93 protein-coding genes, 2 tRNA genes, 1 pseudogene and 1 riboswitch (1 of these 97 only partly in view) are annotated in these 115,343 nt (G+C 31.0%); of the genes and pseudogenes, 70 read left to right on the top strand and 26 right to left on the bottom strand.

The window, feature by feature from the left end:
* The 19 genes from F7018_RS10730 to F7018_RS10640 all read left to right on the top strand — a co-directional run.
* On the top strand, positions 1-469 hold the 3' portion of the coding sequence (locus tag F7018_RS10730; RefSeq protein WP_394350030.1) for a phosphoadenosine phosphosulfate reductase domain-containing protein. 170 nt of this gene lie to the left of the window's left edge; 469 of the gene's 639 nt are visible here — the last part of the coding sequence; its start codon lies beyond the left edge, outside the window; it ends in the stop codon at positions 467-469.
* A gap of 11 nt (positions 470-480) precedes the next feature.
* Positions 481-1,386, top strand: a complete 906-nt coding sequence (cysD, locus tag F7018_RS10725) for a sulfate adenylyltransferase subunit CysD (RefSeq protein ID WP_175578711.1) — start codon at positions 481-483, stop codon at positions 1,384-1,386.
* A 53-nt stretch (positions 1,387-1,439) separates the two neighbouring features.
* A complete protein-coding gene (locus F7018_RS10720; RefSeq protein WP_150900060.1) occupies positions 1,440-2,687 on the top strand; it encodes a sulfate adenylyltransferase subunit 1 in 1,248 nt (415 codons plus the stop codon).
* Between the two features lie 12 nt (positions 2,688-2,699).
* A complete protein-coding gene (locus tag F7018_RS10715) occupies positions 2,700-3,047 on the top strand; it encodes a 4Fe-4S dicluster domain-containing protein (RefSeq protein WP_150900059.1) in 348 nt (115 codons plus the stop codon).
* Between the two features lie 36 nt (positions 3,048-3,083).
* The gene (locus tag F7018_RS10710; RefSeq protein WP_150900058.1) at positions 3,084-5,186 is read left to right on the top strand and encodes a nitrite/sulfite reductase; all 2,103 of its coding nucleotides are present in this window, start codon (positions 3,084-3,086) and stop codon (positions 5,184-5,186) included.
* A 12-nt stretch (positions 5,187-5,198) separates the two neighbouring features.
* Positions 5,199-5,966, top strand: a complete 768-nt coding sequence (gene cobA, locus F7018_RS10705) for a uroporphyrinogen-III C-methyltransferase (protein WP_150900057.1) — start codon at positions 5,199-5,201, stop codon at positions 5,964-5,966.
* Entirely contained in the window at positions 5,963-6,544 is a 582-nt protein-coding gene (locus F7018_RS10700; protein WP_150900056.1) for a precorrin-2 dehydrogenase/sirohydrochlorin ferrochelatase family protein, read from the top strand. The genes cobA and F7018_RS10700 overlap by 4 nt, the downstream gene beginning before the upstream one ends.
* A gap of 69 nt (positions 6,545-6,613) precedes the next feature.
* Positions 6,614-7,669, top strand: coding sequence for an NAD(P)/FAD-dependent oxidoreductase (locus F7018_RS10695; RefSeq protein ID WP_150900055.1), 1,056 nt, complete (start codon positions 6,614-6,616; stop codon positions 7,667-7,669).
* Between the two features lie 10 nt (positions 7,670-7,679).
* On the top strand, positions 7,680-8,009 hold the full coding sequence (locus F7018_RS10690; RefSeq protein WP_150900054.1) for a 2Fe-2S iron-sulfur cluster-binding family protein: 330 nt from the start codon (positions 7,680-7,682) through the stop codon (positions 8,007-8,009).
* 25 nt (positions 8,010-8,034) lie between these two features.
* Positions 8,035-8,778, top strand: a complete 744-nt coding sequence (gene epsC / locus F7018_RS10685; protein ID WP_150900053.1) for a serine O-acetyltransferase EpsC — start codon at positions 8,035-8,037, stop codon at positions 8,776-8,778.
* Between the two features lie 22 nt (positions 8,779-8,800).
* Positions 8,801-9,691: a cysteine synthase CysM gene (gene cysM, locus F7018_RS10680; protein ID WP_150900052.1), complete on the top strand. Its 891-nt coding sequence runs from the start codon at positions 8,801-8,803 to the stop codon at positions 9,689-9,691.
* Positions 9,692-9,836: 145 nt separating this feature from the next.
* Positions 9,837-11,447, top strand: a complete 1,611-nt coding sequence (locus F7018_RS10675) for a T9SS type A sorting domain-containing protein (protein ID WP_150900051.1) — start codon at positions 9,837-9,839, stop codon at positions 11,445-11,447.
* A gap of 142 nt (positions 11,448-11,589) precedes the next feature.
* Positions 11,590-11,693, top strand: a riboswitch (SAM riboswitch).
* Positions 11,694-11,744: 51 nt separating this feature from the next.
* Positions 11,745-12,758, top strand: coding sequence for a homocysteine S-methyltransferase family protein (locus F7018_RS10670; protein WP_150900050.1), 1,014 nt, complete (start codon positions 11,745-11,747; stop codon positions 12,756-12,758).
* A gap of 6 nt (positions 12,759-12,764) precedes the next feature.
* Entirely contained in the window at positions 12,765-15,443 is a 2,679-nt protein-coding gene (metH, locus tag F7018_RS10665) for a methionine synthase (RefSeq protein ID WP_150900049.1), read from the top strand.
* A 9-nt stretch (positions 15,444-15,452) separates the two neighbouring features.
* Complete coding sequence (gene metF / locus F7018_RS10660; protein WP_150900048.1) at positions 15,453-16,409, top strand: methylenetetrahydrofolate reductase [NAD(P)H]; 957 nt, start codon at positions 15,453-15,455, stop codon at positions 16,407-16,409.
* Positions 16,410-16,540: 131 nt separating this feature from the next.
* Positions 16,541-16,858 carry a thioredoxin gene (gene trxA / locus F7018_RS10655; RefSeq protein ID WP_150900047.1) on the top strand — a complete coding sequence of 106 codons (318 nt, stop codon included), beginning with the start codon at positions 16,541-16,543 and terminating at the stop codon, positions 16,856-16,858.
* 70 nt (positions 16,859-16,928) lie between these two features.
* Positions 16,929-17,849, top strand: a complete 921-nt coding sequence (locus tag F7018_RS10650) for a DUF58 domain-containing protein (protein WP_150900046.1) — start codon at positions 16,929-16,931, stop codon at positions 17,847-17,849.
* 54 nt (positions 17,850-17,903) lie between these two features.
* Positions 17,904-17,977: transfer RNA gene (locus tag F7018_RS10645), tRNA-Asp, on the top strand.
* A 44-nt stretch (positions 17,978-18,021) separates the two neighbouring features.
* Positions 18,022-18,095, top strand: a tRNA-Asp gene (locus tag F7018_RS10640).
* Positions 18,096-18,206: 111 nt separating this feature from the next.
* Here F7018_RS10640 and F7018_RS10635 read toward each other — a convergent pair.
* The gene (locus F7018_RS10635; protein ID WP_150900045.1) at positions 18,207-19,748 is read right to left on the bottom strand and encodes a RagB/SusD family nutrient uptake outer membrane protein; all 1,542 of its coding nucleotides are present in this window, start codon (positions 19,746-19,748) and stop codon (positions 18,207-18,209) included.
* Positions 19,749-19,758: 10 nt separating this feature from the next.
* Complete coding sequence (locus F7018_RS10630; RefSeq protein WP_150900044.1) at positions 19,759-22,863, bottom strand: SusC/RagA family TonB-linked outer membrane protein; 3,105 nt, start codon at positions 22,861-22,863, stop codon at positions 19,759-19,761.
* Between the two features lie 176 nt (positions 22,864-23,039).
* Between F7018_RS10630 and F7018_RS10625 the strand changes: the two genes are divergently transcribed.
* From F7018_RS10625 to F7018_RS10555, 16 genes are all read left to right on the top strand, one after another.
* Positions 23,040-24,038, top strand: a complete 999-nt coding sequence (locus tag F7018_RS10625) for a GntR family transcriptional regulator (RefSeq protein WP_150900043.1) — start codon at positions 23,040-23,042, stop codon at positions 24,036-24,038.
* A 3-nt stretch (positions 24,039-24,041) separates the two neighbouring features.
* On the top strand, positions 24,042-24,935 hold the full coding sequence (locus tag F7018_RS10620) for an aldose 1-epimerase (protein ID WP_150900042.1): 894 nt from the start codon (positions 24,042-24,044) through the stop codon (positions 24,933-24,935).
* Positions 24,928-26,940, top strand: a complete 2,013-nt coding sequence (locus F7018_RS10615) for an MGH1-like glycoside hydrolase domain-containing protein (protein WP_150900041.1) — start codon at positions 24,928-24,930, stop codon at positions 26,938-26,940. The genes F7018_RS10620 and F7018_RS10615 overlap by 8 nt, the downstream gene beginning before the upstream one ends.
* On the top strand, positions 26,940-29,966 hold the full coding sequence (locus tag F7018_RS10610) for an aminotransferase class III-fold pyridoxal phosphate-dependent enzyme (protein WP_150900040.1): 3,027 nt from the start codon (positions 26,940-26,942) through the stop codon (positions 29,964-29,966). Before F7018_RS10615 ends, F7018_RS10610 begins: the two co-directional genes overlap by 1 nt.
* Before the next feature lie 17 nt (positions 29,967-29,983).
* Positions 29,984-33,127: a glycoside hydrolase family 2 TIM barrel-domain containing protein gene (locus F7018_RS10605; RefSeq protein WP_150900039.1), complete on the top strand. Its 3,144-nt coding sequence runs from the start codon at positions 29,984-29,986 to the stop codon at positions 33,125-33,127.
* A 3-nt stretch (positions 33,128-33,130) separates the two neighbouring features.
* Positions 33,131-34,777 (top strand): solute:sodium symporter family transporter, encoded by a 1,647-nt coding sequence (locus F7018_RS18460; RefSeq protein WP_175578710.1) that lies wholly within the window; start codon positions 33,131-33,133, stop codon positions 34,775-34,777.
* Positions 34,778-35,923 carry a galactokinase gene (galK, locus tag F7018_RS18455; protein ID WP_175578709.1) on the top strand — a complete coding sequence of 382 codons (1,146 nt, stop codon included), beginning with the start codon at positions 34,778-34,780 and terminating at the stop codon, positions 35,921-35,923. It abuts the gene before it with no gap.
* A gap of 8 nt (positions 35,924-35,931) precedes the next feature.
* Complete coding sequence (locus F7018_RS10595) at positions 35,932-36,372, top strand: YybH family protein (protein WP_150900038.1); 441 nt, start codon at positions 35,932-35,934, stop codon at positions 36,370-36,372.
* 3 nt (positions 36,373-36,375) lie between these two features.
* Positions 36,376-37,398 carry a UDP-glucose--hexose-1-phosphate uridylyltransferase gene (locus F7018_RS10590; protein ID WP_150900037.1) on the top strand — a complete coding sequence of 341 codons (1,023 nt, stop codon included), beginning with the start codon at positions 36,376-36,378 and terminating at the stop codon, positions 37,396-37,398.
* Between the two features lie 246 nt (positions 37,399-37,644).
* Entirely contained in the window at positions 37,645-38,472 is an 828-nt protein-coding gene (locus F7018_RS10585) for a prephenate dehydratase (RefSeq protein ID WP_150900036.1), read from the top strand.
* Entirely contained in the window at positions 38,469-39,611 is a 1,143-nt protein-coding gene (locus F7018_RS10580) for a pyridoxal phosphate-dependent aminotransferase (RefSeq protein WP_150900035.1), read from the top strand. Before F7018_RS10585 ends, F7018_RS10580 begins: the two co-directional genes overlap by 4 nt.
* Positions 39,612-39,613: 2 nt before the next feature.
* Complete coding sequence (locus F7018_RS10575) at positions 39,614-40,462, top strand: prephenate dehydrogenase (RefSeq protein WP_150900034.1); 849 nt, start codon at positions 39,614-39,616, stop codon at positions 40,460-40,462.
* A gap of 20 nt (positions 40,463-40,482) precedes the next feature.
* Positions 40,483-41,565: a bifunctional 3-deoxy-7-phosphoheptulonate synthase/chorismate mutase type II gene (locus F7018_RS10570; protein WP_150900033.1), complete on the top strand. Its 1,083-nt coding sequence runs from the start codon at positions 40,483-40,485 to the stop codon at positions 41,563-41,565.
* A 74-nt stretch (positions 41,566-41,639) separates the two neighbouring features.
* Entirely contained in the window at positions 41,640-42,581 is a 942-nt protein-coding gene (rsgA, locus tag F7018_RS10565; protein WP_150900032.1) for a ribosome small subunit-dependent GTPase A, read from the top strand.
* Positions 42,582-42,613: 32 nt separating this feature from the next.
* Positions 42,614-43,066 carry a D-aminoacyl-tRNA deacylase gene (gene dtd / locus F7018_RS10560; protein WP_150900031.1) on the top strand — a complete coding sequence of 151 codons (453 nt, stop codon included), beginning with the start codon at positions 42,614-42,616 and terminating at the stop codon, positions 43,064-43,066.
* Between the two features lie 75 nt (positions 43,067-43,141).
* Positions 43,142-43,786, top strand: a complete 645-nt coding sequence (locus F7018_RS10555; RefSeq protein WP_150900030.1) for a YceI family protein — start codon at positions 43,142-43,144, stop codon at positions 43,784-43,786.
* Between the two features lie 54 nt (positions 43,787-43,840).
* On the opposite strand, the gene lipB is transcribed toward F7018_RS10555, so the two are convergent.
* The gene (gene lipB / locus F7018_RS10550; RefSeq protein ID WP_150900029.1) at positions 43,841-44,545 is read right to left on the bottom strand and encodes a lipoyl(octanoyl) transferase LipB; all 705 of its coding nucleotides are present in this window, start codon (positions 44,543-44,545) and stop codon (positions 43,841-43,843) included.
* Between the two features lie 84 nt (positions 44,546-44,629).
* Here lipB and F7018_RS10545 point away from each other — a divergent pair, with 84 nt between their 5' ends.
* The gene (locus F7018_RS10545) at positions 44,630-48,655 is read left to right on the top strand and encodes a reprolysin-like metallopeptidase (protein WP_150900028.1); all 4,026 of its coding nucleotides are present in this window, start codon (positions 44,630-44,632) and stop codon (positions 48,653-48,655) included.
* A 69-nt stretch (positions 48,656-48,724) separates the two neighbouring features.
* Here F7018_RS10545 and F7018_RS10540 read toward each other — a convergent pair whose 3' ends face one another.
* The 3 genes from F7018_RS10540 to F7018_RS10530 all read right to left on the bottom strand — a co-directional run bounded on the left by F7018_RS10540 (position 48,725) and on the right by F7018_RS10530 (position 53,296).
* Positions 48,725-51,478 carry a TonB-dependent receptor gene (locus tag F7018_RS10540; RefSeq protein WP_150900027.1) on the bottom strand — a complete coding sequence of 918 codons (2,754 nt, stop codon included), beginning with the start codon at positions 51,476-51,478 and terminating at the stop codon, positions 48,725-48,727.
* Positions 51,479-51,504: 26 nt separating this feature from the next.
* The gene (locus F7018_RS10535; protein ID WP_150900026.1) at positions 51,505-52,359 is read right to left on the bottom strand and encodes a GLPGLI family protein; all 855 of its coding nucleotides are present in this window, start codon (positions 52,357-52,359) and stop codon (positions 51,505-51,507) included.
* A gap of 100 nt (positions 52,360-52,459) precedes the next feature.
* Positions 52,460-53,296 (bottom strand): GLPGLI family protein, encoded by an 837-nt coding sequence (locus tag F7018_RS10530; RefSeq protein ID WP_150900025.1) that lies wholly within the window; start codon positions 53,294-53,296, stop codon positions 52,460-52,462.
* A gap of 122 nt (positions 53,297-53,418) precedes the next feature.
* Between F7018_RS10530 and F7018_RS10525 the strand changes: the two genes are divergently transcribed.
* Genes F7018_RS10525 through F7018_RS10515 form a run of 3 tightly spaced genes read left to right on the top strand, consistent with a single transcriptional unit; the run spans position 53,419 to position 56,357 of the window.
* The gene (locus F7018_RS10525) at positions 53,419-55,014 is read left to right on the top strand and encodes a sensor histidine kinase (protein WP_150900024.1); all 1,596 of its coding nucleotides are present in this window, start codon (positions 53,419-53,421) and stop codon (positions 55,012-55,014) included.
* On the top strand, positions 55,007-55,687 hold the full coding sequence (locus F7018_RS10520; RefSeq protein WP_150900023.1) for a response regulator transcription factor: 681 nt from the start codon (positions 55,007-55,009) through the stop codon (positions 55,685-55,687). Before F7018_RS10525 ends, F7018_RS10520 begins: the two co-directional genes overlap by 8 nt.
* A 55-nt stretch (positions 55,688-55,742) precedes the next feature.
* Positions 55,743-56,357, top strand: a complete 615-nt coding sequence (locus F7018_RS10515; protein WP_150900022.1) for a deoxynucleoside kinase — start codon at positions 55,743-55,745, stop codon at positions 56,355-56,357.
* On the opposite strand, the gene F7018_RS10510 is transcribed toward F7018_RS10515, so the two are convergent.
* Positions 56,354-57,091, bottom strand: coding sequence for a TrmH family RNA methyltransferase (locus tag F7018_RS10510; protein WP_150900021.1), 738 nt, complete (start codon positions 57,089-57,091; stop codon positions 56,354-56,356). The genes F7018_RS10515 and F7018_RS10510 overlap by 4 nt on opposite strands.
* A gap of 72 nt (positions 57,092-57,163) precedes the next feature.
* Between F7018_RS10510 and tamL the strand changes: the two genes are divergently transcribed.
* The 9 genes from tamL to folK all read left to right on the top strand — a co-directional run bounded on the left by tamL (position 57,164) and on the right by folK (position 68,873).
* The gene (gene tamL, locus F7018_RS10505; RefSeq protein ID WP_150900020.1) at positions 57,164-59,617 is read left to right on the top strand and encodes a translocation and assembly module lipoprotein TamL; all 2,454 of its coding nucleotides are present in this window, start codon (positions 57,164-57,166) and stop codon (positions 59,615-59,617) included.
* Between the two features lie 98 nt (positions 59,618-59,715).
* Positions 59,716-60,783, top strand: coding sequence for a class II fructose-bisphosphate aldolase (gene fbaA, locus F7018_RS10500; protein WP_150900019.1), 1,068 nt, complete (start codon positions 59,716-59,718; stop codon positions 60,781-60,783).
* 159 nt (positions 60,784-60,942) lie between these two features.
* Entirely contained in the window at positions 60,943-61,800 is an 858-nt protein-coding gene (gene accD, locus F7018_RS10495) for an acetyl-CoA carboxylase, carboxyltransferase subunit beta (protein WP_150900018.1), read from the top strand.
* 129 nt (positions 61,801-61,929) lie between these two features.
* Positions 61,930-62,199, top strand: coding sequence for a 30S ribosomal protein S15 (rpsO, locus tag F7018_RS10490; protein WP_150900017.1), 270 nt, complete (start codon positions 61,930-61,932; stop codon positions 62,197-62,199).
* Between the two features lie 182 nt (positions 62,200-62,381).
* On the top strand, positions 62,382-64,622 hold the full coding sequence (locus F7018_RS10485) for a polyribonucleotide nucleotidyltransferase (RefSeq protein WP_150900016.1): 2,241 nt from the start codon (positions 62,382-62,384) through the stop codon (positions 64,620-64,622).
* Positions 64,623-64,725: 103 nt separating this feature from the next.
* Positions 64,726-65,652, top strand: coding sequence for a hypothetical protein (locus tag F7018_RS10480; RefSeq protein ID WP_150900015.1), 927 nt, complete (start codon positions 64,726-64,728; stop codon positions 65,650-65,652).
* Between the two features lie 131 nt (positions 65,653-65,783).
* On the top strand, positions 65,784-66,326 hold the full coding sequence (locus tag F7018_RS10475; RefSeq protein WP_150900014.1) for an RNA polymerase sigma factor: 543 nt from the start codon (positions 65,784-65,786) through the stop codon (positions 66,324-66,326).
* Positions 66,319-67,455 carry a PorT family protein gene (locus F7018_RS10470; RefSeq protein WP_150900013.1) on the top strand — a complete coding sequence of 379 codons (1,137 nt, stop codon included), beginning with the start codon at positions 66,319-66,321 and terminating at the stop codon, positions 67,453-67,455. Before F7018_RS10475 ends, F7018_RS10470 begins: the two co-directional genes overlap by 8 nt.
* A gap of 287 nt (positions 67,456-67,742) precedes the next feature.
* Complete coding sequence (gene folK / locus F7018_RS10465) at positions 67,743-68,873, top strand: 2-amino-4-hydroxy-6-hydroxymethyldihydropteridine diphosphokinase (RefSeq protein ID WP_150900012.1); 1,131 nt, start codon at positions 67,743-67,745, stop codon at positions 68,871-68,873.
* A 27-nt stretch (positions 68,874-68,900) separates the two neighbouring features.
* Here the strand turns inward: folK and gldC are convergent, their stop codons facing one another.
* Positions 68,901-69,239 carry a gliding motility protein GldC gene (gene gldC / locus F7018_RS10460; RefSeq protein ID WP_150900011.1) on the bottom strand — a complete coding sequence of 113 codons (339 nt, stop codon included), beginning with the start codon at positions 69,237-69,239 and terminating at the stop codon, positions 68,901-68,903.
* Complete coding sequence (gene gldB, locus F7018_RS10455; protein WP_150900010.1) at positions 69,239-70,204, bottom strand: gliding motility lipoprotein GldB; 966 nt, start codon at positions 70,202-70,204, stop codon at positions 69,239-69,241. Before gldB ends, gldC begins: the two co-directional genes overlap by 1 nt.
* 96 nt (positions 70,205-70,300) lie before the next feature.
* Here gldB and nadE point away from each other — a divergent pair, with 96 nt between their 5' ends.
* Complete coding sequence (gene nadE / locus F7018_RS10450; RefSeq protein WP_150900009.1) at positions 70,301-71,089, top strand: NAD(+) synthase; 789 nt, start codon at positions 70,301-70,303, stop codon at positions 71,087-71,089.
* A gap of 91 nt (positions 71,090-71,180) precedes the next feature.
* Here nadE and dnaG read toward each other — a convergent pair whose 3' ends face one another.
* Complete coding sequence (gene dnaG, locus F7018_RS10445; protein WP_150900008.1) at positions 71,181-73,181, bottom strand: DNA primase; 2,001 nt, start codon at positions 73,179-73,181, stop codon at positions 71,181-71,183.
* 106 nt (positions 73,182-73,287) lie between these two features.
* Here dnaG and F7018_RS10440 point away from each other — a divergent pair, with 106 nt between their 5' ends.
* Positions 73,288-74,805 (top strand): M43 family zinc metalloprotease, encoded by a 1,518-nt coding sequence (locus F7018_RS10440; protein WP_150900007.1) that lies wholly within the window; start codon positions 73,288-73,290, stop codon positions 74,803-74,805.
* 122 nt (positions 74,806-74,927) lie between these two features.
* Complete coding sequence (locus F7018_RS10435) at positions 74,928-76,265, top strand: leucine-rich repeat domain-containing protein (RefSeq protein ID WP_150900006.1); 1,338 nt, start codon at positions 74,928-74,930, stop codon at positions 76,263-76,265.
* A gap of 78 nt (positions 76,266-76,343) precedes the next feature.
* Here the strand turns inward: F7018_RS10435 and clpX are convergent, their stop codons facing one another.
* The 4 genes from clpX to F7018_RS10415 all read right to left on the bottom strand — a co-directional run bounded on the left by clpX (position 76,344) and on the right by F7018_RS10415 (position 80,222).
* Entirely contained in the window at positions 76,344-77,582 is a 1,239-nt protein-coding gene (gene clpX / locus F7018_RS10430) for an ATP-dependent Clp protease ATP-binding subunit ClpX (RefSeq protein WP_150900005.1), read from the bottom strand.
* A 42-nt stretch (positions 77,583-77,624) separates the two neighbouring features.
* Positions 77,625-78,284, bottom strand: a complete 660-nt coding sequence (gene clpP, locus F7018_RS10425; protein ID WP_150900004.1) for an ATP-dependent Clp endopeptidase proteolytic subunit ClpP — start codon at positions 78,282-78,284, stop codon at positions 77,625-77,627.
* Positions 78,285-78,411: 127 nt separating this feature from the next.
* On the bottom strand, positions 78,412-79,734 hold the full coding sequence (tig, locus tag F7018_RS10420; protein WP_150900003.1) for a trigger factor: 1,323 nt from the start codon (positions 79,732-79,734) through the stop codon (positions 78,412-78,414).
* Between the two features lie 140 nt (positions 79,735-79,874).
* The gene (locus F7018_RS10415) at positions 79,875-80,222 is read right to left on the bottom strand and encodes a phage holin family protein (protein WP_150900138.1); all 348 of its coding nucleotides are present in this window, start codon (positions 80,220-80,222) and stop codon (positions 79,875-79,877) included.
* 124 nt (positions 80,223-80,346) lie between these two features.
* Between F7018_RS10415 and F7018_RS10410 the strand changes: the two genes are divergently transcribed.
* Complete coding sequence (locus F7018_RS10410) at positions 80,347-80,880, top strand: nuclear transport factor 2 family protein (protein WP_150900002.1); 534 nt, start codon at positions 80,347-80,349, stop codon at positions 80,878-80,880.
* A gap of 63 nt (positions 80,881-80,943) precedes the next feature.
* Positions 80,944-81,651 carry a hypothetical protein gene (locus tag F7018_RS10405; RefSeq protein WP_150900001.1) on the top strand — a complete coding sequence of 236 codons (708 nt, stop codon included), beginning with the start codon at positions 80,944-80,946 and terminating at the stop codon, positions 81,649-81,651.
* A 60-nt stretch (positions 81,652-81,711) separates the two neighbouring features.
* On the opposite strand, the gene F7018_RS10400 is transcribed toward F7018_RS10405, so the two are convergent.
* Positions 81,712-82,098 carry a hypothetical protein gene (locus F7018_RS10400; RefSeq protein ID WP_150900000.1) on the bottom strand — a complete coding sequence of 129 codons (387 nt, stop codon included), beginning with the start codon at positions 82,096-82,098 and terminating at the stop codon, positions 81,712-81,714.
* A 144-nt stretch (positions 82,099-82,242) separates the two neighbouring features.
* On the opposite strand from F7018_RS10400, the gene F7018_RS10395 reads away from it, so the two are divergent.
* The 3 genes from F7018_RS10395 (at position 82,243) to F7018_RS10385 (ending at position 83,832) form a co-directional block, all read left to right on the top strand.
* Positions 82,243-82,494: a hypothetical protein gene (locus F7018_RS10395; RefSeq protein WP_150899999.1), complete on the top strand. Its 252-nt coding sequence runs from the start codon at positions 82,243-82,245 to the stop codon at positions 82,492-82,494.
* Between the two features lie 290 nt (positions 82,495-82,784).
* Positions 82,785-83,231 (top strand): hypothetical protein, encoded by a 447-nt coding sequence (locus F7018_RS10390; protein ID WP_150899998.1) that lies wholly within the window; start codon positions 82,785-82,787, stop codon positions 83,229-83,231.
* Between the two features lie 193 nt (positions 83,232-83,424).
* Positions 83,425-83,832 (top strand): hypothetical protein, encoded by a 408-nt coding sequence (locus F7018_RS10385; protein WP_150899997.1) that lies wholly within the window; start codon positions 83,425-83,427, stop codon positions 83,830-83,832.
* On the opposite strand, the gene F7018_RS10380 is transcribed toward F7018_RS10385, so the two are convergent.
* A complete protein-coding gene (locus tag F7018_RS10380) occupies positions 83,821-84,591 on the bottom strand; it encodes an alpha/beta fold hydrolase (protein WP_150899996.1) in 771 nt (256 codons plus the stop codon). The genes F7018_RS10385 and F7018_RS10380 overlap by 12 nt on opposite strands.
* Before the next feature lies 1 nt (position 84,592).
* Positions 84,593-85,306 (bottom strand): pyridoxine 5'-phosphate synthase, encoded by a 714-nt coding sequence (locus tag F7018_RS10375; protein ID WP_150899995.1) that lies wholly within the window; start codon positions 85,304-85,306, stop codon positions 84,593-84,595.
* Positions 85,307-85,365: 59 nt separating this feature from the next.
* On the opposite strand from F7018_RS10375, the gene F7018_RS10370 reads away from it, so the two are divergent.
* From F7018_RS10370 to murI, 8 genes are all read left to right on the top strand, one after another.
* On the top strand, positions 85,366-86,025 hold the full coding sequence (locus F7018_RS10370) for a CBS domain-containing protein (protein WP_150899994.1): 660 nt from the start codon (positions 85,366-85,368) through the stop codon (positions 86,023-86,025).
* A gap of 21 nt (positions 86,026-86,046) precedes the next feature.
* A complete protein-coding gene (locus tag F7018_RS10365) occupies positions 86,047-86,943 on the top strand; it encodes an NAD kinase (protein ID WP_150899993.1) in 897 nt (298 codons plus the stop codon).
* 106 nt (positions 86,944-87,049) lie between these two features.
* Complete coding sequence (porG, locus tag F7018_RS10360) at positions 87,050-87,742, top strand: type IX secretion system protein PorG (RefSeq protein WP_150899992.1); 693 nt, start codon at positions 87,050-87,052, stop codon at positions 87,740-87,742.
* 2 nt (positions 87,743-87,744) lie between these two features.
* Positions 87,745-88,497 (top strand): isoprenyl transferase, encoded by a 753-nt coding sequence (locus F7018_RS10355; protein ID WP_150899991.1) that lies wholly within the window; start codon positions 87,745-87,747, stop codon positions 88,495-88,497.
* Positions 88,490-91,036: an outer membrane protein assembly factor BamA gene (gene bamA, locus F7018_RS10350; RefSeq protein WP_150899990.1), complete on the top strand. Its 2,547-nt coding sequence runs from the start codon at positions 88,490-88,492 to the stop codon at positions 91,034-91,036. The genes F7018_RS10355 and bamA overlap by 8 nt, the downstream gene beginning before the upstream one ends.
* A gap of 62 nt (positions 91,037-91,098) precedes the next feature.
* Positions 91,099-91,923, top strand: a complete 825-nt coding sequence (locus tag F7018_RS10345; protein ID WP_150899989.1) for an OmpH family outer membrane protein — start codon at positions 91,099-91,101, stop codon at positions 91,921-91,923.
* A 40-nt stretch (positions 91,924-91,963) separates the two neighbouring features.
* Positions 91,964-92,473, top strand: a complete 510-nt coding sequence (locus F7018_RS10340) for an OmpH family outer membrane protein (RefSeq protein WP_150899988.1) — start codon at positions 91,964-91,966, stop codon at positions 92,471-92,473.
* Positions 92,474-92,540: 67 nt separating this feature from the next.
* Positions 92,541-93,338, top strand: a complete 798-nt coding sequence (gene murI / locus F7018_RS10335) for a glutamate racemase (RefSeq protein WP_150899987.1) — start codon at positions 92,541-92,543, stop codon at positions 93,336-93,338.
* On the opposite strand, the gene F7018_RS10330 is transcribed toward murI, so the two are convergent.
* Positions 93,335-94,387: a PorP/SprF family type IX secretion system membrane protein gene (locus F7018_RS10330; RefSeq protein ID WP_246175142.1), complete on the bottom strand. Its 1,053-nt coding sequence runs from the start codon at positions 94,385-94,387 to the stop codon at positions 93,335-93,337. The genes murI and F7018_RS10330 overlap by 4 nt on opposite strands.
* Positions 94,388-94,399: 12 nt before the next feature.
* A complete protein-coding gene (locus F7018_RS10325; protein ID WP_150899986.1) occupies positions 94,400-95,239 on the bottom strand; it encodes an AraC family transcriptional regulator in 840 nt (279 codons plus the stop codon).
* 144 nt (positions 95,240-95,383) lie between these two features.
* Between F7018_RS10325 and F7018_RS10320 the strand changes: the two genes are divergently transcribed.
* The 5 genes from F7018_RS10320 to F7018_RS10300 all read left to right on the top strand — a co-directional run bounded on the left by F7018_RS10320 (position 95,384) and on the right by F7018_RS10300 (position 102,121).
* Positions 95,384-96,298, top strand: a complete 915-nt coding sequence (locus F7018_RS10320) for a dihydrodipicolinate synthase family protein (protein ID WP_150899985.1) — start codon at positions 95,384-95,386, stop codon at positions 96,296-96,298.
* A gap of 1 nt (position 96,299) precedes the next feature.
* Complete coding sequence (locus tag F7018_RS10315) at positions 96,300-97,886, top strand: aldehyde dehydrogenase (NADP(+)) (protein ID WP_150899984.1); 1,587 nt, start codon at positions 96,300-96,302, stop codon at positions 97,884-97,886.
* A 154-nt stretch (positions 97,887-98,040) separates the two neighbouring features.
* Positions 98,041-99,048 carry a 4-hydroxyproline epimerase gene (locus tag F7018_RS10310; RefSeq protein WP_150899983.1) on the top strand — a complete coding sequence of 336 codons (1,008 nt, stop codon included), beginning with the start codon at positions 98,041-98,043 and terminating at the stop codon, positions 99,046-99,048.
* Between the two features lies 1 nt (position 99,049).
* The gene (locus tag F7018_RS10305; protein ID WP_150899982.1) at positions 99,050-100,297 is read left to right on the top strand and encodes an NAD(P)/FAD-dependent oxidoreductase; all 1,248 of its coding nucleotides are present in this window, start codon (positions 99,050-99,052) and stop codon (positions 100,295-100,297) included.
* 30 nt (positions 100,298-100,327) lie between these two features.
* On the top strand, positions 100,328-102,121 hold the full coding sequence (locus F7018_RS10300) for an aminopeptidase P family protein (RefSeq protein WP_150899981.1): 1,794 nt from the start codon (positions 100,328-100,330) through the stop codon (positions 102,119-102,121).
* On the opposite strand, the gene F7018_RS10295 is transcribed toward F7018_RS10300, so the two are convergent.
* Both F7018_RS10295 and lhpI read right to left on the bottom strand, forming a co-directional pair.
* Positions 102,113-103,180 carry a proline racemase family protein gene (locus F7018_RS10295; RefSeq protein ID WP_150899980.1) on the bottom strand — a complete coding sequence of 356 codons (1,068 nt, stop codon included), beginning with the start codon at positions 103,178-103,180 and terminating at the stop codon, positions 102,113-102,115. The two genes, F7018_RS10300 and F7018_RS10295, sit on opposite strands and share 9 nt — an antisense overlap.
* The gene (lhpI, locus tag F7018_RS10290; RefSeq protein WP_246175141.1) at positions 103,173-104,147 is read right to left on the bottom strand and encodes a bifunctional Delta(1)-pyrroline-2-carboxylate/Delta(1)-piperideine-2-carboxylate reductase; all 975 of its coding nucleotides are present in this window, start codon (positions 104,145-104,147) and stop codon (positions 103,173-103,175) included. Before lhpI ends, F7018_RS10295 begins: the two co-directional genes overlap by 8 nt.
* A 120-nt stretch (positions 104,148-104,267) precedes the next feature.
* On the opposite strand from lhpI, the gene F7018_RS10285 reads away from it, so the two are divergent.
* Positions 104,268-105,575 carry a S28 family serine protease gene (locus F7018_RS10285; RefSeq protein ID WP_150899979.1) on the top strand — a complete coding sequence of 436 codons (1,308 nt, stop codon included), beginning with the start codon at positions 104,268-104,270 and terminating at the stop codon, positions 105,573-105,575.
* A 67-nt stretch (positions 105,576-105,642) separates the two neighbouring features.
* On the opposite strand, the gene F7018_RS10280 is transcribed toward F7018_RS10285, so the two are convergent.
* From F7018_RS10280 to F7018_RS10260, 5 genes and pseudogenes are all read right to left on the bottom strand, one after another.
* Positions 105,643-107,622 (bottom strand): protein-disulfide reductase DsbD family protein, encoded by a 1,980-nt coding sequence (locus tag F7018_RS10280; protein WP_150899978.1) that lies wholly within the window; start codon positions 107,620-107,622, stop codon positions 105,643-105,645.
* 26 nt (positions 107,623-107,648) lie between these two features.
* Entirely contained in the window at positions 107,649-108,095 is a 447-nt protein-coding gene (locus F7018_RS10275) for a protein-disulfide reductase DsbD domain-containing protein (RefSeq protein WP_150899977.1), read from the bottom strand.
* A gap of 216 nt (positions 108,096-108,311) precedes the next feature.
* A complete protein-coding gene (locus F7018_RS10270) occupies positions 108,312-111,152 on the bottom strand; it encodes an FG-GAP-like repeat-containing protein (protein ID WP_150899976.1) in 2,841 nt (946 codons plus the stop codon).
* A 340-nt stretch (positions 111,153-111,492) separates the two neighbouring features.
* The gene (locus F7018_RS10265; RefSeq protein WP_150899975.1) at positions 111,493-114,333 is read right to left on the bottom strand and encodes an FG-GAP repeat domain-containing protein; all 2,841 of its coding nucleotides are present in this window, start codon (positions 114,331-114,333) and stop codon (positions 111,493-111,495) included.
* Between the two features lie 7 nt (positions 114,334-114,340).
* Positions 114,341-115,343, bottom strand: a pseudogene (locus tag F7018_RS10260) (hypothetical protein); the annotation flags it as partial.

The following is a 115,343-nucleotide window of genomic DNA, read 5'->3' as shown; positions in this document are numbered from 1 at the left end:
TAGAAAAAACCCTTACATAAAGGTTATTTGGTGCGATACAGGTTACAACACACCACAAACCTACAAACACGCTGAGGAATTAATTGAAAAATTAGGCTTGAATGTTCATTTATATGTTCCTAAACAAACAGTGGCTCATAGAAATATTGTTTTAGGAGTCCCTTCAATAGAGCATAAAGACCATGCTTTATTTACAGAACAAGTGAAACTAGAACCATTTAAAAGAGCGATTAAAGAACATCAACCAGAAGTTTGGTTTACCAATTTAAGAAAAGGGCAGACAGCATTTAGAGATAATATAGGAATACTCTCTTTTAGCAAAGATGGAATTTTAAAAGTAAGTCCATTTTATCATTGGTCAGATAAGGAATTAGACGAATATTTAGAACAACATAATTTACCAAATGAATTTAAATATTTCGATCCAACAAAAGTAGAAAGTAATAGAGAATGTGGTTTACATATTTAAAGAATATGATTATGAATACAGAAACAATACAAGTAGGAGCTTTAGAAAGCGAAGCCATATATATATTTAGAGAAGTTGTTGCTCAATTTGAAAAACCAGTTTTACTATTTTCTGGTGGAAAAGATAGCATAACATTAGTAAGATTAGCCCAAAAAGCATTTTATCCTGCTAAAATCCCTTTTCCCCTTTTACATATAGATACTGGACATAATTTTCCTGAGACAATAGAATTTAGAGATCGTTTAGCAAAAGACCTCAATGTTGATTTAATTGTTAGAAATGTTCAGGATAATATTGATAAAGGTCGAGTAAAAGAAGAAACTGGAAAGTACGCTAGCCGAAACATACTGCAAACAGAAACGTTATTAGATGCAATTGATGAATTTGGTTTTGATGCATGTATCGGTGGAGCGCGCAGAGATGAAGAGAAAGCAAGAGCTAAAGAACGAATTTTCTCTGTTCGTGATGATTTTGGGCAATGGGATGAAAAAAATCAACGTCCAGAATTATTCGATATGTTAAACGGAAGAATTGATTTGGGACAAAATGTAAGGGTCTTCCCTATTTCTAACTGGACAGAATTAGATGTATGGTCTTACATAAGAGATGAGAATATCGAAATCCCTTCTATTTATTTCGCTCACAAAAGAGCTACATTTTTAAGAGATGGACTTATATGGTCTGCAGAAGATGATGTAGTTTATAGAGACGAAAATGAAAAAGTTGAAGAACGAATGGTACGTTTTAGAACAGTTGGGGATATGAGCTGTACAGCTGCAGTACTGTCCAATGCAGTAGATATAAATACCGTAGTAAACGAAATTAAAGTATCAACAATTTCCGAAAGAGGTGCTAGAATAGATGACAAACGATCGGAAGCTGCAATGGAAAAAAGAAAACAACAAGGATACTTTTAAAACTTATAACAAACATTTAAACACAAGTTGTTACACAACAACTAATACATAAAATGAACGTACTAAAAATAGCAACTGCAGGTAGTGTCGATGATGGTAAAAGTACATTAATCGGTCGTATACTATACGATACTAACTCATTAACTGATGACAAACTAGAAGCCATTGAAGAAAAAAGTAGACAAAGAGGCTTTGATTACTTAGATTTTTCATTAGCTACCGATGGCTTGGTTGCCGAAAGAGAACAAGGAATTACTATAGATGTAGCTCATATATATTTTTCAACACCAAAAACAAGTTTCATTATAGCTGATACACCTGGACATATAGAATACACCAGAAATATGGTTACTGGTGCTTCAAATTCACAAGCTTCTATTGTTTTGATAGATGCTCGAAACGGAGTTATAGAGCAAACATATCGTCATTTTTTCATTAACAATTTATTGAGAGTAAAAAATGTAATAATAGCAATTAACAAAATGGATTTAGTTGATTATTCAGAAGAAAAGTTTAATCAAATAAAAAATGAAATTGAGTATTTAGCTAGTAAGAGTGCTTATAAAAACCAGCAGTTAACCTTTATCCCTCTTTCTGCATTAAAAGGAGATAATGTAGTTGAAAAATCAGAGAATACTCCTTGGTATAAAGGAGAAACATTACTAAATCATTTAGAAAGTTTACAAGCAGATGATATAGAAGAACAATCACAAACACGATTTCCTGTACAAACAGTAATCAGACCTAAGACAGATGATTATCATGATTTCAGAGGTTATGCTGGTAAAATCTATGGAGGGAATTTAGCAGTTGGCGATTCTGTTACTGTATTACCTTCTGCTACTGAATCCAAAATAAAGAGTATTCATTTTTTTGATAAAGAATACTTACAGGTAAAAAGAGGAAGTTCTGTAACTATTACTTTGGAAGACAATGTAAATGTAAGTCGTGGAGACATGTTAGTAAAAACAAAAGAAGTTCCTACGGTATCAAAAGAATTAACTGCTACAATTTGTTGGATGGATAAAAATCCATTACAAGCTTCTGATAAATATTATATAAAACATGGAGTAAATGATGCACAGGCAAAAATTATGTCTTTATCGTCCATCATAAAAACAGATTTTTCAGGTAAGGAAGAAAATCCATCACAATTAACTTTAAATGAAATTGGCGATGTAACCTTAAAAGTTAGCAAACCATTGTTTTATGATTCTTACCAGAAAAACAAAGCTAATGGAACTTTCATTTTAATCAATCCAAAAACCAACAATACAGCCGGAGTAGGCTTTATTCAGTAATAAGAAAATCAAATGGCAATTATAATAACAGATGAGTGCATCAATTGTGGAGCATGCGAACCAGAATGCCCAAATACAGCTATTTATGAAGGAGCTTCAGACTGGAATTATAACGAAGGAACCTCATTAAATGGAAATATTCAATTATTGAATGGAACAGAAATAGACGCAAATGAAGATCAAGAACCAATTTCTGACGAATACTATTTCATTGTTCCAGACAAATGTACAGAGTGTAAAGGATTTCATGAAGAACCACAATGTGCAGCAGTTTGCCCAGTAGATTGTTGTGTTCCTGATGAAGACATTATTGAAACAGAAGAAGAACTATTAGCAAAACAGCAGTTCTTACACAATTAAAAAAAGTAACGCTTACAAGCTTTAAAAAATAAAGTAATGCAAAGTTTTAGAACCGAAATAGAGAATCCAATTGTAGAAAAAGATATTCTAGAATTAGAACGTAAAATCCGTTTATTTAAAGAAGGTCAAATAGACGAAGAACGATTTAGAAGTTTACGTTTGGCTAGAGGTGTATATGGTCAACGTCAGTTTGGAGTACAAATGATTCGTATAAAACTACCTTATGGTAAAGTTACTAGCGAACAATTACATCGAATAGCTGATGTATCGGACGAATACTCAAGAGGACGCTTACATATTACAACTCGTCAAGACATACAAATTCACTATGTGAGTTTAGATAGAACTCCAGAATTATGGGCACAATTAGAAAAAGATGATATCACCTTACGCGAGGCTTGTGGAAATGCAGTTAGAAATGTTACAGCTTCTGAAACTGCTGGAATAGACATTAATGAACCTTTTGATGTAACACCCTATGCACATGCTACATTTCAGTTTTTCTTACGTAACCCTATTTGTCAGGAAATGGGAAGAAAATTTAAAATGTCTTTTTCTGCAACAGACCATGATACAGCATTGAGTTTTATGCATGATTTGGGCTTTATTGCTAAAACAAAAACTATAGCAGGTAAAGAAATTAAAGGCTTTAAAGTTTTATTAGCAGGAGGATTAGGTTCACAACCTAGACACGCTGATGTAATCTATGAATTTTTAGAAGCTGATTTATTAATTCCTACTATTGAAGGGGTTTTACGTGTTTTTGATAGGCATGGGGAACGCTCAAAAAGAGCAAAAGCACGTTTAAAATTTTTAGTTAAAGATTTAGGAGTTGATGCCTTTTTAAAATTAGTTTCTGAAGAACAAAAAGCATTTGCTTATCAAAGATATCCAATAAACACATCTGATTTTGAAAAGGAAATTCAATTTGAGACAATAGAAATTCCTTCAGTAAAAATAACTGATAACGAAGTTTATCAAAACTGGAAAGAAACCAATGTTATTCAACAAAAACAAAAAGGATTATATGCCATTGGGATTAAAGTTCCTTTGGGAGATTTTTACACAGACAAGGCTCGTTTACTTGCAGACTTAATTAAAAAGTATGCAGCAAATGAACTACGTTTTACATTACGTCAAAATATCTTAATCCGTCACGTCAGAGAAGAGTTTTTACCATTCTTTTATGTTGAATTAGAAAAATTAGGTTTTACAGAAATAGGTTATAACAGCTTAACAGATATTACAGCATGCCCAGGAACTGATACTTGTAACTTAGGTATTTCAAGTAGTACAGGTATTGCAACAGAATTAGAGCGTGTATTAAAATCAGAATATCCACAATATGTAAATAATAAAAACATCACTATTAAAATTAGTGGTTGTATGAATGCTTGTGGACAACATAACATGGCACATATAGGATTTCAAGGAATGTCTGTTAAAGTTGGAAACTTATTAGCTCCTGCCCTTCAAGTATTAATTGGTGGAGGTGTTTTAGGTAATGGTAAAGGACGTTTTTCTGATAAACTAGTAAAAATACCAAGTAAAAGAGGTCCTGAAGCTCTACGTATTCTTTTAAATGATTTTGAAGATCATAAACAAGAAAATGAAGACTTCTTAACATATTATGATAGATATGGAAAAACCTATTTCTATGATCTACTAAAACATTTATCAGATACTTCCAATTTAAATCAGGATGATTTTATTGATTGGGGTCATGATAAAAACTATGTAAAAGCCATTGGTATTGGAGAATGTGCTGGAGTTGTTATCGACTTGATTGCAACCTTACTATTTGAAAGTGAAGAAAAAATAGAAAATGCTACTGGTGCATTGAATGAAAAACAATGGTCAGACAGCATATATCATTCGTATTCAGCAATCATCAATACTGCAAAAGCATTGTTAACTTCAGAAGGAGCAAAAACCAATACACAAGCTAGTATTATTAAAAACTTCGATGAAGTATTTATCAGTACAAATAAGATTGAATTACCAACTTCATTTACTGATTTTGTATATCAAATAAAAGAGAATAACCCAACAGAAACTTTCGCTAAAAAGTATCTGAAAGAAGCAAAATCGTTTTATAAAACGGTAGATGCATACAGAAAACAAGTAGTAGAAAGTTAAACATAAAGAGACATGAGAAATCTACCAAAATTAACCGTAGTGGGTGCTGGTCCTGGTGATGTAGAGCTAATCACCTTAAAAGCGATCAATGCTTTAAAACAAGCAGATGTAGTGTTATATGATGCTTTGGTTAACAATGATTTATTAAAATATGTAAATCCAAATGCTGAAATAATTTTTGTTGGTAAAAGAAGAGGCTGTTATCGTTATCAACAAGAACAAATTAATGAACTAATAGTAGCTAGAGGTCATTCGCATGGACATGTGGTACGTTTAAAAGGAGGCGATCCATTTATTTTTGGTAGAGGTGCAGAAGAAATGGAATATGCAGCAAAATTTGGACTACAAACAGATGTGGTTCCTGGTATTTCTTCATCATTAGCAGTACCTGCATATCAAAATATTCCTTTAACAAAACGTGGAAGTTCAGAAAGTTTCTGGGTAATTACTGGAACAACAAAAAAGCATCAAATTTCTAGTGATGTTGCTTTAGCTGCAAAGTCTAATGCTACTGTAGTTATATTAATGGGAATGGGTAAATTATCAGAAATTATTCAACTTTTTCAAAAAGAAAAAAAGCATGATTTACCTGTAGCTATTATTCAAAACGGTACTACTCCACAAGAAAAAATCGGAATTGGTACTGTAAACACCATAGAACAAGTAGTTGCAAAAAACAAATTAAGTAATCCGGCAATCATCGTATTAGGAGAAGTTGTAAAACATAGGGCAGAACTTCAATTGGTACAATCGCAAATAAAAACCAATATCGCGGTATGATAGTAGAAGAAAAAAACAACCTCTACCCTATCTTTTTAAAAGTACATCAATTAAATGTTCTCTTAATAGGTGCAGGTAATGTTGGATTGGAAAAACTGAGTTTTTTATTAAAGTCTAGTCCAAATGCAAAAGTTCAAATAGTAGCAATCGATATACTTCCAGAAGTAAAAAGCTTAGCTGAAAAGCATCATATTAAAATAATTCAAGAAGCTTACAAAGTAAGTCATTTACATAATAAAGACTTGGTAATTGTTGCTACAGATAACAACCATGTAAACATACAAGCTTACAACGATTGTAAAAAACAAAATTTATTGGTAAACGTTGCAGACACACCTCATCTCTGTGATTTCTATTTAGGTGGAATAGTAACAAAAGGAAATGTCAAAATAGCTATTTCAACTAATGGAAAATCTCCAACAACAGCTAAAAGGTTACGTCAGTTTTTTGAAGAAGTAATTCCAGAAGACATCAATGAATTAGTTCAAAATTTAAATAAGTACAGAAAGACCATCAAAGGTAATTTTGAAGAAAAAGTAGAAACATTAAACAAGTTAACAGAAGGTTTAATAAGCTAAGAACAGAAATAAATAAATCTTAAAAAGAGGTTTTTTACGACTCTACACACTAGTGACAAAAAAATAAAAATGATTACAACAGATATATTAATTATAGGAGCGGGTCCTACAGGACTTTTTACAGTTTTTGAAGCAGGATTATTAAAATTAAAATGTCATTTAATTGATGCATTACCTCAACCAGGAGGGCAATGTTCAGAAATATATCCTAAAAAACCTATTTATGATATCCCTGCTTATCCTGAGATTCTAGCAGGTGATTTGACAAAGAATTTATTAGAACAAATAAAACAATTTGAACCAGGGTTTACCTTAGGAGAAAGAGCTGATACTATAGAAAAACAAGAAGATGGAACTTTTATAGTTACCACAAACAAAGGAACAAAGCATCATGCTCCAGTTGTAGCTATAGCAGGTGGCTTAGGAAGTTTTGAACCTAGAAAACCACCTATTCCTAATATTTCAAGTTATGAAGACAAAGGAGTAGCTTACATTATTAGAGAACCAGAAATTTATAGAAATAAAAAAGTGGTTATAGCTGGTGGAGGTGATTCGGCTTTAGACTGGGCTATATATTTAGCTGACATTGCTTCGGAAGTAACTTTAGTTCACCGTAGAAATGAATTTAGAGGAGCCTTAGACTCTGTAGAAAGAGTACAAGAATTAAAAGATATTGGAAAAATTCATTTAATAACACCTGCTGAAATAAAGGAAGTTTATGGAGACGAGCATGTTAATGCTGTTCAAATAGTAGAAAAAGGCAAAGAGCCATATACTTATGAAACAGATCATTTTATTCCATTATTTGGTTTATCACCAAAGCTAGGACCTATTGCTAACTGGGGACTTGAAATAGAAAAAAATGCCATAAAAGTAAACAACGCTCTAGATTATCAAACAAACATACCAGGTATTTATGCCATTGGAGATGTTAATACATATCCTGGAAAGTTAAAACTAATTTTATGTGGATTTCACGAAGCTACGCTAATGTGTCAAAGTGCTTTTCAGCGTATACATCCTGATAAAAAATATGTAATGAAATACACAACTGTTGGAGGTGTTGAAGGTTTTGATGGTTCAAAAAAAGAAGCTCCAAAAGCTGTAGTAAAAGCAATCAATTAAAAAGAATACAATGTCAGATATCAATATAAAAATAACCGATCGGGAAGGAATACTCCATGAAGTAATTGCACCTACCGATATGGCAATAAACTTAATGGAAATTGTCCGTTCCTATGAACTGGCAGAAGAAGGTACAATTGGTATTTGTGGAGGTATGGCTATGTGTGCATCTTGTCAATGTTATGTAAAATCAAATCATCAATTATCTGAAATGACTCCTGATGAAGATTTAATGTTAGCTGAGGCATTCCATGTAGAGGAAAATAGTCGTTTAGGTTGTCAGATACAAATAACTCCTGAGCTGGAAGGCTTGGAAATAGAATTGGCACCCGAAAATTAATTTCATACAGAAAAGTACTATTAAAATGCAGTTTAAAAATTACAATTTATCATTAAAAGACAATGTAGAAACTTTTACAAAACAGCTATTCTATGCTTTATTTAGTGATGTATGCCAACAAAAAGCTACACATTTAAAAAGTCAATTCATTATTATTTTAAAAGAACTAAACATTCTTGAAGGAGAAAGTATTTGGATATTATATCAAGAGTCTTTTTGTAAAATAAGAGAACAATTAGATTTAGATGCTTTAGCTTTTGAACAAAATGACCCAGCATGTAAAAGCCTAGAAGAAGTTTATTTAGCCTATCCTGGTTTTCATGCAATAGCAGTATATCGATTAAGTCATGAATTGGTAAAATTAAACGTACCTATTTTACCTCGTATGATGAGTGAATACATTCATGGAGTAACAGGTACAGATATTCATCCCGGTGCAACTATAGGTGCTTCATTTTTTATCGATCATGCTACAGGAATTGTCATTGGTGAAACTACACACATTCAAAATAATGTAAAGATTTATCAAGGAGTAACTCTGGGGGGACTTCAAGTAAAAAAAGAATTAGCTTCAACAAAAAGACATCCAACCATAGAGAATAATGTAACTATTTACGCTAATGCCACCGTCTTAGGAGGAAATGTAGTTATAGGTCAAAATAGCATTATTGGTGCTAACGTATGTGTAACAGAATCAGTTCCAGAAGGATCAATTGTTACTTACGAATCAGAAAATAAAATTACCACCAGAAAGTCATATGCAAAATGATTTTCACAATAAAAAACAAATCATGAAAACAAAAAGTATTATCGATTTTGTAGGAAATACTCCTCTTGTAGAAATAACAAATGCTTTCAATAAACCCAATGTTAAATTATTATTGAAATTAGAAGGAAACAACCCTGGTGGTAGTGTAAAAGACAGAGCTGCTTTTTTTATGATTTCTGAAGCAATCAAAAGGAAAAACATAAAAAAGGGTGACACTTTAGTAGAAGCAACTAGTGGAAACACTGGTATTGCACTAGCTTTAATGGCAAAGGTATTAGGAGTTAATATGGTATTAGTTATGCCTGAACATGCTACTGTTGAAAGAGTAAAAACCATGAGAGCTTATGGTGCAGAGGTCATTTTAACTCCAAGTGCTTTAGGAATGGAAGGAGCTATAGACCATGCCTTAGAATTGAAATATAAAAAAGGATATTTTAGATTAAATCAGTTTGATAATTTTGATAATCCAAAAGCACATTATACAACTACAGGTCCTGAAATTTGGAGAGATACAGAGGGACAAATAACACATTTTGTGTCAGCTATGGGTACAACAGGTACCATAACTGGAGTTTCAGATTACTTAAAAGAACAAAATGATCAAATACAAATCATAGGAGTTCAACCTAAAGATGGTGCTAAAATCCCTGGAATTAGAAAATGGCCACAAGAATATTTACCCGCTATTTTTAAACCACAAAAAATCAATAGAATTTTAGAGGTAAACCAGCAAGAAGCAGAAGAAGCAACTATAAAATTAGCCGAACAAGAAGGAATTTTTGCAGGCATGAGTAGTGGTGGTGCTTTTGCCTCAGCACTTAAAGTAGCCAACTCTATAGAAAAAGGAGTCGTTGTTGCTATAGTTTGTGATAGAGGTGATCGTTATTTATCTTCAGAATTATATGGTTTATAAAGTATTTTATAAACCATATTTTTATTTTAAAAGCTACCTTTCGGAAACATATTTAGTTATTTCGGAAGTTTATGGATACCATTGGAAAATGATGCTTTTACTTTTGCGATAGATTTAATGCTAACCCCCGAAAAAAATCATCAAAATGGAAAAAGTAAATACTTTTAAGTTATTGCTATGCGCAATATTTTTATGCAATTTTAGTACAATGTTCTCTCAATCTCATTATACTTATGAGTTAAAAAACGGGAGTTTTGAAACGTTATCAGGAGGTAATACAAGTAATATTTATGCACACTTTACTGCAAGAAGACTAGGAACAAGTTGGTACGCTCATAAAGGTAACCCTAGAAGCCATAATAACGGATATAATAATGTTCATACTTGTGGACCTTGTGGAAATGGATCTAGGTATGTTTCTTTACGATATAGTAATACAAATGGACAAAAAAAAGGAAACTCTATATTCATGTATTACCCTATGAAAAGTGGTAAAACATACAATCTTAAATTTGATTATAAAAAATATAGCAATAATGGAATTTTATATGTTATAGCCACTAACAGTGCTACTGCAAATTACAATACCAATAGTAATCTTGTTGAAACAATAGGGAATATAAATAACAACCAGTATAGCTCATTACCTTCTAATGATCAAATGCTTATAACAAAAGTTATTCAACATACAGGTCAAAGTACTAGTTGGAGTAACAATATACCAACAGGAACTAATTTAAGCCCAAACATTACATTTACACCTAATAAAGATTACACACAACTCTTATTTGTATATCATTCTACCCAACATAATGCTAGTGGAGAAATGTATATTGACGGTGTTACTATGACTGGAGATTTAAATCAATCTGGTAAAGTTTCAATGGCACTTAACGGAGCTAATTCAAATACAAATGTTGGTATTCAAATTTGTAGTGGAGATCCAGTAATTTTAGATGGTAGAGGAACTATTGACACTTCTTTAGATCATAATAAAAGAATTCAATATTTTACTGCTATTTATAAAATTGGAAGTAATGGACAAGCTGTAGATGGTTCTGAAGTATGGAACGACGGTGTTCCTTATAGCGAACTAGACCTACAATCTCAATTTCCTCTAACTTCTCCTTATGGAGTTACTACTCAATACCATGTTAAATTGGCTATAAATTCAGGACCAAACAACACATGGATAGAAAAAGTAATGAAAGTTTACGTAGTAGGAAAACCTAATTTTTCTATAAATCAAACATTTATTTTCTCTAGTACTTATAATAGAGTAAGATTAAGAGTTCAAGGTCTGCCTACAAACACAACTTACACTTATAAATGGTTCAGAACAGGTAACCCACAAGTACTAGGAACTAATTATCAATATGATGCTTATAGCTCTGGATCCTATACAGTTGAGGTTACAGCTGCTAACACAGGTTGTACTACCAAAAAAACAATTAATGTTTATGTTCCTCCAGTAATGAAAAAAACAAAGGATGCAGTATTAAATGAATTAATGCCTAAAAATAATTCTAATAATGATAATGATATTAAAGTATATCCAAATCCAGTTTCAAATATTATAAATGTGAAGTCTAATAACAACATAGATAGATTAGAACTTTATTCTATTGGAGGAACAAGAATTTCAACTTCAAGAGGAAACACTATGGACGTAAGAAATATTAAAAAAGGCGTTTATATACTAAAAGCAATTTCAGGAAATACAACTATAAAAGAATCAAAAATTATAAAAAAGTAACTAACTAATTTAGGGAATACATTAAATCTTAAAATCTCACTTACAGCTAGTAAGTGAGATTTTTTATTAAATAAAAAGAATAATTTATTGGGAAACTAAAAATAAACTAATAGATTTGTACCATAGTTCATTAACTTAATTGATGTTATCAAGAAAGGTGGAGGGAATAGACCCTTTGAAGCCTTAGCAACCCTTTGTATATACAAAGAAGGTGCTACATTCTACTGCTTGGCAGAGAGATAACGGAAAGAATTTTACTTCCTCTTTTCCTGATAACACAACTTTTAATTATCAGGAATGTCAAACATATATACAGAAATACAAAAAAGAATTCTCGTGCTCGATGGGGCTATGGGAACAATGCTTCAAGAATATAAATTCACAGAAGAAGATTTTCGTGGAGAACGTTTTAAACACTACTCTACTCCACTCCAAGGGAATAACGATTTATTATCCATTACCCAACCAGAAGCAGTAAAAGAAGTACATAGAAAATATTTTGCTGCTGGAGCAGATATTGTTGAAACCAATACTTTTTCTGGTACAACTATAGCTATGGCCGATTATCAAATGGAAGATTTAGTTTACGAGTTAAATTACGAATCGGCAAAAATAGCAAAGGAAGTAGCAAACGAGTTTACTAAAAAACAACCTCATAAACCCAGGTTTGTTGCTGGTTCTATAGGCCCAACAAACAGAACAGCTAGTATGTCTCCTGATGTTAACGACCCAGGCTACAGAGCAGTTACATTTGATGAACTAAGAATAGCTTATAAAGAGCAAGTAGAAGCTTTATTAGATGGTGGCGCCGATATTTTATTAGTAGAAACAGTGTTTGACACATTAAATGCAAAAGCAGCATTGTTTGCTATTGAAGAAGTAAAAAGCGAGCGAGGAATTGAAGTTCCAGTAATGGTATCGGGTACAATTACTGATGCCTCAGGAAGAACATTATCTGGACAAACCGCAGAAGCTTTTTTAATTTCTATTTCGCATATTCCGTTATTATCAGTTGGTTTTAATTGTGCACTAGGAGCCAATTTATTACAACCACACTTAGAAGTTATAGCCTCAAAAACAAAATTTGCTACGTCAGCACATCCAAATGCTGGACTTCCAAATGCTTTTGGTGAATATGATGAAACGCCAGAAGAAACGGCTTTACAAATAGAAGAATATTTAAAAAAGGAGTTAATCAATATAATTGGAGGATGCTGCGGAACCACACCAAAACACATTGCTGCCATAGCTGAAGTAGCAGCTAAATATAAACCAAGAGAAGTTTTAAACATTCATACTGTTGAAAATTAAATGAAGATGAGTACACAACAAAGAAAATTCATGCGTTTATCGGGTTTAGAACCTTTAATTATTACCGAAAATAGCAACTTCATTAATGTAGGCGAACGCACCAATGTAGCTGGATCTCGTAAATTTTTACGCTTAATAAAAGAAGAAAAATATGACGAAGCACTCGCTATAGCAAGGCATCAAGTAGATGGAGGAGCACAAATTATCGACATTAACATGGATGATGGTTTAATTGACGGTAAAGAAGCCATGGTTCGTTTTTTAAACTTGATTGCTGCCGAACCTGATATTTGTCGTGTTCCTATTATGATAGATAGCTCTAAATGGGAAATTATAGAAGCTGGCTTACAAGTAGTACAAGGGAAATGCGTTGTCAATTCTATTAGTTTAAAAGAAGGTGAAGAAAAATTTATTTGGGAAGCAACTCAAATAAAACGCTATGGAGCTGCAGTAATTGTAATGGCTTTTGATGAAGTTGGGCAAGCAGATAATTATCAACGAAGAATAGAAATAGCTGAACGTTCGTATAGAGTTTTAGTAGATAAAGTTGGATTTCCTTCAGAAGATATCATCTTTGATTTAAATATTTTCCCTGTAGCTACAGGAATGGAAGAACACAGAAAAAATGCTATCGATTTTATAGAAGCAACTCGATGGGTACGTAATAACTTACCTAATGTTAGTGTTAGTGGTGGCGTAAGTAATGTTTCTTTTTCATTTAGAGGGAATAATACAGTAAGAGAAGCAATGCACTCCGTTTTTCTATACTATGCAATTCAAGCAGGTATGAACATTGGAATTGTAAATCCGGCCATGCTAGAAGTTTATGATGACATTCCTAAAGACCTTTTAGAATATATAGAAGATGTAATTTTAGATAGACGTGACGATGCTACTGAACGGTTATTGGACTTTGCTGAAACTGTAAAAGGAAAGAAAAAAGAAGATGATGGAAGAGCATTAGAATGGCGAAACTTATCATTGCAAGAACGAATTACACATTCATTGGTAAAAGGAATTGATGCTTTTATTGTAGAAGATACAGAAGAAGCTAGATTAACTGTAGAAAGACCTTTACATGTAATTGAAGGACATTTGATGGCTGGAATGAATGTGGTTGGTGATTTATTTGGTTCAGGAAAAATGTTTTTACCACAAGTTGTAAAATCGGCCAGAGTAATGAAAAAAGCAGTAGCATATCTTAACCCTTTTATTGAAGCAGAAAAAGGTGAAGAACAAAAAGCGCTAGGTAAAATTTTAATGGCTACTGTAAAAGGTGATGTTCATGATATAGGTAAAAATATTGTCTCAGTAGTTTTAGGGTGTAATAACTATGAAATAGTTGATTTAGGAGTAATGGTTCCTCCTGAAAAAATTATTGAAACCGCAAAAAAGGAAAAAGTAGACGCCATTGGATTAAGTGGTTTAATCACCCCATCATTAGATGAAATGGTATACCTAGCCAAAGAAATGGAACGTCAAAATTTAGATGTACCATTACTCATTGGTGGTGCTACAACTTCCAAAGCACATACAGCAGTAAAAATTGATACTCAATACAAAAACGCAGTAGTACATGTAAATGATGCTTCAAGAGCAGTAACAGTTGTTGGAGATTTATTAAATGAAAGCACAAAAAACGAATATGTAGCTAAGCTAAAAAAAGATTACGAAGAGTTTCGTGATAAATTTTTAAAAAGAGGAAAAACAAAAGCATACATTCCTATAGAGGAAGCTCGTAAACGTCAATTTAAAATAAACTGGGAAACAAGCAATATTGTAAAACCAAAAGAATTAGGTATTCAAACATTACAACAAGTAAGTTTAAAGGAACTAATTCCTTTTATAGATTGGTCTCCTTTTTTCCGTTCATGGGACTTACATGGAAAATTCCCTGACATTTTAACTGATGAAATTGTAGGTGAACAGGCTACTAGTCTATATGAAGATGCTCAAAAAATGTTGCAAGAAATTGTAGCTAAACAATTATTAAAACCTAAAGGAATTTTTGGATTATTTGAAGCTAATTCTATTAATATAGATGATATATCTATCCAGAAAAAAGGAAAAGAAGTAGCTGTATTTAGAACGCTTCGTCAACAATTAAAAAAACGAGATGACAAACCAAGTTTTGCTTTAGCAGATTTTATAGCTCCAAAAGAAACTGGCAAAAAGGATTATATGGGAGCTTTCTGTACAGCTATTTTTGGCGCAGATGAATTAGCTACAAAATATAAAGATCAACAGGACGATTACAATGCTATCATGGCACAAGCACTAGCCGATCGTTTTGCTGAAGCTTTCGCAGAATACTTACATCATAGAATAAGAACAAAACACTGGGGATATAGTATAGACGAAAACTTAACTAACGAAGAATTAATAAAAGAAAACTATAAAGGTATTCGTCCAGCTCCAGGATACCCAGCATGTCCAGATCATTTAGAAAAAGAAACTATTTGGCAATTATTAGAAGTTGAAAAACAAATTGGAGTTTCCTTAACAGAAAGCTTGGCTATGTGGCCAGCAGCAGCTGTATCTGGTTATTATTTTGCAAATGAAGAATCTAAATATTTTGGATTAGGAAAAATAACCGATGACCAAGTAAAAGATTATGCCTCAAGAAAAAACATCGCATTAGACAAAGCAAGAAAATGGTTGCATCCAACAATTGCCGACAATTAAAATAACATTATGAAAGTTACAGAACATATAAAAAATGCCAATGGTAAAACATTGTTTTCATTTGAAATATTGCCTCCTTTAAAAGGACAACATATACAATCTATTTTTAATAATATAGATCCTTTAATGGAATTCAACCCACCTTTTATAGATGTTACCTATCACAGAGAGGAATATATTTATAAAGAACTTGAAAATGGCTTATTAAAAAAGCAAGTAGTTAAAAAAAGACCTGGTACAGTAGGCATTTGTGCAGCCATTCAAAATAAATATCAAGTAGATGCTGTGCCACATATTTTATGTGGTGGTTTTACAAAAGAAGATACCGAGAACTTTTTAATCGATTTAGATTTTTTAGGAATAGATAATGTCGTAGCATTACGAGGTGATGCAGTAAAAAGCGAGACATATTTTAAGCCAGAAAAAGATGGACATAAATATGCAAGCGAACTTGTTTCTCAAATTCAGAGTTTAAATAATGGAAAATATTTAGATGATGAATTACAAAATTCATCACAAACAAATTTCTGCATAGGAGTTGCTGGGTATCCCGAAAAACATATGGAAGCTCCAAGTTTAGATTCTGATATCCATTTTTTGAAAAAGAAAATTAAAAATGGAGCTACTTATATAGTGACTCAAATGTTTTTTGATAATCAAAAATATTTTGATTTTGTAGCTAAATGCAGAGCTGAAGGAATCACTGCTCCCATTATTCCTGGTCTTAAACCTATTTCAACAAAAAAACAACTTAATTTAATTCCACATCGTTTTAAAGTTGATTTGCCAGACGATTTAATTATGAATGTAGTAAAATGTAAAGACAATAGCGAAGTACGTCAAGTAGGTATAGAATGGTGTATACATCAAAGTAAAGAATTAATAAAAGCAGGAGTTCCGCTGTTACATTATTATTCTATGGGAAAATCAACCAATATTCAACAAATAGCAAAAGAAGTCTTTTAAACTTGTAAGGAAATAGAAAGTATTGATACTATGATAGTAAAAAGTAATTTTTGTAAAATTGTATTGGTAAAATATTTGATTACTTTTGTAACTTACAAACAAAGACAATAACTTAATTAAAATATAATAAAATGGCATTAGAAATTACAGATGCAAACTTTCAAGAAGTAGTATTAAATTCTGACAAACCAGTATTGGTTGATTTTTGGGCAGCTTGGTGTGGGCCATGTAGAATGGTTGGACCTATTGTTGATGAAATTCATAACGAATATGAAGGAAAAGCTGTAGTTGGAAAAGTTGACGTTGACAACAACCAAGAGTTTGCGGCTAAATATGGTGTAAGAAACATTCCTACAGTATTAATCTTTAAAAACGGTGAAGTAGTAGACAAACAAGTTGGTGCTGCTCCTAAAAAAGCGTATACTGATAAAATTGATGCTGCTTTATAATCAGTACAATTACAATATATAACAAGAAAAGGTTTGGCTATCGCTAAACCTTTTTTTATTTTCGGGCTATATGATTGATTTAAATAGTACTTCCTCAGAAATTAAAAATCTTGATATTCTTGCAAAGCAAGTAGTAGAAGGGTTTATAACAGGTATGCATAAAAGTCCTTTTCATGGATTTTCTGTTGAGTTTTCAGAACATAAATTATATAACAAAGGTGAAAGTACTCGTCATATAGATTGGAAGCTCTTTGCTAAAACAGAAAAACTTTATACTAAAAAGTATGAAGAAGAAACAAATTTACGTTGTCACTTAATTATTGACAACTCTGCTTCAATGCATTATCCTATAATAAAAACGCAATCTGTAGATAAATTAAATAAAATTGGTTTTTCAGCCATCGCAGCAGCCTCATTAATGGAAATTTTAAAGCGTCAAAGAGATGCTGTAGGCTTAAGTATCTATTCTGACACTTATGAGTACTACGCTCCTGAAAAAGGCAGTGAGCGTCATAGAAAAATGTTGTTAAACCAATTAGAAAGCTTGTTAAGCTCAAATTCAAAGGCTACAACAGAAACTCATGAGTATTTACATGAAATTGCTGAAAAAATACATAGGCGTTCTTTAATCTTCTTATTTACGGATATGTTTCAAACTACAAAAAATGAAGAAGAACTTTTTGAGGCTTTAAGACATTTAAAATACAATAAACACGAAGTTATATTATTTCATACTTACGATAAAAAGACTGAATTCCTATTTGATTTTGGTAATACTCCAAAAAAATTTGTTGATGTAGAAACTGGCGAAGAAATAAATTTATATGCTGAAAATGTTCAAGAAAATTACAAAGAATTAAGCTCGGAATTCTTCAATAATCTAAAAAACAAATGCTTACAATACAAAATAGATTACATCCCTGTTGATATTAATGAAGGGTACGATAAAATTCTTACCGCATATTTAATCAGCAGACAAAAAAAAATGTGATTTCTCCTTTTTTTTTTAAAAAAAGATTATATATTTGCATCCGCTTAGAGCAACGGTCTGGTAGTTCAGCTGGTTAGAATACATGCCAGTCACGCATGGGGTCGCGGGTTCGAGTCCCGTCCAGACCGCTAAAGTTTTTTCTAAGCTCACATAATATTTTGCTAAAAGCAACGGTCTGGTAGTTCAGCTGGTTAGAATACATGCCTGTCACGCATGGGGTCGCGGGTTCGAGTCCCGTCCAGACCGCAAAAAGCTTCTCAAATTTGAGAAGCTTTTTATTTTACATTTATTCAAAAAAAATAGCTGAGGTTTTTACACCTCAGCCACCCTTCAATCAATAAAGAAATAATTACAAAATTAATTCACTTCATTATTATTATTAATTTCCGACAATGGTACCGGTAAATAAGCATGATCTACAGCACTAAACCCAGTTCTTCCTGCTGCTTGCATCGCTTGATCTAACATTCCCCACCTTCTCAAATCAAAGAACCTAACCGACTCTAATGACAACTCCATAGTTCTTTCATGAATAATTTGCTTTCTCACCTCCTCCTGAGTGGTAGCCGTAATTGATGGCATTAACCCATGTTTTGACCTAATTTCATTTATTAATGGTATTGCTTGAGAAGTTGATCCTACCTCATTTAATGCCTCAGCATACATCAACATCACATCTGCATAACGCATTAACGTAACATTCAATCCTATATAACTATTATTCCATACATAATTAGGCAACCATTTTCTATAATACACCTTACCAGCATTTGTACTATTGTATTGCCAATCCATTAACTGATCCCATGTATACCCCTGCATTCTTGGAGTAGCGGTATCGTTATAATAATCATCTCTAAAATAAAGTGTTCCATAAAGTCGGTTATCATACAAACCATTCGTTGCAATTTTCCCCTCAGATTTCATAACCGTTTCTAACCCTTTCGTAGCCTCTAAACCACCCCAGCCACCTATTGACCAATCTCCAATAAATGCATGTAAACGAGTAGCATTCCACGAAGTAGCATCACCAGTTTTAAATTGCAATTCAAAAACTGATTCAGAATTGTTTTCATTCTCTCCATTAAACAAACTAAAGTAATCACTCACCAATGAATACCCCCCAGTACTCCCATCTATCACAGGCTTAAAAGCATCTATTGCATTTTGAATATCTGACGACTCAGCAGATGTCGCATCTCCTGCTTTATGTAAATATGCTTTCCCCAAGTAAGCCAAAGCAGCTCCTTTCGTAGCTCTTCCAACTTCCGTTTCTCCTTTATTAGAAAGCATTGCAGCAGCATTTTTAAAGTCATTTATAATCACAACCCAAGCTTCTGATCTTGTAGACAACGCTTTATCCAATGTAGTAGCTGTCGGAGACTCTTCTCTTATAATTATTTGATCAAATAATGTTAATAATTTAAAGTGATAATACCCTCTTAAAAACGTAGCCTCTCCAATAATTTGCTTTTTCTCAGCATCAGTAATCTGATCAGGAGTCATCTGCCCTACTTTCGTAATGACCTGATTTGCAAAATTCACACCCCTATAATTGGTATCCCATAAAACCTTTATGAAAATATGCCCATTTGTATAGTTAAAATTAAAAATAGACATCCAGTGTGCATAGTTAGCAGCATCCGGACCAGGTAAAGAATAATCTGACCTAAAATATTCAACTACAGGCCTTCCTTCTTGCCAACCATCCCAAAAATTACTTCTTGATTCTAATTCAGAATACGCCGCCGTTAAACCTTCTTTTGCATCTTTTGCATTTCTCCAAAAAGAAGCTGAAGTTAATTCATCTGGTGATTTCTGATCTAAAAATTCATCATCATTACACGACATTAAACCTGTAATTAATGCTATTGCTAAAATTTTATTAAAAATTCTCATGTTGTTTGTCTTATAATTGTAATTGAAATCCTAAAATAACTGACTTAAATTGTGGATATAGTGATCTATCAATACCTCTAGACAGCACAGACCCTCCTACTTCTGGATCTAACCCACTGTAATCAGTAAACGTAAATAAGTTTTGCCCCGTCACATACACACGAAGCTTATTGATATGAACTTTCTCTAATATTTCTTGCGGAAAAGAATACCCTAACTGAATTGTTTTTATCCTTAAGTAACTCCCACTCTCTAAAAACCTTGTAGAAGCACGATTATTCCCGTTTGGATCCCCTAAAACAGCTCTAGGAATGTTTGTATTAGTATTTGTTGGTGTCCAAGCATTTAAAGTTACCGCCTCAAAGTTTCGACCACTATCCATACCTATAGACTGAAATCTATTTCCATTGTATATCTTATTCCCTCCAACACCTTGAAAGAAAACATTAAAATCAATCCCTTTATAATCGGCATTTAGATTTAAACTATACTCATAACTTGGCAATGCACTTCCCTGATAAACCTCATCTTTACCGTCCAATACTCCATCTCCATTTTGATCTACAAAGCGAATATCTCCTGGAGCTGCATTTGGCTGAAGCGTTCCTGAAGGATCATGAGCATCGATTTCTGCTTGTGATTGAAAAATACCATTTGCTACTGGTAAGAAATAAGCACCCGGCTCATATCCTAATTTTGTTTGATTTACAAAATGATCTGCTCCAAACAAAAGACCAGTACCTCTAAGAATTTGCGACTCATTACCCAACCTAGTTACTTCACTTTTCAAAGTTGAAAACGTTGCAGTGGCAGAAAAATTAACCTCATTTATTTTAGTGCGATAATCTAAATCAAATTCGAAACCACTATTTTGAAATTCACCAAAGTTTACTATTGGATTATTCACAATCCCTGCATTACCTGGTAATTCTCTTGTTAACAATACCTTATCACTTATTGTTTTATAGTAATTAACACTACCTTTTAACGCTCCATTTAAAAGACCATAATCTAAACCAATATTAGTAGAAGTACTTTCCTCCCATTGTAAATCTAAATTCTCCAAGTCTGTTACAATGCTTCCTGAAGCCGAAAGTTGAGGATCGCCAAAAACATACCCTCCATTACCTTGGCTACTACCTTGCCTAATCAACACCTGATGACCATAGTAACCTAACGCAGAATCATTACCTGCCTGCCCCCAACTTGCACGAAGCTTTAAGAAACTAAACACATTTTGATCCCCCATAAACTTTTCCTCTGAAATCTTCCATCCTGCAGAAAAAGAAGGAAAAATCCCGTATTTCCTATTTTTACCAAACTTAGAAGACCCATCTCTACGTACACTTGCTTGAAACAAATATTTATCATCATATGCATAGTTAAACCTTCCAAATTGAGAAACTATATTATATTTTCCGTTTGAACCAGATCCTGAAAAGGTAGCCTGCGCTGAACTAAATGCACTTAGCGTGTTAAAGTTATTATCCAACAACTCAACAGCTTCTCTTACACCATTAACTTCTTTATACCCCTGAGCTTGCACATAGTTAAATTGTGTAAGTGTAGAAATACGCTGATAACCTGCCAATAACTTAAAATCATGTTTCCCAAAATCTACATTATAGTTAACAGTATATAACTGATTGATTTTTCTTAAAAAACCATCGTTCTCAGAAATAAACGAGTAGATATTATTTTCACTAGTATCGTTATCTCTCGCTCTAAATGCAGGGTTAAAACTAAAATCAAAATTAGTTCGATTAGAAAAAGAATAATTCGCTTTAACATTCAGACCTTTCAATATTTCGTACTGTGCACTAAAATTTGTTAAGAGATATCTAAACTTGGTATAACGCTGCCTAAAATGATCATCAGCAACAGGGTTTCTATGATCTCCTATTTGCCCATCTCTATATCCAAATCCAGACTCTTTTGTATCATCATATACAGGGATTAAAGGAGATATCCTAAAAGTTTCTCCTAAAGAAAACTTATACGGATTTCTTTTTGTTTCCGTGTAGTTAATATTTGCAGACAATGTAACTTTATCTGACTTTAAAGTTCCATTTACAAAGAATCCTTTTTTAAGAAACGAAGAACCAATTAACAAACCTTGCTCATCAGCATAATTACCACCAAAGCTATAATTCAAATTTTCTGAAGCTCCAGAAACTCTAGCATTAAGCAAATTAAGATACCCATCTCTATGTGTTTCATCAATCCAGTTTGTATTTACATTAGGTGGATTGGTTACATAAGCCGGCAAAGCATTACCTGCATTCTCATACATCTGCCTATGAACACCTACATACCCATCAGCATCTAATAACTTAAGTTTCTTACGCTGGGTATTTACACTATACGACTGCTCTATCTCAACAGTAATCTTACCTTTTTTACCTTTTTTAGTTGTAATAATAACAACACCATTAGCCCCCCTAGTACCATATATTGCTGTAGAAGAAACATCCTTTAATATCTCTATAGAATCAATATTTCTAGGATCTATAAAATAACTATCCGCTTCTACCCCATCCACAATATACAAAGGCTGGTTATTTCCAAAAGAAGCTATCCCCCTAATTAAAATACCCGGAGCTCCACCTGGAGACCCACTAGAAGAAGTTACACTAACACCAGCAACTCTTCCTTGCAAAGCTTGGGCAGGTGTCGTTGTAGTTACCTTTGTTAATTCTTCAGATTTCACCTGCCCAATAGCCCCAGTCAAATCACTCTTTTTTTGAGATCCATAACCTATAATAACCACCTCCTCCAAAGTGTTATCCTCTTCTAAAGTTACATTTATAGTTAATTGATTTCCAATCAACACCTCTTTAGACGCATAACCAACAAAACTATACACCAATATAGTTGCCGGACCTGCCTTAATCTTGTAATCTCCATTAAAATCTGCCTCTACCCCTTTTAATTCACCTTTAACAGTTATCGTAGCTCCAGGCAACCCCATACCACTATTATCCGTTATTTTCCCTGTAATTTCTTTCTCTTGAGAAAACACATTTTGAGAAAAAACCAGTAAAAAACAAACTAGTAGGGTCGAAAAGACTTTTTTCAATAATTTTTGTTGTAATCTTAATTCCTTTTGTTTCATAAGTTAGAAAATATTAGTTTTTATTTTTATACACACCCCGCTTGCTTCCTCTAATACATAAACATTATAATTAATTATAAAAGCCATAGGTATACAGCTAATCTAAAACTAGTTACACAAAAAACAAACCAGTACCTACCAGTTTGTTTTTATTTAAAAAATTATATATTTGTTTCATGAGTATAATTCATATAGAAAAAAATATAGGTATTCCGAAGTACAAACAAATTGTTACTTCTATAGAAAATGCCATAGCTTTAAAGCAAATAAAATTGGGCGACAAACTCCCTTCTATCAACAGTATTAGAAGTAAATATAAATTATCAAGAGATACTATTTTATACGCCTATAACGACTTAAAGGTTCGAGGAATTATAGAATCAATTCCTGGAAAGGGATATTATGTAAACAGTGAAAGTGTATACATTACTCAAAAAGTCTTTTTATTGTTTGATGAACTCAATGCATTTAAAGAAGATTTATACAACTCTTTTTTAACAAACCTCAACGAAACTATAGAGGTAGATATTTTCTTTCATCATTTCAACTATGATGTCTTTAAAAAACTAATCTATGACAATTTAGGAAAGTATAATTACTATATAATTATGCCTGCCAAACTTGAAAAAACAGAACTGATTTTAAACAAAATACCTCAAAAAAAAGTATACATATTAGATCAAACAAATAGCGAATTATCTCATTATCCAGCTATATACCAAAACTTTGAAAAAGATATTTTCAATGGTTTAGTAGACGGTCTTAAACTATTAAAAAAATACGATCATTTAATTTTTCTCTTTGAAGAAGACAAACAACCTAATGGCTTATTAAAAGGCTTTAAAAAATTCTGTTCCATGAACAGATTTAAAAACACTGTTATTGAGTCTTTAGAAGGTTTTGAAATTGAAAAAGGCGACGTATTTATAATTCCTGATGACAGAAACCTTATTCGTATTATTAAAAAAGTTAAAGAAACCAAGTATAAAATAGCTTCTGATATTGGCATTATCTCATACAATGACACACTGTTAAAAGAAATTGTAGAAGACGGAATAACCACCATTTCGACAGATTTTAAAGCCATGGGAAAAAAGCTTGCTCAAATGATTTCCAATAATGAAGGAGAGCAGATAGAAAACGAAAACAAACTAATAATTAGAAATTCTCTGTAAAAATTGCAAGCAATCAAACAAAACATTATTAAACAAGGTACTAATATTATCTTGTATAATGATAAATCGAAAGCAGAAATCTCTCTAATTAACGGAGGAAGTTTAATTCAATTAACGTTAAACAACTCAATCATTATTAAAGATTTTTCTAACATAGTAACATATAAAGATTCATATGCATCAGCAATTTTATTTCCTTTTGCAAATAGAATCTTAAATGGCGAATATGAATATTTAAATCAGAAATATCAACTAGAAAAAAATTCTTCTTGTAACACAAATGCCATACATGGTTTAATATATAATAAACCTTTTGAACTTACCTCAAAAGAAAACAGTAAACATTCTGTTTCAGCCACTTTAACTTACAAGCAAGAAACTAAAGAAAATGGATTTCCTTTTCTATTCTCTATTTCGATAACATATACGCTATCTAACAATCAACTAGATTTAAATGTAACTATCAACAACAATGATAACTCATCATTCCCTTTTACCATCGGATGGCATCCTTACTTCTATTCTAAAGATATTACAAACAGTATTTTAGAAATAAATTCTGACAAGGAAATAATTCATGATCAGGAAATGATCCCTATAAAAACTGAAAACAACAAAACACCATATAAATTTAAAATTGGAAATAAAAAGCTAGACAATTGCTACTTACTAAAAAACAACTTCATCGGATTTAAAACCCCTGACTATCTGCTAAAGATAACTTCCTCTTTTAATAACAATTATATACAAATTTATACTCCAAACTTAGAAAACCATATCGCTATAGAACCTATTACAGGTCCTTCTAATAGCTTTAACAACAAATTAGGACTACAAACTTTACCTTCTAAGGAAGAGTTTGATATTCAATGGACAATTCAATTAAAAAATGAATAATTTAAAATACATAACAGCACTTACTTTGGTTCTTGTTTTACTAAGCTGTAACTCAAAACAAAAAACCGATTCAAGAAAAATATCCAAGCATACCAATATGTACGCAAACATTCTTGACTATAAGATAAGTCCTCTACAAAAATTTGACAAAGAAGGACTAATGTTTTCAGATCAAGGAGCTTGGTTTGCCTATAGCTTCCATAAAAAAACAGGTGAATCAATAGGTTTTAGCGGACCTTTTTTAATGACACAACAAAATGGAGTATGGCTAACAAACTCATTCACAGATTTAATCATTATTGAAAATGATAATCACCCTAAGAGTTTTAAAAACACAGATTACAATGCTTACACAAGTCATCTAGAGCAAACTTTTAGCTCTGAGGAATTAGAAGTTACTCAAAAACTTGTTTTTAAAAGCGGACATACAACTTTAATCGAAACAACCATAAAAAACAATTCAAAGAAGGAGAAAGATTTATCATTGAAATGGGGACAATCACCAATATTAGCTGATGGAATTTCTTTTGAACTTGAAAAGAATGAATTAAAAATAAACTCAACTAATTCTTTAGCAAAAGGACACCTTATATTCCCAAAAGACGTTGAAATAAAACTAATAGACAGCCTACATTATCAAGCCCACAATAAATTGAGTTTAAAACCAAACGAAAAAAAATCGTTTGTAATTTCTCAATCCTTTATTTTCCCAGAATATTCATGGGATAAAGAAAAAAACAACATTAAAAACGCTGATTTTGAAGAAGTCTTACAAAAGAGAAAAAAAGATAAAGAAACACAACTAGCTTTATTAATAAAAAATAGTAAAAAACAATTTCAAGATAGCATTTACAACAAAGCATTAATTAAAGCACATTTAACTTTACAAAACAATTGGCGCATACCAGCTGGAGAAATTAAACACGAAGGCTTATTCCCTAGTTATCACTATAAATGGTTTAATGGTTTTTGGTCTTGGGATTCTTGGAAACATGCTGTTGGATTATCATATTACGACACAAAACTTGCCAAAGAACAAATGAGATTAATGTTTCATTTTCAAAAAGATGATGGTTTTATTGTTGATTGCGTTTTTAGAGACACTTTGATAGAAAAACATAATTATCGCGACACCAAACCTCCACTTTCAGCATGGGCTGTTTCTAAAATCTATAACAAAGACAAGGATATTGAATTCGTTAAAGAATTTTATCCTAAGCTAAAAAAATATCACCAATGGTGGTACAACAAAAGAGACCATGACAAAGACGGACTTTGCGAATACGGATCTACAGACGGAAGTTTAATTGCTGCAAAATGGGAAAGCGGTATGGACAACGCTATACGATTTGACAATTCTAAAATTTTAAAAAATGAAGAAGGTGCTTATTCTTTAGACCAAGAAAGTGTTGACTTAAACGCATATCTTTATGCTGAAAAAATATATTTAAGTCAATTAGCAACCGAATTAAAACTCACTGAGGAAAGTCAGCAATTTATTACAGAAGCCAACAAATTAAAAACTAAAATTCAGGAGCAATTTTACGATAAAAATGATGGTTGGTTTTACGACACTAACTTAGAAGGAACAACTTTTATTAAAGGAGAAGGAAGTGAAGGCTGGACTGCTTTATGGGCAAATGCAGCTACACAAGAACAAGCAAAAGCAGTAAAAAATAAAATGATGAACACCACTAAGTTTTACACAAAAGTTCCTTTTCAAACTATGAGTGCTGATCATCCTAAATTTGACCCTTTAAAAGGATACTGGAGAGGACCTAATTGGCTAGACCAATCTTACTTTGGCGTAAAAAGCTTACGCAATTATGGTTTTCATTCAGAAGCAGATAAAGCTACTATTCAAATTTTAAAAGGAGCAAAAGGCTTATTAGAAGATGGTAAATCGATTAGAGAAAATTACCATCCTTTAACAGGAAAAGGCTTACATGCTAAAAACTTTAGCTGGAGCGCTGCACATATTATTATGCTATTACAAAAAGACTAATGGACTACAATCAAATAAAAATATCGACTCAGCAAGCTGAAGAAATTCTTTTAGAACTTTTTAATATAAAAGGAACAGCAACTTCACTACCTGGTGAAGTAGATTTTAATTTCAGGATAAAAGTAGAAAACAACGAAGGTTATGTATTAAAAATATCTCGTCCTGAAGAAGATATAAACTATTTAGATTTTCAGCAAAAATTATTACAACACGTAGATAATAACACAACAAGTCTAATCACTCCAAAAGTAATAGAGGATAGAAATGGAAATGCTATTTCTGAGATTACAGATAGCTTTGGTAAAACACGAAAAGTACGTTTACTTACATGGATTTCAGGAAGAGTATGGAGCAGTGTAAATCCCCAATTAGACGAATTAAGATTAAGTTTAGGAAAACAATGTGGCTTATTAACACAAGCACTACAAGGATTTAATCATCCAAAAGCTCATAGAAAATTTGATTGGGATGTTGCTCAATCATTATGGACAAAAGAACATTTAGAATTGTTTTCTGAAAAAGAAAAAGAAATCCTTAACACATTTCAACAACAATTTGAAACTGTTCAATCAACTTATACAAAACTTCGAAAAGCAGTAGTTCACAACGATGCTAACGATAATAACGTTATTGTTTCCAACAATAAATTAAATCCTACTGTAAAAGCTGCTATAGATTATGGAGATTCTGTCTACACTCAAATCATAAACGATTTAGCCATTAGTTGTGCTTATTGTATTATGCATCACAACGATCCCTTAACAGCAGCTATACCCATTGTAAAAGGTTACCATTCTTCTTTTCAGTTACAAGAGGATGAACTTACACATCTGTATATCGCTATAGCTATGCGATTAGTAATATCCGTAACAAAATCGGCTATCAACAAACAAAAAGAGCCAGACAACGAATATCTATTAATTAGCGAAAAACCTGCTTGGGAGTTACTTAAAAAATGGAAAAACATTCATCCAGATTTTGCTGAATATACTTTTAGAAATAGTTGTGGCTACACAGCACACCCACAACAAAATCAATTTGAAAACTGGGCTACTGAAAACACATTCAATTTATCAGATTTATTCCCCACTATAAATAAAAACATTGTACATCCTCTAGATTTAAGTGTATCTAGTAAGTGGATTGGACATCAACAAGATTTTAACAACTTAGAGTTATTTCAATTCAAATTAAATCAATTACAAAAAACAGTTCCAAGCAAAATTATTGCAGGAGGCTATTTAGAACCACGTCCTATCTACACCTCAACAGAATATGATAGCATTGGAAATTATGGTAGAGAAAGCAGAACAATTCATTTAGGAATAGATTATTGGCTATCTGCAAACACAGCTGTCCATGCTATTTTAGATGGTGAAGTTATAATAGCCACAAACAATTCTGGTGATAAAGAATATGGAGGTTTAGTTGTTTTAAAACATCAAATTAATGAATTAGAATTCTATACATTATATGGTCATTTAACAGTTAAGAGTGCAACAAAGCACAACTTAGGTGACATCATAAAGAAAGGAGAAAAAATAGCAGAATTAGGAGACCATCCAGAAAACGGAAACTGGGCTCCTCATTTACACTTCCAAATAATGTTATCGTTATTTGATTATAAAAACGATTTTCCAGGCGTAGCATACTTCAGCCAAATAGAAATTTGGAAAAGTATTTGCCCAAACCCTAACTTGTTATTTAAATCAGAGGCTTTAGAAGAAATAACAACAATTGATAACGAGTCGTTAATTTCCTACAGAAAACAACACTTAGGAAAAGGATTAAGCTTACAATACAACACTCCTATAAAAATGGTTCGAGGAGCTGGCCAGTATTTAATGGATCAATATGGTCGTAAATACTTAGACACTGTTAACAATGTAGCTCATGTAGGCCATGAACATTATGAAGTTGTTAAGGCTGGACAAAATCAAATGGCACTTATAAATACGAATTCAAGGTATTTGCATGAAAACATAAACGAACTAGCTAAAGAACTTATTGAAACTTTACCTCCAGAATTAAATGTTTTACACTTTGTAAATTCTGGAAGCGAGGCAAATGAATTAGCAATCCGTATGGTCAAAGCTGCTACAGGCGCAAGAGATATTATTGCTAGCGAAATTGGATACCACGGAAATGCTAATATGTGCATTGATATATCTTCTTATAAATTTGATGGAAAAGGAGGCGAAGGAGCACCAGAGCACACCCATATATTTCCACTACCTGATGCTTTTAGAGGAAAATACAGAGGTACAAAAACAGGAGATAAATATGCTGAAGAGGTACAAAAACAAATAGATATAGTTCACAAAAAAGGACGTAAAGTAGGAGCTTTTATAATAGAACCTATTATTTCTTGTGGAGGACAAATAGAACTACCTGAAGGGTTCTTAGAAAAAGCATACAACAATATCAGAAAAGCTGGAGGATTATGCATTTCAGATGAAGTTCAAGTAGGATGCGGGCGCCTAGGAAAAACCTTCTGGGGCTTTCAACTTCACAACGTAATTCCAGATATCGTAACTATAGGTAAACCTTTAGGCAACGGACATCCACTTGCTGCTGTTGCTTGTACACAAGAAGTTGCAAATAAATTTGCTAATGGCATGGAGTATTTCAACACTTTTGGTGGCAACCCTGTTTCTTGCGCTATAGGAACAGAAGTACTTAGAACTGTAAAAAGAGAGAAACTTCAAGAAAATTCTTTAAACGTAGGTAACTACCTAAAAGAGGAATTAAAAAAACTAGCTAAGGAATTTCCCATTATAGGGGATGTACGAGGACAAGGTTTATTCTTAGGTTTTGAATTAACTGATATCGAATTAAACCCTTTACCAGAACAAACTGATTACTTAGCAAATCGTATGAAAGAACACGGTATTTTAATGAGTACTGATGGACCAGATTATAATGTATTAAAAATAAAACCTCCAATTGTATTTACCAAGGAGAATGCTAAAGAGTTGATACATTATTTACAATTGATTTTTAAAGAGGATTTCATGCAACTTTAACAAACAATACTAACATCATGACTAAAAAATATCTAATCATATTATTAACCTCCTTTTTATGGAGCTGCAAAAGTGAAATTCTAGAAGAAGTTCCTAAACAAAAGAATCATTTCAATCATCAAATATTTGAAGAAAATAAACTTCCTCCTCGTGCTTCATTTTTTGCTTTTGAATCGGACGACATTAAAGAAAAGGAAAATTCAACACGCTTTATAAACTTAAATGGCAATTGGAAATTTCATTGGACAAAAAATCCACAAGAAAGACCCACCACTTTCCACAATATCAATTTCAATGATAATCATTGGAGTACTATTAAAGTTCCAGCAAATTGGGAAGTTGAAGGTTATGGAAATCCAATATATCTAGACGAACGTTATCCTTTCACTACAAAATGGCCAGAAGCTCCTAAGGATTACAATCCTGTTGGAACATACCGAAAAACGATAACATTAGACAAGAACTTTTTAAAGGAAGATATTATCCTTCATTTTGCAGGAGCTAAGTCAGCAATGTACGTGTATATAAACGGAAAATACGTAGGCTATTCGCAAGGAAGCAAAACTCCTGCTGAGTTTAATATAACCTCTTATTTAAAAGAAGGCAAAAATACTATAGCATTGCAAATGTTTAGATGGAGTGATGCTAGCTATTTAGAAAGCCAAGATATGTTGAGAATGAGTGGTATTGAAAGAGATGTGTACTTATATTCTCAACCTAAAGTATTTATTTCAGATTACCATATCAAAACCACTTTGGACGATTCTTATAAGCATGGAATTTTTGACGGAACTGTTTCTATAACCAACAACACAGATATTCTGGTTAATCAAAATTTAGTAGTCCAATTACTTGACAAAAATAATGCTATTGTATATTCAAGTAAAGAAATTAAAATACCCGCAAATTCAACAGTTCAAATTACTACTAAAAAGGTTGTTAAAAACATAAAGTCTTGGTCTGCCGAATCACCTAATTTATATGATTTGAGAATATCATTGAATTACAATCAATTTATCAATAAACATGTTGGCTTCAAACGTGTAGAAATTAAAAAGTCACAAATTCTTATAAACGGTAAACCAGTTTATTTTAAAGGAGTAGACAGACATGAGACAGACCCTTTTACTGGGCACGTAATATCTAAAACATCTATGCTAAAAGATATTACACTTATGAAACAAAACAATATAAATGCAGTACGTTCATCACACTACCCTAACGATCCATATTGGTTAGACTTATGTGACAAATATGGTTTATATGTAATAGATGAAGCAAATATTGAAAGCCATCCTTTAGCTATTAATAAAGAAACTCAAATAGGAAATGAGATGAGTTGGTTACCTGCTCATATGGCTCGTACCAAACGCATGTACTACCGAGACAGAAATCATCCATCTATTTATTCTTGGTCTTTAGGTAATGAAGCAGGAGAAGGTGACGTTTTTAAAACAACCTATAAATGGTTAAAAGCACAAGACGATAATAGGATTGTACAATACGAACCAGCAGGCAAAGAAGATTATACCGATATTTATTGCCCAATGTATCCAAAACCAGAATATTTAATCAATCACGGGAAATCAAATTCCAAAAAACCATCAGTAATGATTGAATACTGTCATGCTATGGGAAATTCTGTAGGTAACTTACAAGACTACTGGGATATTATTGAAAAATACCCAAATCTTCAAGGTGGATATATTTGGGATTGGGTAGATCAAAGTTTAGAATACAAAGATAAAAACGGGAATCCATATTTAGCTTATGGACATGATTATCACCCAAATCTACCTACTGATGGTAACTTTTTAAACAATGGTTTGGTAGACCCTTATCGCAATCCTCACCCACATTTATCTGAAGTTAAAAAAGTATATGAGCCTGCACATTTTGAATATTTAGATAATAAAGAAATAAAACTCACCAATAAAAACTTCTTTGCAGATTTTTCAGACAAAATAATTTCTTTTGAGTTATTAGAAAATGGGAAGGTTGTCAATAAAAAAGAATTAACCGATATCAATGCTCAACCTCAAGAAAGTATCATTTTAAAAATAGACAGAAAAAACTTTCCTAAGTTTCATTCGAAATCAGAATATATTATACGTGTAAGTTTACATCAAAAAGAAAGTAAAGGCTTACTTCCTAAAAATCACGAAATAGCTTGGGATGAATTTATTATTCAAGAAGCATCAAAAGAACAAACACCTCTTTTAGAGTTCACAGAAACAAATAAACCTGAAGCTACTCCAATTGAGATAATTAATAACGACATTATTGAAGTTAAAAACAATAAATTCAATTTAAAACTCAATGCTAAAACAGGAGAAATTGTTTCTTGGCATTTTGAAAACATTCTAATTACAAATCATCCTATAAAACCTAATTTTTGGCGACCACCAACAGATAATGATTTAGGAAATGGAATGGATAAATGGGCTAAGATTTGGCAAAATGCTAGTTACAAATACACATCAAGCTTAACATCAATTCCAAAAGTTATAAATAATAATGCTGTTTTTGAAGTAGCATACTCAACTCCTAAAAATGAAGCAATAACAAAAGTTAAGTACACCATATCGCCAAAAGGTCAATTAACTATTAACTATTACTTCAAACCTAATAAAAAAGAATTACCAAACATTCCAAGACTAGGTATATATTTAACCTTACCTAATAATTTCACAGATATTTCTTGGTATGGAAAAGGTCCTGAAGAAAGTTATTGGGATCGTAAAACAGGGCAAAAAACAGGAATTTATTCAGGTAAAATCGATACACAATTTGAACGTTATTCGCGCCCCCAAGAAACAGGAAATAAATCGGACATTCGATGGGCAAAATTATCTTCTGATAGATTAACTCTTCATCTAGAAAGTAATGATTTATTAAATACCAGTGCATGGCCTTTTTCAATGTCTGAAATAGATTTTAGCAGTGAAGAAGCAGGAAAATCAGCTTCTGGACTAGTACCAGTAACTAAAAAGCATGGAGCAGATATTAAAATAGGAAACACTGTGCAATGGAATATTGACTATTTACAAATGGGTGTTGGAGGAGATACTTCTTGGGGACGTTTGGTTCATCCTGAATATACCATTCCAGCAAATAAAAATTATACTTATACCTTTACAATTCAACCTCTAAAAAAATAACACATGCAGTTTATCACATTTCTAGGATTCACAATTCTTGTTGCAATTATTTCTTACCTGAAAACAAGAAAAACTAACGAAAACACTTCCGATGGGTACTTTCTTGGAGGAAGAAGTTTAACTGCAGGCGTTATTGCAGGTTCATTATTACTTACAAACCTATCTACCGAACAAATTGTTGGACTAAACGGATCAGCATACGAAAGTGGATTATCGGTAATGGTATGGGAAACTTTAGCAGCAATTGCCATGATTGTAACCGCTATGTTTTTACTTCCTAGATATTTAAAAGGAGGATTAACAACAATTCCTCAATTTTTATCAGAACGTTTCGACGTAGCTACAAAAACATGGACTTCTATCCTATTCTTAACAGGGTATGTTGTGGTCTTATTACCTGTAATTTTATATTCAGGTTCATTAGCTATTAGTGGTATGTTTAACATTCCAGAGTTGTTAAATGTTTCACACACACAATCTATTTGGATTTGTGTTTGGGGAATTGGAATTATTGGCTCTATATACGCTGTATTTGGAGGACTAAAAGCTGTAGCTGTTTCTGATACTATTAATGCTATTGGTTTACTTATAGGAGGATTATTAATCCCTATCTTCGGATTAATAATGATTGGAGATGGTAGTTTTTTTGATGGAATTTCCATTTTAACTACAGAAAACCCAGAGAAATTTAAATCCATGGGAGGACCAACTGACCCAGTTCCTTTTTACACCATTTTTACTGGAATGATGTTAGTTCAATTGTTTTATTGGGGAACTAACCAACAAATAATTCAGAGAGCTTTAGCTGCTAAAAACTTAGAAGAAGGACAAAAAGGATTATTATTAGCTTCTTTTATAAAAATACTAGGTCCTTTAATAGTAGTATTACCTGGATTAATCGCTTTTCATTTATTTAATGGTAGTTTAGAAAATCCGGATGATGCTTACCCTATGCTAGTAAATAAAGTGTTACCAAAAGCTTGGGTTGGATTTTTTGCAGCAGTATTGTTTGGAGCTATTTTAAGTTCCTTCAATAGTGTTTTAAATAGTGCTGTAACGTTATTCGGGATAGATGTTTACAAACAACACATAAACAAAGATGCTAACGAAAAAACAGTTGTAAAATACGGTAAATTATTTGGAGTCATTTTAGCTTTTGCTGCCATGTTTATAGCTCCTTTAATAGCTAATGCTGGAAGTCTATTTAAATATTTACAAGAAGTAAATGGTATTTATAGCATCCCTATTTTAACTATCATAGTTGTTGGTTTCTTAACCAAAAGAGTTCCTGCTATAGCAGCCAAAATAGGTTTAATATCAGGTTGTCTATTATACATTCTAAGCCAATTCTTTTTACAGCCTTATTTTGTAGATAATGCCTTAGCAAAAGCCAAAACCTCAGGTATTGTTGACACAGCTGAACTAGCCTTAGTAAAAGCTAATGCATATCCACATTTTTTAGACATCATGGCTATTCTATTTTTATTAAATGTAGGAATCATGTTAATTATAGGAAAACTAAAACCAAGAACAGAAGATTTTGTTCAAAAATACACGGAACAAGTAGACATAAAACCTTGGAAATATGTAAAACAAGTGGGACTTATCATATGTCTAATTGTAATTGGAGTATATATATATTTTGCATAAATGAATCAGTCATTAAAAGAACAAGTACAGCAAGAGTTCTTAAATTACTTTAAGACAGAACCTTTATTAGTTTTTTCTCCAGGAAGAATTAATTTAATTGGAGAACATACCGATTACAATGAAGGTTTTGTATTTCCAGCTGCCATAGACAAAGGTATTTATACTGCAATTCAACAATCTGAAACAAATAAAAGTACTATTGTTGCTTTAGACAAAAATGAGCAATATGAATTTACCACAAGTTCTGTTTCTCCTCTTACAACTAATGGATGGCAAAATTATATTTTGGGTGTTGTAAGCGAAATTCAGCAAAAAGGAAAAATAGTTCCTAATTTTAATCTGGTATTCTCTGGAGATATTCCTTTTGGAGCAGGTTTATCATCTTCTGCCGCACTGGAAAACAGTGTTGTTTTTGGGTTAAATGAAGTATTTCAACTTCAATTAACAAAACAAGAAATGATTTTTATTTCACAACAGGCCGAACATAATTTTGTTGGTGTTAAATGTGGAATTATGGATCAATACGCATCCATGTTTGGTCTAAAAAACAAAGCCTTGCATTTGGATTGTAGAACACTTGATGCAACAATACATACAGCTAATTTTGAAAACCATGAGTTTATCCTAATCAATACAAATGTAAAACATTCATTAGCTGATAGTGCATACAACAAAAGGCGTGCTGTGTGTGAAAACATATCTAAATTATTAAACAAATCTAGTCTAAGAGATATTAAAGAGCATGATTTAATTACTATAAAAGATAAAATCTCTTTAGAAGAATATGAACAAGCTCTGTATGTAATTCAAGAAAACAAACGTACATTACAAGCTATAAAATCATTAGAAACTGATAATGTATCAAAATTCGGAAGCTTACTTTTCGAATCTCATGAAGGACTTTCAAAACAATATAAAGTAAGTTGCCCTGAATTAGATTTTTTAGTTCATAAAGCACAAAAACATCCTTCGGTAATAGGTGCTAGAATGATGGGAGGCGGATTTGGCGGTTGTACAATCAACCTAATTAAAACCTCAGAAAAAGAAGCTTTCTTAACACAAATACAACAAGAATATGCACAAAAATTCAAACACAACTGTACTATTTACAAAGTAAATTTATCCAACGGAACACAAATAATATAACATATAAAATGAAGAAACTAATTTTAATCGCCTTTGTACTTATAGGTATTTCTTGTCAAAAAGAAACCAAAAAAACATCGGAAGCTACAGATAAAAAAGAAATTTTGATTATCATGAAATCTCAAGAGAAAGCATGGTCAAATCATGATTTAGAGGGATTCATGCAAGGATATTGGAAAAATGATTCTTTAAAATTTTATGGCAGTAGTGGCTTAACATATGGCTGGAATAAAACATTAGCTAATTACAAAAAAGGATACCCTACAAAAGATCACAGTGGTACTTTAAAATTTAAGGTTAACGATATTAGCAAAATAAATAACAACGCTTATTTTGTTATGGGAGAATATCATTTAACACGTCCAGTTGGTAATGCCAATGGAGTATTTATGATTATCTTCAAAAAAATAAATGGTGAATGGAAAATTATTGCAGATACTTCTTGTTAAAATATGAATTCACATTTAGATAATTACTCGCATAAACGTTATAACATTTTAACTGGTGAGTGGGTATTAGTTTCACCACATAGAGCAAAACGTCCATGGCAAGGCCAAGAGGAAGATACAACTCAAAATAAAAGACCAACGTACGATCCTAGTTGTTATTTATGCCCAGGTAATACCCGCGCTAACGGAGAACAAAACCCAAACTATAAAGACACCTATGTTTTTACTAATGACTTCGCTGCTTTACAAAATGAAACACCTAATTTTTCTATAGATGAAGGATTACTAAAAGCTGAATCTGAAAAAGGAATTTGTAAAGTAATTTGTTTTAGCTCGGACCACTCAAAAACATTAGCCGACATGGATAAAAATGCCATTGAAAAAGTGGTTTCACTATGGCAAAAAGAATATTCGGAGTTAAGTAAATTAGACTTCATTAACTATGTTCAAATTTTTGAAAATAAAGGAGCTGTTATGGGCTGTAGCAACCCCCATCCTCACGGTCAAATATGGGCACAATCTAGCATTCCAAATGAGGTTAATAAAAAAGACAATCAGCAGAAACAGTATTTCAACATTAACAAAAGTTCGTTACTAGAAAACTATTTAAAACAAGAACTAGAAAAAAATGAACGTATTTTATTTGAAAACGAAAATTTCGTAGTTATAATTCCTTTTTGGGCAATTTGGCCATACGAAACAATGATAATTCCTAAAAAGCAACAAGCAAATATTAGTCTGTTAACGTCAAAAGAACGAATAGACTTTGCTGAAGCTATTTCTAAGATTACAAGTGCATACGACAAGCTTTTTAATTGCTCTTTTCCTTACTCAAGTGGTATACATCAAGCCCCTTGTAACAATCAAAATAACGAGTATTGGCATTGGCACATGAGCTTTTACCCCCCTCTACTTCGTAGTGCTAGTGTAAAAAAATTTATGGTTGGATATGAAATGTTTGGAATGCCACAAAGAGACATAACTGCAGAAAGTGCTGCTGATAGTTTAAAAAAATTAATCTTTTAACCTCTTTAAAAACAAGACCTAAATAGATTATTAAAAAAAACAACAATTAAATTTGGTTTTCTAAAATTAATTTTCAAGATTTGTCCCGTACAACAAAAACAAAACAAACAATGTTACAAAACATTTGGCAAGGTTTCTATTTTTACTTTTATTTTTTCAATAAGAGTTGAGGCTTTGTACCATATTGTTAACACAAAATAATATCCAATAAAGTCTCGAATTTCGAGGCTTTTTTTTATGTCTAAAATGAAGAAAAAAATAGCCATACAAGGAGCAGAAGGTTCAAATCATCATAAGGTAGCTCGTGATTTTTACGGAGATAACGTAAACTTACAAGAGTGCTTATCATTTGATACATTAGTAAATAGCTTGTTAGATAAAACTTCTGACAAAGGAATTATGGCTATTGAAAATACTATTGCAGGTTCAATAATTCCAAACTATGCCTTAATTGATGCTAATAATCTTCATATTTCTGGAGAAGAATATTTAAATATTCATCATCATCTAATGGCGCTACCAGGGCAGCAAATTGAAGACATTAAAGAAGTATGTTCACACCCAATGGCTCTATTACAATGTAAGGAGTTTTTCAAAAAACACCCACATATAAAATTAGTTGAAGACGTTGATACTGCTGAGGTTGCTAAAAGGATTTCAAAAAATAAATTAGAAGGGGTAGCTGCAATCGCACCCAAATTAGCTGCTGATATTTTTGGCTTAGAAGTTATAGAAGATGAAATTCAAACGATGAAGGCAAATTCAACTCGTTTTGTCATTATCCAAACAGAAAAACCAAACAATGGAATAGATCAAATCAATAAAGCTTCTTTAAAATTTCAATTAGATCATAAAAGAGGAAGTTTAGCAGCTATTTTAAATGTATTAAGTGATTGTAAAATGAACCTAACTAAAATACAATCTTTACCAGTAATAGAAACACCTTGGAAGTATTCATTTTTTGTTGATGTTACTTTTGACGACTATAAAGACTACGAAAAAGCAGTTGCTATTATAAAAATTATGGCTTCTGAATTCAAAGTTTTAGGAGCATATAAAAATGGAAGAAAATGATTAAAGCAGCAAATAGACTAAATACTGTACAGGAATACTACTTCTCTAAAAAATTGAGAGAAGTAAGAGAATTGGCTGCGTCAGGTAAACCAATAATTAATATGGGAATTGGTAGCCCAGATTTGCAACCACCATCAAAAGTTATAAATGCAATTCAACAAAGTTTTAATGACGCTTCAGCACATAAATACCAGATTTACCAAGGCTTACCAGAATTAAGAACTGCTATCTCAGACTTCTACAAGCAAAAATTTAGAGTAAACTTAAACGCTGCTAATGAAATTTTACCTTTAATGGGAAGCAAAGAAGGAATTATGCATATTTCTATGGCTTTTTTAAATGAAGGAGATCAAGTATTAATTCCCAATCCAGGATACCCAACTTACACATCAGTAACAAAGTTAGTTGGAGCCGAACCTATTTTTTACCAATTAGAAGAAAATAATAATTGGCAACCAAATATTGATGCACTAGAAAAAATAGATTTAACTAATGTAAAAATAATGTGGATAAATTATCCACATATGCCAACTGGGACAAATGCTTTAAAAGAAACGTTTGAAAAGTTAGTTGCTTTTGGAAAAAAGCATAAAATCTTAATTGTGAATGATAATCCTTATAGTTTTATTTTAAACAATAATCCATTGAGTATTTTACAAGTTAATGGAGCAAAAGACATAGCTTTAGAATTAAACTCGTTAAGTAAAACGTTCAATATGGCAGGTTGGAGAGTTGGAATGGTTTTAGGTAATGCTAACTATATAGAACAAATTTTAAAGGTAAAAAGCAATATGGATTCTGGTATGTTTTACGGAATTCAAAAAGGAGCAATTGAAGCACTTCAACTATCAGATGATTGGTTTAAAAGCCAGAATAAAGAATACGAAGAAAGAAGAGAGTTGATTTTTAAAATAGCAGATAAATTAAACTGTACTTATAATAAAAACTCAACAGGATTATTTGTTTGGGCAAAGATTCCTGAAGGAAAAACATCTGAAGAAGTAACAGATATGATTTTATATGATAAAGATATTTTTATCACACCAGGAACAGTTTTTGGAAGTCAAGGAGAAGGATACATTCGCTTTTCATTATGTGTTTCAAAAGAAGTAATTAACAACGCACTGAATCGATTTTAAAAATGAATGTATTTGTAATAGGTATTGGATTAATTGGAGGAAGTATGGTATTGGATATAAAAAAACATTATCCAGAAGCAACTATATATGGAATTGACACCAACGAACAACATTTAGAAAAAGCAATTGAATTAGGTGTAGTAGACAAAAAAGCTACATTTAATGATATTGAAAATGCAGATATTGTAATTGTTTCTATTCCTGTAGATGTTCAATTACATATAATTCCGAAAGTATTAGATGCTGTTAACGACAATACATTAGTACTAGATGTGGGGTCTACAAAAGAAGATATTTGTCTTGCTTTAAAAGAACATCCAAAAAGAAGAAATTATTTAGCTACACACCCAATAGCTGGAACAGAATTTTCTGGACCTACTGCTGCACATAATGGTTTATTTGAAAAGAAAACTAATATTATTTGTGAAGTAGAAAAAACAGCTTTTAAGCTACAAGAAAAAGCATTGGAAATTTTTTCAAAATTAGGAATGCGCATACGTTATATGGACCCTAAATCACATGATAAACATATCGCTTATATGTCGCATTTATCGCACATAAGTTCTTTCATGTTAGGAAAAACTGTGATTGAAAAAGAAAAAAACGAACGTGACATTTTTGATATGGCTGGAAGCGGGTTTGCATCCACAGTTCGTTTAGCCAAAAGTTCACCTGCAATGTGGGCACCAATTTTTGAACAAAATAAAACTAATGTTATTGAAACATTAGACGAATATATAAACAACCTTCAGCAATTTAAAGAGCTGATGAAACAAAACGATTTTACTGAAATTTATAACGAAATGGAAAGTACAAATCACATAAAGCAAATTTTAAACGGCATAAAATAAGAAGCCAAAACAATAGAAAAATGGAAAATACAAAAGAATTAAAAACATGGTTGGATGATATGAAGCTTACGCATCCACTAGTAATAGCAGGGCCTTGTAGTGCAGAAACCGAGGAGCAGGTTTTGAAAATAGCACACGAATTAAAAGATTCTGATGTAAACTATTTCCGTGCCGGAATTTGGAAACCAAGAACTCGCCCAGGAAATTTTGAAGGAGTTGGTGCATTAGGCTTAAAATGGTTACAAAAAGTAAAAGCAGAAACGGGAATGAAAACCTGTACAGAAGTTGCAAATGCTGCACACGTAAAGCTAGCTTTAGAACATGATATTGATTTATTATGGATTGGAGCTCGTTCTACCGTATCACCTTTTATTATGCAAGAAATTGCAGATGCTTTACAAGGAACTGACAAAATAGTGTTGGTAAAAAACCCAGTAAATCCAGATTTAGCTTTATGGTTAGGAGGTATTGAAAGGTTATATACAGCAGGTATTAAAAATCTTGGAGCAATTCATAGAGGTTTTTCAACTTATGAAAAATCGAAATATAGAAATATTCCAGAATGGCAATTAGCTATTGAATTCCAAAACAGATTCCCTGACTTACCTTTAATATGTGATCCTTCTCATATTACAGGGAAAAGAGATATGGTTTTTGATGTATCACAAACAGCTTTAGATCTTAATTTTGATGGATTAATGATTGAAACTCACATCGATCCAGATAACGCATGGAGTGATGCTGCTCAACAAGTAACCCCAGCAACATTAATTCAAATGATGGAAGATTTAAAAATTAGAAAAGAAACAGAAACTGATTCAAGTTATAGAGAGTCTTTAGAAAGTTTACGTGCTCAAATTAATGTTGTTGATGATCAATTAATAGAATTGATGGGTAAAAGAATGAAAGTAGCAGACAAAATTGGTCTTTTGAAAAAAGAGAAAAATGTTGCTGTACTTCAATCGAGACGTTGGAATGAAATTTTAGGTAAAATGATACTAGAAGGTGAAGAACGAGGTCTAAGTGAAGAATTTGTTTTAAGAATGTTTAAGGCAATTCACCAAGAATCTATTAATCATCAAGAAAAGATTATCAAAGGATAATAATAAAAAAGGTTCTCGTAAAAACGAGAATCTTTTTTTTATGATTAATTCATATTTATTAGTTACTTTGCTGTATGACAGGAACGGTATATAAATCTACAGGAAGTTGGTATTGGGTGAAGTCTAATCAGATTTTATATAAATGCCGTATTAAAGGAAAATTCCGTATTAAAGGAATAAAAAGCACTAACCCTATTGCAGTTGGTGATAAGGTTGATTTTGACTTAGAAACAAAAAACAACGAAGAAACAGGAGTTATTAGTAATATACATGAGAGAGATAATTATATTGTAAGAAAATCAGTAAACTTATCTAAACAAACACATGTTATAGCAGCTAATATTGACCAAGTATTTTTACTTATTACAATAAACAACCCTCCTACTTTTACTACTTTTATTGACCGTTTTTTAGTAACTACTGAAGCTTATTCTATAAAAACAATTTTAGTTTTTAATAAAATTGATTCTTATGAAATAGAGCAACGTGCTGAAGTTTTATACTTAAAAGATATTTATGAAAAAATAGGGTATCAATGTATCGAAGTATCGGCTACTAAAGACATAAATGTAGATACTATTAAGAATCAAATGACTGGAAAAGTATCTATGTTTGCTGGACATTCTGGGGTTGGTAAAACAACTTTGGTAAATGCTATTGAGCCAGGTTTAGATTTAAAAACCAAAGAAATATCAGAACAGTATAAACAAGGAAAGCATACAACTACTTTTGCTGAAATGTTTGATTTAAGTTTTGATGCCAGAATTATAGATACTCCAGGAATCAAAGGTTTCGGTGTTGTAGATATGGAAAAAGATGAATTGGGTGATTATTTTCCCGAGTTTTTTGCATTAAAACAAGACTGTAAATTCAATAATTGTATACATATAAACGAACCTAAATGTGCGGTAAAAGATGCTTTAGAAGAAGATAAGATTTCTTGGTCTCGCTACAAAAGCTATATGCAAATTTTAGAAGGAGAAGAAGAGCATTACCGAACTGATATTTGGGAATAACCCCAAGCTACATACCCCAGTAATTTAAAAACATGAAAGCTGTAATTCAAAGAGTTTCAAAAGCTAGCGTTACAATTAACGAAGAAAAAGTTGCTAATATTCAAAAGGGATTATTAATTCTTGTTGGAATAGTTGAAAATGATACTAAAGAGGACATCGAATGGTTGTCTAAAAAAATTGCAAACCTTCGCATTTTCAATGACGAAAACGAAGTAATGAATAAATCATTAATAAATATAGCTGGTGAAGCCATAGTTGTAAGTCAGTTTACACTACAAGCATCTACAAAAAAAGGAAACCGACCAAGTTATATCAAAGCTGCAAAACCTGATATTGCTATTCCTATTTATGAACAGTTTATTCAACAAATTGAAAATGATTTAAATAAAAAAGTACAAACTGGTCAATTTGGTGCCGACATGAAGGTAGAATTATTAAACGATGGACCGGTAACTATTATTATTGACTCTAAAAATAAAGAATAAATTCCATGGAAAGTATTATTTTTTATTTACATTTGTTCTAAATAATTATTACAATCAAATATTAAAATCCTAAAAATGAAAAAAACAATTTTAGCAATTGCATTTGTTGCAATCGGAGCTGTTTCTTGTAAAACAGAGAAAAATAAAGTAACTGCTAACGAAGAGGTTAAAGAAGTAAAAAAAGTAGAAAACGTAATAAATTCTTACAAAGCTAACGTTGCTGAATCAACAGTAACTTGGAAAGGAAGTAAGCCAACTGGATCTCATAACGGAGTTGTTAGCTTAGAAAAAGGATTATTAGATATTGAAAACGGAGTTCTTAAATCAGGAGAATTTGTTATCAACATGAATTCTATTGTTTGCCAAGATTTAGAAGCAGGTAAAGGTAAAGAAGATTTAGAGGGTCACTTAAAAGCTGGAGACTTTTTTGATGTTGAAAAATTCCCAACGGCTAAGTTTGCTGTAACTAGTTCTGAAATGAAAGAAGGAAAGTTACATGTAACTGGAAACTTAACTTTAAAAGACGTTACTAAAAGCATAACTATTCCTGCTACAGTAACTGAAGCAGACGGAATGGCTACTTTTAAAAGTGATGTTTTTAGTATTGATAGAACTGACTTTGGTGTTACTTACAAGTCTAAGAAAATCGATGCTGCTTTAAAAGATAAATTCATTAACGACTTAATGGAAATTTCTTTTGATATTAAAGCTAAAAAATAGTTTTAAAAGCATAATAAAATAAAAAAGGGTTGACAGTGTCAACCCTTTTTTTATTTACACATTAATAAACTTTTCTACTTCAAATAAATCTTTAAAGTGTTTTAGTATTTTTTGAGTTACCTCTTCTTCTGAAACTTTTCTTCCTAATTCAACTTCCATTGAGGTAACAGCCTTTCCTCTGATTCCACAAGGAATAATATTATCAAAATACCCTAAATTGGCATTCACATTTAACGCAAAACCGTGCATTGTAACCCATCGACTTGCACGTATACCCATAGCACAAATTTTTCTAGCAAAAGGAGTTCCTACATCTAACCATACTCCAGTTTCTCCCTCACTGCGAGTTCCTTTTATACCATATTCAGCAATTGTTAGGATGATTGTCTCCTCTAACAATCGTAAATATTTATGTATATCAGTAAAAAAATTTTCTAAATCTAAAATAGGATATCCCACAATTTGGCCAGGTCCATGATAGGTAATATCTCCTCCTCTATTAATTTTATAAAAAGTAGCTTTTTTTTCTTTTAATTGACTTTCTGATAATAATAAGTTACTAATATCACCCGATTTACCTAATGTATAAACATGAGGATGCTCCACAAATAAAAAGTAGTTTGGTGTCTCTTTTTTCTCTATATTTTCCCTGTTTTTCCTCTTTAAAGAAACTATTTCATCTAGCAAATGAGTCTGATAATCCCATGTCTCTTTGTAATCTTTTTCCCCCAACTGATTGAGGATTATTTTTTTATTCATAAATTTGAGGTATATAACATGCTTCAAAGGTAGGGAAAAATAGCTTTAAGTTGTTATTATCTATATTAATCGACTAGACAAATTATGATTAAAAAAAACACCCTTTCACTATTATTAATTATCACTCTTTCCATAAATAGTTTATATTCTCAAAACTATTGGAGCAGGGTAGAATCGAAGACGACTTCTGTTAAAAAAGAAAAGATTCTTGACAGAAAAAGTACCCCCGAAAAATACTCTTTAAGAACATTAGATTTAGATGGTTTTACAAACTACATTTCTGGTGCAAAATCTAAAGGCAGCAAAAAAATAATTCAATTACCTAATTCAAAAGGTGAATTGCAAAAGTTTTCTATTCATGAGACTTCTTTATTAGAACCTAAATTGGCTGCTAAATTCCCAATGATTAAATCGTATTCTGCACAGGGTTTGGATAATCCTACTGCAGTAGCTAAAATTAGCTTAGGTAATGATGGTTTACACGCTATTGTTTTTTATGGAAATGAAAGTACTTTATATATAGATCCTTATACGAAGGATAAAAAGCAGTACATTATATATAAAAGAGAAGACTTGCATGCTAGTAAAGATGAATTTTCATGCCAAATACAAGAAACTACTAAAAAAGTAGTCACCCCATCTTATCAAAATAAAAATGCTAATGATGGTAAATTAAGAACCTACAGAATTGCTATAGCCTGTACTGGTGAATATGCTCAATTTCATTTAAACAATCAAAATGTCCCAGCTTCTGCAACTGAAACAGTTAAAAAAGCAGCAGTTTTATCTGCAATGAATACAACCATGGCACGTGTAAACCTCGTTTACGAAAGAGACTTAGGTGTTCGAATGGTTATTGTAGGCGATAATGATAAATTAATTTTCTTAGATGCTGCTACTGATGGTTTAACCAATGACAGTGCCAGTAGCTTAATAAATGAGAGTCAACAAAAATGCGACGCTATAATTGGTAATGCTAACTACGACATAGGTCATACTTTTAGTACAGGTGGTGGTGGTTTAGCTGGACTTGGAGTAGTATGTATTTCTCAACAAAAAGGAAAAGGTATTACAGGTAGTAGCCAACCTATTTCTGATCCATATGACATTGATTATGTTGCACACGAAATAGGACATCAATTCGGTGCTAATCACACTTTTAATGGAACTGCAGGTAATTGTGGTGGAAATATAGGCCCAACCTCAGTAGAGCCTGGAAGTGGCTCAACAATTATGGCTTATGCGGGTATTTGTTCACCTGAAAATGTTCAGAATAACAGTGATGATTATTTTCACGCAATTAGTATTAAAGAAATGTGGAATCATATTCAATCAGTTGCTAGTTGTGGTACAAAAACTGATACTGGTAATACAGCTCCTACTGCAAATGCTGGTAGTGATTATACTATTCCAAAATCTACTCCTTTTGTATTAAGAGGTACAGCTACTGATGCCCAAGGAACCTCTAGTTTAACTTATAATTGGGAACAAATAGATACAGAATCTGCACCGGTTCCTTTAGTTTCTACAACTAAACAAGGTCCCGCTTTTAGATCTTTACCGTCTAATACTTCTCCTAATAGATATATGCCTAAATTATCAACCGTGATAGCTGGTAATACATCAACTAAATGGGAAGTACTTCCGTCTGTTGCTAGAACAATGAATTTTTCTTTTACCGTAAGAGACAATCATGTTGGTGGAGGAAATTCGGCTAGAGATGACATGAAAATAACTGTTACAAACGCTGATGCATTTACAGTTACAGCGCCAAACTCATCAGTAACTTGGAATACTGGTGATAACCATACTATAACTTGGAATAAAGGGACTACAGATGAAGCTCCTATTAATTGTACTAAAGTTAATATTAGACTTTCTACAGATGGAGGCTTAACTTTCCCTATCTTAATAAAAGAGAATATTGATAATGATGGTACGGAAGATATAGTGATCCCTAATCACCCTACAAGTAAGGCCCGTATAATGGTGGAAGCAGCTGACAATATTTTTTACAATGTAAACTCCACTAATTTCACTATCAATTCTACAGTTCCTACTTTCTTATTTACAAATAAAACAAGTAAGCAAACTATTTGTAACAATAATACTAATTCTGTTGATTATACTTTAAATTTAGATTTTGTTAATGGTTTTTCTGAAACTGTAACATTATCTGCTACTGGTTTACCAAATGGAGCTACAGCTACCTTTTCTCCTGCCACAATTAATGCAGATGGTGATGTAACAATGACTATTAATAACTTAAATGGGAGCAACCAACAGGACTATACTATAGTTGCCAAAGGGACTTCTAATAGCGTTACCCAAACCACTGATGCTTTACTAAAAGTTATAGGCACTAATTTTGCTAATATTAATCCAACCTCGCCTACTAATTCTGCTACAAATGTAAGTTTATTACCTAAATTTGAATGGGGCGCAGATCAAAATGCTACATCGTACAATATTATAGTTGCAACCGATGCAAGTTTTGCTAATATAATTATAAATGCTATAGCTACTACAAATTCATATAAGCACTCATCTGCACTTAACCCATCTACAAAATATTATTGGTATGTAAAACCTAAAAATGATTGTGGTGAAGGTCCAAATTCAAGTATTTCAGAATTTACTACTGAAGCACCATCTTATTGTTCTTCAACATTTACTGATGAACCTGGTGGAGGTGATCATATCACTAATGTTACATTCAACACTATTAATAATAATTCTGGAAATGACACAGTTGATGGATATGAAGATTTCACTTCGAAATCAACGACTGTAAAAAGGTCTTTAACTCATAAAATAAGTGTAACTTTCAATACTGATGGTTTTCAAGATCATTGTTATGTATTTATTGATTGGAATCAAGATTTTCAATTTAATAAAACTACAGAACGATATGATTTAGGTACAAAAACTGAAGATGTAGCTACCGCAACCCTTGACATTACTGTACCTGATGGGGCTGCACTAGGAAGTACTAGAATGAGAGTTGTTGTAGAATACGCTGATCCTTCAAAAGGGTTTGGTGATGGACCATGTGATTCAGATCATAAATCTGAATGGGGTGAAACTGAAGACTATACTATTATTATTGAAGAAAAACCTCTACCAAGTTTTGCTTTAACTAACACTACAGGAGATGTATCTATTTGTAATAAAGCTGACAATGAACAAAGTTTTGTTATTGACTTTAAAACTCTATATGGCTTTAATGAAAATGTAGCATTCTCAGTTACTGGAATTCCAGCTAATACAACTAGTTCTTTTACTCCTGCATCATTAAACGCTAATGGAAATGTTAATTTAACATTATCTAACTTAAACAATGCTACTGTAGGTGATTATAATATGACAGTAACAGGTACCTCTACCTCCGTTACTAAATCTATTAATATTTTATTAAATGTTAATGACAACCTATGTAAATCATCAGGAAATACTAAATCTCAAATTAGTATTACTAATGTTAAATTTGGAGAAATTGATAATGCTTCAACAAAAACTACGGGTTACTCTGACTTTAAATCTACCTCAACAGGAGTTGTTAGAGGGGAAAATTATGATTTGACTGTTGCCATTAACAAAGATGGTAATGATGATGTGAAAACTTATGGATGGATTGATTGGAATCAAAACTGTTCTTTTGATACTGGAGAGGCCTTTGATTTAAGCTCGAATTCAAGTTCAATTGTAGTTCCTGAAGATGCTCTTTTAGGAGCAACAACACTAAGAGTTTCTACAAAGCTAGCAACAGCTCCTAATTCATGTGAGTTGAATTTTAATGGTGAAGTAGAAGATTATACCATTAACGTTGAAGAAAGTTTCGCTACTTCAAAGAGCTTATTTAGCGACTTAAAATTATACCCTGTTCCTGCCGAAGGAAAATTAACAGTAAGCTTCAAAGTGAAATCTAAAGATTTAACCGTTGTTAGGTTATTCGACTTAAGAGGTCAATTATTAGAAACTCAGAGTTTTTCTACAATTTCTAGTTCTTTTAATAAAGAGGTTGAATTTAAAACTATGAGTACAGGAATTTACTTACTTCAAATAGAAAACGACGGAAAAACTAAGACTAAAAAAGTTGTATTCAAATAAAAAGCCCATATAATACAAACAAAAAAGCGAGCTATTTAGCTCGCTTTTTTTATTCAACTAGACCAAATATTATAAGTTATATTTTATACTTAAAACTCCAATTCTTGGCTGAATTACATAAGTAGAATTAGTTACTAAAATATCGTTACTACTATTTTGGTTTAATCCTTTTGAGTTTAATAAGTTAGTTACCCCTATTTTATACTCCCATTTACTTTCTTTTTTCTGGTATGTTAAATCTGCTCTTAAAAAACCATAACTATCAATGCTAGTTCCGTTATTTACAACATTATTATAAGTATATCTTGAGGTAAATATAAATTCTTTTAGAAAATAAGCATCAAAATTAAAATAAGGACTATGTGTTGTAAAAGTGTTTTTTATCCCTTGAATATCAGATCTATTGATAGATACATTATAACCAATATCAAAATTAGGAGCTTCTCTAAAGTTTGTACTAAACTTTGTTCTATAAGACTGTGTAAAAGTTTTGGCTAATCTATTTTCTACTACGTTTGTTTGACGATTTGTTATTAAGCTATTTGATTTAGCATATGTAACATCACCTCCTAAACTCAATTTAAATTTTCTATAACTTTTTTGAAAATTAGCTCTTGCTGAAACAGTCTCATCGGGTAAAGCAGAGTTTATCGAAGTCCTTATTTGGTTGACTCCTAAAAATGCTGTATTTCCTTTAATTATATCTTTACGTTTGCTATAGTTTATAGAACCAAAAACATTTGTATAATTAAACATGTTAAAGCTAAAATAGTTTAAATTTATATTATGATACAAAGCATTTTCTAATTCTCTATTTCCTTTATACAAACTATTATAATTATTAAAAACATATCCTTCTGCTAACTGATTTACATCTGTAAAACTAGTTTCCATACTATATCTTAACCTTAATGTTTCCGATTTCTTTAAACTAATTTTTACTGAAGCATCTGGTAAAAGTTTAGTAAATGTATTTTTTGTTTGTGAACCTAACTGTGTATTTTTCGATACATAATTATGTATATTAAATCCTTGTGTAAAAGTAAATATCCCTGTAATAAACTTATAATGAAGACCTACATATAAATCGTTAAAAGTAAAATCAACATCATTAATTGAAGCTGGATTTGTTACTTGTGTTTTATTACCTCCTAAAATCTCAAAAATATCAGAATTGAATTGTTGAGTACTTAATGTAGTTCCAAGAGTTACATTTAAATTACTTTTAGAATTTAGCACATAGTAATAATCTAAATTTGCATCAAACTTGTTCGTTTTTACCCTCTTATTCTGACTTATATTAAATGGATTTGCTGTTATATTTAACCCTATTAAGTTAGCAAATGAAAGTTGTTCTAATTCTGCATTGTAAAACGGATCTTCATCTTGCCATAAATGCTGAGCTTCAAAAGCAAAAATATTTTTATCATTTAAAGTATAATAATAGTTTAAGTTCTGATTGATTGAAAAAGGACTTTGCTCTGAAAACTGATTAATTGGAACAACCTCGTCACTAGCATTCAAATATGTTCTTGATGATAGGGTTGATTGACTTTGACTTTGACTTGATACTTTGGTAAAAATGTCATAGTCTAATTGATTATTTGTATTAGGTTTATAACTAGAACTTAATTTAAATAATCCTAAATCACTTTTTTGATTTGTTAAATTCTGAGTATTTTCAGTATCAATAATTGGAGATGTTCCAACTGGTAAATTATTAACATCTACACCTCTATTTATGTATTCTCTTGAAGTAGTTTCTTGCATTTCAGTATCATTTCCTGAATAAATAGCAAACCCACTAATATCCCATGTTTTTTTAGGTGAGTAACTAAAATTTAATGCTCCAAATCTTGATTCAATTTCTTTAGCTCTATTATTTCTTAAAGTTAAGAACGATATATCATTTGAACCAACATCAAAATTAGTTCCATTACCAGAGCCACCTAATGCTCTAAAGCCTCCTGTAAACTTAAAATAATCTCTCATGGTAAAAGGTACTTCTCCTATATTATTTACATCAGTAATAATATTGATACTATACTTAGGGCTATAGTAAAAAAGCTTAGGATGTGCTATATATCTACTATCATTCATTCCCACTCCTAAACCAGCTGTCACTTCTCCAAACCAAAAATTCTTTTTTCCTTCTTTTAGTTTTATATTAATTACAACGTTATCCTCATTATCTGTAACCCTACTCATTTGACCTACTTCACTATGGTTTTTTAAGACTTCAACCTTATCAACTGCATTTGCTGGAATATTTTTTGTGGCTATTTTAGAATCTCCATCAAAAAAATCTTTTCCTTCTACCATCACCTTTTTTACTGTTTTTCCTTCTACCTCTATTTCTCCATCATCATTTACTTCTACACCTGGTAATTTTTCAAGAACATCTCCTAGCTTTTTTTCTGTTCCATTTTTAAAACTATCAGCATCATATACTATAGTATCACCTTTAACCGTTACTGGCATTTTATAAGTAATATTTACTTCATCTAACGTATCATCATCTTTCAAATCAATATCTTTAATTACATTTTTCTCTTTTGTTTCTACTAAAACATCTGAGGTTTTCATTCCTATATAACTAACCTTAATGCTATAGGAAGAATTCTTCTTTAAATTCAGTTTATAATTTCCATTTGCATCAGTAAACCCATAGGAATCTAACTTCTTAGTTACTTTATTAATAGCAATTACATTGGCCATTTCTAGTGGACTTCCTATACTATCTTTCACTACTCCTTTCAGAGTAATTTGGGCATACAATCCCCATGTAGCCATGAAAATGGCTATAAATAATATTTTCTTCATTATATAAATTTGTTAATTGTATTTAGTTAAAAGCCTCGACCTCTTCCACCTCCTCGACTGCCACGTCTATTTCTAAACATTTCTCTCATTTCTTCCATTTTCTTTTTCATAATCTCGGCATATTCTTTCTTAGATACTTTTTTTCCTTTCTTCGGCTCTTTAATTTCTACTTTTTCTGATGAATTCATCACTATTTCTGTACAAAGAATAGTTGTTCTACCTTCATTTATTTCTAAAATTAAACCAGGTAAACCTCCATAATTTTCAGGACCATTACTTACTGGTATTTGAGGCGTATACCAAGCCGTAACTTTAATTTCTTTAGGCATTTCAATTTCATCAGAGATTTTTTTAGTTTTTAACGTATCATTCTTTTTCTTTTTAGGTCTTCTTCGCATGTTACGCCAATCTAAACCATCTGCTTTTTTTACTACCGTAGCCTTAAAGCAAGTATAATTTCCTATTTGTTTAGTTTCATTACCTAATTCCCACTCTAATTTCTCCGAAGAACTATTTATTAAAAACTTTTTACCAAAAGATTCTTTAGATTCTAAAACCTTATGTTCTTTTAAGTTCTTATATGTTTCACCTCCGCTCATCATTCCTCCAAAACGAAAACCTCTTCCTGTACCTGGAGTTGCTAATTTTTCTTCTTCTTTATAAACAGACTCATTTTTAGTAAAATTTAGTACATATGTTTTTTCCAACATACTTTTCATTCTTTCTAAAATCTGTTTTTTTCGCTCTTCAGACATTTGTCTACCTCCAAAATTAGGATCTACGGTAGTTTTAGATTTATACACTGCTTTCCCTTGAAAATTTGCTTGAGAAAATCCTGAAATTGAAATGCATAAAAATAGATATGATAAAAAACACTTCATGGTTTTGACTTTTAATTTGATTAATAAAACTTTAGTTAACTAAAGTTAGACTTACAAAAAGATAAAAGGTTTAAGTGTTTTTTTATTTTAACAATTAAAATTACCCTTGAATTTCAATACTAAAAGAATTACCATCTTTGCTTTTTCTTTTACTTTTAAAACGCTCCATCATATCTTTGGAGTGCTCATCTATAATTTTATCAAACTTTTCTTGTGTTACTTTTTTTCCTTTAGTTGGCTCTTTTATATCTATTTTTTCAGATGAATTCATTACAATTTCGGTACAAACAATTGTTAATTTACCGTCTTGAATTTCTAATATTAAACCAGGCAAGCCCCAAAACTGTTCTGGCCCATTACTTAAAGGAATTTGAGGTGTATACCAAGCTACAGTTGTAACAGTAACTTTATCTTTTTTCTCTTCACGTTTACCATCTGTCATTGTAAAAGAAGTTCTTGTTTCTTCTCGTTTTCTTACTGCTTTGTAACAAGTATAGTTTCCTATATTTTTAGTTTCACTTGTCATTTCCCAATCATAATCTTCTAACTTATCTTTTATAAGAAATCGTTTTCCGCTTATTTCAGTTTTATTCACATACCTCTTATCTGCAATATTTTTATACAAAATATCACTACCTCCGCCTCCACCAATAGATATAACACTAATAGAGTTACCTCCTATTGCCTGAGGAGCCGATAATTCTTTATTCTGTGTATATACAGATTCTGATTTATTAAAATTTAAAGTATATGTTTTTTGAAACTGTTTTTTTAACTGTTCTTGTAATTGCTTTTGCAACTTAGAGTTACCTCCATGTGCTTCCTCTAACTTTAAGTCAACTTTTCTAAATGTTTTATAAGTAGCTTTTCCTTGAAAATTTTGCCCCAAAACTGAGACTGAAATTAATAGTAATATTAAGACAATTGTTTTCTTCATTTTTAATTATTTTAAATTTTTACTTTACAAATATGAATACTTAAATACTCCTTTTGAGTTAACGAATGTTAACGAGTGTTAAGCGGTTGTTTTTATTTACTTTAACCACTTATCTTTGAAACATGAAGAACCCAAAAAAACATTGGATTTTATATTTAATTATAGTTACAATACTGACTACTATAACAGTACAGTTTTATTGGAACTATAAAAATTATGAACAAAATAGACAACGTGTTTTAAACGAAATTCAAATTAGTTTAGACAATTCTATTGAAGCATATTATGTTGATTTCACCAAGGAAAGTCATTTTGCAATTGTAGAACCAGAACATTTAACACCCACTAATAAAAAGGAAAAAAATGCTGCTTGGAAAAGCATCTTTAGAAGATCAGGAATTAAAAAAATTGTAAAAAAATTTCCCGAGAAAAAAAAATCTTCCTTTGAAATTACTGCAGTTGAAATAAATGGAGGAAAAGAAGACCTTACTAAAATGGATTCAGCTTTTATAAAATCTTTTACAGGAAAAGATAACATAGTTACATCAAAGAAAAATGACTCTTTAAGTTTTGATATTTCTATTCAATCTAAAAAAGATAAGGAAACAATGAAGTCCTATAATAATAGAGAAAAAGTTCAATTGTTTCTAGGGAAAAAATCTGTAGATAGTCTAAAACTAATAAAAGGGATACAAAGTATTTTTATAGCTATACAAAACGATACTATCGACTACAGGAAGCTAGACTCTATAATAGCTAAAGAATTAAATAATAAAAAAATTCAAACAGATTTTTATTTTAAACATTTTAAAAACGATTCTCTTTTTTACACCAATAAAACTGATAATATTAAATATCCATTAAAAGTTAATGCAAAATCTACTTTTTTAAAATCTCATGAAGACATTAATTTATATTATAGCAATCCTACATATGAAGCATTAAAAAGAAGTTTCACAGGTATATTATTATCTTTTCTTTTATCATTAGCTGTTATTTCTAGTTTAATTTATTTGCTAAAAATCATCAATCAACAAAAGGAACTCGCAGAAATTAAAAATGATTTAATTAGTAATATTACTCACGAATTTAAAACTCCAATCACAACAGTTTCAACAGCTATTGAAGCCATAAACAATTTTAATATTATTGATGATAAAGAAAAAACTAAAAAATACTTATCTATATCATCTATACAGTTAAAAAAGCTACACCAAATGGTTGAAAAACTTTTAGAAACTGCCACTTTAGATAGTGAGAAATTATTATTAAAAAAAGAACCTGTTAATATTATTGATTTAATTGAAAAACTCACAAAAAAACATCAATTAATCGCCCCAGAAAAAAGCATACATTTTTCAAGTAATGTCTCAAGCTTAGAAAAAGAAATAGACCCATTCCACTTTGAAAATGCTGTTTCAAACTTAATAGATAATGCTATTAAATATGGTGGTAATAAAATTGAAATTAACATTAACTTTCTTTTAAATAATTTGGAAGTTTCTGTGGCTGACAATGGTATTGGTATTGATAAAAACCAACAAGACAAAATATTTGAAAAATTTTATAGAGTCCCTAAAGGAAACACCCACGATGTTAAAGGGTTTGGAATTGGTTTATATTATACCAAAAAAATTATTGAAAAGCATAATGGAATTATATCATTAACTACCGACTTTAAACAAACTGTTTTTAAAATTTCTTTACCAAATGACTAAAAAAATAAAATTATTATTAGCCGAAGACGAACCTAGTTTAGGTCAAATCATTAAAGAAAGTTTAGAAACAAGAGATTTTGAAGTTTTCCATGCTGAAGATGGAGAAAAAGCATACACCCTATATCAAAAAGAAAAACCTGAAGTTTTGGTATTAGATGTTATGATGCCTAAAAAGGATGGTTTTACATTAGCTAAACAAATAAGAGAAGAAAACAATTCTATTCCTATTATTTTTTTAACTGCGAAATCACAAACCAAAGATGTATTAGAAGGATTTCAACACGGAGGTAATGATTATTTGAAGAAACCGTTCTCTATGGAAGAGCTCATTGTTAGAGTTCATGCTTTATTGAATAGAATTAACTTAAAAAAAGATATTTCAAAAATTAATATTGGAAATTTTATTTTTAATTACACTAAACAAACGTTGACATTTGAAGATTATTCAGAATTATTAACTCATAAAGAATCAGAGCTACTCTATCACTTAACTCAAAAGAAAAACGAAGTTCTAGATCGTGGTTTTATCTTAAAAAAACTTTGGGGAAATGATGACTTTTTCAATGCAAGAAGTATGGATGTGTTTATTTCTAAGTTGCGTAAAAAATTAAAAAAAGACGAATCTATTCAAATTATAAACATTCGTGGTTATGGTTATAAATTGATGTGTTAAAAACTTTTGAAATCCCTTTTTTTATGTAATTTTACCACCTTGAAATTCGAAAACTATGCATGTAGCAATTGCCGGAAATATTGGCGCAGGTAAAACCACGTTAACCAAACTATTAGCAAAACATTTTAATTGGGAACCTCATTTCGAGTCTGTAGATGAGAATCCATATTTAGATGATTTTTATGGAGAAATGGAGCGTTGGTCTTTTAACCTACAAGTTTATTTTTTAAACAGCCGATTCCGCCAAGTTTTAGAGTTAAGAAAATCTGGAAAGAAAATTATTCAAGATAGGACTATCTATGAAGATGCTCATATTTTTGCACCTAACCTGCATGCTATGGGACTTATGACAAATAGAGATTTTAGCAATTACAGTTCTTTATTTGAATTAATGGAGAATTTAGTTACACCTCCTGATTTATTAATATACTTACGTGCAGATATTTCTACTTTAGTAGGACAAATACACAAAAGAGGGAGAGATTACGAAAACTCTATTAGCATTGATTACTTAAGCAGATTAAATGAACGTTATGAAGCTTGGATTAGTAAATACAACAAAGGAAAATTATTAATTATTGATGTTGATAATTTAGACTTCGTTGCTAATCAAGAAGATTTAGGATACATCATTGATAGAATAGATGCGCAAATAAATGGTTTATTCTAAACCTGCACTCTTTTAAATTCACTTAATAAAATAGCTGTTGCAGTAGCAACATTCAAACTTTCAGTTTGCTGAATTTCCCCAAATCGTGGGATGGTTAATTTGTGCTTTACTATTTCAGAAATTTCTTTTGAAATTCCGTTAGCCTCATTACCCATTACTAATATTGCTTTTTGGGGTAACTCTGATGTATAAACATTATCACCATCCATGTCTGCAGTATAAACTGGTAAAGTTGTATTTGACAAAAAGTTAGGTAAATCTACATAAGAAATATTAACTCTTGTCAGTGACCCCATAGTAGACTGCACTACTTTTTGATTGTAACAATCTACAGTAGTTTTAGAACAAACTAACTCAGTTATTCCAAACCAATCACACAAACGAATAATAGTTCCTAAATTCCCAGGATCATTTACATTATCTAAAGCTAATATAAAACTCTCCTTATCACTTGTAAGTATATCTTCTGGAATTTTAAACAATGCTAGAACTTTGTTTGGTTTCTTTAAAGTACTTATTTTTTTTAATTCGTTTTCAGATATCACAATAGAATTAACTCCATTTATAAAACCTAAAGAATCATCAGTAGTAAATACTTGATATAACTCTAAAGACGAATTCAACAATTCATTTACAACCTTTATCCCTTCAGCTACAAATAATTTATGTCGTTGTCTATACTTTTTTTGTTGTAAACTAGTTATTAATTTCAGGTTGTTCTTAGATAAACTCATTAAATCTTTTTTAACACTTTTAAACCACTAAAAAATAGTATTTTTGATAAAAAAATACGAGGCGTAAAGTTAATGAAAAAACTTTCTTTCTTCTTTTTATTAGTAGTCTTATTCTATTCTTGTAGTACCATAAAGTACGTTAAGGAGAATGAATTATTATTAGCCAAAAACACTGTTTATATAGACAGTTCAAAAAATTCCAGTAGTAATATTTCTGAATTATTAATGCAAAAGCCTAACGCTAAAGCTTTAGGAATGCCTCTTTCACTATATTTTTACAATTTAGGAAACCCTGATGGCTCTAAAACACCAAGTGAGTGGGCAAAAAACAATCCAAAAACGTATAATTTTTTTAAAAATAATTTTTCTGAAAAACAAAGTATTGCAGTTGCTAGAAGTTTTATCGGTTTTAACAATTGGTTTTTAAGAAGTGGACAAGCACCTATTATTATAAATGACAGAAAAACAAGAAGAACTGTAACTAATTTAAGCACATATTTTCAAACAAAAGGTTACTTTAGATCAAAGGTAACTTCAAGAAAAGATACTATTGGTAGAAAAAAAGGAGCCATAACATATAATGTTTTAAGAGGTAAACCATCTTTTTTAGACTCTATTAGCACAAAGATATCTTCTCCTGTTCTTTCATCTTTGTACAAAGAATCAAAAGAAAATAGTTTTTTAAAATCTGGTGACCAATACGAAGTTGATAATTTTATAAAAGAAGCAGATCGATTAGTAAAACTGTTTAGAAATAAAGGTATTTATCATTTTAATGAGAATTATATTTTATTTGACATCGACACTCTAAAAAATTATAGAAAAACAGATGTTGACGTTAATATTTCTGACAGAGTTATTCCTTTTAAAATTCAAAAGATTAAAAAGGTTAATGTCTATACAGACTATACTTACAATAAAAGAAATCTACCACATCAAGATTCTACATCTTACGAAGGCATTAATTTTTATGCTAACGACAAACTAAAATACAACCCTAAATATTTATCACAATCAATATTTATCAAACCTAATTCGGTTTATAGTGATTCTTTACGAAATTTAACTAGAAGACATTTAAAAGGTCTAAGAAATTTCAAATCGACCTCTATCCGATATAATGAACTTAGTGACGATGAATTAGAAGCGTCTATATTTTTAACACCTATAGAAAAATATACTTTAGGATTTGACACAGAACTTTCAAGGTCAAATATTCGAAATTTTGACATTTCACTAAAATTCTCTTTAACTAATAGAAACACATTTAAAGGTGCCGAAATCTTTAAGTTTTCAACTTTTGGTTCTTATTTTAATTCTAATAATGGTCCTGGTTGGGAAGTTGGAGGCGATATTTCTTTAGAAGTACCACGTTTAATGGCTCCTTTTGGCTTACATAAATTTGTACCCAAAAGAATGTTCCCTAGAACTAAGTTTTTTACTGGAGTAGGAATTCAGAAAAACATTGGTTTAGATAGACAAAATATTACAGTAGGAATTGATTATAAATGGAACTACACAAAGCGTAAATCAATTCAACTAGAATTATTAAATGCTCAATATATAAGAAACTTAAATGTGAGTAATTATTTTAATGTATATTCTTCAGAGTATTTAAAATTAATAGCCATAGGACAAGTTTCAAATCCCACTTTACCTGTTCCTGATAATACTCCTGGTAATTTTAATCAAATAGGAAATTACGCTGCACAAATAGCTAGTAATACTACTTATTTCCAAAACAATCCTGAAGATCTAGGTGTTATTTTAAATATAATTGATCGATATAGAATTATTACTTCCGATTTCTTAATTCCAGAAATTGCATATAGCTTTACTTATAACAATCAAGAAAATGCAAAAGATCAAAGTTTTTCATTTTTTAAACTTAGAATAGCTAACTCAGGAAATGTAATGGGACTTTTATCAAAACAAAAAAATGACAATGGAAAAACTACTGTTTTTAAAATTCCAATAGCTCAATACTTTAAAACTGATGTTGAATATAAAAAATACTGGAACTTAGGAAACAACACTGTATTAGCACATAGAACCTTTCTGGGAGCCATAGTGACTTACGATAAATCAAACATCCCTTTTTCTAGAAGTTATTTTGCTGGAGGTTCAAATGATATTAGAGCATGGAGGACATATGACTTAGGTCCTGGTACTCGATCAACAGGTTTAGAATATAATATTGGTAGTTTAAAGTTTCTTACAAGTTTTGAATATCGTTTTGATGTACTAGGGTCGTTAAAAGGAGCTTTATTTGTAGATGCTGGAAATATTTGGGATATTACTAAATCTGAATTCATAGATGATGATGCAAAATTTAAAAATATAAAATCGTTAGGAGATATGGCAGTAGGTACTGGTTTCGGAATGAGATACGATTTTAAATTCTTAATTGCTCGATTAGATTTAGGCTTCAAAGTTCATGAACCTTATTTAACAGGAAATAGATGGTTCAGAAATATGAACTTTTCAAGTTCTGTATTAAATATTGGTATAAATTATCCTTTTTAACTTCTTTTTTTGCTACAACGTTATCGTTATTTTTAATTCAGATAAGTTTTAATTTTCTTATTTTTGGAGCATTATAATACAACTAAAAATCAATTTTAATGTCTCATAATATCAAACCAGGTGTTGCTACTGGAAAAGAAGTTCAAGCAATATTTCAATTAGCAAAAGAAAAAGGATTTGCTTTACCAGCAGTAAACGTAGTAGGTTCAAACACTATTAATACTGTATTAGAAACTGCAAAAGAACTAAACTCTCCAGTAATTATTCAGTTTTCAAATGGAGGAGCTCAATTCAATGCAGGGAAAGGACTTTCTAACGAAGATCAAAAAGCTGCAATAGCGGGAGCTGTAGCTGGAGCAAAACACATTCATTTATTAGCTGAAGCTTATGGAGTACCTGTAATTTTACATACAGATCATGCGGCTAAAAAATTATTACCTTGGATTGATGGTTTATTAGATGCTAGTGAGCAATTTTATAAAGAAACAGGAAAGTCTCTTTATAGCTCACATATGATTGATTTAAGTGAAGAACCATTAGAAGAAAATATAGAGATTTGTAAAGAATACTTAGCTCGTATGAGTAAAATGGGTATGACATTAGAAATTGAGTTAGGTATTACAGGTGGAGAAGAAGATGGTGTAGATAATACCGATGTAGATGTTTCTAAATTATATACACAGCCGGAAGAAGTTGCTTATGCTTATGAAGAGTTAATGAAAGTAAGTGATCAATTTACAATTGCTGCTGCTTTTGGTAATGTTCATGGAGTATACAAGCCAGGAAATGTAAAATTAACTCCAAAAATCTTAAAAAATTCTCAAGAGTATATCTCAGAAAAATACAACGTACCTCATAATACTATTGATTTTGTATTCCATGGAGGATCTGGTTCTACTTTAGAAGAAATTAGAGAATCTATAGGTTATGGTGTTATCAAAATGAATATTGACACAGATTTACAATATGCTTTTACAGAAGGTATTCGTGACTACATCATAGGTAAAAAAGAATACTTATCAAGCCAAATTGGTAATCCAGAAGGAGAAGATTTACCTAACAAAAAATACTACGATCCACGTAAATGGTTAAGAGAAGGTGAACAAACTTTTAAAGCTCGTCTTAAAAAAGCTTTTGAAGATTTAAACAATGTAAACACCTTATAAACAACTATAAATCAACAAAAAAAAGCATCTAATCGAGGTTAGATGCTTTTTTTATTGCTCATAAAAGTAAAGTTCGTAAAAATCTTTTACATTTGTAGCCTACTCTTTTCATAAAAAAGAGTTAATAACACACAAACAACAAAATATAAACTAAACACTATGGCTTGGTTTAAACGTAAAGACAAGGGAATTCAAACCCCTACCGAAGAAAAAAAAGACACTCCTAAAGGCTTGTGGTATAAAACTCCAAGCGGGAAAATTATTGATACAGACGAATTAAAGAAAAACTTATATGTAAGTCCAGAAGATGGATACCATGTACGTATAGGAAGTAATGAATATTTTGAGTTGTTTTTTGACGACAATAAGTTCGAAGAATTAAATTCAGAGTTAACTGCTAAAGATCCTTTAAAATTTGTGGATACTAAAAAATATCCAGATCGTTTAAAAGCAGCACAAAAGAAAACAGGATTAAAAGATGCTGTACGAACTGCTGTTGGTAAATCTTTAGGAAAAGATATTGTTATTGCTTCTATGGACTTTGCTTTTATCGGAGGATCAATGGGAAGTGTTGTAGGAGAAAAGATAGCAAGAGCTATTGATTATGCAATCCAACACGAATTACCATTTTTAATGGTATCAAAATCAGGAGGTGCTCGTATGATGGAAGCTTCATTATCTTTAATGCAGTTAGTAAAAACATCAGCAAAGTTAGCTCAATTAGCAGAAGCTAAATTACCATACATATCATTATGTACAGATCCTACAACTGGAGGAACAACAGCTTCTTTTGCAATGCTAGGAGACATTAACATAGCTGAACCTAATGCTTTAATTGCATTTGCTGGACCACGTGTTGTAAAAGACACAACAGGTAAAGAATTACCTGAAGGATTCCAACGTTCTGAATTTGTTTTAGAACATGGATTCTTAGATGGTATTTACGAAAGAAAAAACTTAAAGAAACAAGTTAACTTATATATTGATTTAATCCAAAATCAACCAATTAGAGCCTAATTAAGGAAGCTAGCTAACGCTAGCTTTTTTATTTTTTGGTTCTTTATTAACATTCTAAAAAATAATTGTACATTTGCAGCTTCAATGTAAAAGCATTGAGTACATTAAAATCATTTAAACAATATTGGTATGTATTTAACTAAAGAAGTAAAGGAAAGCATCTTTGCTAAACACGGTAAAGGAGCAAACGATACTGGTTCTGCAGAAGGACAAATCGCATTATTCACGCACAGAATTAACCACTTAACTGAGCACTTAAAGCAAAATCGTAAAGATTTCAACACGGAGCGTTCATTAGTAAAAATGGTAGGTAAGCGTAGAAGCTTGTTAGATTACTTAAAGAAAAAGGATATCAACAGATACCGTGCGATTATTAAAGAATTAGGAATTAGAAAATAATTTCTACCAAAAAGAGGCTCTATAAACGTGCCTCTTTTTTATTTTACAAAAAATTCATTTCTGACTAACAAACAGAAATTTATATAAAAAATCCAAAATTACTAACAACAATTTTGGTTTTCCATTGGAAATACAACAACACAACAACAAAAAACGAATTAAAAATTTAGAAGAATTAATTTATGATTCCAAAAGTATTTAACCAAGTCATTGAGCTTGGAGATGGAAGAACCATCACATTAGAAACAGGAAAATTAGCTAAACAAGCAGATGGTTCTGTTGTTGTAAGAATGGGAGATACAATGTTATTAGCCACAGTTGTATCAGCAAGAACTGCAAACCCTGGTATTGACTTTTTACCTTTAACAGTAGATTATAGAGAAAAATTTGCTGCTGCTGGTCGTTATCCAGGTGGATTTATGAAGCGTGAAGCACGTCCTTCAAACGAAGAAATTTTAACTATGCGTTTAGTGGATAGAGTTTTAAGACCTCTCTTCCCTAAAGATTACCATGCAGAAACTCAGGTAATGATTCAATTAATGTCTCATGATGAAAATGTTATGCCAGATGCATTAGCTGGTTTAGCTGCTTCTGCTGCTATCCAATTATCAGATATTCCTTTTGAAGCACCAATTTCTGAGGTTCGTGTAGCTAGAATTAATGGTGAATTCATCATTAACCCAAGTGCTACGCAATTAGCTGAAGCTGATATCGATTTAATGGTAGGAGCTTCTAATGATTTTGTTGCCATGGTTGAAGGAGAAATGGATGAAGTTTCTGAAGAAGAAATGGCTGATGCTATTAAAGTTGCTCACGAAGCAATTAAAATACAATGTGCTGCTCAGGTAGCTTTAGCTGAAGCTGCAGGTAAAAAGGAAACTCGTGAATATGAAGCTGAAGCTACTAATGAAGAATTAGCTCAAAAAATTCATGATGCTGCTTACCAAAAATGTTACGATATCGCTAAAAGAGGTACTTCTAAACAAGAACGTGGTTTAGCTTTTTCTGAAGTAAAAGAAGAAGTAATTGCTATGTTTACTGAAGAAGAATTAGAAGAATTTGGTGATTTAGTAGGAAAGTACTTCGGTAAAGCTCATAAAGCAGCTGTACGTGATTTAACTTTAAATGAAGGATTACGTTTAGATGGACGTAACACTACAGATATTAGACCAATTTGGTGTGAGGTTGATTATTTACCAAGAACTCATGGTTCTTCAATCTTTACACGTGGAGAAACTCAAGCTTTAGCAACAGTTACTTTAGGAACTTCTAGAGATGCTAACATGATTGACTCTCCAACTATCCAAGACGAAGAACGTTTTTACTTACATTATAACTTCCCTCCATTTTCAACAGGAGAGGCACGCCCTTTAAGAGGAACGTCTCGTCGTGAAATTGGACATGGAAACTTAGCTCAAAGAGCTTTAAAAGGAATGATTCCTGATGATTGTCCTTACACAGTACGTGTAGTTTCTGAAGTTTTAGAATCTAATGGTTCTTCTTCAATGGCCACAGTATGTTCTGGTACAATGGCATTAATGGATGCTGGTGTTAAAATGAAAAAGCCAGTTTCAGGTATTGCAATGGGATTAATCTCTGATGGGGATCGTTATGCTGTATTATCTGATATTTTAGGAGACGAAGATCACTTAGGTGACATGGACTTTAAAGTAACTGGTACTGCAGATGGTATTACAGCTTGTCAAATGGATATTAAAATCAAAGGATTAAGTTACGAGATTTTAGTAAACGCTTTAAAACAAGCTCGTGATGGACGTTTACATATCTTAGAAAAATTAACTGATACTATTGCTACTCCTAATGGGGAAGTAAAAGCACATGCTCCTAAGATGGTAAATAGAGTAATTCCTAACGACTTAATTGGTGCGTTTATTGGACCTGGTGGAAAACACATTCAAGAATTACAGAAAGAAACAGAAACTACTATTGTTATCAATGAAGATCCTGTGACTGAAGAAGGAATTGTTGAAATTTTAGGAACAAACCAAGAAGGAATAGACAAAGTAATTGCTCGTATTGAAGCTATGACCTTTAAACCTGAAAAAGGTTCAGTTTACGAAGTAAAAGTTATTAAGATGTTAGATTTTGGTGCTGTAGTAGAGTATACAGAAGCTCCAGGAAACGAAGTTTTATTACACGTAAGCGAATTAGCTTGGGAACGTACAGATAATGTTTCTGATGTAGTAAAATTAGGAGATATCTTAGACGTTAAATACTTTGGTTTAGACCCTAGAACTCGTAAAGAAAAAGTATCTCGTAAAGCATTGTTACCAAAACCAGAAGGTTATGTTTCTAAACCAAGAAACAATGATGGTAAAAAGGATTACAAGGATAAAGATAACCGTAATCGCGATAATCGTCGTGATGATAGAAAATCTAGACCACAAAAGAAAGAAAATTAGTATTCTTTTTTGTAAAAAAATCGTCAATTTTAGTTGACGATTTTTTTTTACGCAACCTTTTCGATTTTTCAAGACTTAATAATAAATATAAAATAAATAAGTCATGAAAAACATTTTTTACGTAGGACTATTTCTACTCACTTTTACCGCCTGTACTGATGAAATAGTCATTCCTTCTCTTCCCAATAATCAAATATTTAGCTATACTTATAAAAATTTTGATCCTAACACTGGTGATGTAAAAGATTCAATAAAATATAAAATCAGTAATAATAAAATATTAACCTACGAAGGAATTAACGGTTTAAAAGAACCTGTTAGTGGACAATTTAAGTATGTAAATGAAAGGCTATCTGAAAGAATTGTTAAAAAAAATGGGGTACTACTCTCTACTGAAACTTTTACTTATGATAATAATGGTAACTTAATTGAAACTTTTAAAAAACAAGAAGAAGGTTCTGTTAATAACTACAAAAAAACAACTTTTAATCATACTCCGGATACAATATTTGTAAATGAAGCTAAAAGTACGGATGGTCTTAATTTTCAAACCAAAATAATTGCAAAAATTGTTTTAGATGAAAATCAAAATGGCATCTATTACGAAAATGAATTTAGTAATGGGGGGCATCAAATTACAGAATACATCTATAATAATAATGCACCAATAAAATACAATACATATCGTATAAATAATAGTAACAAAACATTATGGTCTGAATCATTTATTACTACCACAAATGAAACTAATGCGTTATATAAAATTCTTGAAAAAACATTCAGTAAAAAAAAATTAATGATTCTTCATTATCAAAATGCTAGTTTCTCCCCTACCTTTTTTAAATTTAGAAATATTTCACCTCGAACAATACAACAATTTAATTATGAAATTAAAAGCTCACCTTTAGTAACAAAATTTGAAATTACTAATTCTATTATAAATGATCAACATGTAAAATCAACCTATCGTTCCGCTATAGATGGATTTGGTGCTCTTACTAGTTTTGAAGAAAGTTTTTCGTATAATTAACTTTTCTACGCAACCTTTTACAAAAAAAAGACTTAATAGTAATTACATACTTATAACAATAAAATATTCTTGAATTAATTAAATAGACATTGCTATGAAAAAGGTCAAATTAGTATAAAAAAGGCTACATATTGAATTTAGAAGAAGTAATAAAAAATTGTAAAAAGAAAAATAGAGAAGCACAAGCTATTTTATATAATAATTATAAAGATAGCTTGTATTCTCTTTCTCTTAAATACTGTACAAATAAAGAAGAAGCTCAAGATAATTTACAAGATACCTTTCTTTATATATTTCAAAATATTAAATCGTATAAAAACAAAGGTAGTTTTGAAGGTTGGATGAAAAGGATAGCAATAAATAAAGCTATAGATAGATATAAGAAAAGTATACAAATGGCTCCAATAGAAAATTATTCTTTTAAAAATGAAGATGTTTTTATTGAGAATATTAATGAAATACCTCTATCTATTATTTTAAAATTTATTCAGAAGCTTCCAAACCAATATCGTTTAGTATTTAACCTATATGAACTTGATAATTTTTCTCATAATGATATTTCTAATATGTTAACAATTTCAGTAGGCACCTCTAAATCTAATTTATTTAGAGCTAAAAAAATTTTAAAAGGAAACATCCAACAATATATAACTCAAACTAAAGTTCATGGATAAACAGGAAATTGGTAAAGTACTTAAACACAAACTAGATCAGTTACAAGAATCTCCTGAAGAATTTGTTTGGGAAAACATTGAAAGTAAATTATCTAGAAAAAAAACAAACACTAGATGGTATCTGCTTTTGTTAATATTACTAAGCATAGGACTTTTCTATTTATTGAAACCCTCACCTGTTCATACTTCAACAAAAATTAATGAAGAATACCTAATATCTCCAGATGCACAATATAAAATAACAGGAATCAACAAAAAGAAAGAAAAAAAAGAAAAGAAAACTTCTAAACATCTTGTAAAAACTCTTTTAATTAAAGAGAACAATATTACACACCCAAAAACAACCTTAAAACAAGCAATATCTCTTTCTCCTAAAAATTATCATAAACTTAATATTACTAACATTTTCCCAAAACTAAATCTTAATACTCTTGAAACTCCGAAAAAAAACATTTATGAAAAATGGGAAATAACAGCCACAGCTGGTATAAACTTTTTAAACACTAGTGTTACTGAAAACCACATTAAAAATATTGGAAAAAGAAATAAAAACAATAGTACTAGCGAAACTTATGGTATTTATTTTAATTATATTATAAATAAACGTCTTAAAATAAGAACAGGACTAAAAAGGTTAAAGATTAACTTTAACACTTATCATGTACCTAATGAACAAAGCATCAATAACCTTTTAAATGCAAATACCGTTAACATCCAAGGAAATTTGTATTTTAGTGACTTAAAACTTTTATTTCAGGACGCTCATTTTATTCATATTAGTGAAAGAAATAATTACCTAGAAATACCTTTAGAAACTAAATATGTATTCTTAAAAAAAGTTCCAAACTTTTCGATTATATCAGGTTTCAGTATTCTTTTACTAGAAAAAAATGGAATATATGCATACTCTTCAAACTCGAAAAGACTTTTACTTGGTACATCAAAAATGATTAAAAGTAGAAATTTCACCTTCAACTTAGGTGCAGAATATATTTTTGATGTTTCAAAAAATTTACAATTTAGTGTTGAATGTAACTATAAACAATTTTTTAATTTATATCATTCCAACAATATTAATTTTAACTCTAATACATTAAACTTTCAAACAGGAATAACATATTCTTTTTAAGAAAATATAAGTCTCAAATTTTTCTTTCAAAAAAAGCAACCATAATGGTTGCTTTTTTATTTAACCTTATTAATCTTAATAAAAAAGGCCACTGTCAATAGTAGCCTTAGTAGAGTTCGTTTTGATTATTCCCCAATAATCTATTAAAAAATTTACTCTTAAAGAAATTCAGTATTAAAACAAGTAAAAAGCAGTTTACCCTATCCTTTTATGAAGAAATTTGTTAAATAAAAATTTTATTTTTTGCTCGTTCTTATTTAAGTTTTATTTTTCTTTGCACTCTACTCATGAAAATACAAAGAATTACATATTTATCTATAGGAACGAACCAAGGGAATAAGTTGCAAAATATTCAAAGTGCTGTTAATTTAATTGCCGATCAAATCGGTGCTATTCAAAAAATTGCAACTGTATATGAAACTCCTTCCTTAGGCTTTGATGGAGCTAATTTTTACAACACATGTATTAAAGTTTCTACTTATTTACCTCCTGAAACCTTGATAAAAAAGTTACTTTTTATTGAAAAAGAACTAGGTAGAATTAGAAATACTTCTGAAGGTTATACCGATAGAATTATTGATATTGATATTTTATTATTTGACGATGAAATAATTTTTTCAAAAAACTTAATTGTTCCACATCCAAGAATGTTAGAACGTAAGTTTGCTTTGGTTCCTTTGGTTGAAATAGCTAGAAATACAATTCACCCAATAGAGAAAAAGCATTTATATATTTGCCTTGAAAATTGTGTAGACAATTCAGAAATAACACCTATTAATGAGGAATTAAAAAGACCTATTCCTATTACCGAAAAGTATAATTATATAGCTATTGAGGGAAATATTGGTGCAGGAAAAACTTCTTTAGCCAATATGATGTCTGATGAATTTAATGCCAAAATTGTATTAGAACGTTTTGCAGACAATCCTTTTTTACCTAAATTTTATAATGATAATGAACGATATGCTTTTCCTTTAGAAATGAGTTTTCTTGCTGATAGATATCAACAATTATCTGATGACTTAGCTCAGTTTGATCTTTTCAAAAACTTTATTGTTTCTGACTACTATATATTTAAATCTTTAATTTTTGCTCAAATCACATTGCAAGAAGACGAATATAAATTATATAGAAAAATGTTCGATTTAATGTATAAAGAAATAACTAAACCTGATTTATACGTTTATTTATATCAAAACACCGAGCGTCTTTTACAAAATATTAAAAAAAGAGGTAGAGAATACGAACAAAATATTGAAGCCAGTTATTTACAGAAAATACACGATGGCTATAGCAACTTTATAAAAACACAATCAGATTTAAATATTTTAATCATTGATGTTTCTGATTTAGATTTTGTAAACAACCCAGAAGATTATCATTTTATAATTAATAAAATCAAAAATCATACAACATAAAAAAAAGCAGCTTAAAAGCTGCTTTTTTTATTTTTTTACCAATTCTAGTTTTTCTGCAAAATAATCACAAAAATCGCGCATTGTTGCACTCATTTTATCATCATTAGTAGCTCTTTCAAATGAATTAGCCATCGATACTAATGTTTGATGAAAAAATTGCTTCATTTCATCTACAGGCATATCTTTAGTCCACAAATCCATACGTAAGGTATCCTTTTTTTTATGATCCCAAACAGACAACATGATTGCTTTTGATGCTTCGTTTGTTATTCCTCCATCTTCAGCACTCCATGAAATCTCTTCTGGAATTCTATTCTCATCTAACCCTACTTTAAAAGTAATCTTTGAAGTATGTTCTATTGCCATTATCTCTTCGGTTTATATTTTGATTTATTGAATATTGTTTCTTCGTTCGTTTGTAATAATTCTCGCAAAGATACATCATTCTTTTTCATATACGAACGTACTATTTGCCAACCTATCCACTCACCTATTCTTCCTGGCGACTCACTATCACCTTCCATATAAAACTTAGAAAATGGAGCTAAGTTTAAAAACCTTTTATCATTTTCTTTACTAGTACTATATAATAAATCCTTTCCTACAAAATACTTCCATATCTGCTCTTCATTATCTACAGCCCAATCAAACTTAACTTTTGGATACCCTATTTTATATTCATCTGGTACATTTGGCAAATAAGCATCCAATAAGTACATTTTCTTTCCTTTATAAATCATTTTATCTATAAAACGTCTCGATCTACTAGGATACATTTGTTTACTTATTATTGCCTTGGCAACATCAACAATTATATTTTCTTTTTTATTATTCTCTTTAACATATCCAGGATAGTCATTATAAAACTTATGCTGTTTTCCTAAATAAGAATCTAATGAAATTAACAGCAAACTGTCTGAATAAACAATACGATTATCATAATCAATATTAGTAAGCATTGTAATTACTTTCGGACTTACAAATTTTGGATTGTAATACTTTACATGCTTAAATAACGAAACCAATTCTAAATCCAATTCATTTACATCACTATATAAACGTTGAGTTTCTATAAACAACTCTTGTTCATCTTTATCATTACGTTTATTTACCCATACACTATCGTGAACATTTAAAGGAAATAATATTGGGTATTCTTTTTTTACTTGTTCCAAACTCTTTTCTGACGTGTTGTAAAAATCTATATCAAAACGATCAATTTTTACATTAACTTTTATGTTAGAAACATTAACGTCTAACTTCGATTTCTCTTCTTTTTTACAAGAAATCATTCCTAAAACTAAAACACAAAGTGTCAAAAATTTTCTCATGAACTTTAGTATATTTACATTCAAAATTACAACGTCGAAATTACTAAAATAGTTTATACGATCTTTATATAAACTCTTACTAAAATATCTTTTATTATGAATACACCTAAAGTAGCTGAACATATAATTCAATGGTTAAAAAACTATGCTAACAATGCTAAGGTAAATGGTTTTGTAGTAGGTGTTTCTGGAGGTATTGATAGCGCTGTTACTTCTACTTTATGTGCCAAAACTGGTCTACCTACTTTATGTGTTGAATTACCTATACATCAAGCAGAAAGCCAAGTTAATAGAGCCAATGAACACATTAAACAACTTAAAGAACGCTTTGACAATGTAAATGAGGTTGAAGTTAATTTAACTTCTACATTTGAAGACTTTAAAACTTTAGTACCTGAAGTTGAATCTTCTGCTAAAACAGATTTAGCATTAGCCAATACTCGTGCGCGTTTGCGTATGACAACTTTATATTATTTTGCTGGTTTACACGGTTTATTAGTTGCTGGAACAGGTAATAAAGTTGAAGACTTTGGTGTTGGTTTTTACACAAAATATGGAGATGGTGGGGTTGACTTGAGCCCTATTGCTGATTTAGTAAAATCTGAAGTATATGCTTTAGGAGAATATTTAGGTGTACCGGACTCTATCCAAACAGCACAACCTACCGATGGTTTATTTGGTGATAGCAGAACAGACGAAGACCAAATTGGTGCTTCATATGATGAATTAGAATGGGCTATGGAAATGCAAAATATAGGGAAAACTAATGATGATTTTTCTGGTAGAGAACTAGAAGTATATAAAATATATACGCGTCTTAACCGAATTAACCAACATAAAATGATCCCTATACCAGTTTGTGAAATCCCTTTAGATTTAAAGTAAGTTAACCAATATTATTTGCCGTTTAATCTTTTGATAAGTACGTTTCTTTTCACCGTTAGATATCTTAAACGGCAATAAAATCTAGTTAACATTAAACTACTCGGTTTAACTTTTCAAAAAGGCGCTTTTTTAAATCGGTATAATTAGAAATCTCTTCTAAATCAGGCATTTTATTTTCCGTTTGTACTTGTTCTAATATTTCTTTAATTTTTTCTTCTATCAAAACTCTTCTTAAATTCAATACTGCATCTGACACTAGTTTAGGAAGTATTTTTATAGTATCTGTTACAAACACTTCTTTTCTTTCCCAATCGCTTAATGAATATTTTTCTTCATCCATTAAAACATTAGTAACTAGGTTTGATATGTTAGTATCTTCATGCATAATCAATTGATCTATAGATATTTTCTCATCTTGATTCAATTGATGTATTAACTCATAATAAGTTAACCTAAATACTTCATTGGTAAATTCAATTTCGTCTTCTTGTAAATTAAGATACAACTCATTACATACTGAGTTTTGGTACTCTTCTTTTTCTAAAATAGGTCTTCCTTTTTCATCTACCCCATCTACCCAGTTTACAAAATCTATTACTTCATTTCCATACAGTAATAATATCCTTATTACTTCTTTTTCTAAAATATTTAATTGATCTATTTTCTGGTTTGCCTTAGCTCCTTTTCCTTTAACAACCCCCATTCTAGGCTGCTCTCTTTCCTGAGAACGTTGGGGCTCTGAATAAGAACTTTGCGATTGACCTCCGCTATTTCCTCCACTCCTACTTAATAATTGTGCTAACTCACTAAACAATACTCTTTCGGATATATCCATAATATTAGCACATTCCTGTACGTATACTTCTCTTTGAATCCCATCCGGAATTTTGGATATGCTCGTTACAATATCACGAATTAACCCTGCTTTTTTTACTGGGTCATTGGCAGCCTCCTTCATTAATAAAGATACCTTGAACTCAATAAAATCTTGTGCTGTATTTTCTAAATATTCTTTTAATTCTTTACTTGAATGTGATTTCGCAAAACTATCAGGATCTTCTCCTTCAGGAAAAGAGACAACTTTTACATTCATTCCTTGTTCCAGAATCAAATCAATACCTCTTATCGAAGCTCTAATTCCAGCTGCATCTCCATCAAATAAGACAGTTATATTCTTCGTTAAACGATTTATTAAACGTATTTGATCTGGGGTTAAAGCAGTACCTGATGAAGCTACTACATTTTCTACTCCAGATTGATAAAACGAAATTACATCCGTATATCCTTCTACTAGAAAACAATTATCTTGTTTAGCAATTTCTTTCTTTGCATGATAAATACCGTATAAAATTTTACTCTTATGGTAAATATCACTTTCTGGTGAATTTAAATATTTGGCTGCCTTTTTATCATTTGTTAGTATTCTTCCTCCAAAACCTAAAATACGACCAGACATACTATGGATTGGAAACATTACACGTCCTTTAAAACGGTCAAATTTTCTATCTTGAGCTCCACCTTCTTTTACAATAGTTAAACCTGTTGATTTTAGAAATTTAAGATCGTATCCTTTATTTAATGCGGCATTGGTAAAATTATCCCATTCATCTTTACAATATCCTAAATCAAATTTTTCTATTATGTCTTCTCTAAAACCTCTTTCTTTGAAATAAGACAACCCTATTGCTCTACCTTTTTGGCTATTCATTAATATATCATGAAAATAGTCCTTAGCAAATTTTGAAACCAAAAACATACTTTCACGTTCATTCATCTGTTGTTTTTGCTCGTCAGATTGCTCAGTTTCTTCTATCTCAATATTATATTTTTTTGCTAGCCACCTAATAGCTTCAGGATAAGAATAATGTTCATGCTCCATTAAAAACGATACTGCATTCCCTCCTTTTCCTGTACTAAAATCTTTCCATATTTGTTTTACTGGAGATACCATGAATGAAGGAGTTCTTTCATCTGTAAATGGACTTAACCCTTTAAAACTACTTCCCGATTTTTTTAACTGTACAAACTCTCCTATCACTTCTTCCACTCTTGCAGATTCAAATACTTTTTCTATCGTTTGTTGAGTTATCATTGGCTATAAATATTGAATTTTCAAAGATAATGCTTTTAAAAATTTTCTTTTTTAAAAAAATAAGAGTATATTTATTAAGCTTTAAGTAGTTAAAAAACAAATACTTATGAATAGAAAAAGGATATCCCTCGTACTCCTGTTTACCATTCTATGCATAGCAAATGGTATATCTCAAAAAAGAATTAGTGAACTTTTAAAAAACAAAAGTCTTGAACTAAATAAAGTTGAAGAATACGTTTTAGAAAAAAAAATTATACCTCCTCAATGTGGTTCTATTTACGACATAAATCTAATTAACAGTGAACTAAACCTTCATAAAAACACTTCTTCAAACTCATTTGATGATTCTAAATATGTTATTAATGTATTTTTTCATATTGTTAATAAAGATGATGGAACCAGAGAAATTCCGATAGAGGAAAGTAACATTATTGAAGCTATCACAATACTTAACGATAAATTTAATCAGTTTGATATATTCTTTAAGTTTAAAGGCTTCAATCATATAAATAATTCAAATAAGCTTACCATTTTTCATGGGCTTCAAGGTCAAACTCCATTTGGTACTTTCAATGAGTTAGTACAATACTCTAAAGACATTAATAAATATCAGGATGATAGTTTTAATATTTTTATAGTTGATAAAATTTTCAACAACAATATTCAGTTTATTAAATATTCTGGTATGGCTAATAGAAATGGTGTTAATACTGTTATTGACGATGAGTATTTACTAACTTCAACTTTGCCACATGAAATTGGACATAACTTATCTTTATTACATACTTATCATAACTGGAATAGTTCAAATTGTGAATTAGCTCACGCAAACGACCATGTTGATGATACTGCTCCATCTACTACTTATGACAGTAGCGAAGTTGACTCTGATTGTTCTACATACACTGGTACCAACAATAATTCTAAATGCAATATTGAGTTTTCCAATATCCCTGCTAATAATTTTATGAGTTCAAGCACATTACCTTGTAGATCTTTAGACAATGCAGTTTTTACAAAAGGACAAGGAGATAAAATGAGAACAGCTATTAGAGAAAATTCAGCTACTAAATTTGCTAAAGTCATGAACTCTCTAGAAAGTTTATACGAACCTTACGCTTCAAAAATTACCTTAGGAGAAGTTACACATACAGAGCCTGACCCTAATAATTTTGGCAATGAAATTGTTTATAGAACTCCAAGTAAAATTGTTCATAAGTTTCAAAAAGGATTTGATTATGAATTTTATCATACACAAGCTCCTTGTGATACTCCAGGAAAACTCAGATTAGAACATACTGTAAGTAAAAATGAAACTCCAGAAGATATAGGATATATTAGAGCTGTAAAAATTAAACAACTTGGAAACGACATTATTGTCTACACTTGCCTAGGAGGACTTAAAGCTAGAAACGCTAATTCAGTACCAATTACTTCTGTTACTATTACCTCTAAGGAATCATTAGGCGATAGCTATTATAAAACACAAACATTAGGATTGAACGACATTAAAACAAATCCTTATTATGAACGGGAATTACCACCTAATAAATATTATTTTATAAAAAAGGTTTTAGAAAACGGCATACAAATAAAAAGAACAATCTATAAAATTGATATTTAATTTTTTATCTTTTCATTGTTGTTATGGTAAAAACCTTTTAACGGTTTAAACTTAAAAATAAGTTCTCTTTTAAGGGTAATTATATCGAAATTTTATACTTTTGACGCTAAAATTCCCTTTTTATGAAAACATATATAGGCCTTTGGTTATCTTTATTTCTATGCGCTAATTTATTTTCTCAAGAAACTATCCGTATACCTGATATTGGTCTTGAAGAATGCTTAATTGACTTAGATATTGATACTAATGGTTTAAATGGTAACATTTTAGTTAGCGATGCAGCGTATGTTGTTAATTTAAATATTAATGACCCTATAACAAACAAACTATTACCAAATGTACACTCTAAAATTAAAGATTTAACTGGTTTAGAAAGCTTTCCTAATTTAAAGCGTTTAGATTGTTTTGGTAATAATATTACTAAGATTGATTTATCAAAAAGTAAATCGATTACTTTCTTAAACTGTAGTGAAAATCAAATAGAAAGCTTAGATCTTAGTAACAATACAGAATTGGTATATGTAAGTTGTGACAATAATAAATTAAGTAGTTTAATTTTAGGAAATAACGATCGTTTAGAAACTCTATACTGTAGCTTTAACAACCTAACTGAACTTGATCTGAAAGGTTGTCACAATCTTGAAAACTTAGATGCTACTAGTAATAAAATAGATGTTATCGTAGCTAACGATTCTCAACTTAATAACATTCCTTCTGGTTGGTATAAAGACAAAAGCACATCATTTGCTAATAAGGCTTTAGAAACTCTTAACACAGGTACTGTTGTTAAAAACACAGAGAAAACACACATACCTCAAAACACAACTCCTCAAAAAAAGGTAGAAACACCAAAGGTTGCTACAAATAATGAATCTAGTGATTCAGCCGCTAATTATTATGAAAAATTCCAACTTTCGGTTATTACTGAATATGATAAATTGGTATTAGATCAAGCTCACTTAGACAATAAAAAAGTTGAAGTTCAACAAAAATATCAGCTAAACCCTGAGCAACTTACTCAATGGATAGCTAAATACTCTAACTTAAAGGCTAATAATAGCGCTTCTAACGCAAGTTCTCAGAAAAAAAGCACTATTGCTCATTATTCCAAATTTAAAAGAGCTGCGGTAGAAGAATATGAAAATTTAGTATTAAGCCCAGCTTACTTACAAAGCAAAAAAGAGGAAATTCAAAAAAAATATAAGTTAAACCCTGAACAATTTGCAGAATGGATAAACTCATTTGGTACTCCTTCTTTAAAAGCTAAAACAGAGCAACCACAAGAAACTACGGATAGTCATTATACAAAGTTTAAAAAAGCTGTTGTTGGTGAATATGATGCCGCTGTTTTAAATCCAACTTATATACTAAGTAAGAAAAAAGAAGTACAACAGAAATATAAATTAACCCCTGTTCAACTTAATGAATGGATTAAAAAGCATAGCAAAATTAGAAGTTAATCTTAGTTTCAAAATAGTATTATAAAAAAAGACCACATTTTAAAAATGTGGTCTTTTTTATTTATGAATTAACTAAATTTAAGAAGCTGCTCTCAATTTCTTTAAAGCTGACTTCGTTAATTTTGCCTCAGCATATTCTTTTGTTACTATAAACTCTTTATCATCAGAACTAGGCATATCAAACATTGCGTCAGTTAAAATAGCTTCACATAACGAACGTAATCCACGTGCTCCTAACTTGTACTCTATTGCTTTATCTACAATGTATTGTAAAGCTTCTTCTGTTAACGAGAAGTCTACATCATCCATAGAGAACAATTTAGTATACTGCTTAATAATTGAGTTTTTAGGCTCTGTTAAAATAGCTCTTAAAGTTTTTGCATCTAAAGGATTCATGTAGCTTAATACAGGTAAACGTCCAATGATTTCTGGTATCAATCCAAAAGACTTTAAATCTGAAGGAATAATATACTGTAATAAATTACTCTCATCAATCTTGTCTTCATCTATTGACGCACTATAACCTACCGCCTGCATATTTAAACGATTACTAATAATTCTATCTATTCCAGAAAATGCTCCTCCGGCTATAAATAAAATATCTTTAGTATTTACCTCAATAAACTTTTGTTCTGGGTGTTTTCTACCTCCTTTTGGTGCCACATTTACTACGGCTCCTTCTAAAAGCTTTAATAAAGCCTGTTGAACACCTTCTCCAGAAACATCTCGAGTTATTGAAGGATTATCACCTTTACGTGCTATTTTATCAATCTCATCAATAAAAACAATTCCTTTCTCTGCTTTTTCAACATCATAATCAGCAGCCTGTAATAAACGACTCAAAATACTTTCTACATCCTCTCCTACATACCCTGCTTGAGTTAAAACTGTTGCATCAACAATTGAAAATGGAACATTTAACATTTTTGCAATGGTACGAGCTACTAATGTTTTCCCTGTTCCTGTTTCTCCAACTAAAACAATGTTTGACTTTTCAATCTCAACTTCATCTTCATCATCTTTAACTTGTAATAATCGCTTATAGTGATTATACACAGCTACAGACATTGCTCTTTTAGTTTCTGTTTGTCCAATAATATACTCATCTAAAAAAGCTTTAATTTCTTTTGGCTTCTTTAATGTTAAATCTTGAGACAAACCTCCAGTTTTAGCTTCAGCAATTTCTTCCTCAACTATTCCATGAGCTTGTTCAATACATTTATCACAAATGTGTGCATCTAAACCAGCGATTAATAAATCCGTTTCTGGTTTTTTACGCCCACAAAAGGAACATTGTAAATTTTCTTCTTTCGACATCCTATCAACTTTGAGCTAATTATTACTTAGCTATTGTTATTCTTATTTTCTTGTTAAAATTTCATCAACCATTCCGTAAGCTTTTGCTTCGTCAGCTTTCATCCAATAATCTCTATCAGAATCGGCATGAACTTTGTCAAAAGGTTGTCCTGAATGGTGTGAAATAATATTATATAATTCAGTTTTCAACTTCCCTATTTCTTTTACAGTAATTTCCATATCAGAAGCTTGCCCTTGTGCTCCTCCCAATGGTTGGTGAATCATAATACGAGAGTGTGGTAATGCTGAACGCTTTCCTTTTTCTCCTGCACACATTAAAACTGCTCCCATTGAAGCTGCCATACCAGTACAAATTGTTGCTACATCTGGCTTAATAAACTGCATAGTATCGTAAATACCTAAACCTGCATAAACTCCACCTCCTGGTGAATTGATATAGATTGAAATATCTTTGCTTGCATCCACACTTTCTAAGAATAATAATTGCGCTTGAATTACATTAGCTACTTGGTCGTTAATACCAGTTCCTAAAAAGATAATTCTATCCATCATTAAACGAGAAAAAACGTCCATTTGAGTAATATTCATTTGACGCTCTTCCATAATGTATGGAGTTAAACTGCTTGTTACTTTTCCTAAATATGTACTATTTATTCCGTGGTGCTTTGTTGCGTATTTCTCGAATTCTTTTCCGTAATCCATTCTTAAAATGTTTTTTTGGTTATATGATGTAAATATAAGAACTATTTCGTTAGTATTTTGTTACTGTTTATGGCTAAAAAAACCTGAATTTTCATTCAGGTTTTTCAATCATATCAGTCTTAAACTGTTACTTATATACTTCTTTAATGAAATCTTCGTAAGAAACTTCTTTCGTATCAAAACTCATATTCTCTTTATAGAAAGCTAATAATTTTTGGCTTATTAACTGTCCTTGTAATTTTTGAGCCTCATCTTGATTTTGTAAGATTCTTCCTGCGATATCATCTAACTCTTTTTCTTCTGGGTTCATGTTACCAAACTGAGCCATTTGAGCACGGATAAATCCTTTTGCATAGTCTACTAACTCTGCATAGTCTAATTTGATATCGTTATCTTTCATAATCTTTCCTTCGATTAATTGGTAACGTAATCCTTTTTCAGACTTTTCGTACTCTGCAGCAGCTTCTTCAGTTGTTAATTGCTTCTCTCCAGCAGTTTGTAACCACTTTTGTAAAAACTCAACTGGTAAGTCGAACTTTGTGTTTTCAACTAAGTTTTCAGTAACTGCATTTAACAATTGCTGATCTGCTTGTTGTTGGAATTGCTTTTCTGCGTCTTCTTTAATTTTTTCTTTTAATTCAGTTACAGTGTTTACACTTCCATCAGCAAATAACTTGTCAAATAATTCTTTATCTAACTCTGCTGGTTCAATTTCTGTAATTTCTTCGATTGTTAAAGTAACTGGGATCTCTAATTCTTTAGCATCATCATGAGAAACTCCTAAAGCTTGTTGTAATTTGTGCTCTTCTTCGAATAAGTTTTTAGTTTTTAACTCTAAAACATCTCCAACTTTAGCTCCAACAAACTTCTTTAAGTTAGTTTTTCCTTTAATATCTTTTACAGAGATTGTAGACTTTTTGTTAATCTCTTTTTCTTCGTTTACAAATGTACCAGTAATGTTCGCTACTTCTGTACCTTCTTCTTTAGCTGACATTTTTCCATAGCGAGTTTGAATGTTTTCTAATTCTTTCTCGATTAATTCGTCAGTTGCAACAATATTATATTGAGTTACTTTTTTCTTTGGCTTTAAGTTTACGTCAAATTCAGGAGCTAATCCTAATTCGAACTCAAAAGAAAATTTATCAGCATCCCAATTAAAATCATCTTGTACTTTTGGTAATGGGTTACCTAAAATATCTAACTTCTCTTCAACTAAGAATTTATTTAATGATTCTTGTAAAAGCTTGTTTACCTCATCTATCATTACTGATTTTCCGTATTGCTTCTTTACCATCCCCATTGGTACTTGACCTTTTCTAAATCCTGGGATGTTCGCTGTCTTACGGTAATCGTTTAATACTTTTGTTACTTTATCTTGATAATCTTCTGCAACTATATCAACTTTTACAACTGCGTTTAGCGCATCTACGTTTTCTTTTGTAATATTCATCTTAAAATCTGTTTCTTTAAAATCGGGTGCAAAATTACTACTTTATTTATTTAGAAACAAGACAATTAGACACAAGAATATCGACTTTCTTTTCTTTTATTTAATCGCCTTACTTCTTGATTCTAAACATCTTGTGTTTTTTAATTCTTTTCTTCTTTTAAAAGCGAGAATAGGATTGACCTAAATATGGACAATAACACACTAAATAATAATGCTGCAAAAAATCCACTTACCACAAATCCTCCCACTAACTTACCTGCTAACAATATTATAATTGCATTTATTACAAAAAGGAACAAACCTAAAGTAACTATAGTAGCTGGTAGTGTAAAAAATATTAATAACGGACGCACAAACATATTTAGCAGTGAAATTACTGCTGCAACTATTACAGCCGTAACATAATTATTTACCGCTATTCCTGGTAATATATTTGCCAATACGATAACAGCTAAAGCCGTTAACAATAATTTTAAAAATACTTTCATTTCTTCGTTTTTTTTCTTTAAATCCATAACCATACCAAAGCTAAAAGACTGCTGTTTTGGCAGTTTAGTAAATTATTTTAACTATTTTTAATACCTCTTTTTATTTTTTAACAACAAAAAAGTCATGTTTAAAAAAGCCATCTTCTTCTTTCTATTCTTATTTTTAATATCAAACTACAATTATTCTCAATCGAGAAAAAACTTTGAAGACATTAATAAAATTTGGTTTAAATTTTATCAAGCATTTGATTCTTTAGATTATCAAATAATGGGGGAAATCCACTCAAAAAAACTAATTAGAATCTCTGGCGGAAAAAGAATTTCTGATTACAAAACATATATAAATAATTATAAAACTAGTTTTTCTAAAACTAAAGAGAAGAATATTACCAATAATATTTCACTTCGTTTTTTTGAAAGAATTAATAACGATTCTATTGCCAGTGAAAGAGGTATTTACAAATTAACAAGAAAACAACCTGACAAAAAAGAACAAATTTATTACGGTAAATTCCACGTAATTCTTATGAAAGAAAATAATGTTTGGAAAATTTTCATGGATTATGATTCGAATGAAAATAACAGTATTGGTGAAAAAGATTATGTAAAAGCTCATGATATAAATGAACTTGATGTATTTATTTTAAAAGCTCCTTAACACTTTTAATTTAAACTTTTTTCATTTCTCTAGGTCTAAATAGCAAACAAAACCTTTTGAATTATGAAAAGATTTAATTTTACTTACTGTATAGTTTTTTGCTTTTTCATTAGTACTGCTAATGCACAATTTGTTAGAAACACTAAAGAAGTTATAGATAATAAAAAAGAGATTAAAACTAATAAAGCTCAACTAGAAAAAGACTTTAAACAACTTCATAGTTTTAAATCAAAAATTAACGCTTTTGAAAACGCTTTTATTAATCACAATAACGCTAAACTTAAGAGAATAAAAGCCGATCTTCTTTCTGACATGAAAAGAGAAATTGCTCAAAGTGAACGAAAAATTACACAAGACCAAAAAGAGGTAAAGAGAAGTAAATCTGAATTAAGAGCCTCTAAACGAGAAGCAAAATTATCAAGAAGAGATGTTGTTTATAGAAACACAAAAAAACAACGTCGTGAATACGCCGATGATGTTCGTGATAAAAGAGATGATAAACGTGACCTTAGAGACGACCAAAGAGATTTAGCTTTTCAAATTTCGAGAACGAACAGACAAAAAGAGATTTATCGTTCTATCAAAGCTTACAATTTAGTTATTTCTAAAAACAAGTCTGGCAAACATAAACTTGCTACCAACACTAAATTATTACGTGAATTTGCTAAAACTATGTTAGCTGATATTAATGCTACCAAAGCGGAATTAAAAGAAGACCACAAAGAAGTTAGAGAAGATAGAAGGGAACGTAGAGAAGACAGAAGAATATAACAAAATTCTATTTTTTATTTAAATGCGACAAAGTCCTGGTTAGTAATACTAATCGGGGCTTTATTTTTTTAAACCTTGCTCTATTTGAGTTATTAATGCCTTTTTAACCTCACCATCTTCCAAAAGCAACTTCAACAGACTTTCTTTCACCTGATTAGCAATTACCTCTGGTTCATACAACGAACTAGGCTCACTTGCTATATATTCTTCTTTGTTATTTAAAAGCATCTCTCCTCTTCCCGTTAACAACCATGTTGGATCTATTTCTGGAAACGAATGGAGAATTTTGTTTAACACATTACTCTTAAATGACGATTTTCTTCTAATTGCTGTTCCTATTGAATTATTTGAAACGTTAATTTCCTCTTCAAAAGACCTGATATTAAACCTTTTATAATTAATTATTTGCTCTACTCTTTTATACGTTTCATCTATAAAATCTTCCATTCAAAAACAACTTTTTTCTAATTAATTTTGATTTTTGTTTGTATTAAGGAATTTTGTTTGTATATTTGTAGTGTTATAAGTACAAAATACGTACAAATATAAAATTATTTGTTATGTGTTTTATAAAAATTAATTACAGTTTTTATGATATCAATAACACAACGCAATGAATTAGAAAAAATTAAACCTCCTAAATACAGAGAAAAGGTTCGAGAGTTTTTAATTCAAAATGGACATAAATTTTCCTTAGAAACTATTCAAAAAGTTTACTCTGGAAAAAGAAAAAACTTAATTATTGCTAGAGCTATTATTACCGTTTTCAACAACCATCTCAAAGAACAAGAATCAATTGATTCAGAACTTAAAAACCTCATTAAACAAATAAAAAAAGATTAAGCAATAATTTAAAAACATTAAATATTTAACTAAAACAAAAAGTATAAGAGAAAATCAACAAACACAACTCTTCTCTAACCACTAATTATTAAGCTCTTTAAACAACAACTCCATTTAGTCTTGGTTCCTTCAAGAGACAAAGAACATCATACTCTTACTCTGTTTAAATAATAATTAGCAACCAATTACCTTAATAACAACTTAAGCTTTCCTTACTTGATTTAAAAAGAGTAGCTATACAAACATGTTTGCTCTAGATATTAAACACGTAATATTTAAATTTAAAAACTATGAAATATTTAAAAATATCAACAATACTTATTGTACTGTTTTTAAGTTGCCAAATTGAAAAGGAAACGGATTCAGTTATTCAACTAAATGCTGTTGATCTGACACTTCAAAAAAACGAAAACTTTTTTAATCGTCTTGAAGAGTTATCAACTACCAAAAACAAAAAAGAGATAAATACTAAAATAGAAACTATCTTAAATGATTATTATGACAACCAAGCTGATTTAAAATCAAAAACTAAATCTTTAAACGAAATTCAAAACGAAATATTGAAACAGTATTTCTCTAATTTAAATACAAAAGACAATATAACTCAGTTCACTAACTCATACACCCAACAAATTCAAAACAAAAACATTAGCCAATCTGACAAACTATTTTGTATTAATGCCATAGATTTTTATCAGAAACTAATGAATTATGTTAATTTAAGTAACAATACCTAAGAAGCTAAGGAATGAGAAGATTGTGCTCATCGTGGCTGCATGAATTGTTGCATGTATAGAAAAGCACAAGATTTAGCAGATTCAAACTGGGTTGACAAAGCATTCTCTTAGTTTCGGCTGCTCAAACTACATCCAAATGGTTTGGTTCTTACTTATGGGATTGCATTTAATTTTTAACTAAAATAATTTTTTCATGAAAAGTTTAAATACTATTGAATGTAAAATTGATTACTTAATAGCTATTATTTCTTGTACACTATTATTTATAGTCATCAAGAAATTAATTCCAATATGCTTATATGGTTTGTTCACATTAATTACAGCATTTTATTTTTTCCCAATGCGATTATTAATTAATCAAAAGAAAAACTTTATAAGTGGAGAACGTTTCTTTTTAATCGCTTCAGGTGTAATTTTTTCATCAATTTTAGTATTATCAATATTATACCTATATGTAAACGATAATTCTTTTTTCAGAAACGCCATTATAGTTTTCAGTTTTACCAATATTACACTCATGATGTATTTTTATTTAAAGTTTAATAAACTTCTTTTACTAAACTTTATTTTCACTTTTACATCATCAATTTTACTTTTCTAAAAAAGCAAGAACCTCTTTATAAAAATCTTTTGGATTTTCTGCATGTAGCCAATGACCCGCGTTGGCTACTGCTTTTATTGTTGAATTTGGAAAATGTGCTTGTATAAGCGGCTCTTCATTTTCAGAAATGTAACCAGAATTTTCTCCTTTCAAAAACAATGTTTCACCTTCAAAAACAGTAAAAGAAGGCAAAGCCTCTCCTACTTCATTGTTATTTTCTGTTAACGATTTTAAATTAAACCTAAAAGCCAACTTACCTTTTTCTTTCCAATATGTGCTCTTTAATAAAAATTGACGTATTCCAGGCTCTGGAATTAATTCCATTAATTTTTCTTCTACTAACTTTCGTGAATTATGAATTTCAAAATCCACTGAGTTTAATGCTTGTAAAATATCATGGTGATGTGGTGGATACATTCTTGGAGAAATATCAGCTACTATTAACTTTTTAACAAGTTCTGGATATTCAGTAGCAAACAACATTACTGTTTTCCCTCCCATCGAATGTCCTAACAGGTTTACTTGTTCTAAACTGTAATTTTCTATGTAATTGTATAAATCCTCAACCATTAACTCGTAATCAAACTCATCAGAATGAAAACTACGACCGTGATTACGCTGATCTATTAAGTGAACTTCAAACCCATCTTCAACAAATTTATTCGCATGAGATTTCCAGTTGTCTCCCATTCCAAAATAACCATGTAATATCAAAAGTGTTTCTCCCTGTCCTAAAATTCTTGAATGTAGAATCTCCATTTTACTTCAACCTATCTAAATACATGTTTACAACATTCTCTAATCCCAAGTACAATGATTCCGATATAAGTGCATGACCTATTGATACTTCTGCTAAGTTAGGAATGTTTTCCTTGAAGAATTTTATGTTATCTAAATTTAAATCATGTCCAGCGTTAATTCCTAAACCTAATTCATATGCTAAAACAGCAGCTTCGGTATAAGGTTTTACAGCCTCAATATTACCAACCTCATACTGAGTAGCAAACTCTTCTGTATATAACTCAATTCTATCTGTTCCTGTTTTAGCTGCAGCTTCTATGAGTTTTAAATCAGTATCAATAAAAATTGATGTTCTAATTCCATTCCTTTTAAATTCAGCAATTACATCTTGTAAATAAGCTTGATGCTTAATAGTATTCCATCCAGCATTAGAAGTTAGCGCATCAATACTATCTGGCACTAAGGTTACTTGTGTTGGTTTAATTTCCAACACCATTTTCATAAATTTATCTATTGGGTTTCCTTCAATATTATATTCTGTAGTAACTATTGATTTAAGATCATAAGCATCTTGATAACGAATATGACGTTCATCTGGTCTTGGATGAATAGTTATTCCTTCTGCTCCAAAATCTTGAATATCTGTTGCAACTTTTAATAAATTAGGAACGTTTCCCCCTCTTGAATTACGTAAAGTTGCAATCTTATTAATATTTACACTTAACTTTGTCATCTTATAAAATTAAACCACAAAGGTAAATCATTAAAACTTTTTAAACTATATTCGTAGTAATGAATATAAACGATTTTATACTTACAGATATTAAGGCTCTTACTTTAAAGAGTACTGTAAAGGACGCGCAAAAATTATGCGAAAACTTACCTATAACTCACATACCTATAGTAGAAAGTGGCAAACTAATTGGGTGCTTACCAGAAGCTGATGTACAAATTATAGAAGACAAAAGTGGTTTACTTAGTGAATATTCATATTTATTAGACCTATTTTACACAAACGAAAAAGCTACATTATTAGATTTAATAGTTTTATTTGCTGATAATGATTCTAATTTAATTCCAGTTTTAAACAAGGAAATGAATTACATAGGGTACTATGAGCTAAACGATATTTTAGACGCTTTTGCTGATAGCCCATTTTTACACAATGAGAGCGATACTCTAATCATTACAAAAAATAAAAATGATTACTCCATGAGCCAAATTGCTCAAATCGTAGAAACAAATAGTGGTAAACTACTAGGTTTTTATATTTCTTCTGAAGGCCAAGACAATGTGCAAATTACTTTAAAAATAATTTCTGAAGAAATAAATGAAATCATTCAAACTTTTAGGAGATACGACTATAATGTTATTACACAGCATGAAGATGATTTTTATTTAGAAGAGCTTAAAGACAGAGCTGCTTACCTAAGAAAATATCTAAACATGTAACCTTAAAAACACTAATTAGACGTGAAGAAAGTAGCTATATATGGTCAATCCTATACCATTACAGCAGAAAAAGAGATTAAAATTTTATTATCTGCTTTAGAAAGTAAAAACATTGTTGTTTTTTTTGAAAAAGAATTTTACGATTTATTAATTGAAAATAATTCATTAGCTAAAAAGTACCCTACCTTTTCTCATTTTAGAGATTTATCAAATTCATTTGATATGATGTTTAGCATCGGTGGAGATGGAACTATTTTAAGAGCTGTAACTTATGTTCGTAACCTTGATATTCCTATATTAGGAATTAACACAGGCAGATTAGGCTTTTTAGCTACAATTCAAAAAGACCAAATAAATGAAGCTGTTGATTTATTATTAAAAAAAGAATATACGATTCAAGAAAGAACTTTGCTTCAAGTTAAAACAAATCCAATAGCAGAAGATTTTTCTGAATTAGATTTTGCTTTGAATGAAGTTACTATTGCTAGAAGAAATACAACTTCAATGATAGGTGTTAAAACCTATTTAAATGAAGAATATCTTACCAACTATTGGGCAGATGGCTTAATTATATCTACACCAACAGGTTCTACAGGGTACTCTTTAAGTTGTGACGGCCCCGTAGTTTTACCAAACTCAAAAAGTTTTATTATTACTCCTATTGCCCCTCATAATTTGAATGCAAGACCAATGGTAATACCAGATGAAACGTCAATACAACTTGAAGTAAGCGCTAGAGAGAAAGACTTTTTAATTTCTCTTGATTCGCGCATTACAACTGTTTCTCAAGAAACAAAAATTAAAATTTCTAAAGCTCCTTTTACTATTAAAAGCATTTTATTAAAAAATCAATCTTATCTAAAAACCTTAAGAGGTAAACTTTTATGGGGTGAGGATACGAGAAATGAATCATTATAATCTCCCTTGATTACAATAAAACCCTAAAAAAAAAGTTAATCAAAAAGACAGATTATTAACTTTTTAAAGCAAATTCATTTTCCTATATTTGCACGCTATTTTAACGATGAGAAAATTTTTTCTATTCATATCATTTGCTTTTGCAGCAATAACAGTTTTATCGCAAACTCATGAAATTGGGGTATTTCTTGGAGGCTCTAATTATGTAGGAGACATTGGTAGGACTAATTATATTTATCCAAATAAATTGGGAGGTGGTCTTATATATAAATATAACTTAAACCCAAGAATAGCTTTAAGAGGAACATATACGTACATTCCTGTTTCTGGTGATGATGCTAATGCAGAAAATCCATTTAGACAGAATAGACCTCAAGGGACTTTTAGATTCAACAATACCATTAATGAATTCGCTGTAGGTCTAGAATTTAATTTCTTCGATTACAACATAAGCGATTATAAAACAACTTTTACACCATATATATTGGCTGAAATAGCAGCTTTTAACTATAAAAGCCCTACTTCTGTTAATACTGCAAACAATACAATTACGCTAACTAATAAATTTTCTTATTCAATTCCTGTTGGTATTGGAATAAAAGGAAGGTTAGCAGACAATTTAGCAATTGCTTTTGAAGCAGGTGCTCGTGTAACCTTTGTAGATGATATAGATTTCACTACAGACAAAATAAACTCTTTAAATTTTGGAGGTTCAGGAAATGATTGGTATATGTTTACAGGATTCTCAATTGTTTATACCTTTGGAAGACCTCCATGTTATAGTGGATTAGCAAATTAAATATGGAAAAAAAACTACAAAGCATTGACTTACAAAAAGTCCCAAATCATATTGCCGTAATTATGGATGGTAATGGAAGGTGGGCAAAAGGGAAAGGAATGCAACGTGTTTTTGGTCATAGAAATGCATTAACAGCCATTAGAGAAACTGCTGATGCAGCATCTGATTTGGGTGTAAAATTCTTAACTCTTTATGCTTTCTCAACCGAAAACTGGAATAGACCTAAGCTTGAAGTAGATGCTTTAATGAGTTTACTCGTAACTACTCTTAAAAAAGAATTACCTGATTTTCAACGAAAAAACGTTAGGGTAAACGCGGTAGGTAATATTACTAGTTTACCAAAAAGTGCTCAAAAAATTTTAGCTAAGGTCATCGAAGAAACTAAGAACAATACTAAGATTACTTTAAGCTTTGCTCTAAGCTATGGTTCTCGAGAAGAAATTGTTAATGCTATCAAAAACATATCTAAAAAAGTTGTTAATAACCAATTAGATATTGAAAAAATAGACGAAAAAATTATAAATAATCATTTATATACATTTAATTTGCCCGACGTTGATTTTATGATACGTACAAGTGGGGAACAAAGAATTAGTAACTTCTTACTTTGGCAAATGGCGTATGCTGAATTATATTTCACAGATATATTATGGCCAGATTTTAGAAGAGAACATCTTTTCGAAGCAATAATTGATTATCAAAATAGAGAGAGAAGATTTGGAAAAACTAGCGAACAGATTGAAACCAATGAATAAATATTCGTATTTAGTAGTATTTTTTATCGCCTTTATTACGGCGAGTACACAAGCACAAAACACAATTCCTAAGGACAGTACAGCTACAAATAGTATTATTTCTTATGAAAAAGGTAAAAACTACATTTTAGGAGGAATTACTGTTACTGGTTTGCAAAAATTTAGTGAGCAAACTGTACGTGTTTATACAGGTTTAGTTGATGGGCAACCAATTAAACTTCCTGGTGATAAACTTTCAAGTGCTATTAAAAAATTATATGAGAGTAAACAGTTTAGCGAAGTTGATGTATATTTATCTAAAAGAGATGGTAATACTGTTTATCTTCAATTTGACGTAACAGAATTACCTCAATTATTAAATGTTACTATTACTGGAGTTAGTAAATCTAAAAGAAAAGAAATTCAAAAAGAAACTGACCTTAAAAAAGGAGCTATGGTTACTGATAACTTGATTGTAACCACTAGAAACTACATTAAGAAAAAATATACTGATAAAGGTTTTTTAAAGACAAAGGTTACTTTGGATACAAGAAAAGATACTTCTGATGTTAACACTGTTAGCATGAATATTTTCATAGACAAAGGAAAACGTATTAAAATTAAAGAAATTAATTTCATAGGAAACAAAGCTATGTCTAGTGGAGCTTTACGTGGAGCTATGAAAAACACAAAACGTAAGTTTTTAGGTCGCTTTTGGAAGTCATCTAAATATATTTTAGACGATTATAAAGAAGATTTAGAAAGTATCCTTGAAAAGTATAGTGAAAATGGGTATCGAGATGCTAGAATTTTATCGGATAAATTAACATGGAATGATGATAATACTATCAATTTAGAAATCGAATTAGATGAAGGTCGCCAGTATCGTTTTGATGATATTAAATTTATTGGTAATAAAAAATATTCAGATGAATATCTACAAAGTATATTAAGAATTGAAAAAGGAGATATTTATAATGGAAAAGTATTAAAAGAGCGTATCTCTGGAGACGGAACCCCTACTTCAACAGATATACAAACATTATATCACAACAATGGTTATTTATTTTCTCAAGTAAATGCTGTAGAAACTAAAGTAAAGAATGATTCGATTACTGTTGAAGTTCGAATTCGTGAAGATGAACCAGCTACAATTAAAAAAGTTACTGTAACTGGAAATGATAAAACCAATGACCACGTAATTTTTAGAGAATTACGTGTTAAGCCAGGTGATTTGTTTAGTCGTCAAAACATTATTCGTTCTATTCGTGAAATTGGACAATTAGGTTTCTTTGACGCCAATGTAACTCCAGATGTAAAACCTGATTATCAAAATAAAACTGCTGATATCGATTTTTCAGTAGTAGAAAAAGGAGGTAGTCAAATTGAACTACAAGGTGGTTATGGAGGTGGATCATTCATTGGTACTTTAGGGTTATCTTTTAACAACTTCTCAATTAGAAACATTTTTAATAAAGAAGCTTATAAACCATTACCAATGGGAGATGGTCAAAAACTATCACTAAGATTGCAAGCAAGTAGAACTTTTAATACTTATAGTTTTTCGTTTACTGAACCATGGTTAGGAGGTAAAACACCACAATCTTTATCTTTTTCTGTTTATTTATCTAATCAATATAGATTTAATTTTCAGACTAATGCTGTTGATAGAAGTCAAAGTTTAAGTATTATAGGGGCTACCATTGGATTAGGTAAACGATTAAATTGGCCTGACGATTATTTTTCTCTATCTCAAAGTATTAGTTACCAAAGAATTGAGCTTCAAAATTATGGTTACAGAGTGGGGTCATCAAACGATGTAATAAGTCAAGGAAACCTAAATAATTTAGCTTATAATGTTGCTTTAAGTAGAAATTCTGCCGGACCTAGTTTGATATTTCCAACTTATGGTTCTGAATTTACAATAAGAGCAAAAGCAACTTTTCCGTATTCTTTAGTTAATGGAAAAAACTATACTGAACCTGATAATCCAACAAACGAACAAAGGCAAGCTTTTTTAGCTGATAAGTATAAATGGCTAGAATATTATAAAATTTCTGCTAAAGGAAAATGGTATACCGCTTTAGCTGATAAATTAGTACTTATGTCTAATTTCGAAATGGGATATTTAGGAACTTATAATGATAAATTAGGATTAACACCAGTAGAAAGGTATTTTGTTGGAGGAGATGGTATAGCGCAAGGACAATTAGACGGTAGGGAAGTTATTGGACTAAGAGGTTATGAAAATAATAGACTTTCATCTATAGATGGAGGTTCAATATATAATAAATTTCAATTAGAATTACGTTACTCTATTACAGATAAACCATCTGCTTCAATTTATACATTAGGATTTTTAGAAGCTGGTAATTCTTATGACAATTTTAGTACATTTAATCCGTTTAATTTAAAACGTTCAGCTGGACTAGGTATTCGTATATTTATGCCTGCCTTCGGATTATTAGGTATTGATTTTGCCCATGGGTTTGATCCATTACCTGGTTTAACCCAAAAATCTGGTTGGCAAACACATTTTATTATTGGAAGACAGTTCTAAAACCTTACATTTGTAATGTGTCTGGTTTTTGGCACGGTTTTTTCTAAACACATTATAACAAGATGAAAAAAAACATTTTATCAATCGTTCTTTTATTTATTGCAAGCATTTCTATTGCCCAAAAAAACCAACGTATTGCATACATTGATATGGAGTACATACTTCAAAATATTCCTGAATATTTAGAAGCTCAAAACTCTTTAGATGCAAAAGTTGAAAAATGGAAGACCAGATTAGATAAAGAAGCCCGTGCCATTGAAGTGTTAAAAACAGATTTAGCTAACGAAAAAGCTATCTTAACAAAAGATTTAATTGAAGAACGTGAAGAAGACATCAAGATAAAACATGAATCTTTACGTAGATTAGAATCCTTATACTTTGGTCCGAAAGGAGATATGTATAACTTAAGAAGGCAATTAATTAAGCCTATTCAAGATCAAGTATATAATTCGGTACAAACTATTGCTTCAAGAAAAAAATACGATTTTGTTTTTGATAAATCTAGCGAGCTAGTTATGCTGTATTCAAACAAAAAACACGATATTAGCGATCTTGTTGTAAAAATGATCAATATTGATCAAAGAAAACAAGAAAAAAGAGATAAGATAGCAGCTAAAAAAGAACTACTTAAAGGTGAAGGTTTAAGTGAAGTACAAAAACAAAGAGCTGCTAAAAAGGAAGAATTAAAAAAGAAAAAGCAAGCAGATAGGTTAGCTAGAATTAAATTAATTGAAGAAAAGAGACAAGCTAAACTAAAAGCTAGAGATGAAAAAAGAAGATTGTTACTAGAAAAGAAAAAGGCTTTAAGAAAAGCCAAAGAAGAAGCCAAAAAGCAAGAAGAAGAAAAGCAAAATAAAGAAAGTCAACAAACAGACGAAAACAAATAAATCAAGAATAAAGAACAAAAATTAAATTAAAACAACAGAGATGAAACATTTAAAAACGTTATTATTAGTTGCAATTTTTACGATTGGATTAGGTGGTGTGGCAAATGCACAAAAAACTGCACATATTAATACTGATAAATTATTAGCTGATATGCCTGCTACTAAAGCTATGAAAGCGGAATTAGAAAAGTTAAATAAAACTTACCGTGATGATATCGAAGCTATGTACAAAAAATTAGAAGCTAAGATAAAGAAATATGAAGCAGAAGGTAAAAGCCAAACTCAAGAAATAAATCAAAAGAGAGCTTTAGAAGTTCAACAAGAAAGAAGAAGAATTGCTCAAGCTGAACAATCTGCAGGTCAAGAAATGCAAAAGAAATATCAAGAAAAAACACTTCCTATTTTAAAGAAAGCTGAAGAAGCAATTAAAGCTGTAGCTGCTGAAAAAGGAATTATCTATGTATTCGATGCTACTCCAGGAAAAGGATTAATCGTTTACGATAAAGGAGAAGATATTTACGGAGCTGTAAAAGCTAAATTAGGTTTCTAATAAAAAGCTTTAAAAATATATTATAAAAATCCTGCTGTATACAGCAGGATTTTTAATTTTGTTACATATGACAACTACAAATTCTAAATATCCCATAGGCATTTTTGATTCTGGTATTGGTGGAATCTCAATTTGGAAAGAAATAAATAAATTACTACCATTTGAAAGTACTATATATTTATCTGATAATAAAAATGCTCCTTATGGTCAAAAGTCTAGAGAAAAAATCATTGAGTTATCGGTAAAAAACACAGAATACTTAATAGACAGAGGTTGTAAGATTATAGTAGTTGCTTGTAATACTGCCACAACAAATGCAATTAAGCATTTAAGAGCTAATTATAACATTCCTTTTATAGGTATAGAACCAGCTATTAAACCTGCCTCAATTCAAACAAAAACAGGTGTTATAGGTATTTTAGCTACAAAAGGAACTCTAAATAGTAGCTTATTTGAAAAAACCTCTTCTAAAATTGATGATAATATTACAATTATAGAACAAGTTGGTGAAGGCTTAGTTGAACTTATTGAAAATGGTGAAATGCATTCTACAGAAATGACAAAACTCTTAAAAGTATACATAAATCCAATGCTTTTAAACAAATGTGATTCAATAGTACTAGGTTGTACTCATTACCCTTTTTTAATGCCGCAAATTAGATCTATAGTTGGTCCTGATGTGAATATTATAGACTCAGGAGAAGCTGTTGCAATGCAAACAAAAAATATCTTGCAGAAAAACAATGCTCTTTATCCAATGAATGACAGTCCATCAAACATATTTTTTTCAAATAAAGAAGAAATGGTTCTACAAGATATTTTGAAAGAATATAAAAATATTACAATAAAATATTCTGATTTTTAAAAGCTTCCGTTGATGTTAGGACAAGCAGAAGCTCTTCTTTTTCTACATAAAACATCTATACCAAAAGAAAGTTGGTGAAAACCACCATTTGCAAAAACAACATCTCCAGTTTGCTGGGTATAAGTATAAGCAAACATCATGTTCTTATAGTTTAGTCCTAAAATTGGAGTTACGTAGTGAGCATCTCCAAAGACACTACTATCAAAACTTCTTCTATAAGATAAAGCAGCCCATAATTGACTTTTTTCAAAAGTCTTATATACCTTAAAGTTTATGTCTCCTATTTTTTCACCTGTTTGTTCTTTATATTGAATCATAACAGATGGTTCAAATTGTAATTTTTCTTTATCTCCAAAAAAGTAACTAGCACCAAGAATATAATTTCTTAAGTTCAATGACTCAAAGCTTGAATTTAAATTGTTCTTAGCTGATAATAAGATATTTTTTACAGTGAAATAAGAAGCAAATCCTTTGTAGTGGTATGCCATACCAAAATCTGCATTGAAATAAAAATTACTTTCTATTACCTGACTAACTACAGGATCGTTTACAAACCTTCTTTGATCTACTTCATTTTGTACAATAGACATAGAAAGACCAAATGATAACTGGTTAAATAAATTCTCATTACCCATATCTAAATGATATGCATAAGTTCCTTGAAGTCCTTTTTGAGAATGATAACCGTTTTTATCATTAAATAAAATTAAACCGTATCCAGCATTTGAGTTTTCGTTAAATTTAGCATGAAAACTTGCTGTTTGTAAAGCAGGTGCATCTTTAACACCTATCCATTGCTGTCGAGCAGTTAACCTCAACTTACCACAATCACCAACTCCCGCAGCAGCTGGATGCAATAAGTAAACATTATCAGATAAATAATCTGCATAAATAGGCAGAGTTTCTTGTGCTGAGATATTAGACACAAAAACTAATAAAAACAAAACAACAATTTTTTTCATATACTTTAATTGATAAATAGCCGTCAAATATAGCCAAGAGAAATAAGAAATTTGCTTATTTTTTAAAAAAGTATAAATATAATTCATGTTTTTAACATATTAATGACCTAATCTATAGGCCGATGGTGTTTTTCCTTTTAGTTCTTTGAACTTTCTATTAAAATTAGATATGTTTTTAAAACCTGATTTTTCAGACACTTCTATTATTGAATAATCTTTATTTTGCAATAGCTTGCATGCCTTTTCTATTCTAAGCTCATTTAAAAAAGTAAAATACGTTTTATTTGTTCTTTGCTTAAAATATCTACAAAAAGCATTAGTAGTCATATTAGCTACCTCAGATATATCCTCTAATTCTATCTTCTTATTAAAGTTATTTAGTGTATAATCCATAACGTCTCCCATTCGTTTACCTTCATTATCCGAATATTTCTTTTTATAAAAAAAAGACGAGAGAGGTTCTATTTCAGATTTTATGATAACATTAATCATCTTTATAAAAACAATGAACTTTACTAAATCCCTACTTTTTTGAAGCTTTAAAAAATATTTTTTTAATTTTTCTTTGTTTGTTTTTACTCTGAAACTGTTTTGCGAGTTAACAAAAAAGCTAGTTAACTCTTTAAAATCATCTAGTTCAAAAAAATCTTTACCAAAAGATTCTTTTGTAAAAAAAAGCGATATCATGAATGATTTTTTTATTCTAGAAATATCACTTTTAAAAACATGAGGCTGATTACCACCAATAACAAAAATATCTTCAGACTCGTAATCATTAACCGTATCTCCAATAATCAACGTGCCCTCACCTTTCACTATATAACATATTTGTATTTCTTTATGCTGATGAAGCTTATCATAAAAAGCATTGCCTTTATCTTCTTGGTATATTAAACCTAAGTTTTTTGTTTTTGGTATTTCAAACGGTAGAACTTTCATGAGTAATATTTTACGCTAATCTATAACATATTAACCAATATAATACTAAATTAACAATAGATAGATAATATAGTATACATAATAGCTAAAAAACAAACATATGCCTTTGGCAATCATATATAGATTTGCAATAAAAAAAACAAAATGAGTATAAATTGGAAAGGCGTTATGCCTGCTGTAACAACAAAGTTTACAAATGAGGACACCTTAGATTTAAACATGTTTGAAGTGAATATTAAAGCACAGTTAGATGCTCAAGTTCATGGAATTGTTTTAGGTGGGACATTAGGTGAAGCTAGTACATTATCTACAGAAGAAAAAAGAGAATTAACCAAAACTACAGTTGATATTGTAGATGGTAAAGTTCCTGTGTTAATGAATGTAGCTGAGCAAACTACAAAAGGAGCTATTGAAGCTGCACAAAGAGCAGAAGAAGATGGAGCTAAAGGCCTTATGATGTTACCTCCTATGCGTTATAAATCTGGAGATAGAGAAACAGTTGAATACTTTAAAGCTGTAGCAAACAATACTTCGTTACCTATTATGGTTTACAATAACCCTGTAGATTATAAGGTGGAAGTTACATTAGATATGTTTGAAGATTTATTGGAATGTAAAAATATAGAAGCAGTAAAAGAATCAACTAGAGATATTTCTAACGTTACGAGGATTAAAAACCGTTTTGGTGATCGTTTAAAAATAATGACTGGTGTTGACACATTAGCTCTTGAAAGTTTATTAATGGGGGCTGATGGTTGGATTGCTGGTTTAGTATGTGCTTTTCCAAAAGAAACAGTAGCTATTTACGAATTACAAAAAGCAGGAAGAATACAAGAGGCATTAGAAATATACCGTTGGTTTTTACCTTTGTTAGAATTAGATATAAATTCTAAATTAGTCCAAAATATCAAATTAGCAGAAGTAGCAACAGGTATAGGTACAGAAAATGTTCGTGCGCCACGTTTACCATTAATTGGAGAAGAACGTAAACATGTATTAAATGTTATAGAAACTGGATTAAAGAACAGACCTACTTTGCCTGATTATAAAAACTTATAGAATGATAACAGGAAAAAATTATATAGGAGATACAATATCAGCAACAGGAAACAAAACATACACAACGTTTAACCCAGAGTTAAACAAAGAAAATGAAGTTGTTTACACTGAAGCTACTCAAGAAGAAATTAACGAAGCTGTTTCTTTAGCATCAAAAGCTTTTAAAGAGTATAGAAATGTTTCTGGGAAACAAAAAGCAGCTTTTTTAAACGCCATTGCAGATGAAATATTAGCTTTAAATGATGAGTTAGTTAAAACTTATTGTTCAGAAACTGGATTACCAGAAGGTCGTGCAAAAGGAGAAAGAGGAAGAACTGTATTTCAATTACGCTCTTTTGCTGACTTAGTAGCAGAAGGTTCGTGGGTAGAAGCTACAATAGATACGGCTATTCCAACAAGAGAACCTTTACCTAAATCAGATATAAGAAAAATAAATATTCCATTAGGACCTGTGGTTGTTTTTGGTGCTAGTAATTTCCCACTTGCTTATTCAACGGCTGGTGGTGATACAGCAGCTGCATTAGCAGCAGGTTGTCCAGTTATTGTTAAATCGCATCCCATGCATGCTGGTACTGGTGAATTAGTTGCCTCTGCTATAATAAAAGCGGCTCAAAAAACTAATATGCCAAAAGGTGTATTTTCAAACCTAAATTCAAGTGGAATTGAAGTTGGCCAACAATTAGTATCACACCCAGAAGTAAAAGCAGTTGGTTTTACAGGAAGTATACAAGGTGGAAGAGCTTTATTAGATTTAGCAGCTAAAAGAGAAGAACCTATTCCTGTATTTGCAGAAATGGGAAGTATTAATCCTGTGGTTATATTACCAAAAGCATTACAAAACAGAGGTGAAACTTTAGCAAGTACTTATGCTGGTTCAATTACTTTAGGTACTGGGCAATTTTGTACAAATCCAGGATTAATTTTAGGAATTAAAGGTGAACAACTAACAAATTTCACAAATGATTTAGCTTCTAAAATTGTAGAAATATCTCCTTCATTAATGCTACATCCAAATATTGTTGCTGCTTATGAAAGTAATAAGGGAAAAGCATTAGCACAAAGTGGATTAGTTGTCGTTGGTAAATATGAAAATGAAGTACAATCAAACTATGCAACACAGATTATTACTACTGTAGAAGGAGCAACATTTTTAGAAAACACAACATTACATCAAGAAGTGTTTGGTCCCTTTTCAATGGTAGTACAATGTGAAAACGCAGCTCAATTAGAAGAAATTATTTCTCAACTAGAAGGACAATTAACAGGAACTGTTATTTCTGATGAAAATGAAATAACTCAATATGGATCTGTTGTTTCAGCATTACAAAACAGAGTTGGACGTATTATATTCAATGGAGTTCCTACAGGTGTAGAAGTTTGTCCGTCTATGGTACATGGAGGTCCATATCCAGCGTCTACAGATAGTCGATTTACAGCAGTTGGAATTGGATCAATAAAACGTTGGGTACGTCCATTTAGTTATCAAGATTGGCCAAATGAATTATTGCCAGATGAACTAAAAAACGAGAACCCGTTGCAAATTTCACGTTCGGTTAACGGTATGTTAACAAAAAACGGTGTCAAATAGTAAATTTTAAGAATTTCTTTAGATAGTACAAAAAATCAAACCTTACTTTTGTCCTGTCTAGAGATTGAAACAATGCCAGCTTTATTTTTATAATAGAGGAATTTTTTGAAGGGTTTTTTCTAAGAGAGAATACAAGCTGGCGCTTCAATTAAAGATGAGAAAGACTTTTTTTTGCGTCGATGCGCATACTTGTGGTAATCCAGTAAGAGTTGTTGCTGGTGGAGGACCAAATCTTATTGGTACCAACATGAGTGAAAAACGCCAACATTTTTTAAAAGAATACGATTGGATTCGTAAAGGTTTAATGTTTGAACCTAGAGGACATGATATGATGAGTGGTTCCATCCTATTTCCTCCTCATAATCCAGAAAATGATTTTGCAATATTATTTATTGAAACATCTGGTTGCTTACCTATGTGTGGACATGGTACTATAGGAACTATAACTATTGCTATAGAAGAAGGCTTAGTTACTCCTAAAATACCTGGCAAAATTAAAATGGAAGCTCCAGCTGGTTTGGTTGAAATAGCATATCAACAAACAGGTAAAAAAGTAGATTGGGTTAGACTAACCAATGTTAAAAGCTATCTAGCAGCTGAAAATTTAACTGTTGATTGCCCTGAATTAGGAGAAATCACTTTTGATGTTTCTTATGGAGGAAACTACTACGCTATTGTTGATCCACAAAAAAACTTTAGTGGAGTTCATGATTTTACCGCTTCAAAAATTATTCAATATTCTCAGGTAGTAAGAGATAGAATTAATGAGGAATATCCAGACTTATTTATTCATCCAGAAAATGATACCATAAGAGATGTAACCCATATGCTTTGGACAGGTAATCCTTTAGACCCGACTTCTTCTGGACGTAATGCTGTTTTTTATGGCGACAAAGCTATTGACAGAAGTCCTTGTGGAACTGGTACATCAGCTCGTTTAGCTCAGTTACATGCTAAAGGAAAACTTAAAACTGGAGAAGAGTTTATCCACGAAAGTTTTATTGGAAGTAAATTTATTGGAAGAGTAGAAAAAGAAACAACTTTAGCAGGGAAACCAGCCATTATTCCAAGTATACAAGGTTGGGCTAAAGTATACGGATATAACAACATTATTATTGACGATCAAGATGATCCATATGCACATGGATTCCAAGTAATATAAAATGAGTAAAAAAGTAGTAATTATTGGTGGTGGAATTATAGGTTTATCTTCAGCTTATTATTTACAAAAAGCTGGACATGAAGTAACAATTATTGATAAATCAGACTTTTCATCTGGAGCTTCTCATGTAAATGCAGGTATTATTACACCTAGTCATATTATTTCTTTAGCTGCTCCTGGTATGATTAACAAAGGAATAAAATGGATGTTTAGTTCTACAAGTCCTTTATCTATTAAACCCCGATTAGACCTTGACTTTTTTAAATGGTCCTTACTTTTTAAAAAAGCTTCTACTCATAAAAAAGTACAGCAATCAATTCCTGTTATCAAAGACATTAATTTGTTTAGCAAAGAATTATATGAAAATATTAAAGCTTCTAATGACTTTGACTTCTTTTATCAAGACAAAGGCTTACTAATGTACTATAAAACGGATAAAGCAGGTGAAGAAGAATGGAATGTGGGAAAACAAGCTATTAAAGAAGGGTTAAAAGTTGAAAACTTAACCAAAGAAGAAGTTCAAAAGCTAGAACCTAATAGTAACTTAGATATTAAAGGGGCTGTGTACTATCATTCAGATGCACATATGACTCCAAATGAGTTTATTCCACAATTAAAATTACATTTAGAAAAAAACGGAGTTACTTTTTTATCAAATGAAGAAGTCTTAAAAATTAATATTTCTAAGAATGAAGTAACCTCAATCGATACCAATAAACAAAACATATTGGCAGATGAATATGTTTTAGCAACAGGCTCTTGGACACAAGATTTAGCTAAGAAATTACAAATAAATATTCCTGTACAAGCAGGTAAAGGTTATCGAATTAATGTAAAAGAAGAAACTGGCATTTCAATTCCAGCAATCCTTATGGAAGCAAAAGTTGCCGTTACTCCAATGAATGGTTTTACTCGATTTGCAGGAACCATGGAAATTGGAGGTATTAATCATAAAATAAACCCAGCACGTGTTAAAACAATAGCCAATGCTGGCGAACAATATTATTCTGGTTTAAAAATAAAACAAGAAGACATTGATAATGCCGATTGTGGTTTACGACCTTGTTCTCCTGATGGCTTACCATATATTGGACGCTTATCTAAAGTTAAAAATGTTACCGTAGCAACTGGTCATGCAATGATGGGGTGGAGTTTAGGACCTGCAACTGGAAAACTAGTTTCAGAAATTATTTCTGATGAAAAACCTAGCCTGAACTTAACTCCTTTTAATGTAGAACGATTTGCTTAAAAGCATTTTTTAATTTATTAATTTTATCGAATGATTTCAGAAAAACTAGCAGCCTTAAGAAAAGAAATGCTTCTAAAAAAAATAGATGCATTTATTATTCCTTCAACAGATCCGCATCAATCAGAATATGTAGCTGATTACTGGAAATTACGTGAATACTTTTCTGGGTTTACTGGTTCAGCTGGAACATTGGTTATTACACAAGATACAACTGCGTTATGGACAGATTCTCGTTACTTTTTACAGTTTGATGACGAATGTGGAAATACTGAGGTTAAACTTCACAAACAATCTATACCACACGCACCAGAACATGTAAAATGGCTTTGTAATTTGCTAAAAAACAATTCGGTTATAGGAATAGATTACCGTCAATTCTCTAAATCGCAAGTAGATTATATATTGAGTTTTACCAATGAAAAGCAAATTCAACTACAAAACGAGCCTCATTTTTCCAAACATATTTGGACAGACAGACCAAGTCTTCCAAATTTTGAAATAGATATACATCCTTTTGAATTTAGCGGAGAAACTACTGCTTCAAAACTTTCAAAAGTTCAAGAAGAAATTCAAAAACAAAACGCCGATTTTTATTTCTTTTCTTCATTAGATGAAATAGCTTGGTTGTTTAACATTCGTTCTCGTGATGTTGATTTTACCCCCCTGGTTACTGCATATGCTTTAGTAGGAAAAGAAAAAACTCTTTTATTCTGTGATAAAAATAGATTTTCTCAATCTGCTATTACTGCTTTTGAAAAACTACATATTGAAATAGTTTCTTACGATTCAATTGCAACTATTTTACCTTCAGTAACCAATGATAAAAACATTATTACTGATTCTTCTTCTTTAAATTATGCTGTATTTGATGCCATAAATGGTAAATTCCAGTATCAAAACTCAATAGTTAAAGAGTTAAAAGCCATAAAAAACACTGTTGAAATACAAGGTGAAGAAAACTGTATGCTAAAAGACGGTGTAGCACTAACAAAATTCTTTATTTGGCTGGAAAAAGAATTAGAAAAAAAATCAATTTCTGAATACGAATTAGGAAAAAAACTAGAAAGTTTTAGACAACAACAAGAACATTATGTTGGTGAATCTTTTGCTGCCATTGTTGGGTATAAAAAAAATGGCGCTATTATTCACTATACAGCACCAGAACAAGGTTCTTCTATCATAAAAAATGAAGGTATTTTATTATTAGATAGTGGCGCTCAATATAAAGACGGTACTACAGATATTACAAGAACTATATGGTTAGGAGGTACCCCTTCTGAAAAAATTAAAACAGCATACACATCAGTTTTAAAAGGATATATTTCTTTAGAACAACAACAATTTCCTATAGGAACTACAGGAACTCAAATTGATGCTTTTGCTCGTATGCATTTATGGCAAAACGGTTTAAACTACCCTCATGGAACTGGACATGGTATTGGTAGTTTTGGTATGGTACACGAACCCGCTCAAGGTTTTGCTACTGGGCCTACAACTGCTAGAGGTACAACCCCTCATTTAGCCAATCAATTTACAACCATAGAACCTGGTTGCTATGTTACCAATGAATTTGGAATTCGTATTGAAAACATTGTTCTTTCTGAAGTAGTCCAAGAAACTGAATTTGGTACATTTTTAGGTTTTAGACCTTTAACTCTTTGTTACATAGACACACAACTAATCAATGTTACTATGTTAACCAATAAAGAAATTGAATGGTTGAATTCTTATCATCAAGAAGTCATAAAAAAACTCACTCCTTTATTAAATAATAATGAAGTGAGTTGGTTACAAAACAAATGTAAACCTATAGAATTATCTTAGTATAAATCCGTCTTTCATTGGGTCATTAGGATCTATTATAAAAGTTTGTTTTCCTGTAATATAAGCAGTTCCTTCTACTTGTGGTATTACTGATGTAAACGAACCATATTGATCTTCTGAAACTACGGAACCTTTAAATACAGAACCTGTTATACTTTCTATAGTCATAGTTTCTCCAAAGTCTATTTCTTTTCTAGCCTTATGTATTGCCATTCTTCCTGACACTCCTGATCCAGTAGGACAACGATCTACTTCACCTTCAGCAAAAATGCATACATTTCTACTATCATTACCTGACTCTTGCTTTGTATTATCGATAAAAATAGTTCCATATAAAAAGCTTAAATCTTCTTCATATGGATGTTTCACTTCTTTATCTTCTTTCATTACCGCATGTTTAATATCCATTCCTTTGCTTATTAATTTTCGGTAAGAATTAGGAGTTAAATCAAAATCTAAATTATTTTTAGCCATATCAACATATGCATAAAAAGCACCTCCATAAGCTAAATCATATACTACCTCTCCTACTCCATCTACATTTACCTTTCTATCTAAACCTACAACAAAGCTAGGTACACAATGAAAACGAACTCCTGTTACTTTTCCATCTTTTACATTTGCATATGATGTAATTCTACCACAAGGCGCATCTATTTTTAAAATATTATCACCTTCTTTTACATCTACCCAATTCATTTCTATTGCCAACGTAGAAATAGCTATAATGGCATGACCACACATTGTAGAATACCCTTCATTATGTAAAAACAGAATTCCAAAATCACCTTCATCATCATTAGGTGGTAATAAAATACAACCATACATATCTGCATGACCACGTGGTTCAAACATTAGTGCTGTTCTTAAATGATCATAATTTTCTTTACAATATCTACGATATTCTAATACCGAATTTCCTTTTAATTCTGGAAACCCGTCTACAATAACACGTAAAGGTTCTCCCCCAGTGTGCATATCAATAGTTTTGATTTGCAACCAATCTTCAGACGGATTGAACTCTGTTTTTGAAAGTATATTTTGGTATGTTTTACTCATTGGTATATTGATTGTAATAATAATTTGCAGCTGCTAAATCTTCCAGAGCGTGCCCTACCGATTTAAAAACTGTTATTTCTGTTTCTGAAATTCTTCCTTTTTTCTGATCTGAACTTAACTCAAATAAATCTGCTTTGATTTCCTCCTCTTTAAGCGTTCCATTTTCCAATGGTATTACAATATCTCCGCTTTCTTTTAAACCTCCTTGAAAAGTATCTACAAATACCGTTGCCTTCATTATCACATCATCGTCAGCTTCTCGCATATTCTTTTTATACGCTCCTACTAAGTCTATATGTTGTCCTTTTCTTATCAACTTACCTAAAACTAAAGGTGTTGCTGATAATGTTGCGCAAGAAATAATATCTACCTCTCCTATTTTTTCTTCAATAGTTTGAATGGCCGTTATAGAGAAGTTTTCTTCTTGCAAACTATTAACTATACTAACAGCTTTTTCAAAATTCCTTCCCCAAACAAACACTTCTTTTATAGGTCTAACTGAAGCATGTGCTTTAATAAGATTTACTGATAAAGCTCCTGTACCAATCATTAATAAAGAACTTGAATTTTCTTTTGATAAAAATGTGGATGCCAAAGCTGAAGCAGCAGCCGTCCTTTTTACTGTTAAACTTTTTGCTTCTAAAATAGCTTTAATAGTACCTTTTAAAGCATCTAAGTATATGTATGTCCCATTTATGGAAGGTAAATTAAATTGACCATTCTCCGGACTTACTGTTACTATTTTTACTCCTGCATTTTTATTGGGTTCCCAAGCTGGCATCAACAATAATGTAGAATCTGCTTCAACCTCTGGATTTGGAAAATCGTGATGATGCCTCATAGGAACAATCACATCTTTTTTAGAAAAGCTTTTTTTTAATTCAGCTATTAGCTCAGGAAAACTCGTATTTCCTTCAATAAAATCGCTACTTATTTGAATAATAGGGTTCATAGGATAAAAGTACATGTTTTTTAGTTTTTAAGAATATCTTACCCTAATACACATCAATATTTACATTAATATAGATAAAATAGTATCATATCGAGTTTTCTAAAGCCTTTAATTTTAACCAATAAATATTTGATTATGAAACTATTTAAATTTTTGCCTTTTCTTTTTCTAATAACTCTTCTTTCTTGTAAAGAAACAAAAGAGAAAAAGGAAATCACATTTAAAACCCAACTACAAAACTTATTTCCTAAAGCTCAAATAGACTCTATTAAAGTTAACGATCACTTTACTGATGCCTATCAAGTTGTTTTGGAACAAAATTTAAATCCTAAAAATCCATCAGAAGGAACTTTTAAACATTATATGTATATTTCTCATGCCGATTATAAAAACCCAACAGTAATTATTACTGATGGCTATGCTTCTAGAAATAGAACTACTGAATTAAGCAAGCTTTTAAAAGGAAATCAGGTTATTGTTGAATATAGAATGTATGGAAAATCTAGACCCGACTCTATTCCTTGGAAATATTTAACCAACGATAATGCTATTGAAGATTATCATACTATTGTAAGCAAATTAAAAACCTTATACAAAGGAAAATGGTTGTCTTCAGGAATTAGTAAGGGAGGGGAAACTACGTTAATTTATAAATCTAAATATCCTAATGATGTTGATGTAGCTGTTCCGTATGTAGCTCCATTAATTAATGGTTTGGAAGATGAAAGAACTACAAACTTAATTAACTCTGTAGGCAGTGAAGAATGTAGAAACGCTATTAAAAACTTTCAAAGAGCTGTTCTAAAAAACAGAGTCGAAATACTTAATCATTTAACTTCTTATGCTGAAGAAAAGAAAATGAATTTTACTGAACTTTCTCAAGAGGAAGCTTTAGAATACTCTGTTTTAGAATTTCCTTTTTCATTTTGGCAATGGGGTGGAAAATGCAATGAAATTCCTTCTGACAAAGCTAGTTCTAAAGAACTATTTGACTACTTGGTAAAAGTATCTGGCTTTTCTTTATATAGCGATTGGGGATTTGATTATTACCTTCCTTCTTTTTACCAACACATTAAAGAATTAGGATATTATGGTTTTGATTTAGAACCTGTAAAAGACTTATTAAAAGTTGTTAGCTCTTCATCTAACATGAGGTTTGCTCCTAAAAATGTTGACCTATCATACAATGAAAACTATATCAAAGAGGTAAGAGATTTTGTTGAAAACAAAGGTAACAACATATTGTATATTTATGGTGCATACGATCCTTGGGGTGCTTGTGCTCCAAATCCAAAACCTAATGTAGATGCTTTAAAAATGGTATTGACTGATGCTGATCATGGTACAAGAATCAAACACTTTTCTAAAGAAGATCAAGAAAAAATTTACAACAAACTACAGGCTTGGTTAGGAAAAGATGTGAAACTATATCCTGTAAAATAGTTTGGTACTCTTATTTTTAGTTCAAAAAAAACACTTTAGAACTTTCTAAAGTGTTTTTTTTATTTACTTATTTTTTATAATTCGCTATTCCTTTTTCTAGCCAATTAAAATATTCATCTGCATCAGGTGTATATGCCACTGGATCTATTAAGTTAGATTCATCGTGTGCCATTAATACATAAAATGGTTGTGAATTTGCTTTGTACTTAATAGTCTGCAATTCACTCCACTTTTGACCTATATACTTTAGTTTTTTTCCAGGGTTTAACTTAGAGTCTACAACTTCATTCTCTTCTAAAGGTCTTTTGTCATCTACGTAAAGAGAGATCAGTACTACTTTATTCTTTAAAACATCTAAAACCTTAGGCTTTACCCATACGTTTTGTTCCATTTTACGACAGTTAACACAAGCATGTCCTGTAAAATCGATCATAACTGGTTTTCCAACTTTTTTAGCATACGCTAATCCTTTATCATAATCGTGAAAAGCCATAATATCATGAGGAGGCATTAAGTGTGCTCCTTCTGGCAATCCTCCATGATCATCATTTTGTTGGTTAGCAACACTCACTGTTGCTTGTTTTGTAAATCCAACTCCATATGGCGATTCACTATAATGTTGTGGTGGTGGAAAAGCACTAATTAAATTTAAAGGTGCTCCCCATAAACCTGGTATCATATATATAGTAAATGATAAAGCTATTAAACCTAGGCTTAATCTTCCTACAGAAATATGACTTTGTGGACTATCGTGAGGTAATTGTATTTTTCCGAATAAATAAAATGCTAATGCTCCAAAAATTGCAATCCAAATAGCAATAAACACTTCTCTTTCTAATAAGTGCAGTTGTAATACTAAATCTGCATTTGATAAGAATTTAAATGCTAATGCTAATTCTAAGAATCCTAAAACAACTTTTACTGTATTTAACCAACCTCCCGATTTTGGTAATGAATTTAACCATCCTGGGAATGCTGCAAATAAAGCAAATGGTAAAGCAATTGCCGATGAGAATCCTAACATTCCTACCACAGGTGCTATTCCTCCTTTAGTAGCTGCTTCTACTAATAGAGTTCCAACAATTGGTCCTGTACATGAAAACGATACAATTGCTAAGGCTAATGCCATGAAAAAGATTCCTATCAATCCTCCTCTATCTGCTTGTGAATCTACTTTTGTCGCCCATGAACTTGGCAATGTAATTTCAAATGCTCCAAGGAATGATACAGCAAAAATGATTAATATTAAAAAGAATGCTATGTTAAACCATACATTAGTTGACAATGCATTTAACGCATCAGCTCCAAAAATTCCAGTTACTACATATCCTAACAATACATAAATTGCTATAATAGATAATCCGTAGATAATAGCATTTCTAATTCCTTTCGATTTACTCTTACTTTGTTTTGTAAAAAAGCTAACCGTCATTGGAATCATTGGGAATACACATGGTGTTAACAATGCTGCAAAACCTGATAAAAAGGCAATAATAAAAATACTTATTAAACCTTTCTTTTCTTTAGCTTTTCCGTCTTTAGTAGCTGCTTTCTTTGCTTCTCCTTTTTTGGTAGCCACAGTAGCTTTCTCTAAATCGAAAACTAAGTCTACTTCTTTAGGAGGTAAACATTGCTCATCTGTACAAGCAATAAATTCAACAAAAGCATTTACCTTTTTTATTTGGCTATCTACTAATTCTATATCTTGCTCAAAAACTGCTTTAATAGCGAAGGATTTAATACTCATTCCTTCTTCATTAAAAAGCTTTGTAAACTTTAATTTCCCTTTAGGTTCTGATGTATTTCCTAGTAATTTAATTTTACCTCCTTCATCATCATACGTAAAAGTAGTAGGGATTGGACCTCCTTGTGGAACTTCCTGAGAATACAAAGTCCAACCTTGCTCAATTATGGCTTCGGCTTTTAACTTGTACTTTGATTCTGACGTTTTTTCTACTTTAGTTTTCCATTTTATAGGATTGAAAATTTGCCCTTTTACGCCAAAACTAATCGTAAAAAGGAGCAAGAATGCAAAAAGGTTCTTCATTTAAACTTTATTAAGGGGATAATTTTTTAATTTACTGAAAAAGATAAATCTACTTCTTTAGGAGGTAAACAATTTGTACCAGAACATACCATGTATTCTACTGTTCCTTTAATTACAAATTTCTCTGTAGTTTTTAATCTTATTCTTTGTGTAAAAACAGCTTTCTTGTCAAAATATTTAACACGCATGTCAAACATTTTATCATCAACTTCATGTCCTTCTCCTTCTTTTGTATTTCCTTTTTTTAAGTAACGTTGGTCACCAACAAAAGAAAATAATGTAGGGATTGGACCTCCTTTTGGTATATTTTGCGAGTAAATATGCCAATCGTTTTCTAAACTTGCCGTAGCTACTAATTCAGCTTCTTTTTCTGAAATTTTCTTTACAGATGTAGTCCATTTTACAGGATTGTGGATTTGTCCGTACGACACGATACTTGTTAAGAATAACAATACTACTATTAATTTCCTCATTTTTATACAGTTAGTAGGTTTATAAAAATTTCGGTAAAAATAGCATCTTTATTTTTAATAACACGATTTCAGCAAATAAACTTTGTTTATAGTAAAAAAGAGCAACCATTTCTGATTACTCTTAATTGTTAGTGTTTAATAGACTTCGTTAGTCTTTTCACCCTTAAAAAACTACTAACATTCACCTTTATTAAAGACGTTATATTTTACACATCCTTACCATTCCATTCGAGTTTCTTTTAAATTTCTAAAAGTTTTTCCATGACGCATAAAGCTAGTTCGTGGAATTCCAAAAGAAAAATATTTAGTTCCATTAAAATTTACCATAGCTTCTAAGTAAAGACCATTTTTTGTTAGTGGAACGGTAACCAAATTAGTAGTAAAATTCTCATCATCTGCTACAAACAAAGTTAAATCGGCGCCTCCAAATAAAACAGAAGCTATAGATTCTGGTATTTGTACTTGAACCTCATCTACTGTTCCTGTTTCTTTTAGTAACCAATTACGGCTTATTTTTTGTAAAAAAACAGGAGGTATACCTGCATTAACCATGGCTATACTTCCATTATTATTTCCCCATACTAAGAAATCTTTATTATTTGTAAAAGTGTTTGTGTTTGCTGCGTTTGTAGCTACTACACTTCCTAAACCTATAGCAACTAACGCATCAATATTAACTGATTTTGATTGTTTTTGATGCAATGCTGAAGACTCATCTCTACCAACTCCTGCTATATCATGAACATATGCTGAATTTACTGTTGCATCCCAAATAACTGTTCCATCACTTGCTAAATAGTTTGTTGGTGTTGATTGATTTAGCGTAATTCCATATTTTACTGCATTATAACTATTAACTCGTTGTCTTTCTGTACTAGAAAGTACTTTATTATATAAAATTACTTCACTAATATCTCCTGTAAAAGTTTCATTCTCTACTGCTCCAATATATACTCCGTTGGTTGACGGAAAAGAAAAATCTGTTGTATTTACCGATGATGATGCTTTAATTTCACCATTAAATTGAATTCCCCAATTATTAGTAGCACTATGTGTTCCATAAATATTCCATTCAGCTAAATTTACTGGGCTTCCAACAATTCCTGTAACCCCTGCTTTTGCATCGACAATTGTATTGGTTACTGGATTAAATCCTAAACGATCTGTAGTAAAAGATCCTTGATAAAGCTCATTTTGTTGATCTGGATAATAAAAATCTCTTGCTGTATTTGCTGCTCCAAAATCATAAGGATGCCCATTACTTACACCCGGTGCTGGAGTAATATTACTTTTACTTACTGTAATTGCTTCTGCTGCTGAATAAGTACTTGAGAAAAACTTATGTACATTACTTAATGAAAAGTAATCTCCTCCATCAAATCTAATTGCTGGGTTGTAACTTACATTAAACAAGAAAAAAGAAGGATCACCAGTAACAACACTCGCATCTCTTTTGAAAGTTGATTGATCTTTCCACTCTGTAACTATTGTATTTCCTACTGTACCTACATTGGCTTTTAACCAAAATCCTAAGCCAGTTTTTACCCCTCCTGGCGCTACTATATCTCTATAATCAACATCATCAACTTCATCAGAATTGGGCAATGTTGTTGGATCGTTTAAACTACCATTTACATCTGCGTATGTTGGATTCGCCGTTACTCCACCTTCTACGCTATCTCCTCCTTCTTGATTATCTGAATCTAAATCTAAATAATCTGGATCATCGGTCCCATCTGTATTTACAGGTGTTAAACCTCCTAAATATGCTGAGTTTAACCCATTATTTGCAGTATATGTTGCAGGACTATCTGCATTTGGCGCAATATAACCTGCTGTAGTCTGTGCTTCTACATTGTCTGCAATACCATCTCCATCAGAATCTAAATCTAAATGATTAGGAATACCATCTCCATCTGGATCGAGATTAAAACTTCCTATAAAAGTGATTTCTCTGTCATTATACCCAACATTTTGCACATTTAAATTTGTTAGCACCCCAACTTGAAAAGTTCCATTTCCATTTCCTTTATAAAAAATTGTATAATTTGAATGTTGAGATATCAAAACTATATCTAAAATACCGTCTTTATCTTTATCTATTAAAAATGTATTTTCTGCTTTACCAATTCCTACATCTTGAATATTTAGAGTTGATAACACTCCGTTTTGAAAAGTACCATCACCATTTCCTTTATAAAAAACCGATTCATTTGTTTGTGAAACCCAAATTATATCTAAAATACCGTCACCATCTATATCTCCAGAAAGCGATGTGTTTTCTACATCAAAAACTCCTCCTACATTTGGTACATTCATATTCGTTACTACTCCATCTTGAAAAGTACCATTTCCATTTCCTTTATAAAAAACTGTACGGTTCGACTCTGTCATCATATATATATCCATGATACCGTCATTATCGGCATCACCAGTATAGGTAACCTCCCATACATTACTACCTATATCTGGTACATCTATAGGTGTTGTTACCGCATTTTGGAAAGTACCATCTCCATTTCCTTTGAAAAAATTACTTTGGTTCCACTCTATCAACCAAAATATATCTAATATGTTATCTCCATCTACATCTTTTAGAAACCCAAATTCTATTCCTTCACTACCAATATTAGGAATGTTAATATTTGTTATTACAGCATTTTGAAAAGTACCATTTCCATTCCCTTTGTAAAAGATGATTCTATTTTCACTCTCTGAAACAAAAATTATATCTAAAAGATCATCAGAATCTACATCTCCTATAAAAGTATTCTTTTGATTTGTAGTTCCTGCATTAGGTACATTCATGCTTGTAACCAATCCTTCCTCAAATTTCCCATTATCTATTCCTTTATAAAAAATCGTTTGATTAAATTCTTCTGAAATCCAAACTATATCTACTGGGTCCTCTACAACGTCTAAAATCCCATCATTATCATCATCTATATCAATGCTATCTACAACACCATCACCATCAGTATCTTGTGAATAACCTATATGTACTATATTTATTGAAAATAATATGCATAGAAATGCTATAAGTTTAACTCGTTTCATCTTGTTATGTTTTTATTGTTAAGGGCAATATCAACTACTCTAACCTTTCCTGCCTTATTGCCTGCGACTTGTTTGTTAGTTATTATAATAGTAAGCAGCTGCGACTTCTGCTTCTATAACTTCTGAAATAATTATATTACAGAAGTATTCATACCAAAATTATTAGGTCGATAAGCATATAACTCCTACATATTGTTAATTAAATACCTATTAGATATGCAGGGCATTATATTAGTTATTTTCTTTTTCTACATTCCTAATTCATTGGTTTTAATGTTCCTTAATTCTATTTTAAAAATCATTTATTCTAAGTAAATAAGTTTTTTTTATCTAATAATTATTACCATTCCATTCTTGTTTCTCGAAGGTTTTTAAACGTTTTTCCATGACGCATGAAGTTAGTTCTGGGTATTCCGAAAGAAAAATATTTAGTTCCGTTGAAATTTATTTTAGCTTCTTGAAAATTTCCATTCTTTACAAACGGTACGGTTACCAAGTTGGTGGTAAAATTCTCATCATCTGCTACAAATAATGTTAGGTTATCTGTACTCCCAAACAAAGTGACTCCTAAAAAGTCCGAAATTTGCACTTGAACTTCATCAACAGTACCAGTTTCTTTTACCAACCAATTACGATTTATTTTTTCTGAAAAAGCAATAGGCACTCCCGAATTAACTGAAGTTATACTTGCATTGTTATTTCCCCACATTAAGAAGTCTTTATTACTTGTAAAAGTATTCGTGTTATCTGCATTTGAAGCAGCTACACTTCCCAAACCTATAGCTACAATTGCATCGGTGTTAATGGATTTTGATTGTTTTTGATGTAATGCAGAAGCTTCGTCTCTACCTATTCCTGCCATATCATGAGAATAGGTTGAATTTGCTGTTGCATCCCATAAAATAGTTCCATCACTTGCTACATAATTCAGTACAAATACAGATTGAGTTAAACTGATTCCATATTTTATAGCATTGTAACTGTTTACTCGTTGTCTTTCTGTACTAGAAAGTATTCTATCATATAATATTATTTCACTAATATCTCCAGTAAAATTATCATTCTTTGAAGCTCCTATATACACTCCATCTGTTGCTGGAAAAGAAAAATTGGTAGTGTTTGTAGTTGATAATGCTTTAAACTCTCCATTAAACTGAATTCCCCAATCATTAGTAGCACTATGGGTTCCATAAATATTCCAATTTGATAAATTTACAGGAGCTCCAACCACTCCTGCAACTCCAGGTTTAGAAACTACCACGGCATTGGTTGTTGGATTAAAAGCAATACGCTGTGTTGTAAAAGACCCTTGGTAAAGATCTTGTTGAGCAGGGTAATAAAACCCTCTAGAGGAACCTCCTAAATCGTAAGGATGTCCATTATCTGTTCCCGAGGAATTATTCCTTACAACACTAATAGCTTCTGCCATAGTTAACGAAGCTGGGAAAAGCTTATACTCTGTACTTAAATTAAAATAATCGTTTCCATCAAATTTAATTGCTGGATTATAATTTAATCCTCCAATTACAAAATCAGGATCCCCTGTAACTTCACTAGCATTTCTTTTAAATGTTGATTGGTCATTCCATTCTGTAACAGTAGTTGTTCCAACCGCACCTCTATTTGCTTTTAACCAAAATCCTAATCCGTTTTTCACACCTCCAGGCGCAACAATATCTCTATAATCAACATCATCTATACCATCTGAATTGGGTAACGTTGTAGGATCATCTATACTACCATTTACATCAGCATAAGTTGGATTTGCAGTTACCCCTCCTTCTACAATATCACCTTCTTCTTGGTTATCTGAATCAGTATCTATAAAGTCAGGAGTATCAGTTCCATCTGTATTTACAGGTCTTAAACCTCCTGTTAAATATGCAGAGTTTAATCCATCATTAGCAGTATACATTGCAGGAGTATCAGCATTTGGCGCTACATAACCTGCTGTAGTTTGCGCTTCTACATTATCTGGAATACCATCATTATCAGAATCTAAATCTAAATGGTTAGGAATACCATCATTATCAGGATCTAAATTAAAGCTTCCTAAAAAAGCAATTTCTTTATGACTTACTCCTACGTTCTGTATTTCACGATTTGTAACTACTCCGTCTTGAAAAGTACCATCTCCATTTCCTTTGTATAGAATTGTTTGATTAAAGGCTTCTGTTATAAAAATCACATCCAAATTACCATCTGCATCTGCATCACCAATAAATGTATTTTGGGCATTATTATATCCCACATCTGGTACATTTACAAATGTTGCTACTCCACCTTGAAAAGTTCCATCCCCATTTCCTTTGTAAAAAATACTTTGGTTAGTATTTTCTGAAATCCAAATAAGATCTATATTCCCATCATTATCTACATCTCCTGTAAGTGTTGCATCTGCAGTATCATCGAACCCTCCAACATTAGGCATATTAACAATTGTGATAGTACCATCTTGAAAAGTTCCATCCCCATTTCCTTTGTAAAAGGTAATTTGATTGCTTTCAGACACTGAATAAATATCTATTATCCCATCATTATTTAAATCGTTTGCAAATGAGACTTTTGAAATATCATATCCTACTTCTGGCACATTGGGTGTTGCTGTTACTCCATTTTGAAAAGTTCCGTCTCCATTTCCTTTATAAAAAACAAATTGGTTCCAATCTGCTATCCAAAAGATATCTAAAAAACCATCACCGTCTGCATCTTTCAAAAATCCATTTTCGCCTCCAGCACTTCCCATACTAGGGATGTTCATATTAGTTACCAAAGCAGGTAAAAAAGTTCCATCTCCTTTTCCTCTAAAAGTTATAGTTCTATTTTCAGCTTCTGAAACAAATATTATATCCAAAAAATGATCATTATTTATATCTCCTATAAAAGTATCTTCAACATTTGTTATCCCAATATTAGGTACATTTATATTTTCTACTACCCCTGTAGCAAAGGTTCCATTCGAACTATCCCCCCTGTAAAAAATAGTTTGGTCAAATTGATCAGAAATCCAAACTACATCAAGAGGGCTCTCCACTATATCTAAAATACCATCATTATCATCATCTACATCTTGACTATCCAAAACACCATCACCATCCGTGTCTTGGGAATAACCACTATGTATACTACCCATAAAGAGTAGTATACCTAATAGTATTATTATATATTTTAACTGTTTCACAATTCTTTTATTTATTGTAGTTCAACGTAATATCACCAACTCTTACCTTTTGAGCAGCATCACCTGCAGCACTTGTTAGTTTTAATAGGATAACGGCTGTATCTCCAGCTGTCATAGCACCAGGGTTTAAGTTTGCTGTAGTCCATGTTGCAGAAGAAGCTGCTGCAATGGTACCTAAAGCTGTTCCGTTTTCTAAAAACATTGTAGCACTGAATGTTGCAGTACCTTCTGCTTGGTAATCAATTACAATTGGGTTTGTTGCATCCCAAGAAGTAAAATCGTTTGGTAATGTAAATCGAACCACCACATCATAATCTTGAGCTGTTGCTTCTCCACTAGACCATTCATAGAAATTCATATAATTACCAGTAGCTCCAGTATTATCAGAAGTCATAACACCTAAATTATCTGTTCCATCTGCATATAATGTAGCTCCAGCGTATTCTGCACTTAATACTTCTTTTACAGTATTATTTACAGTTCTCCATTCTACGTCAGTTCCCGCAGCATTTGTCATTAAAACTTGATTTGCTGTTCCGTTAGCAATCTTAGCAACTGTTACATTTTTATCTGCTATGTCATCTGTTTTTACTTCACCATTTTTAATATCCTCAGATAAAATCGTTTCGTTTAGAATTTTATTAGTAGTTACCGCATCTGTCTTTATATCAATTGTAACGTCTTCTAATAAAGCCGTTGCTCCATTTGCCGACACATCTAAATCTGTAGATGTTAATGCTTTTCCTGTAATATTATCTAATGCTGACAATGGTACTGTTGCCGTATTTCCATCTTCTAACGTAATACTTAAGTCAGTTCCTACAACACCAAAATTTGTTATTGTTTGATCATCTGTATTGTCTAAGAATGGTGTTAAATTAACCGTTCCTCCATCTTCTAATGTTAATACATTACCTGCTGCTAATGTTAATGCCTGATCATCTGTTCCTGCCGCTGCTAATACAGTGGTAAAATCTACTGTTTGAGTTCCACCATCTTCTAAAGTAACT

The organism is Tenacibaculum aiptasiae (assembly GCF_008806755.1).
GTDB lineage: Bacteria > Bacteroidota > Bacteroidia > Flavobacteriales > Flavobacteriaceae > Polaribacter > Polaribacter aiptasiae.
The sequence above is the reverse complement of the archived record's forward strand: the minus strand, read 5'-3'. Positions and strand labels throughout refer to the sequence as shown.

What these genes read in the sequence shown, in the direction of transcription:
- cysD (WP_175578711.1), top strand. Translation starts at nt 481, where the DNA reads ATGAATACAGAAACAATACAAGTAGGAGCTTTAGAAAGCGAAGCCATA.
- F7018_RS10720 (WP_150900060.1), top strand. Translation starts at nt 1,440, where the DNA reads ATGAACGTACTAAAAATAGCAACTGCAGGTAGTGTCGATGATGGTAAA.
- F7018_RS10715 (WP_150900059.1), top strand. Translation starts at nt 2,700, where the DNA reads ATGGCAATTATAATAACAGATGAGTGCATCAATTGTGGAGCATGCGAA.
- F7018_RS10710 (WP_150900058.1), top strand. Translation starts at nt 3,084, where the DNA reads ATGCAAAGTTTTAGAACCGAAATAGAGAATCCAATTGTAGAAAAAGAT.
- cobA (WP_150900057.1), top strand. Translation starts at nt 5,199, where the DNA reads ATGAGAAATCTACCAAAATTAACCGTAGTGGGTGCTGGTCCTGGTGAT.
- F7018_RS10700 (WP_150900056.1), top strand. Translation starts at nt 5,963, where the DNA reads ATGATAGTAGAAGAAAAAAACAACCTCTACCCTATCTTTTTAAAAGTA.
- F7018_RS10695 (WP_150900055.1), top strand. Translation starts at nt 6,614, where the DNA reads ATGATTACAACAGATATATTAATTATAGGAGCGGGTCCTACAGGACTT.
- F7018_RS10690 (WP_150900054.1), top strand. Translation starts at nt 7,680, where the DNA reads ATGTCAGATATCAATATAAAAATAACCGATCGGGAAGGAATACTCCAT.
- epsC (WP_150900053.1), top strand. Translation starts at nt 8,035, where the DNA reads ATGCAGTTTAAAAATTACAATTTATCATTAAAAGACAATGTAGAAACT.
- cysM (WP_150900052.1), top strand. Translation starts at nt 8,801, where the DNA reads ATGAAAACAAAAAGTATTATCGATTTTGTAGGAAATACTCCTCTTGTA.
- F7018_RS10675 (WP_150900051.1), top strand. Translation starts at nt 9,837, where the DNA reads ATGGAAAAAGTAAATACTTTTAAGTTATTGCTATGCGCAATATTTTTA.
- F7018_RS10670 (WP_150900050.1), top strand. Translation starts at nt 11,745, where the DNA reads ATGTCAAACATATATACAGAAATACAAAAAAGAATTCTCGTGCTCGAT.
- metH (WP_150900049.1), top strand. Translation starts at nt 12,765, where the DNA reads ATGAGTACACAACAAAGAAAATTCATGCGTTTATCGGGTTTAGAACCT.
- metF (WP_150900048.1), top strand. Translation starts at nt 15,453, where the DNA reads ATGAAAGTTACAGAACATATAAAAAATGCCAATGGTAAAACATTGTTT.
- trxA (WP_150900047.1), top strand. Translation starts at nt 16,541, where the DNA reads ATGGCATTAGAAATTACAGATGCAAACTTTCAAGAAGTAGTATTAAAT.
- F7018_RS10650 (WP_150900046.1), top strand. Translation starts at nt 16,929, where the DNA reads ATGATTGATTTAAATAGTACTTCCTCAGAAATTAAAAATCTTGATATT.
- F7018_RS10635 (WP_150900045.1), bottom strand. Translation starts at nt 19,748, where the DNA reads ATGAGAATTTTTAATAAAATTTTAGCAATAGCATTAATTACAGGTTTA.
- F7018_RS10630 (WP_150900044.1), bottom strand. Translation starts at nt 22,863, where the DNA reads ATGAAACAAAAGGAATTAAGATTACAACAAAAATTATTGAAAAAAGTC.
- F7018_RS10625 (WP_150900043.1), top strand. Translation starts at nt 23,040, where the DNA reads ATGAGTATAATTCATATAGAAAAAAATATAGGTATTCCGAAGTACAAA.
- F7018_RS10615 (WP_150900041.1), top strand. Translation starts at nt 24,928, where the DNA reads ATGAATAATTTAAAATACATAACAGCACTTACTTTGGTTCTTGTTTTA.
- F7018_RS10610 (WP_150900040.1), top strand. Translation starts at nt 26,940, where the DNA reads ATGGACTACAATCAAATAAAAATATCGACTCAGCAAGCTGAAGAAATT.
- F7018_RS10605 (WP_150900039.1), top strand. Translation starts at nt 29,984, where the DNA reads ATGACTAAAAAATATCTAATCATATTATTAACCTCCTTTTTATGGAGC.
- F7018_RS18460 (WP_175578710.1), top strand. Translation starts at nt 33,131, where the DNA reads ATGCAGTTTATCACATTTCTAGGATTCACAATTCTTGTTGCAATTATT.
- galK (WP_175578709.1), top strand. Translation starts at nt 34,778, where the DNA reads ATGAATCAGTCATTAAAAGAACAAGTACAGCAAGAGTTCTTAAATTAC.
- F7018_RS10595 (WP_150900038.1), top strand. Translation starts at nt 35,932, where the DNA reads ATGAAGAAACTAATTTTAATCGCCTTTGTACTTATAGGTATTTCTTGT.
- F7018_RS10590 (WP_150900037.1), top strand. Translation starts at nt 36,376, where the DNA reads ATGAATTCACATTTAGATAATTACTCGCATAAACGTTATAACATTTTA.
- F7018_RS10585 (WP_150900036.1), top strand. Translation starts at nt 37,645, where the DNA reads ATGAAGAAAAAAATAGCCATACAAGGAGCAGAAGGTTCAAATCATCAT.
- F7018_RS10580 (WP_150900035.1), top strand. Translation starts at nt 38,469, where the DNA reads ATGATTAAAGCAGCAAATAGACTAAATACTGTACAGGAATACTACTTC.
- F7018_RS10575 (WP_150900034.1), top strand. Translation starts at nt 39,614, where the DNA reads ATGAATGTATTTGTAATAGGTATTGGATTAATTGGAGGAAGTATGGTA.
- F7018_RS10570 (WP_150900033.1), top strand. Translation starts at nt 40,483, where the DNA reads ATGGAAAATACAAAAGAATTAAAAACATGGTTGGATGATATGAAGCTT.
- rsgA (WP_150900032.1), top strand. Translation starts at nt 41,640, where the DNA reads ATGACAGGAACGGTATATAAATCTACAGGAAGTTGGTATTGGGTGAAG.
- dtd (WP_150900031.1), top strand. Translation starts at nt 42,614, where the DNA reads ATGAAAGCTGTAATTCAAAGAGTTTCAAAAGCTAGCGTTACAATTAAC.
- F7018_RS10555 (WP_150900030.1), top strand. Translation starts at nt 43,142, where the DNA reads ATGAAAAAAACAATTTTAGCAATTGCATTTGTTGCAATCGGAGCTGTT.
- lipB (WP_150900029.1), bottom strand. Translation starts at nt 44,545, where the DNA reads ATGAATAAAAAAATAATCCTCAATCAGTTGGGGGAAAAAGATTACAAA.
- F7018_RS10545 (WP_150900028.1), top strand. Translation starts at nt 44,630, where the DNA reads ATGATTAAAAAAAACACCCTTTCACTATTATTAATTATCACTCTTTCC.
- F7018_RS10540 (WP_150900027.1), bottom strand. Translation starts at nt 51,478, where the DNA reads ATGAAGAAAATATTATTTATAGCCATTTTCATGGCTACATGGGGATTG.
- F7018_RS10535 (WP_150900026.1), bottom strand. Translation starts at nt 52,359, where the DNA reads ATGAAGTGTTTTTTATCATATCTATTTTTATGCATTTCAATTTCAGGA.
- F7018_RS10530 (WP_150900025.1), bottom strand. Translation starts at nt 53,296, where the DNA reads ATGAAGAAAACAATTGTCTTAATATTACTATTAATTTCAGTCTCAGTT.
- F7018_RS10525 (WP_150900024.1), top strand. Translation starts at nt 53,419, where the DNA reads ATGAAGAACCCAAAAAAACATTGGATTTTATATTTAATTATAGTTACA.
- F7018_RS10520 (WP_150900023.1), top strand. Translation starts at nt 55,007, where the DNA reads ATGACTAAAAAAATAAAATTATTATTAGCCGAAGACGAACCTAGTTTA.
- F7018_RS10515 (WP_150900022.1), top strand. Translation starts at nt 55,743, where the DNA reads ATGCATGTAGCAATTGCCGGAAATATTGGCGCAGGTAAAACCACGTTA.
- F7018_RS10510 (WP_150900021.1), bottom strand. Translation starts at nt 57,091, where the DNA reads ATGAGTTTATCTAAGAACAACCTGAAATTAATAACTAGTTTACAACAA.
- tamL (WP_150900020.1), top strand. Translation starts at nt 57,164, where the DNA reads ATGAAAAAACTTTCTTTCTTCTTTTTATTAGTAGTCTTATTCTATTCT.
- fbaA (WP_150900019.1), top strand. Translation starts at nt 59,716, where the DNA reads ATGTCTCATAATATCAAACCAGGTGTTGCTACTGGAAAAGAAGTTCAA.
- accD (WP_150900018.1), top strand. Translation starts at nt 60,943, where the DNA reads ATGGCTTGGTTTAAACGTAAAGACAAGGGAATTCAAACCCCTACCGAA.
- rpsO (WP_150900017.1), top strand. Translation starts at nt 61,930, where the DNA reads ATGTATTTAACTAAAGAAGTAAAGGAAAGCATCTTTGCTAAACACGGT.
- F7018_RS10485 (WP_150900016.1), top strand. Translation starts at nt 62,382, where the DNA reads ATGATTCCAAAAGTATTTAACCAAGTCATTGAGCTTGGAGATGGAAGA.
- F7018_RS10480 (WP_150900015.1), top strand. Translation starts at nt 64,726, where the DNA reads ATGAAAAACATTTTTTACGTAGGACTATTTCTACTCACTTTTACCGCC.
- F7018_RS10470 (WP_150900013.1), top strand. Translation starts at nt 66,319, where the DNA reads ATGGATAAACAGGAAATTGGTAAAGTACTTAAACACAAACTAGATCAG.
- folK (WP_150900012.1), top strand. Translation starts at nt 67,743, where the DNA reads ATGAAAATACAAAGAATTACATATTTATCTATAGGAACGAACCAAGGG.
- gldC (WP_150900011.1), bottom strand. Translation starts at nt 69,239, where the DNA reads ATGGCAATAGAACATACTTCAAAGATTACTTTTAAAGTAGGGTTAGAT.
- gldB (WP_150900010.1), bottom strand. Translation starts at nt 70,204, where the DNA reads ATGAGAAAATTTTTGACACTTTGTGTTTTAGTTTTAGGAATGATTTCT.
- nadE (WP_150900009.1), top strand. Translation starts at nt 70,301, where the DNA reads ATGAATACACCTAAAGTAGCTGAACATATAATTCAATGGTTAAAAAAC.
- dnaG (WP_150900008.1), bottom strand. Translation starts at nt 73,181, where the DNA reads ATGATAACTCAACAAACGATAGAAAAAGTATTTGAATCTGCAAGAGTG.
- F7018_RS10440 (WP_150900007.1), top strand. Translation starts at nt 73,288, where the DNA reads ATGAATAGAAAAAGGATATCCCTCGTACTCCTGTTTACCATTCTATGC.
- F7018_RS10435 (WP_150900006.1), top strand. Translation starts at nt 74,928, where the DNA reads ATGAAAACATATATAGGCCTTTGGTTATCTTTATTTCTATGCGCTAAT.
- clpX (WP_150900005.1), bottom strand. Translation starts at nt 77,582, where the DNA reads ATGTCGAAAGAAGAAAATTTACAATGTTCCTTTTGTGGGCGTAAAAAA.
- clpP (WP_150900004.1), bottom strand. Translation starts at nt 78,284, where the DNA reads ATGGATTACGGAAAAGAATTCGAGAAATACGCAACAAAGCACCACGGA.
- tig (WP_150900003.1), bottom strand. Translation starts at nt 79,734, where the DNA reads ATGAATATTACAAAAGAAAACGTAGATGCGCTAAACGCAGTTGTAAAA.
- F7018_RS10415 (WP_150900138.1), bottom strand. Translation starts at nt 80,222, where the DNA reads ATGAAAGTATTTTTAAAATTATTGTTAACGGCTTTAGCTGTTATCGTA.
- F7018_RS10410 (WP_150900002.1), top strand. Translation starts at nt 80,347, where the DNA reads ATGTTTAAAAAAGCCATCTTCTTCTTTCTATTCTTATTTTTAATATCA.
- F7018_RS10405 (WP_150900001.1), top strand. Translation starts at nt 80,944, where the DNA reads ATGAAAAGATTTAATTTTACTTACTGTATAGTTTTTTGCTTTTTCATT.
- F7018_RS10400 (WP_150900000.1), bottom strand. Translation starts at nt 82,098, where the DNA reads ATGGAAGATTTTATAGATGAAACGTATAAAAGAGTAGAGCAAATAATT.
- F7018_RS10395 (WP_150899999.1), top strand. Translation starts at nt 82,243, where the DNA reads ATGATATCAATAACACAACGCAATGAATTAGAAAAAATTAAACCTCCT.
- F7018_RS10390 (WP_150899998.1), top strand. Translation starts at nt 82,785, where the DNA reads ATGAAATATTTAAAAATATCAACAATACTTATTGTACTGTTTTTAAGT.
- F7018_RS10385 (WP_150899997.1), top strand. Translation starts at nt 83,425, where the DNA reads ATGAAAAGTTTAAATACTATTGAATGTAAAATTGATTACTTAATAGCT.
- F7018_RS10380 (WP_150899996.1), bottom strand. Translation starts at nt 84,591, where the DNA reads ATGGAGATTCTACATTCAAGAATTTTAGGACAGGGAGAAACACTTTTG.
- F7018_RS10375 (WP_150899995.1), bottom strand. Translation starts at nt 85,306, where the DNA reads ATGACAAAGTTAAGTGTAAATATTAATAAGATTGCAACTTTACGTAAT.
- F7018_RS10370 (WP_150899994.1), top strand. Translation starts at nt 85,366, where the DNA reads ATGAATATAAACGATTTTATACTTACAGATATTAAGGCTCTTACTTTA.
- porG (WP_150899992.1), top strand. Translation starts at nt 87,050, where the DNA reads ATGAGAAAATTTTTTCTATTCATATCATTTGCTTTTGCAGCAATAACA.
- F7018_RS10355 (WP_150899991.1), top strand. Translation starts at nt 87,745, where the DNA reads ATGGAAAAAAAACTACAAAGCATTGACTTACAAAAAGTCCCAAATCAT.
- bamA (WP_150899990.1), top strand. Translation starts at nt 88,490, where the DNA reads ATGAATAAATATTCGTATTTAGTAGTATTTTTTATCGCCTTTATTACG.
- F7018_RS10345 (WP_150899989.1), top strand. Translation starts at nt 91,099, where the DNA reads ATGAAAAAAAACATTTTATCAATCGTTCTTTTATTTATTGCAAGCATT.
- F7018_RS10340 (WP_150899988.1), top strand. Translation starts at nt 91,964, where the DNA reads ATGAAACATTTAAAAACGTTATTATTAGTTGCAATTTTTACGATTGGA.
- murI (WP_150899987.1), top strand. Translation starts at nt 92,541, where the DNA reads ATGACAACTACAAATTCTAAATATCCCATAGGCATTTTTGATTCTGGT.
- F7018_RS10330 (WP_246175142.1), bottom strand. Translation starts at nt 94,387, where the DNA reads ATGAATTATATTTATACTTTTTTAAAAAATAAGCAAATTTCTTATTTC.
- F7018_RS10325 (WP_150899986.1), bottom strand. Translation starts at nt 95,239, where the DNA reads ATGAAAGTTCTACCGTTTGAAATACCAAAAACAAAAAACTTAGGTTTA.
- F7018_RS10320 (WP_150899985.1), top strand. Translation starts at nt 95,384, where the DNA reads ATGAGTATAAATTGGAAAGGCGTTATGCCTGCTGTAACAACAAAGTTT.
- F7018_RS10315 (WP_150899984.1), top strand. Translation starts at nt 96,300, where the DNA reads ATGATAACAGGAAAAAATTATATAGGAGATACAATATCAGCAACAGGA.
- F7018_RS10310 (WP_150899983.1), top strand. Translation starts at nt 98,041, where the DNA reads ATGAGAAAGACTTTTTTTTGCGTCGATGCGCATACTTGTGGTAATCCA.
- F7018_RS10305 (WP_150899982.1), top strand. Translation starts at nt 99,050, where the DNA reads ATGAGTAAAAAAGTAGTAATTATTGGTGGTGGAATTATAGGTTTATCT.
- F7018_RS10300 (WP_150899981.1), top strand. Translation starts at nt 100,328, where the DNA reads ATGATTTCAGAAAAACTAGCAGCCTTAAGAAAAGAAATGCTTCTAAAA.
- F7018_RS10295 (WP_150899980.1), bottom strand. Translation starts at nt 103,180, where the DNA reads ATGAGTAAAACATACCAAAATATACTTTCAAAAACAGAGTTCAATCCG.
- lhpI (WP_246175141.1), bottom strand. Translation starts at nt 104,147, where the DNA reads ATGTACTTTTATCCTATGAACCCTATTATTCAAATAAGTAGCGATTTT.
- F7018_RS10285 (WP_150899979.1), top strand. Translation starts at nt 104,268, where the DNA reads ATGAAACTATTTAAATTTTTGCCTTTTCTTTTTCTAATAACTCTTCTT.
- F7018_RS10280 (WP_150899978.1), bottom strand. Translation starts at nt 107,622, where the DNA reads ATGAAGAACCTTTTTGCATTCTTGCTCCTTTTTACGATTAGTTTTGGC.
- F7018_RS10275 (WP_150899977.1), bottom strand. Translation starts at nt 108,095, where the DNA reads ATGAGGAAATTAATAGTAGTATTGTTATTCTTAACAAGTATCGTGTCG.
- F7018_RS10270 (WP_150899976.1), bottom strand. Translation starts at nt 111,152, where the DNA reads ATGAAACGAGTTAAACTTATAGCATTTCTATGCATATTATTTTCAATA.